This is a genomic window from Pseudomonas fluorescens (assembly GCF_002022275.1).
In the GTDB taxonomy this organism is placed as follows: domain Bacteria; phylum Pseudomonadota; class Gammaproteobacteria; order Pseudomonadales; family Pseudomonadaceae; genus Aquipseudomonas; species Aquipseudomonas fluorescens_AJ.
In genome coordinates, this window is sequence record NZ_MSDF01000007.1 from 84479 (window position 1) to 199821 (window position 115343).

Below are 115343 nucleotides of genomic sequence, written 5' to 3' on the forward strand. Positions count from 1 at the left end.
CCATCGCCGCAATCTGCCCTTCGATTAATGCTTCAAACGGTTTGAGCAACGGTTCGAAAGACGCCGGCGCTTCCAGCACCTGCAACGCCTGCACAATGGCCTCCACCGTCGACAACGCCCCCGGCTCCGGCGCCTTGCGCAGTCGGTAGCGGGACTCGGCGCCCTCGGCCAGGGTCACGCGGGGCAGCGCCGCCAACAGCGGGTTGAGGTGCAGCAACTTGCGCGCCTTGCGCCAGGTGCCGTCGGGGACTACCAGCAATAAGGGTTCTTCGGAAGGTGCGTAAGTATTTAGCGGCTGCGCATCGTCATCTGGAAATAGAAGCCGTGCCCGGTAGCCGGGCGGGTTCAATAGGGTCTGCAAATCTTCAAACACCTCCCCCACCACCAATTGCGCATTCTTCAACCCCAGCGCCGCCAACCGCGCTGTATTCAGTGCATGGTTGACCTCACTCGGGTGCTGCAACAGCAACACGCGGGTGCGGCTGTCGAGGTCCGGGATCAGCGGGCACAGGCAGTGGGTAGCGGGCCTGAGGCAACGGGGGCATTGAGGTCGGGACATATTTTTCAGGCCTGATTGAGCTGGGCTTTGAGCAGATCACGGAAGGTCTGGATCAGCGGTTCGCGGCTGCGCCCCCGACGCATGATCATCGAAAACGGTGCCTGATAACCGAAGGTCGCCGGCAGCAGCACGCGCAAGTCGCCCTTGTCGGCCCAGGCCTGGGCGTAGTGTTCGGGCAGGTAGCCGATATAGGCGCCGGACAGCACCAGAATCAGCTGCGCCTCCATACTTTCCACTGTCGCAGCGCTGTGTTTGAAACCGTGACGCGCCAACTCTGCCTGGCTCCAGTAACCGCGCCCGACCATGCGTTGCTGGGTGATCACCTGTTCGGGAATGCGCCGTTCGTTGAATAAAGGATGCCGCGTGCTGCAATACAGCCAGTGCTGTTCGCGGTACAGCGGCATGTAGATCAACCCGCTCATGCGGTTGGAGAAGGCGCCGATGGCCAAATCCAGGCGATTGTCCTGTACGCCGAGTTGCAATTCGTAAGGGCTCATCACCGACAAATGCAGATGCACCGCCGGATGTTCCAGGCTGTAGGCGCCGATTACTTCAGCAAACGGCAACGCTTTGTCACTGACGGTGGAATCGAGCACGCCCAGCTTCAGCGTGCCGCGCAACTCGCCTTTGAGCGCGGCGGCGTATTGCTCGAAACCTTCCAGCTCACCGAGCAGGCGCAGCGTTTCCTGGTGGAACAGCTCGCCCTTGCTGGTGAGGCTGAACCCGCCGCGACCGCGATGGCACAGCACCAGGCCCAACGCCGATTCCAGTTGGCTCATATAAGTGCTGATGGCCGAGGTGGACAGGTTGAGTTCGTGCTGGGCATTGGCGAACCCCTGGTGGCGCACGATGCTGACGAAGATGCGCAGGAGTTTCAGGTCGGGCAAGGCGTTGGCCATGGTCGGCTCCGATGTTTGATCGCAGCAGTCTACCTGCCCGCATTAGTTTAGAAAAATCTGAACTAAGTATTTGCCCCTGCCGATTCTTCCCGCCCCGGGCTTTTCGCAGAATCGGCCCCTAATAAACAAAACAACGATGAGGCACTCCTGTGGACAAGATTTTTCACCAACCACTGGGCGGCAACGAAATGCCGCGCTTCGCCGGCATCGCCACCATGATGCGACTCCCCCACCTGCAAACGGCCAAAGGCCTGGACGCCGCCTTTATCGGCGTGCCGCTGGACATCGGCACCTCGCTGCGCGCCGGCACCCGCTTCGGGCCGCGTGAAATCCGCGCCGAATCGGTGATGATCCGCCCTTACAACATGGCCACCGGCGCCGCGCCGTTCGACTCGCTGTCGGTCGCGGACATCGGTGACGTGGCGATCAACACCTTCAACCTGCTCGACGCCGTGCGCATCATCGAAGAAGCCTACGACGAGATCCTGGAACACGACGTGGTCCCGATGACCCTGGGCGGCGACCACACCATCACCCTGCCGATCCTGCGGGCGATCCACAAGAAACACGGCAAGGTCGGGCTGGTGCACATTGATGCCCACGCCGACGTCAACGACCATATGTTCGGCGAGAAAATTGCCCACGGCACCACGTTCCGCCGCGCCGTGGAAGAAGGCCTGCTCGATTGCGACCGCGTGGTGCAAATCGGCCTGCGCGCCCAGGGCTACACCGCTGAAGACTTCAACTGGAGCCGCAAACAGGGTTTCCGTGTGGTCCAGGCCGAAGAATGCTGGCACCACTCCCTCGCGCCACTGATGGCCGAAGTGCGTGAAAAAGTCGGCGGTGGCCCGGTGTACCTGAGCTTTGATATCGACGGCATCGACCCGGCCTGGGCGCCTGGCACCGGCACCCCTGAGATTGGCGGGCTGACCACCATTCAGGCCATCGAAATCATCCGTGGCTGCCAGGGCCTCGACCTGGTCGGTTGCGATTTGGTAGAAGTTTCGCCGCCGTACGACACCACCGGCAACACCTCGCTGCTCGGCGCTAACTTGCTGTACGAGATGCTCTGCGTACTGCCCGGCGTGGCGCACCGCTGATGAGCACGCAAGCCGTGCTGAAAGCTGCGGCCGACCTGGTGTCGGCCTTCGCCCGCAATGACCGCGCCGCCTACTTTGGCGCGTTCACGGCCGATGCGAGCTTTGTGTTTTACACCCTCCCCCAGCCGCTGCTGAGCCGCGACGCCTACCAGGCGTTGTGGGACAGCTGGCGCGCGGACGAGGGGTTCGAGGTGCTGTCGTGCACGTCGAGCAACGCTGTCGTCAGCCTGCAGGGTGACGTGGCGATTTTTATGCATGACGTGGCCACCGAGCTGCGCATGAACGGGGAGCAATTTCATAGCCAGGAGCGCGAGACCATTGTCTTCAAACGACAAGGGTCTGGCACACAACAACAAGAAGGCCTGTGGCTGGCCTGTCACGAACATTTGTCCGCAATGCCGGAAGGGCTGCCGCCCCCTTAGCCAATGTGATCGGAGCTGATCATGAATAATAAAAACAACGAAAACAGTATTCGCAAGATAGAAACCAACGGGGTCGAACAGATCCCGGACCACGAACGTACCGCTGCGCCCAAGGATCTGTTCCGCCTGATCTTCGGCGGTGCCAATACCTTTGCCACCGCCGTGTTGGGTTCATTCCCGGTGCTGTTCGGCTTGTCGTTCCAGACCGGTGTCTGGGCGATTGTGCTGGGCGTGCTGGTGGGCGCCGTGATTTTGGCGCCCATGGGCCTGTTCGGGCCGATCAACGGGACCAATAACGCGGTGTCTTCCGGTGCGCACTTTGGCGTGCACGGGCGGATTGTCGGCTCGTTTCTGTCACTGCTGACGGCGATTGCCTTCTTCTCACTGTCGGTGTGGAGTTCAGGTGATGCGCTGGTCGGCGGTGCGAAACGTCTGATCGGCCTGCCGGAAACCGACCTGACCCTGGGCCTGGCCTACGGCATGTTCGCCATTCTCGTGCTGACCGTGTGCATCTACGGCTTTCGTTTCATGCTGTGGGTCAACCGCATTGCCGTGTGGGCGGCGAGCCTGCTGTTTCTGCTGGGCATCTTCGCCTTCGCGCCCGCCTTCGACAGCCACTTTGCCGGCACCGTCAACCTCGGTCAGAGCGGTTTCTGGGCCGCGTTCATTGGCGCAGCGCTGGTGGCCATGAGCAACCCGATTTCCTTCGGTGCGTTCCTCGGTGACTGGTCGCGCTACATCCCGCGTGAAACCTCGAAAATGCGCATCATGCTGGCGGTCGTGCTCGCTCAGATCGCGACATTGATCCCGTTCCTGTTCGGCCTGGCCACCGCGACCATCGTGGCGATCAAGGCACCGGATTATATTGCGGCCAATAACTATGTCGGCGGTTTGCTCGCAGTAGCGCCAAACTGGTTCTTCCTGCCGGTGTGCCTGATTGCGGTGATCGGCGGCATGTCCACCGGCACGACCTCGCTGTATGGCACCGGGCTGGACATGTCCAGCGTGTTCCCGCGCTTGCTCTCACGGGTCAAGGCGACGTTGCTGATCGGGGTGATGTCGATTGCCTTCATCTTTATCGGACGTTTCGCTGCCAACCTGGTGCAGAGCGTGTCGACCTTCGCCGTGCTGATCATCACCTGCACCACGCCGTGGATGGTGATGATGATCATCGGCCTGATCGTACGTCGCGGCTTCTACTGCCCGGATGACCTGCAGGTGTTCACCCGTGGTGAAACCGGCGGCCGCTACTGGTTCAGCCATGGCTGGAACTGGCGCGGGCTGGGGGCGTGGATCCCGAGTGCATTGGTCGGGCTGTGCTTCGTCAACCTGCCGGGGCAATTCGTTGGCCCGCTGGGCAACCTGGCGGATGGCATCGATATCAGCTTGCCGGTGACGCTGGGCTTGGCGTCGGTGGTGTACCTGACATTGTTGCGTATGTTCCCGGAACCGGCCGCTGTCTACGGCCCGGCGGACCCTCGCAGCAGGCGCACGGATGCGCGCGTTAAACCGGCGCTGCAACAAGCCGCCTGATCGCTCATAAAAAAGATAATCGGAGACTCGCCGTCATGGCTTTGGATTTATTCGTCGTACTCATCTACGCCGCCGGCATGCTCGTGCTCGGCTATTACGGCATGCGCCGCGCCAAGACCCACGAAGACTACCTGGTGGCCGGGCGTAACCTGGGCCCGTCGCTGTACATGGGCACCATGGCCGCCACGGTATTGGGTGGCGCCTCCACTGTCGGCACCGTGCGCCTGGGTTACATGCATGGCATCTCCGGCTTCTGGCTGTGCGCCGCACTGGGCGCCGGGATCATTGCGCTGAACCTGTTCCTGGCCAAGCCGCTGCTGAAGCTGAAAATCTTCACCGTCACCCAGGTCCTGGAAAAACGCTACAACCCCATGGCCCGCCAGGCGAGCGCAGTGATCATGCTGGCCTACGCGCTGATGATCGGTGTGACCTCAATCCTGGCGATCGGCACCGTGCTGCAAGTGCTGTTCGGCCTGCCGTTCTGGATCTCGGTGCTACTCGGTGGTGGCGTGGTGGTGGTGTACTCGACCATCGGCGGCATGTGGTCGCTGACCCTCACCGACATCGTGCAATTCGTGATCAAGACCGTGGGCCTGATGTTTATCCTGCTGCCGATCTGCCTGTACCGTGTCGGTGGCTGGGACCAACTGGTAGCCAAGTTGCCAGCGTCGAATTTCAGCTTCACCGAAATCGGCTGGGACACGATCATTACCTACTTCATGATCTACTTCTTCGGCATTTTGATTGGCCAGGACATCTGGCAGCGCGTGTTCACGGCCCGTGACGAAAAGGTCGCCAAGTACGCAGGCACCTTCGCCGGTTTCTATTGCATCCTCTACGGCCTGGCCTGCGCGCTGATCGGCATGGCCGCCCACGTGCTGCTGCCAGACCTGGACAACGTCAACAACGCCTTCGCCGCCATCGTCAAAGCCTCGTTGCCGGACGGCATACGCGGCCTGGTCATTGCCGCGGCACTGGCCGCGATGATGTCCACCGCCAGCGCCGGCTTGCTGGCCGCTTCAACCGTGCTGACCGAAGACCTGCTGCCGCGCCTGCGCGGGGGTAAACAGTCGAGCCTGAACATCAACCGCCTGTTCACGATGCTGACCGGCATCGCCGTGCTGGGTATCGCGCTGGTCGTAAACGACGTGATAAGCGCCCTGACCCTGGCCTACAACCTGTTGGTGGGCGGCATGCTGATCCCGCTGATGGGCGCGATTTTCTGGAAGCGCGCGACCACATCCGGGGCCATTGCGTCGATGACCCTGGGTTTTGTGACCGCGCTGGTGTTCATGTTCAAGGATGGCCTGGACGCGAACACGCCGATCTACTACAGCCTGGCGGTCGGGCTGGTGAGTTTTGTGCTGGTGAGTTTGCTGTCGCGCAGCCCGCAGGCAGAGGCGGCGCGGGCGATTTGAGGATTTACAGGATTTAGAGCGGTTTCTTCAGCGGGTGTGGCGTCGGATGCCACGCCCGTTTTTTTCATTTGGCTGCCAGGTTCTGGTTTGCCTGAATGAGTTCCTGGACCAGCGACGCCCATACCAACCCTTGCGTGGTTCCCCCGGCATAGGTGCCGCCGGCGGCGATTCGATGATGGGCGGAGCAGTGAACGATTGAAAGGCCATCCAGGGTGCCTGGCCTGGCACACTCAATGATATGCAACTCGTCGGTTTCGATCGCGTTTCGGTAGGACGCGGGAAAGTGTTGAGAAACAGCGGCCAGACAATCCGCCAAAATTTGTTCTTTGTACGCATCGGTAGAGCCAGGCGGGACCTGCCCGCCGGAGACAAGAATGCAGTCGCCATCCACCCGGCAATTCATAACACCGATCGGCAAATCGTACTGTAGCTTGAGCCCGCGTATTTTCGCGCCTTCATTGCCAGCAATACGCAGTTTGAAAAACCAGCCTACGACTGCGATGACCTCAGCTTCCTCTACACCCATAGCAGTGACGACGAAGTGCTCTCTGCTCAATTCGGCAATTTCGGCCGCACTCAAATGCCGAGTCAGAAATTGAACGCCGGCGCCTTGTAAAAGCACTTCTATTTCATCCTTTAATTGGGTAAATGCGACTTCATAGCCCGATACCTCAATTGCCCGAACAATCCCTTGGATGCCATAACGTTTCTGGAATTGCTGCTGGCTGATCTCGACAAGTTCATTTCCCGACTTACCACTCGGCCAAGGTCTGTTTTCGATCTGCCGTTGCTCGCCAATTGCAGCGTCGACGCTTCTAGCATCGTCCGTATACGCTCGTATAAGCCCTGCGTGCGCAAAGCGTGCCAGTGATGGATTGTCAGCCAGAAGCTGTTCAAACAGCTCAATGCCCGCGCGGTTGCATTCAATGGTCAAACACTGGTTGGCAGGAAACAGATAGCCATTATGCAGCGGCTTGGCAGCCGTCTCTGTGGCAGACAGATGGCGCATGTTCACCTGCTTGTGACTGGCGCCATCACCCGTCTGATTGCAGCCGTAAACGATAACCTGATAATTCGCCAAACGCAGCATCACGGCCTGGAGCAAGCCATTGATGCCACGGCCGATGATCGACACGCGCGGGCCGCTGGCAGATGCGCACTGACGGGGGATCGTCAATGAGTGTGCAAGTTTGCGCCTGACGAGGCCACGCAGGGCCATCACACTCAGTTGGACCGAGACCGCATAGTCAAGGTCGCGATGACAGGCCTCACCCGTCGAGGCCTGTGTCGTGAGCGTCGCAGGCCTGCGCCAGGTGGAAGCACAGCAGCCGAGCGCCTGGGTCCGCGTGCGAAATTCATCCAGCGTCGCGGGTCCATAATCCATGACCAGCTGGATGCCTTCAGCCACTGCCAGAGCCTGCAAAGCGTCATCACTAAAGACGTCCGGTTTGGCAACGCAGACCAGCCGAGCCTGTTTGTGCAGGCATTGAATGAGGGCCCGATCAATACGATGGGCGGATTCATTATTCAGGGACAGGCAAATGGCGACGGCACAAGCACTTTGCAACGCCTCGAACCAATCCAGCAAAAATGACACCCTGCTATCGTAATCATCCGGTGCCCGGCCTTGCCGGACCAGCACCTTTATTCGAACCTGTGGGGCACGTTCAAGTAACAAACTGATCAGCTCTTTACCTACATTGCCGTAGCCCAACACACATATTTCCCGAGGCATCGAGCCATCGGGCAATGTCAGCCAATGCGCGATATAGGCTGCAACATGCGGCGCGTTGACTCCAGGCGTATTGACTACCCGGATGCTGTTGCTTGTGCACAGATCCAGCCGCACCTTATCCAGGCTCGTGCCTCTGCGCACCAGATAAAGCTCACCAAAAGGACGGGCGACACGCCAATGCTCAATGACGTCGGCATCGATGGTTTGGTCGGCGACAATGATTGCTGCTGGGCGCAGGAGCCCGATCTGCATAAGCAGCGTTTGCCTGGTTAAAGTCGGGGGTATCACTACAACATTGCGGGGTGCGTCAGCCTTCCAACCTGTAGACACAGGTGCGATATGCAGAATGTTTCCGGCTGTGGCGATCAGTGACGCTGCGACTGGCGGGACGCAAGGGAGCGGCATGGCGTTGCCTCCAACTCTGACGAATGTCCGAAGAGAGGCGTTCAACTTGCTCTTACATTCTGAATTGGATAAGCCAGCCAATTCTGATCAGTGGGTAGTCTGTTTCCGACGCTATGCACCAACGGTTGGTCATTTGGCAGTCTTTACGTGGGCGAAGGCAGGATTTCAAGCGGTCTCTTCAGTCGGTGTGGCGTCGGTGCAACATCGGCGCTCTTGAGCTTATGAAAACAACTGTGGGAGCGGGCTTGCCCGCGATAGCGTTGAGTCAGTCGACATCTTATTGACTGGTACAACGCTACCGCGAGCAAGCCCGCTCCCACATTTAGATCCTGCTTCGGCCCGGGATTACCGGCGACGTGGCCGGCGCTGTTCGTCATCCGTGCGAATAGGCACCGGTTGCAGCGGGGGCTCGATCAAGCCCAGCGCAACGCCGAGGTCGTGGAGCCAGTTTTGAATTTTCTCTTTCATGGTTGCCCCCTTTGAGGGTGGTGCGCGTTGGCGAGGGTTATGTCGCCTTTTCCTACAGTGATAGTAGCCCTAAGTCCTACGTAATGCTTGAACGAAACCACAACGAACTATTACTGAATTGATCAGAATCCTGACGGATCGTTCAAGCAATTGCCCGCGTGTCTTGCAAGAACGCTGTCTGGTCCTCTCTCTGCAGGTCGATCCACGCATTGAGGTTAGCGCCGAGCATACCCTTTCGCCACATCAGCCAGGTGGTAGCAGTGGCAAAAGGCCCGGTCAGGGGATGAACGGACACGCTGTCTTTGCCTGGCAAGCTTTCGAGCATGGATTCGGACATGAGTGCCACGCCTGAGCCGGCGATCACGCAGGCAAGCATGCCTTGATAGGACTCGATCTCAATGGCCCGGCCCATGGCCACGCGATCGTGGGAAAACCAGGTTTCCAGCCGTGCACGGTAGGCACAACTGCGGCGAAAGGTGAATACCGAACGCCCCGCCACATCTTGCGGCCCGCGTACCGGCGGGTGGTCGGCCTCGCAAATCAGCACCAAGCGCTCCTCGCACAGCGGCACACCGTCCAGCGAAGCAATGGTGATCGGGCCATCCACGAAGGCAGCGTCCAGACGCCCGGTAATCAAACCTTCGAGCAACTCACCGCTGGGCGCCGATTGCACTTGCAGGTTCACCATCGGAAACGCTTTGTGATAACGCGCCAGGAGCTTCGGCAAATGGACCGCCGCCGTGCTGTACATGCTGCCGACGACAAAGTCGCCGGCTGGCTGGCCACCTTGCACCGCCCCGTGGGCTTCGTCGTGCAGCGCGAGCAGACGGGTGCTGTAGTCCAAAAGTACTTTGCCCGCAGGAGAGAGCTGCAAGCGTTGTCGTTCGCGTACGAACAACTCGACGCCGAGTTGTTCCTCCATTTGTTTGAGCCGCGTCGACAGGTTTGACGGCACGCGATGCAAGCGTTCGGCGGCACGGGTGATGGAGCCCTCTTCCGCCACGGCCTGGAAAATGCGCAATTGACTGAACTCCATACCTTTCTCCAAAACTGAATAAGTTACTCACTATTATTCATTTTTACAGAAAGTCAATCAGCATTAGCCTGAGGGTCATTCGTTTCCCCAAAGGAATCCCGAGCATGTCTCCCCTGATTCGCTTAACCGCCAGCTTTATCGCCCTGATGATGGCCATGGGCATTGGCCGCTTCGCCCTCACCCCACAGATGCCGCATTTGCTCAGTGAGGGGCAGATCGACCTGACCGGCGCCGGGCTGATCGCTGCCGCCAACTACCTGGGCTATTTCGTCGGCGCGGTAGATTCGATTTTTGCCCGCAGCCATCACCATGTGCGCGGGCGTTTGTACGGTGGCCTGTGGTTATGCGTGTTGCTGACGCTGGCGTCTTACTGGGCCCATGGGTTCTGGCCGCATTTGCTGTTGCGCTTCGGGACGGGGGTCGCGAGCGCCTGGGCGCTGGTGATGATCACCAGCTTGAGCCAGCCTTTGGCGCTCGCCGCCGGGCGCCCTCGCCTCGGGGCCCTGGTATTTGCCGGGCCGGGACTGGGGATTTTGCTGACCGGCTTGTTGGCCCTGGGCTCCAACTTGCTGCGACAGGATTCAGCCACCTTGTGGCTGGTGTATGGCGTGGTGGCTCTGGTGATGTTGCTGGCGATCCTGCCGTTCCTGCCCCAACCGAGCCTTGCCAATGCGCCCGCGGCCGATGCGGGCAGCAATGAAAGCATCGCGCACTTGGGCTGGATCTACTTTTTGTACGGCTTGGGCTACATCATTCCGGCGACTTTTCTTTCGCAAATGGCCAGCGCGCAATTCAAGGGGGCCTGGCAAGCCGACCTGTTCTGGCCTTGCTTTGGACTGGCTGCCGCGATCGGCGTGGTGGTTGCAAGCCTGCGCCGCAAAGATCCGCAAACCACTCGCCGCTGGCTGATGACGACCCTGTGGCTGCAAGCGGCCGGGGTGTTTGCCTGCTTGCTGGGCAATGGTTGGGGCTTGGCATTCGGCGTGTTGCTGTGCGGCGCACCCTTCCTGGCGTGCATGCAGTTAGTGATGGCGCGCTTGCGGGATGTGGCGCCCCATGGCTACCAGCGCAGCACGGGAGTGCTGACCGCCAGCTTTGCCATCGGCCAATTGTGCGGCCCGTTGCTGGCCGCGGTGAGCAGCCATTTCAGTGGTGGCCTGCAACCGGCTTTGGTGATCGCTGGTTGCGGCCTGTTACTGGCAGGTGCGGTGTTGGTCAACCGGCAACCAGCGGCGCGGGGATCCGAACCTGCTCGCGTCGAGCGAGCACCAGGAAAAACAGCCCTCCCAGGAAGCAGCCGGTAAACCAGGCGAAGTTGGCCAAACCCTGCAACGCCGGGGTGAAGGTGATCGCGACGCCCACCAGCGTCGCAGGCACCAGCGCTTTGACCGCCGTCCAGTTCACACCGCCGTCGAAATAATAACGCCCGGTGGGGCTGTCATCGAACAACGCATCCACGTCGATCTTCTGCTTTTTGATCAGGTAGAAGTCCACCAACAGAATCCCGAAAAGTGGACCGATGAAGGCAGCAAGGATGTCCAGGGTGTAGTGGATCATCAGCGGGTTATTGAACAGATTCCACGGGGTGATAAAGATCGAAGCTACGGCGGCGATCATGCCGCCGGCACGCCAGCTGATTTTGCTCGGTGCAACGTTGGCGAAGTCGAACGCCGGGGAGACGAAGTTGGCTACGATGTTGATGCCGATGGTCGCGGTGACAAAGGCGAAAGCGCCGAGCAGAACCGCCATGCTGTTGTCGATGCGTGAAACGGTGGCGATCGGGTCATGCAGCATCTCGCCAAATACCGGCAAGGTGCCCGACACGATCACCACGGTCACCAGCGAGAACGCCAGGAAATTCACCGGCAGCCCCCAGAAGTTGCCACGCCGCACGTCCTGCATGCTGCGGCAGTAGCGGCTGAAGTCACCGAAATTCAGCGTGGGCCCGGAGAAGTAAGACACCACCAGCGCTGTCGCAACGATCACTTGGCCGAAGGCCTGCCAGCCCGAAAGGGACTTTTCCGACAGGCTGAAGTTGATATTCGCCCAACCCGCCTTCCATACAATCCAGCCTGCCAGGGCAAACATCACCGCATACACCACCGGCCCCGCCCAATCGATAAAGCGGCGGATGGACTCCATACCGGCCCAGAACACCGCTGCCTGCAGCACCCACAAGCTGAGGAAACCCATCCAGCCAAGGTAAGACAGGCCCGCGAAATGCGGTTCTGCATATACCGCCATCTGTGGGAAAAAGCGCAGCACTACGATGATAAGCGCGCTCGATGCCAGGTACGTCTGAATGCCGTACCACGCTACGGCGATAAGGCCGCGGATGACCGCTGGAATATTCGCGCCGAACACCCCGAACGCCAACCGGCAAATAACCGGATACGGCACTGCAGCCTGCTGACTCGGCTTGGCCACCAGGTTAGCGATGAGTTGCACGATGCAAATACCCGCGAGCAAGGCGATCAGCACCTGCCAACTGGCCAGGCCGAGGGCGAACAAGCTGGCGGCGAACACATAGCCGCCGACGCTGTGCACGTCGCTCATCCAGAAGGCAAAGATGTTGTACCAGTTCCACTTCTGCGGCAGTGGGCCGAGGTCCTGGTTATAAAGACGCGGGCTATAGCCATTGGGAATTTGTTCGGTCATCGCTGGGTCCTCGAAATACCGGCTCGCGCTTGCTTTCAGGGTGCATACGGGAGGCGGCATGGTTTGTATACGAGGCATTCAGCAGAATACGTGCCAATAGAACACAATCCCCATGGGGCGGTGTTTCAAAGCAGGTAATAGAGGCTAGTAAACAAAGACTGCGCTCAGCAACGGTGCAGTAAAATCCTGTACACAATCACGGGCGCACCCGATGTGCACACAGATGACCGACCGTGCAGCAGACAGCCGTCAGGACCGTGCCCCAGGCCATGTCCATGATCGCAAGGCTCGCAGACCAGCCTTGCAACGTGGCCCAATTGCTCAAGTCGTAGGTGCCATAAGCAACCAGCCCAAGCAAAGCGCCCAGACGCGCAGCGCGTTGCCAACTACCACTGGGCAGGACCACGAACACCACACAACCGATGACATACAGGAGATAAAACACCACGGCGGGCAACAGGCGAGGCTGATCAAGCATCAGCGGGCCAAGCAGGCCCTTGTAGGTCGGGCCCATGAGGACGCCGAGCCAGAGACCGTCGAGTACCAGGAAGGTGAGCAAGGTGCCAAGGTAGGCGAAAATGACTTTTCTGGACATTGAGGCAGGCTCCGTAAGCGCCGAAGGACGCCTACGGAAGAGCGAACGTCGATCAGCTTAGTTCAATGCGATCCGCATGAATCACAATCTGGCCCTGCTTGTAGAGCGCACCAATGGCCTTCTTGAAGTTGCCCTTGCTGACGCCGAACAAGTTGCTGATCACCGCCGGGTCGCTTTTATCGCTGACCGGCAAGCTGCCGTTGTTATCGCGCAACTTGGCGAGGATCTTCGAGTTGAGGCTGGACGCGGCTTCCTGGCCGACCGGTTGCAGGCTCAGGCTGATGTTGCCATCGGCGCGAATCTCTTTGATAAAGCCTTTCTCTTCCTTGCCCGGACGCAGGAACTTGAACACTTCGTTCTTGTGGATCAGGCCCCAGTGTTTGTTGTTGATGATCGCCTTGAAGCCCATGTCGGTGGCTTCGGCCACCAGCAGGTCGACTTCCTGGCCGACCTGGTAGTTCGCCGGGGTCTTGTCCAGGTAGCGATCCAGCCGCGCGGTGGCGGTGATGCGCTTGGTGTGCTTGTCGAGGTAGACGTGCACGACGCAGTACTCACCGGCGGTCATCTGGCGTTTTTCTTCGGAATACGGCAGCAACAGATCCTTGGGCAGACCCCAGTCGAGGAACACACCGATGCTGTTGACTTCCACGACTTTCAAACTGGCAAATTCGCCGACTTGAACTTTCGGTTTTTCAGTCGTGGCGATAAGTTTGTCATCGCTGTCCAGATAAATGAAAACGTTAAGCCAGTCTTCATCTTCACTGGGAATATCTTTGGGGATATACCGATTGGGCAAGAGGATTTCACCGTCTTGCGCACCGTCCAGGTACAAACCAAAGTTAGTGTGTTTAACCACTTGCAAGCTGTTGTAGCGCCCGACTAAAGCCATTTCCGATACCCTCATTACGTGGGCGGCATTCTACCCGAGTTGCGCCCGGCACGCGCGCGCGCCTGAAAAATCGCGGGCTGGCGTGGCGTTCTGCTAGCCACGCCCCGCTCGTCTGATCAGACAAATCAATTTCGCCCGGATGCCAGCAGTGCTGCTCCTGCGGTTTCCAGTTAAAACAGCAAGTTACGGGCTTATTTCAAGAATAAACTCCGCCTGTTTCCCGCTCCGCTCACTATTCCCGGGGGATATTTGCCAAGCAATTGTCAAGTATTTCCTGTACGATGCCTGGCCAAGTTAATTTTCTACAGGTTAGTGGCCGCCATGCGCGTAAAAGCATCCAACAGCAAAGCAAAGCCAGCTCCCGCCGTTGAAACCAGCGAATCGATCAACAGCCAGATTGCTGCGTTCCTCAAGTCCGGCGGCGAAATCCAGCAAATTGCCAAGGGCGTGAGCGGCCAGACTTTCGGCCCGTCCAAGCAGATCAGCCTGGGCAAAAAGTAAAAACCGCGCAATACACCTGGTCCCTAAGCGTCTTGCCATCAAGGCGCTAGGACTAGAGCCCGAAACACCTTCATGCGACACCCTCCGATGTGTAAATCGACGAACGGGCCTCATCTCTCGGCATTCGCCGGTATGCTTGCACACGTCTAGCACGGGCATCTGCCCGACTTTTTCGTTACTGCTCCTCGCTTTTCATGGAGTGAAGCGTGTTCAAACCCTGCATTTTCCTGATCGCGGCCCTTGTCGCCAGCCCCCTCGCCGAAGCGCAGATATTCCAGCGCGAACTCGGTGACTTCGACCTGAAATTGGGCACCACCCCCAGCCGCAGCATGGCCCAGGGCCTGGTCAAACCGACGTCGCCGGGTAGCGACGCGTTTCACGGCGGCCTGGATTTGAGCCATGACAGCGGCCTGTATTTCGGCCAGTTTTCACCAAACATAGGGCTGTCTTCGGCCAGCAACCTCGAAGTCGATTCCTACATGGGCTTCAAACATCCCTTCGACCAGACGCTGGGCTACGAAGTCGGATTGATCCATTACAGCTACCCCAAACTCAGCCCACTCGACAGCCAGGCGTTCTACGGCGGCCTGAACCTGCTGGGTAATCGCTTCGGCGCGTCCTTCAGCAATGACCCGGACCGCCAGGACAGCACCCTGTTTGCCGACCTCGGCGGCACCCAGCCCTTCGGCATCGGCGTGAGCATGAAGTACACCACTCACCAACTCGGCACCCCGGTGTCGGTGGACGGCGGCTCGATTCGCAGCTTCAGCGACTGGTCAGTGCAGTTTTCCCGCGAGTGGATGGGCGTCGACCTCGACCTGATCTACAGCGACTCCAGCCTCAGCGGCGGTGACTGCTCGGCCTACTCCGGACACAATTCGCAATGCGATGGCCTGTTGACCTTGAAGGCCGCACGGTCGTTTTATTGATGGGCTGAACTGTCGCGCCCGGCGCGGGTTCACATGCACTAACTCATCTGCGCAAGGACTCGCCCATGTTGCGTCGGCTAAAACTGCTGGTAGTACTGCTGACCCTGAGTCTGGTCCTCGCCGGCTGCAATCGCGTAGGCCTGGCTTACCGCAATCTTGATGTGATCATTCCCTGGACGCTCAACGACTACCTGGACATGAATGCCGGGCAGAAGAGCTGGTTCAACGACACGCTCAAGGAACACCTGGCCTGGCATTGCACCACGCAGTTGCCTGGTTACCTGGATTGGCTCGACAGCCTGCAACAAATGGTCGACAACAATCAGGTCACAGATGCCGCCTTGCAGGCACGCACGGTTGAGGCCAAGCAGGCGATCGCCGAGGTGGCGCGGGAGATCACACCATCGGCCATTGAGCTGTTGCAAGGCTTGGACGACAAGCAAGTCAATGAGATGAACGCCGCGCTGGCCAAAGATTTGCGCAAGCGTCAGGACGAGTACCTCAAGCCGCCCCTGGCGCAGCAGATCAAAGAGCGCGCCGAACGCATGAACAAACGCCTGGATGCCTGGATTGGCCCGCTCAGCGCCAGCCAGCAAAATCGTGTTACGGCGTGGTCGATTGCCCTTGGCGAACAGAATCAGGAATGGATCGGCAACCGCGCGCGCTGGCAGGCGCAATTTATCGACGCCGTGCAGCAACGTCGCAGTGCCGATTTCCCGCAAAAAATGCAGCGGTTATTGGTGGATCGGGAAAGCCTGTGGACGCCTGAATACAAACAAGCCTATGCCAAGACCGAAGCTGCAGCGCGTAGCTTGATCATCGACCTGATGGCCGAAAGCACTGTGCAGCAGCGCATGAAGTTAACGCAGAAAATTGACGGCGTACGCAGCGATTTCAAAGCGCTCAAATGCCTGAAGGCCACCTCAACCTAAAAGGTGGGCTTGTGTGGGAGCTGGCTTGCCTGCGATAGCATCACATCGGTTCGGCAGACACACCGAGCCGCCTGCATCGCGGGCAAGCCCGGCTCTCACATAAGGTCCTTTAAGCAATCTGCGCCTTGGACGCCACCTCAGCAAACGTCGCCGGGTCCAGCGGGTCCGACTGTTCGTCCAGCACCTGACGCGGGTGATCATTGCCCGGAATCGAGCTATCAATCAGCGCCAATAACTGCGCGCCCAGCGCGGTAAGAATGAAATTCTCGCCATTTCCACCCTCGTCTTCAGGGCGCGATTCAATAAACCCCCGCTTGAACAGCAGCGCTTCATAATCCGCAGCGGTTTTTTTCAACGCATCCAGATTCCCGGTGGACTCGCCCGCCGTGGCCTTTTCGGCCGCTTCCTGCTCCGCGTACTTACGCGGCGCAAAGCTGCCCTCGCCGTTCTGCACTTCATGCAGCAGACGTTCGATCAAATCCCAGTTGTAAGTCGTCATCCTGATTCCTCCTGCAGGCTGGTGGAAAAGTTAGCCCGTCAGAAGTAGTGACACGTCATGCCACTGGCCGTTCAGCCGGGCGGACGGGCGTCACTTCTCTGAACTTTTCAGACACAAACCGCCTCAACTGAATAACCCTGCCAAGGAGGTCCGACCATGAAAACCCTGAGAACCCTGGCCATCGCCGCCACGTTGTTGAGCGCCCTGCCCGCTTGGGCCTGTACCCCTGAAGAAGCCACGGCCAAGCGCGAGCAACTCGCCGAGAAAGTGACTCAGCTCACCCAGCAAAACCCGACCATGGCCAAAGAAATGAACGCAGAATTGCAAAAGATGGACATGGACACGGCTTCGGCCGACTTGCCCGACAAGTGCCAGTTGATCGATCAACGCCTCAAGGATCTCGACGAGGCGGCGGCCAAAGCCAAAAGTTGAGCGGAAAAGCGAGACGCAGGAGCGTTCCTGGCCGCATTCCCACGCAGAGCGTGGGAACGATCAAAAAAAAACCGGACAATCGTCCGGTTTTTTTCATATCAGCGCAGGCTTATTCAGCAGCCGGTGCTTCTGGCTTGCGACGCTTGAGCGGCGCCATGCCATCCTTGCTGACGAGCGACAGGTTGTCGGTCTTCGGCCGGTTGGCGATCTTGCGCTTGGTCGGCGACTTGGCGCCGGTTTTCTTCTTGTCGCCCTTGGCGTCAGTCTTTTTCTTCTTCACGCCAACGGCTTTGCCCGACGCCTTGACCTTTTTCGGCCCGGTGTAGGTGCCTTTGACTTCCTTGATAGTGCGGCGCTCGAACGACTGCTTCAAGTAGCGCTCGATGCTCGACATCAGGTTCCAGTCGCCGTGGCAGATCAGCGAGATGGCCAGGCCATCGTTGCCGGCACGCCCGGTACGGCCGATACGGTGCACGTATTCATCGCCGCTGCGTGGCATGTCGAAGTTGATCACCATGTCCAGGCCGTCCACGTCCAGGCCACGGGCAGCGACGTCGGTGGCCACCAGGATCTTTACGCCGCCGGCCTTCAGGCGGTCGATGGCCAGCTTGCGATCCTTCTGGTCTTTTTCGCCGTGCAGCACGAACGCTTTGTATTCCTGGGCAACCAGGCGACCGTAGATGCGGTCGGCAGCAGCGCGGGTGTTGGTGAACACGATGGCCTTCTGATAGGTCTCGTTGGCCAACAGCCAGTTCAAGATCTGCTCTTTGTGCACGTTGTGGTCGGCCATCACGATCTGCTGACGCGTGGTTGCGTTCAGGTCGCTGACGTTGTTGACCTGCAAGTGCTCTGGGTTGTTCAGGACCTTGGCGACCATGTCGCGCAGGGTCGAGCCGCCGGTGGTGGCGGAGAACAGCATGGTCTGCTGACGGTTGACGCATTCAGCCACCAGACGTTGCACGTCGTCGGCAAAACCCATGTCGAGCATGCGGTCGGCTTCGTCCAGCACCAGCACTTCGACTTCCTTGAGGTCGAGGTTACCGGCGTTGAGTTGCTCGATCATGCGGCCCGGGGTGCCGATGAGGATATCCGGCACCTTGCGCAGCATGGCGGCCTGGACCTTGAAGTCTTCGCCGCCGGTAATGATGCCGGACTTGATGAAGGTGAACTGCGAAAAGCGCTCCACTTCCTTCAAGGTCTGCTGGGCCAGCTCGCGGGTTGGCAGCAGGATCAGGGTCTTGATGCTGACGCGAACCTTGGCCGGGCCGATCAGGCGGTTCAAAACAGGCAGGACGAAAGCCGCGGTCTTGCCGCTACCGGTTTGAGCCGTCACCCGCAGGTCACGCCCTTCGAGCGCGAGCGGGATGGCCGCTGCTTGCACAGGCGTAGGCTCGACAAATTTAAGCTCGGCCACGGCTTTGAGCAGGCGTTCGTGCAGGGCGAATTGGGAAAACACGGGTGCTACCTCGAAGAAATACAAAATATCAGCGGCATAGGTTACCGGTTTCGGGCGTCCAAACCGAGTTTCTTTACGCGAACGGTGCTAATCAGCTGCTTTTTTGTCAGTGAATTTGTCCGTAAAGCCAACTTTGTTGCACTTAAATGCTCTAATCGGCCCGTGTTGTCTTACAGAAGAATCGGTTTCACCCATGGATATCAAACAGCTTTGGCTCAACGTCCAGGACCTCTGGGGCGCCCTTGATGAACACCCGGTGCTGCATTCCAGCCTGGGTTTGGTGGTGTTGCTGGTGGTGGCACTGTTGCTCGGACGGGTGGCGCGCTACCTGATCCTGCACGCCGTCAAACTGCTCGGCCGGCAACCGGCGCTGCATTGGCTCAATGACCTGCGCCATAACAAAGTCTTCCATCGCCTGGCGCAGATGACGCCGTCGCTGGTGATTCAGTTCGGCTTGTACCTGGTACCGGACCTCAGCAAAACCGCCACCCTGTTCATCGGCAATGTGGCGCTGGCCTTTACCATCCTGTTCATGACCCTGGCCGTGAGCGCCCTGCTCAACGCGCTGCTGGACATCTACGCACGCACCGAACATGCGCGCACCCGCTCGATCAAGGGCTACGTGCAACTGGCGAAGATGGTGTTGTTCGTGTTTGCCGCGATCATCATCGTCGCGACCTTGATCGACCGTTCGCCGCTGTTGCTGCTTTCGGGCCTGGGCGCCATGTCGGCGGTGATTCTGTTGGTGTACAAGGACACGCTGCTGTCGTTCGTTGCCAGCGTGCAGTTGACCAGCAACGACATGCTGCGCGTCGGCGACTGGATCGAAATGCCCCAGGTCGGCGCCGACGGGGATGTGGTGGATATCACTCTGCACACGGTCAAGGTGCAGAATTTCGACAAAACCATCGTGTCCATTCCGACCTGGCGCTTGATGTCCGAGTCGTTCAAAAACTGGCGCGGCATGCAGGCTTCCGGCGGGCGTCGTATCAAGCGCAGCCTGTTTATCGACGCCAGCGGCGTACGCTTTTTGCGCGACGATGAAGAACTGCGCATGACCCAGGTACACCTGCTCACCGACTACATCAGCCGCAAGCAGGCCGAGCTCAAGGCCTGGAACGAAGCCCAGGGCCACAGCGCGCAACTGTCGGCCAACCGCCGCCGTATGACCAACCTTGGCACCTTTCGCGCGTATGCATTGGCGTATCTGAAAAGCCACCCGGACATCCAGCCGAACATGACCTGCATGGTGCGCCAGATGCAAACCACCGCCCAAGGCGTGCCGCTGGAAATCTACTGCTTCACCCGCACCACGGCGTGGGCGGATTACGAGCGGATCCAGGGGGATATTTTTGACTACCTGCTGGCGGTGCTGCCGGAGTTTGGCTTGAGTTTGTATCAGCAGCCGAGTGGCAATGATTTGCGGGCGGGGATGTTGCCGGCGGTGTTGGGCGCCAGTCATGTGCCGGCTCTCGAACAACAGTCGAGTTAACAACACGCACCTTGTGGGAGCGGGCTTGCTCGCGAATGCGGTGTGTCAGATACACATTTGCTGACTGATACACCGCATTCGCGAGCAAGCCCGCTCCCACACAAGCCCGCTCCCACAGGGGGTTCAGCGTGGGGTTGGCTGCTTGCGCACACCCAACCGGCTGATCCACACCGCCCCCAAAATCACCAACCCGCCCAACGCCAAGCGCCCCAGCGGCTCATGCTGGTTCCAGATCAGCAAATTCAGCAGCAACCCCACCGGCACATGCAGGTTATTCATCACCGCCAAGGTGCCGCCGTTGACCAGGCACGCGCCCTTGTTCCACCAGTACATGCCCAGCGCGGTGCTGACCAGCCCGAGAAACACCAATACGCCCCATTGCAGCGGCGCTTCAGGCAGGTAGTCGGCCTTGCCGAACATGAGGAACGCCGGCAACACCACGATCAAGGCGCCCAGATAGAAGTAACCGAAGCGTCGGTAATGCGGCAGGTCACTCGGGTGGCGCGCCACCAGGTGCTTGTACATCACCTGCCCGGCGGCGTAGGTGAAGTTGGCCAGTTGCAGCAGCAAGAAGCCCATCAGGAAGTTTGGGGTGATCTGGTCGAAGCGGATCACCGCCGCGCCGCACACCGCTACCAGCGCAGCGATCAACGCCCACGGGTTGAAGCGTCGGTTGAGGGCGTCTTCGATCAGGGTCACGTGCAGCGGTGTGAGAATGGTGAAGAGCAACACCTCCGGCACGGTGAGCACACGAAAACTCAAGTACAGGCACACATACGTCACACCGAACTGCAGCGCGCCAATCACCAGCATGCCGCGCATGAACGCTGGTTCCACCGAGCGCCAGCGGGTCAGCGGGATAAACACCAGCCCGGCGAGCAGCACGCGCACCAGCACGGCGAAGTAGCTGTCGACGTGACCGGCGAGGTATTCGCCGATCAAGCTGAAGGAAAATGCCTGAATCAGTGTGACAACCAGTAAGTAGCCCATGCGCGCCTCATTTCGAATGGGCGCGACTTTAAGGGTTTTCAGCGTTTGACGAAACTCGAGGCAAAAAAAACCCGACCTCGCTATAGCGGCAGTCGGGCAGGAGCACTCAGGAGCAAAAAGTGCAAAGGGAGGTTCGATACGCGTACTTGAAGGGTTTGCGTGGGGCTAGATAAACATCTCGCGATTATCTGGCGATTAAAGGATCAGGCGACCTGGGCCAACAGCGCTTTAGCGTGGTTGATGCCCTTCTCCTGGAAATCGCCGCTCAGGTTCACCCCTTCGGCATGAATGAAGGTCACGTCATGAATCCCGATAAACGCCATGACCTGACGCAGGTAAGGTTCCTGGTGATCAGAGGCCGCGCCGGTGTGAATGCCGCCGCGTGCAGTCAGCACAATGGCGCGTTTGCCGGTGAGCAAACCCTGCGGGCCGGTGGCGGTGTACTTGAAGGTCACACCGGCACGCAACACATGGTCCAGCCAGGCTTTGAGGGTGCTGGGGATGGCGAAGTTGTACATGGGCGCTGCCAGTACCAACACATCGGCGGCGAGCAATTCGTCGGTCAACTCGTTGGAGCGATCCAGAGAAGCCTGTTCAACCGTATTGCGCTGCTCAGCAGGTTTCATCCAGCCGCCGAGCAAGTCGGCATCCAGGTGCGGAACCGGATTGAGGGCCACATCACGCACGGTGATCTGATCCGCCGGATGCGCCACCTGCCACTGGCTGATGAACTGCCGGGTGAGCTGGCGGGAAATCGAATCCTGCTGGCGTGCGCTGCTTTCGATGATCAGAACGTTGGACATGGCTGTGTAGGCTCCATCTGTAAGTGCTGTAAGGCGATGGAGAAAAGATTAAACATCAGCCATTCGATAAAAAAGCGCAAAAAACTGCTACAACCCATCTAGAAATTTGTTTATAAGCGGAGTATTGCTGTCGGCATGCTCCGCTGCTGCTTTATTTCGGGGCACACGCCAGAGCGATGCGCATCTTGATAATTGCACGGGTAAATTTGACCGTGGTGTTCGTGCTTTTACCGGCCTCAACCGTGACTTTACGGGTGCGCGGCGATTCCGGGCCGTTGGTGAAGGTGACTGAACACACCGCGTCAACGGTGCCGTAGTTGTTGAGGCGTATCGAACTGATGTCGCCGTCCACGTCGGAGGCGCTGTAATCCACTTGCACCCCTTCGATCTTTTTAGTCACGTCGATAGGGTAGGCAAATGCGCTCATCGGCAGCAGCGCCAGCAACACACAACACAATTTTCTCATTCGGCAGTCTCCAATAAGGACTGTCAGCTTAGGACAAGAGGAGCTCATCTTGAAAGCGCCCCGCGTTACCCTCGATCAATGGCGCACCTTGCAGGCCGTGGTCGACCATGGCGGCTTCGCCCAGGCGGCTGAAGCGCTGCACCGTTCGCAATCCTCGGTGAGTTACACCGTGGCCCGCATGCAGGACCAGCTCGGCGTGCCGCTGCTGCGCATCGACGGGCGCAAGGCGGTGCTTACCGACGCCGGTGAAGTGCTGTTGCGCCGCTCCCGCCAACTGGTGAAAAACGCCAGCCAGCTTGAAGACCTCGCCCACCATATGGAGCAAGGCTGGGAGGCCGAAGTGCGGCTGGTGGTGGACGCCGCCTACCCCAACGCGCGCCTGGTGCGTGCCCTCACCGCGTTTATGCCGCAGAGCCGGGGTTGCCGTGTGCGTCTGCGCGAAGAGGTGTTGTCGGGGGTCGAAGAGTTATTGATCGATGGCATGGCTGACCTGGCCATCAGCAGTTTCATCATTCCAGGCTATTTGGGCACGGAAATGAGCGATGTGGAATTTATCGCCGTGGCCCACCCCGACCATTCACTGCATCGCCTGAACCGCGAGCTGAGCTTCCAGGACCTTGAGAGCCAGATGCAGGTGGTGATCCGCGACTCCGGCCGCCAGCAGCCACGGGACGTGGGCTGGCTCGGCGCCGAACAGCGCTGGACCGTCGGCAGCCTGCCCACCGCCGCCACGTTCGTCAGCAGCGGCCTGGGCTTTGCCTGGCTGCCCCGTCACTTGATCGAACGCGAACTCAACGAAGGCTTGCTCAAACAGCTACCCTTGGAAAAAGGCGGCAGCCGTAACCCCACGTTTTACCTGTATTCAAACAAAGACAAACCCCTGGGCCCGGCCACGCAGATTCTCATCGATCTGTTGCGCACCTTTGACACCGCTCCCCTGGACGCGCCTTTCGCCGCCCCCGAGCAAGCCTGAAACGGAGTTCACCCATGGCCTGGTTCGACCATGAAGGCTGCAACCTGCACTACGAGGAATACGGTCATGGCACCCCGCTGATCCTGATCCATGGCCTGGGTTCCAGCAGCCAGGATTGGGAACTGCAGATTCCGGTGCTGGCCCGGCATTACCACCTCATCGTGGTGGACGTGCGCGGCCACGGGCGTTCCGACAAACCGCGCGAGCGCTACAGCATTCAGGGCTTCACCTTCGACCTGATCGCATTGATCGAACACCTGAACCTGCCGCCCGCCCACGTAGTCGGTTTGTCCATGGGCGGCATGATCGCCTTCCAGTTGGCCGTGAACGAACCGGCGCGGCTCAAAAGCCTGTGCATCGTCAACAGCGCGCCCGAGGTCAAGGTGCGCAGCGCCGATGATTATTGGCAGTGGGCCAAACGCTGGAGCCTGGCGCGGCTGCTCAGCCTGTCCACCATTGGAAAAGCGCTGGGCGAGCGGCTATTCCCCAAACCGCACCAAGCCGACCTGCGCCGCAAAATGGCCGAACGCTGGGCAAAAAACGACAAACGTGCTTATCTCGCCAGCTTCGACGCGATTGTGGGCTGGGGCGTGCAGGAACAACTTTGCCGAATTACCTGTCCTACGCTGGTCATCAGCGCCGACCACGACTACACCCCCGTGGCGCAGAAAGAAAACTATGTAAAACTGCTGCCCGATGCGCGGCTGGCGGTGATCGAAGATTCCCGCCATGCCACGCCCTTGGATCAACCCGAAGTCTTTAACGCTACCTTGCTCGATTTTCTAAAGACAGTCGAAACCACTACCCAGGATCACTGACCCATGCTGAAAAAAATCGCCTTCTTCGCCGGTTCCGTATTGTTCGCCGCCAACCTGATGGCCGCCGAGCCCGCCAAGGCCCAGCACGTACTGATCAGCACCACCAACGGCGACATTGAAATCGAACTGGACCCGGTCAAGGCACCGATCAGTACCAAAAACTTCCTGGCCTATGTCGACAAGGGTTTCTACACCAACACGATTTTCCACCGTGTGATCCCGGGCTTCATGGTCCAGGGCGGCGGGTTCACCCAGCAGATGTCGCAAAAGCCCACCGAAGCACCGATCAAGAACGAAGCCAGCAACGGCCTGCATAACGTGCGTGGCACCCTGTCCATGGCGCGCACCAACGATCCGAATTCGGCCACCAGCCAATTCTTTATCAACGTGGCCGACAACGCCTTCCTCGACCCGGGTCGCGATGCCGGTTATGCCGTGTTCGCCAAGGTCGTCAAAGGCATGGACGTGGTCGACATCATTGTCAACTCGCAGACCACCACCAAACAGGGCATGCAGAACGTGCCAATCGATCCTGTCCTGATCAAGTCGGCCAAGCGCATCGACTGAGGTCAACAGGAGGTTTCGCGCGGTGCTCACAAGGCACCGCGCGCATTTGAACAGGAGAGCCCGCCCGGCGGGCGTCAACCCTAATGCTCTATCGTCGTTTTGAACAACTGATCGATATTTTCCGCGACGCCCCCAGCGACGCACCGCCCGACAAAGTCCTGCCCTTCTACCTCTACTTCCTGCGCCAGGTGTGGCCAAGTTTTGCCGCCTTGCTGGTGGTCGGCCTGGTCGGTGCGCTGATCGAAGTAGCGTTGTTCAGCTACCTGAGCCGCATCATTGACCTGGCCCAAGGCACGCCGCCCGCCAATTTCTTCCAGATTCACAGCGCCGAGCTGATCTGGATGGCCGTGGTCGCCCTGCTGCTGCGCCCGATCTTCAACGGCCTGCATGACCTGCTGGTGCACCAGACCATCAACCCCGGCATGACTAGCCTGATCCGCTGGCAGAACCACAGCTATGTGCTCAAGCAGAGCCTGAACTTCTTCCAGAACGACTTCGCCGGGCGCATCGCCCAGCGCATCATGCAAACCGGCAACTCGCTGCGCGATTCGGCGGTGGCCACGGCAGAAGCCATCTGGCACGTATCGATCTACGCCATCAGCGCCCTGGTGCTGTTTGCCGAGGCCGACTGGCGGCTGATGATCCCGCTGATCACCTGGATTATTTTCTACAGCCTGGCACTGCGCTATTTCGTGCCACGGGTGAAGGAACGCTCGGTGATTTCCTCCGAAGCGCGCTCCAAATTGATGGGCCGCATTGTCGACGGCTACACCAACATCTCGACCTTGAAGCTGTTCGCCCATACGCAGAGTGAGCAGGAATACGCCAAGGAAGCGATCATCGAGCAGACCGAGAAGAGCCAACTGGCCGCCCGCGTGCTGACCAGCATGGACGTGGCCATCGCCATCCTCAACGGCCTGCTGATTGTCACTACCACGGGCCTGGCCTTGTGGCTGTGGACCCAGTCGCTGATTTCCGTGGGCGCGATTGCTTTGGCCACGGGTTTGGTGATTCGTATCGTCAACATGTCGGGCTGGATCATGTGGGTGGTCAACGGCATTTTCGAGAACATCGGCATGGTGCAGGACGGCCTCAAAACCATCGCCCTGCCCCTGGCAGTGACCGACCGCGAAAACGCGCCGCGCCTGACGGTGCCCCATGGTGAAGTGCGCTTTGAACAGGTGGATTTTCACTACGGCAAGAAGAGCGGGATCATTGGCGGCCTGAACCTTGAGATCAAGGCCGGCGAAAAAATCGGCCTGATCGGCCCGTCCGGCGCGGGCAAGTCGACCCTGGTCAACCTGCTGCTGCGCCTGTACGACCTGCAAGGCGGACGCATCCTTATCGACGGCCAGAACATCGCCGAAGTCGCCCAGGAATCGTTGCGCGAACAGATCGGCATGATTACCCAGGACACCTCGCTGCTGCACCGCTCGATCCGTGACAACCTGCTGTACGGCAAGCCGGATGCGACCGAAGACGAGCTGGTGGCCGCTATCCACAAGGCCCGCGCCGATGAGTTCATCCCGTTACTGTCGGACGCCGAAGGCCGCACCGGGCTGGACGCTCATGTGGGTGAACGCGGGGTGAAACTGTCCGGCGGGCAACGCCAGCGCATCGCTATTGCACGGGTACTGCTCAAGGACGCGCCGATCCTGATCATGGACGAAGCGACCTCGGCACTCGACTCGGAAGTGGAAGCGGCGATTCAGGAAAGCCTGGAGACCCTGATGCAGGGCAAGACGGTGATCGCGATTGCGCACCGGTTGTCGACCATTGCGCGCATGGACCGCCTGGTGGTGCTGGAGAAAGGCCAGATCGCCGAGACAGGCAGCCACGCCGAGTTGCTCGCCCATGGCGGACTGTATGCGCGGTTGTGGCAGCACCAGACCGGTGGGTTCGTCGGGATCGACTGAACACACACACCGATCAAACATGTGGGAGCTGGCTTGCCTGCGATAGCGAAACATCAGTCACTGAAGCGTTGGCTGACAGACCGTCATCGCAGGCAAGCCAGCTCCCACACTTGATTTGCGAATGGCCAGCCTCGGCATTCTTCACAGTCAGTTCATCCCTGCCGATAAGGCAGCGCCGCCCTCGCCTCTTCGGCATACGCCACAATCCCCACGCGCTCACGTTCCAGAAAGTCCTCCACGGCATTCTTCAACCCCGGATGACGCAGGTAGTGCCACGACCGAGTGATCACGGGCTCAAAGCCGCGAATCAACTTGTGCTCGCCTTGCGCCCCCGCGTCGAAGCGTTGCAGGCCGTGGGCGATGGCGTAGTCCATGCCCTGGTAGAAGCAGGTTTCGAAATGCAGGCGGTCGAACTCCGCCAGGCAGCCCCAGTAGCGGCCGTAGAAACTGTCGCCACCGAGCAGGCTGAACGCCATGGCCACCGGGCGTGAACCCTGCTTGGCCAGCACCACGCGGATCGCTTCGGGCATGCGCTCGGCGAGCAGGCTGAAAAACTCACGGGTCAGGTAAGGCGACTGGCGGCGCACCGCGTAGGTGTTGGCGTAGCACGCGTAGACAAAATCCCACTGGGCTTCGCTCAACTCGTGGCCTTGCAGCCATTCGAAATCAATGCCCTGCCCCGCCACTTGCTCGCGTTCTTTGCGCATCTGTTTGCGCTTGCGTGAACTCAAGGCGTCGAGAAAGTCCTGAAAGTCGCGATAGCCACGGTTCTGCCAATGAAACTGGCAGCCCAGGCGCTGCATCCAGCCCGGTTGCAGCGCCAGCGCCTCATCGGCCAAAGGGTCGGTGAAGTTGATGTGGGCGCTGGAGAGCCCTTCGATTTCGAGGTAGCCCGGCAACGCGTTGAGCAGTTCGAAACCGTCCTGCGCATTCGCAGCCAGCAGACGCGGGCCGCTGACCGGGCTGAAGGGTACCGCCGTCAGCAGCTTGGGGTAGTAATCAATGCCCGCTCGCTCGCAGGCATCGGCCCAACCGTGATCAAACACGTATTCGCCATAGGAATGCCATTTGCGATAGCTGGGCAGTGCGGCCACCAGACGCTCGCCCTCCCAGTGCAGCAAATGCTCAGGCTGCCAGCCCGAATGCGGGCCTACGCTGGCGCTGTCTTCAAGGGCACTCAAGAACGCGTGTCGCACAAAAGGCTGGGCTTGCGGCACCAAGGCGTCCCACGCCTGTGGGGCGATTTCGGACAGGCTGTTCAAGCGTTGCAACGGCATCGGCATCCTCACTACTTCAGGGCGTGAAAGCCTGGCGAGTATCGCTTATCGCGGGGCTTCGCACACCTTCAAATGGCCCGGCAAAACCCAAGCCAATTTTTCATTTATAAATAATTTGTCATCTACATGACATCACTTAGCCACTGCTCCGTAATAAACGATCGTGATACTGACGCCTGTTTTTTAGAGCGCCTGGTTCTATCAGGCGGCTATTTTTCCGTCCGTCATCGGTCGGTTGTGTCCTGGATGGTTTGCCATCCCTCCTCACTTTCGGAGATTGATATGCGTCTTGCTTCCACTAAAACTGCGGCGGTCCTGTGTGGCGGCCTGTTGCTGGCCCTGAGCGTTCCGGCCAGCGCTGCAGTCGACGCTAAATTGCTCGACATGCTCAAGGCCAACGGCCAGATCACCGCTGCGCAGTACACTGAACTGCAAACGGAATTGGCCAAGGACCAGAAAGAACAGCAGATCGCACGGCAAGCTCAACAAGAAAGCAATGAACAGATCGCGGCTACCGCGAAAAAGACCAACGACCTGAGCGTGTTCGATCAGAAGCTGGCCTGGGCCGCCAAGACCCAGTTCAAGGGTGACGTGCGCTTCCGTCAGGAAACCGTAAAGATTCAGGGCGAATCCAACAACGGTGGCCGCGACAAGGACCGTCAGCGCATCCGTGCCCGTCTGGGCGCTTACACCGAGATCAACTCGCAGGTCGACACCGGCATCCGCATTGCCACCGGCAGCAGCGACGATGCCCGCTCCACCAACCAGGACCAGGACAACTATTTCGACAAGAAGTCGATCTGGCTGGACCTCGGCTACATCGACTACCACCCGGACCAGATCAAGAACCTGCACGTGATCGGCGGCAAGATGCTGCAGCCGTGGGTCAACATGGGCGACGTGATCTGGGATAGCGATATCAACCCGGAAGGTCTGGCCCTGACCTACAAGTACCCATTGGGTAGCAGCGCCGAGCTGTTCGGCAGCCTCGGTAACTACAACCTCAAGGACAACGTCGATGGCGACGGCGTGCAGTTCCGTCATGACCTGCGTCTGACGTCCGGCCAGTTGGGCACGCGTTTCTCGGTCACCGATAACCTGAAAATGACCCTGGGCGGCAGCGTCTACGCCTACCAGAACGACAAGGACAGCCGTTGCACGACCACCACCACGCCGTGCGCCCTGGCGGTGAACGGCAACTCGGCCGACAACCAGTTCCGCCTGTATGAAGGTTTTGCCCAAGCCGACATCGGTGGCCTGGCCGTGCCTCTGGCGTTCTACGGCCAGTACGTGAAAAACAACGACGCCGTGACCGATCAGGACACTGCCTGGTTGGTGGGTGCCAAGTCCAAAGTCTTTGGCTTCAACCTGGACTACAACTACCGCGACATTCAGCGCAATGCTGTGGTCGGCGCCTTCACCGACTCGGACTTCGCCAACGGCACCACCGGTTCGCGCGGTCACAAGATGAAGGTCAGCTACGACATCGACAAGAACTTCGCCCTCGGCGCCACGTATTTCCTGACCAAGGCTGACTACGCCAGCCGCACGCAGCGTGATGCCAACACCAACACCCTGCAGCTGGATGCTGAAGCCAAGTTCTAAATGTGAGTGTCATACGCCTTGGGCCAGGACGGCCCAAGGTGGTTTCAACAGCCTCTCGTGGGTGGGTCGATCCCCATCATCCGTTCGACGCACCCACGCGAGTCTATCTCTTCCCCGCCTTTACTGATCTTTCAGCCGTTCAGCCGCAAGCCGCTCGGCCAATGCATCAGCGTCCTTTACCGGCTCGTCCGGCATAATCTTCAAAGTCGCCTGCATCAGGCGCATCTGACGAATGAATCGCCGGCAGTTAGGGCAGAACATCAAGTGATGACGCACCAGCAAACGCTCGCGAAAGGTCAATTGCCCATCGAGATAGTCACTGGAACGTGCCACTTGTTCTTTACAGGTCAACATTCGCCCGTTTCCTCAAAATGCTCCACCGTGGCGAAGACTTTAAGCCGTGCTCGATGCAACAGCACACGGACATTGGAGAGCGACAGGGTCAGAAGATTACAAATCTCTTCCAACTCCAGGCCCTGACGCTCACGCAGCACCAGCACGCTGCTTTGCAGCTCCGACAAACTCAGCAACGTATGCTCCAGGCATTTGCGCAATTCGTCTTCGGTGAGCAGCGCTTCCGGGGTGTCCTGATGCCAGGCGTACGGCGCGACAGCCCAGTGGCCGTCATCCGGCACAAAGCGATCGTCACCGATGGTCCCGTGGGGCGAGGGCAAATCGTCGAGCAACACTTCCCGGCGGTTCTGTTTGTAACGGCCTTTGGCGGAGTTGGCGGTGATGGTCAGCAGCCAGGTCTTGAGGCTGGAACGCCCTTCGAACTTGGCCAGGTTACGCACCACCGACAGCCACGCGTCCTGCACCACTTCGTCGGCGTGGCGCTGGCCGACAATTGCATAGGCCACCGCGCGCATGGCGCTTTGGTAGGTGGTGACCAATTCCTTGTAGGCCCGCTGCTCGCCCTTGAGCAATCGTTCAAGCAGGTGCGCGTCGTCCGCTGCTGCCATCGTTTACCTCAATCCTGCTGTGGAAATCCGATCCCTGTGGGAGCTGGCTTGCCTGCGATAGCGGCGGTGAATTCACCCTTGTCATCGCAGGCAAGCCAGCTCCCACATTAACCGCATTCTGGCTCTGGATCAGCGTTTACGCAGGATTACGCTGCCAATCGAGTAACCCGCGCCGAACGAGCTGAGCACCGCCACAGAACCTTTCGGCAAATCGTCCTGGTAGGTGTGGAACGCAATCACCGAGCCCGCCGAGCTGGTATTGGCGTAAGTATCGAGAATCACCGGCGCTTCTTCCACCGAAGCTTCACGACCCAGCAGTTTCTTCACAATCAGGTGGTTCATGCTCAGGTTGGCCTGGTGCAGCCAGAAGCGCTTCACATCGCCGACGTTCAGCTGGTTTTCTTCCAGGTGTACACCGATCAGCTCGGCGACCATCGGGCACACATCACGGAAGACTTTGCGGCCTTCCTGCACAAACAGCTTGTCGGGCGCGCCGACGCCCTCTTCCGCCGTGCGGTTGAGGAAGCCGAAGTTGTTGCGGATGTTGTTGGAGAACTTGGTCAGCAGCTTGGTGCTCACCACGTCGAACTGGTGCTCGGAGGTCGCCAGGTCAGCGCGCTCCAGGACCACGGCCGTGGCCGCATCGCCGAAGATGAAGTGGCTGTCACGGTCGCGAAAATTCAGGTGGCCGGTGCAGACTTCCGGGTTGACCATCAGGATCGCCCGGGCCTGGCCCAGCTGGATGCTGTTGGCGGCATTCTGAATGCCGAAGGTCGCCGAGGAACAGGCCACGTTCATGTCGAAACCGAAACCCTCGATACCCAGGGCTTCCTGGACTTCGATGGCGATGGCCGGGTAGGCGCGCTGCAAGTTGGAACAGGCGACGATCACCCCGTCGATGTCGGCAGCGGTCTTGCCGGCGCGCTGCAGGGCCTGTTCGGCGGCGCCAACGGCCATCTGGCAGAGCACCGACCATTCATCATTGCTGCGCTCGGGCAGGCGCGGGGCCATGCGCTGCGGGTCGAGAATGCCGTCTTTGTCCATCACAAAGCGGCTCTTGATGCCCGACGCTTTTTCGATAAACGCTGCGCTGGATTCAGTCAGCGCCTGCACCTCACCACGCTCGATGGCGGCGGCGTTGTCTGCATTGAACTGTTGCACGTAAGCATTGAAAGACTGCACCAGCTCTTCGTTGGAGATGCTGTTGGCCGGGGTGTACAGGCCAGTGCCGCTGATGACGACGTTATGCACGGTCGTTCCTCTAAATCTGTCAGGCAGAAGATATTGGTACCGTCGTACCAAATTTTAAGTAGTCCGATTCCGCACCGCGGACATCAAACTGGCAACGCTTTATTCCATCGCGCCGTAGCCCTTCACGACGATCCCGGCATTTATAACGGCGAAGTTTGCCACAAACCCGGGGATTTGGCGCCATTTGCCGGATCAAGCCCTACTCACCTGTGGGAGCCGTCTTGTGTGGGAGCTGGCTTGCCTGCGATGCAGACACCTCGGTATGTCAGCAGGACCGCGGTGATGCTATCGCAGGCAAGCCAGCTCCCACATGGGTTCGGCTTTGTTCGGTAAATCGAGACAGACATCAGGCCTCTACAAGGCTCCATTGCTTGCTCAAGCGCTTATCGGAAATCGGCACCTTCGTGCCCAGCTGCTGTGCAAACAACGACACCCGATATTCCTCCAGCCACCAGCGGTAGAGCTCCAGCTGCGGGTCGCGCTTGCCTTCCTGGGCGTGCTTTTTCAGGCGGTTTTCGTACTGAATCCACAAGCCCGCCAACTCACCGCTCCACACACGATCCTTCTGCACCTGGCTCGGCAATTTCTCCAGGCGCAACTCGATGGCCTTGAGGAAGCGCGGCAGCTCCTTGAACCACTGCGACGGGGTTTCCCGCACAAAACCGGGATACACCAGGTTGCTCAGTTGCTGCTTGATATCATTCAAAGCCACGGCCTGGGCGAGGTCGATCTTGCCTTTGAAGCGCTTTTGCAGGCCATGCCACAACTTCAATACTTCCAGCGTCTGGCGCGCCAGGCGTTCAGCATGTTCAGTCCAACTGCCCCGCTTGCGCTCGGCCAACGCCGCCAGCCCGGCGCCATCGCGCGGCAGGCTGGCTTCGCCTTCCAGCACGCAGGTGTCGACGCTGGCCAGCAGAATGTCCTCGACCAGGGCGTCGATGCGCCCCAGTTCGCGGTACATCAGGCCCAGCTCGGTCAGGCCTGGCAGCTTGCCGCGCAGGAATTTCGCCGGTTCCGCCAGTTGCTGCATCAACAAACGCTGCAACGCACGGCGATGCTGGAATTCGGCTTCGGCGGCAGTCGAGAAGCGCCCTTCCTTGACCGTGCCGTTTTCTTCGACCAGCGCCGGGTAGACCGTCATCGATAGCCCAGCGATCTTTTGCTGGGTCTTCTCGGCCACCGCTGCGAACACTTTAGCTTCCACCGGCTGCTGGCTTTTCGCGGTTTGCGGCACGGCCAAGGCGGCTTGGCTGGCCTCGGCAAAGCGTGCGGTCAACTCGGCGAGGTCGCGGCCTTCGCCGAGGAACTTGCCTTGGCCGTCGACCACTTCCAGGTTCATCTTCAGGTGGTTTTCCACCTGCTGCGCCGCTTCGGCCCAGGCTTCATCGCTGACCCGCGCGCCCGTCATGCGCAGCAATTCGCGGCCCAGCGCCTGGGGCAGCGAGCCCTGGCCGAAGTCGATGCGTTGCAGCGCGGCCTTGACGAAGTCCGGCACCGGCACGAAGTTTTTGCGCAGTGCTTTGGGCAAGTTGCGCACCAGGGCAATGCACTTGGCCTCGATCACCCCCGGCACCAGCCATTCCAGGCGCTCTGGCGGCAAGGCCGGCAACAGCGGCGCCGGTACGCGCAAGGTCACGCCGTCGCGCGGGTGGTTGGGTTCGAAGTGGTAACTCAACGCGAGTTCCAGGTCGCCCAGGTGCAGTGTGTCCGGATAATGCAGCGCCGTGACTTCACTGGCCTCACGGGCCAGCACGTCTTCTTCGCGCATGATCAGCAATTGCGGGTCTTTCTGGCTGTTGACCTTGTACCAACTGTCGAACGTGGCGGTCTGGTGGATCTCCGCCGGCAAACGCGCGTCGTAAAAGGCGTACAAGGTTTCTTCGTCAGCCAGGATATCGCGGCGGCGCGCCTTGGCTTCCAGCTCATCGAGCTGCTCGAGCAATTGCTGATTGGCCGTCAGGCACTTGGCCCGCGACTGAATCTCGCCACGCACCAGCCCTTCACGGATAAACAGCTCGCGCGACACCACCGGGTCAATCGGCCCGTAGTGCACCGGGCGGCGGCCGACCACGATCAGCCCGAACAGGGTGATCTGCTCAAACGCCACCACCTGGCCGCGCTTCTTCTCCCAATGCGGTTCGAAGTGGTTTTTCTTGATCAGGTGCCCGGCCAGCGGTTCGATCCAGTCGGCATCGATCTTCGCGACCATGCGCGCATACAGCTTGGTGGTTTCCACCAGCTCGGCGGTCATCAGCCATTGCGGGCGCTTTTTGCCAATGCCCGACGACGGGTGAATCCAGAAACGTCGCTGACGCGCGCCAAGATAATCACCGTCTTCGGTTTTCTGGCCAATCTGGCTGAGCAGGCCGGACAACACTGCCTTGTGCAGTTTGGGGAAATCCGCCGGCTCTTTGTTGATCGTCAGCTGCATGTCACGGCAGATCAGGCTGAGCTGGCGGTGGGAGTCGCGCCACTCACGCAGCCGCAGGTAATTCAGGAAGTTCTTGCGGCACCAGTTACGCAACGGGCTGGCGGTCAGCGCCTGGCGCTGCTCTTCAAAACCGCGCCACAAATTCACCAGACCGGCGAAGTCCGAATCCGCATCTTTCCATTGCGCGTGCGCCTGGTCGGCGGCTTGCTGCCGCTCCGGCGGGCGCTCGCGCGGGTCCTGAATCGACATGGCGCTGGCCACGATCAGCACTTCCTGCAGGCTACCGAGCTTCGCGGCTTCGAGCAGCATGCGGCCCATGCGCGGGTCCACCGGCAGGCGCGCCAGCTGGCGACCCAGCGGCGTGAGCTGGCTGTTACGGTCGACCGCCGAGAGCTCCTGCAGCAGGTTGAAACCGTCGCTGATGGCCTTGCCATCCGGCGGTTCGATAAACGGGAAATCAGTGATTTCGCCGAGGCGCAGGTGCAGCATCTGCAGGATCACGGCAGCGAGGTTGGTGCGCAGGATTTCCGGGTCGGTAAATTCCGGGCGCCCGATAAAATCCTCTTCGCTGTACAACCGAATGCAAATACCCGGCTCAACCCGACCGCATCGGCCTTTACGCTGGTTCGCGCTGGCCTGGGAGATCGCCTCGATCGGCAGGCGCTGCACCTTGGCGCGGTAGCTGTAACGGCTGATGCGCGCGGTGCCGCTGTCGATCACGTAACGAATGCCCGGCACGGTCAGCGAGGTTTCGGCGACGTTGGTCGCCAGCACCACGCGGCGGCCCGGGTGGGACTGGAAAATCCGCTGCTGTTCGGCCGGCGACAGGCGCGCGTACAGCGGCAGAATTTCGGTGTGCTTGAGTTGGGCCTTGCGCAGCATGTCGGCGGCGTCGCGAATCTCGCGTTCACCCGGCAAGAACACCAGCACGTCGCCGGGGCTGCGCTTTTCACTGCGCTCGTAAGCGGCAATTTCGTCGAGGGTGGCGAGGATCGCCTGGTCGACGGTCAAGTCGTCCTCGACGCGGTTGCCCTCCTCGTCCTGCTCCAGCGTCAGCGGGCGGTACCAGGTGTCCACCGGGAAGGTGCGGCCCGACACTTCGACAATCGGCGCATCGTCGAAGTGCTTGGAAAAGCGCTCCAGGTCGATGGTCGCCGAGGTGATGATGACTTTCAGATCGGGGCGGCGCGGCAGCAGGGTTTTCAGATAGCCCAGCAGGAAGTCGATGTTCAGGCTGCGCTCGTGGGCTTCGTCGACGATGATCGTGTCGTAGCGTTCGAGGTAGCGGTCGTTCTGGGTTTCCGCGAGCAGGATGCCGTCGGTCATCAGCTTGATCAGGGTGTTCGAGTCGCTCTGGTCTTCGAAGCGCACCTGATAGCCGACCAGCGCGCCCAACGGCGTGGCCAGTTCTTCGGCAACCCGGCTGGCCACGCTGCGCGCAGCAATTCGGCGTGGCTGGGTGTGACCGATCAGGCCGAACTGGCCACGGCCGATTTCCAGGCAGATCTTCGGCAACTGGGTGGTTTTACCCGAACCGGTCTCACCGGCGATGATCAACACCTGATGTTTGTTCAGCGCGGCTTTGATCTCGTCGCGCTTGGCCGCAATCGGCAGGCTGTCGTCGTAGCGAATCACCGGCAGGCTGGCGCGCCGCGCCGTGACCTGGGCGCAGGACGCCTGCATGCGCGCGACCCACTGCGCCAGCTTCTCCTCGTCGGGTTTCTTGCGCAGCTCAAGCAACTGGCGCCGCAAGCGGTGGCGGTCGGCGAGCATGGCGTGATCGAGGGTTTTGAGCAGTTGGTCGATAGTGGGCGCTTGGTCAGTCATCAGGTACTTGACGGTTATCTATATAGGCACGGCCGGCAAGTGTGGCAGAAAAGCGCCTTATCTGGCAGACGGCTATGTAAATGTGGGAGCTGGCTTGTGTGGGAGCTGGCTTGCCTGCGATTGCATCACCGCAGTCTTACTGACAGACCGAGATGCCTGCATCGCAGGCAAGCCAGCTCCCACAGGGGATCAGTGTTCTATAGCGGCTCTTTGCGCCGGTACGGGAACACGTCGATGATCTTGCCCGCGCGAATCGCGTCCTGCAGGCCTTTCCAGTAGTCGGCGTTGTACAACTCGCCGTGCAGTTCATCGAACAGCATGCGCTGGCCTGCGTCGGCAAACAGGAACGGTGGGAATTCCTCCGGAAACACATCATGCGGGCCGATGGAGTACCAGGGCTCGGAAGCCATTTCATCCTCGGGGGTACGCGGGGCGGGGATGTGGCGGAAGTTGGCTTCGGTGAGAAAACAGATTTCGTCGTAGTCGTAAAACACCACGCGCCCGTGGCGGGTGACGCCGAAGTTCTTCAGCAACATGTCGCCGGGAAAGATATTTGCCGCCGCCAGTTGCTTGATCGCCAGGCCGTAGTCTTCCAGCGCTTCGCGCACCTGAGCGTCGTTGGCGTTTTCGAGGTAGAGGTTGAGCGGAGTCATGCGCCGCTCGGTCCAGCAGTGGCGAATCAGCACCGTGTCGCCTTCGACTTCGACAGTGCCGGCGGCGACTTCCAGCAGTTCGGCCAGGCAGTCAGGCTCGAACTTGCTCAGGGGAAAGCGAAAGTCGGCGAACTCCTGGGTGTCGGCCATGCGCCCGACCCGGTCGACGCTTTTCACCAGCCGGTACTTCTCGATCACCGTGGCGCGGTTGACGTTTTTCGAGGGTGAAAAGCGGTCCTTGATGATCTTGAACACGGTGTTGAAGCCCGGCAGCGTGAACACGCTCATGACCATGCCGCGCACGCCGGGGGCCATGATGAATTGATCATCAGTGGTCGCAAGGTGGTCTATCAGCGCCCGGTAGAACTCCGACTTGCCGTGCTTGTAAAAGCCAATGGAGGTGTACAGCTCGGCAATGTGCTTGCCGGGCAGGATGCGTTTTAAAAAGCCGATGAATTCTGCGGGCACCGGCACGTCGACCATAAAGTAGGAGCGGGTAAACGAGAAGATGATCGACACGTCCGCTTCGTCGGTGATCAGTGCGTCGATCTGGATGCCATGCCCTTCCTGGTGCAGCAACGGAATCGCCAGCGGCCATTGCTCGTCGCGGGTGTAGATGCGCCCGACCAGGTAGGCGCCTTTATTGCGGTAGAGCACCGAGGAAAAAACCTCGACGTTAAGGTCCGGGTCCTTGCACACCCAGTCCGGCAGGTTCTCGCGCAACTGCGCTTCGAGGCGGCGCAGGTCGCCGGGCAAATCGGCGTAGGGCTCGCTGAAACGGTAGTCGGCGAAGATCTGCGCAAGCATATCGGCAATCTTGCCCGCCGGTGCATACAGGCGCGTCTGTGCCGCACGCGCGCGACGCAAGCTCGGCCGGGTGGTGTGGATGAACATGCAGCCGTCACTGATCAGGTCATGGCTGAACAGGCCGCAGAAGATCGAGTTGTACCAGGTCTCGGACAGTTCATCGTCAAAGCGCGGGTCGATCAGGCCGATGTAGGCGCTTTTGACCAAGGGCCACGCATCGACGTCCAGCAACGTCGCCTCATCAAAGTGGGCACGCAGACGCGCCGTGACTTCACCGACCTTCTCTTCATACAGGTTAATGCGCGCCGCCGAGGCGATCTGCCCCTGTTGCCACTGCGCCTTTTCGAAACGCTCGCGGGCGCCCATGGTGATCTGGCGGAAGTGCTCGCGGTAATCATCGAAGCCATCGAGGATCATCCGGGCGATGGCGAGGGCGGATTGCGACATGCGGAAACCTCGAACGGGCATCTGGAAGCCCTGAGCTTAGTCAGTGAATGAAGGCAGGAGAAGCACGAATTTTCGGGTCACCTTGTACAAAGTTTGGCGATTCGTACATTTATTTTCACATTTCACAATTCGACTGCGCGGTCAGAAATCGTACCAGAAAGTCGCCCGCACGGCAGGCGCAAGCCCGAAACCCCGTGGGCTGGCGCCCATTCCGTGAGAAGCCGCGAAGGCCAGGCTTTCACAGCCTCTGTAACAGTTTTGATACCGCGTAAGGGAAACCCTGATTACCAGATTAATGGCACTTTGCTATATAGCGCGCCCTCTCCCACCCTAACAAGGTCAGAAGACCGATCCGGGAACAGGTTCTAACCGCCTAAGGAGCATTGAGATGTCATTGAGGAATATGAGGATCGGTCTGCGCGCCAGTCTGAGTTTTGGGGTTTTGGCCAGCATGTTGGTAATTGTCGGAATGTTTGGCCTGGGGCAGATGGCCAAGCTGCGGGAAAGTGCGCTGGTGATCGAAGAATCGTGGATGCCGAGCATCGAGAATATCCACGACGCAGCGGCCTGTATTGCCGGGCTCCGCCTGGAATCTCTACGTTTGGCGACCACTGACGAGTCGCGCGTACGCGACACCAGCAAAAGCCTGATCAGCGGCCAGCGCAGTGAGTTGCAAACCTTGCTGGCGCATCATGAAGAGCTGTTGAGCGGCGACGAAGAACGCGCGATGTTCAATCAGCTCAAAGCCGACGTGAATACGTACGTCACCATCGTCGGCCAACTGGTTGCGCTGGTGGACAAAGATCAGCAGCAAGACGCCATCGACCTGCTCACCAGCCGCCTTGCCCCTCAGGGCTCCGTGCTCAACAAAAGCCTGGAGGACATGATCACCTTCAACCAGAAAGGGGTGCAGGACGCGGCTGACTCGGCGGCGCAAATGTATTCCAGCGCCCAGTGGATCGTCGGCCTGATCATTGTTTGCGCGCTGATCGCCACCTTGCTGCTTGCCTGGCTGCTGACCCGCAGCATCACCACGCCCATCGCCCAGGCATTGGCCGTGGCGCGCACCATCGCCGGCGGCGACCTGAGCCGACCCATCGTAGTGACAGGCCAGGACGAGCCGGCACAGCTGCTGACCGCGCTGGCCAGCATGCAGGAGCAGTTGCAAACCACCATCCGGGGCATCAGCGAATCGGCGCAGCAGCTCGCCTCCGCCGCCGAAGAGATGAGCTCGGTGATGGAACAAAGCACCCGTGGCCTGCAGGCGCAGAACGACGAGATCGAACAAGCCGCAACCGCCGTCAACGAGATGAGCGCGGCGGTGGATGAAGTGGCGGGCAATGCGGTGTCCAGCGCCGAGGCGTCCAAGGCTTCCGATGAAGACAGCAAGCACGGCCACTACCAGATCAGCGAAACCATCAGTTCGATCCAGAACCTGGTGGACGAAGTGCTCGGCGCCTCCAACAAAGCCGAAGGCCTGGCCGTGCAGGCGCAAGACATCAGCAAGGTGCTGGAAGTGATTCGCGGCATCGCCGGGCAAACCAACTTGCTGGCGCTCAACGCCGCCATCGAAGCCGCCCGCGCGGGCGAGGCCGGTCGCGGTTTTGCGGTGGTCGCCGACGAGGTGCGCTCCCTGGCGCAACGCACGCAGGACTCCACCGAAGAAATCGAACAGATGATCAACGGCATCCAGCAAGGCACCCAGGACACCGTCGGCGCCCTGAACAGCAGCGCTGAACATGCCGGCCAGACGCTTCAGCGCGCCAACAGCGCCGGCAGCGCGTTGGAGAAAATCACCGCCGCCATCTCGCAGATCAGCCAGCGCAACCTGGTGATCGCCAGCGCCGCCGAGCAACAGGCCCTGGTGGCCCGTGAGGTAGACCGCAGCCTGGTCAACATTCGCGACCTGTCCACGCAAACGGCCGCCGGTGCAACCCAAACGTCGGCAGCGAGCCAGGAGCTGTCTCGCCTGGCGGTGGACCTCAATGGCCTGGTGACGCGGTTTGTTTTGTAATTAGCAATTGTGTCAGACAGGCCACTGGGCAAGAATCGCCGCCTTATCAAGAGAGGCGCGTGCCGTGAGACCTGTCGACACCTTGTACCTGCTGGGGCTCGCCGCCATCTGGGGCGCGAGCTTCCTGTTCATGCGCATCATCGCGCCGGAAATCGGCACAGTGCCGACCGCTTTTTTCCGCGTGTCGATTGCCGCCGCCGGCTTGCTGGTGATCCTTTGCGCGATGCGCGTGAACTGGGACTTTCAGGGCAAGTTCAAGACTGTCCTGCTGCTGGGCGTGATCAACTCTGGCATTCCCGCCACGATGTATTCGGTGGCAGCCCAAGTGCTGCCGGCGGGTTACTCGGCCATTTTCAACGCCACCACACCCTTGATGGGGGTGTTGATCGGTGGACTGTTTTTCAGCGAGCGCCTCACGCCGTCAAAAATCGCCGGGGTGTGCCTGGGCCTGTTCGGTGTGGGCGTGCTGACCCGCGCCGGGCCGGTGGCGTTCGATCTGGAGTTGTTAATGGGCGCCCTCGCCTGCCTGCTGGCCACCACCTGCTATGGCTTTGCCGGTTTCCTCGCACGGCGCTGGCTGGACCAGCGCGGCGGCCTCGACAGCCGCCTCGCCGCACTGGGCAGCATGCTCGGCGCCACGTTGTTCCTGCTGCCGATCTTCGCTTATAACGCCATCGCCCATCCGCCGGCGAGCTGGGGTGGCTGGCACGTGTGGTCATCACTGCTGGGGTTGGGGCTGGTGTGCACGGCGTTTGCCTACATCCTGTATTTCCGCCTGCTGTCGTCCATCGGCCCGGTCAAATCGATGACCGTGACCTTCATGATTCCGCCGTTTGGCGTGCTGTGGGGCGCGTTGTTGCTGGATGAGCCGTTGTCGATGGCCCATGTGTATGGCGGCGTGTTGATCGCCGGGGCGTTGTGGCTGGTGTTGCGCGCGGGCCGCCCGACCCCGTGAGCGCCGTGGCTGCGTTGCTGATTCACCTACCGTGAGCCCCGCTGAAAAGGCATAGTGCACGCCATCGGGGAAAGACACGGAATGGAACCATGAACCACGCTGCACAGGAACAGGCCGTCAACCGCCTCGTTCTGTTGGCCCTGTCGGCCTTTTTTGTCATCGGCAACTTTATCTGGCAAGGCCATGACAGTTTCAATCTCTGGGATGAGGGGTTCTTGTGGTACGGCGCCAGGCAAATCATTGCCGGCCAGGTTCCGATCCGCGACTTCATGGCCTATGACCCAGGCCGGTATTACTGGGCTGCCGGGTACTTTTCACTGGCAGGCGACACGGGAATCATGGCGCTGCGCGCCTCTGTGGCGGTGTTTCAAGTACTGGGCGTGTATGCCGGGCTGTGGACCATCTCCCTTGCGCTACGTGCCGGCGCGGTAAGAAAACTGGCTTTTCTGTGCCTGTCAGGTCTCGTACTCATGGCCTGGATGTACCCGCGGCACAAGATCTTTGATATGTCGATTTCAATGATCATCGTCGCGGGCCTGGCCTACCTGCTGCTCGCCCCCAACCTAAAACGCTATTTCCTGCTGGGCGTGATCGTCGGCCTTGCGGCGGTATTTGGCCGCAACCATGGGGTTTATGGCGCCGTGGCCAGCTTGACGGCCATGGCATGGCTCGCCGTCAGGGCGCCAGACCCGGCTCTTCGATTCAAAGGCCTGCTGAGCTGGGGGGCGGGCGTGGCCGTCGGCTTCTTGCCGGTGATCGCCCTGTGTATGTTCGTCGCGGGTTACTTCTCGGCCTTCATGGACACCATCGTGTTCATGCTGGAACAAGGCAATACAAACCTGCCGCTGCCTATCCCCTGGCCCTGGACCGTTGGCTTCGGGACCGCCGGCGTCGTGATCGAGACCCGCTGGTTCCTCATTGGTCTGTGCTTTATGGCACTGCCGGCATTCGGCGCGGCCGCACTCGGTTGGGTGTTCAAGGAACGCCTGCGGGGCAGAACGGTGCGCCCTGAATGTGTGGCGGTGGCATGTGCAACGCTCCCCTATGCCCATTTTGCCTTTGCACGGGCCGATGTCGGCCACCTCGCCCAAGGCATTTACCCGATGCTGCTGGGTGTGCTCATTCTCCTTGCGACACTCAAGTCGTGGCGGTGGAAACTGGCCTTAACGGCGCTGGCCGCCTCGGTCAGCCTGTTCATCCTTGCCGCGTGGCAACCTGGCATCCTCGCGCGTACCCAGGCTGGCTGGCGGCAGGTGGAGGTGTCAGGCTCAAGCCTCTCCATGGACGCCGGCACCGCCGATGCGGTGCAGCTGTTGAGAGACCTGGCCGCCCGTTACGCCCCCGAGGGCCGGGCGGTGCTGGTGCTGCCGTTCTGGCCCGGCGCCTACCCCTTGCTCGAACGAGACGCGCCGCTGTGGGAAATTTACGCACTGTCACCCCGCTCCGAAGACTTCCAGCGTGCGGAAATAGAGCGCATCAAGAAAGCCAACCCGGGTTTTGTCCTGGTGTTCAACCTGGCAATGGACGGTCGCGAAGCGTTAAGGTTTTCCAACTCCCATCGATTGATGGACGACTATATCCGCGCCCATTTTGAACCCGTGCAGCCAACGCCTGACCCGGCCTTTCAGATCTATAAAGCCTTACCCGCCGCGGATGTAGACCCGGCCGGGGAAAAGGCCGTGGATTGATCGACAAATAGCCAGCTGATTTGTAAACTCGCCGCCCGCAAACACGGGCACCGTTATACAGCGCACACGCCAGGATTGGCGCTCGCACCGTAACTGAAACTTTATGGATGAGGATGGATTGATTTTGGTTAACGTTGATCGAGGCGTGACCGGCTTGACCGGCAGGCATGTAGCGATGGCCGTCGCTGCAATCATGGTGCTGACGTATTTATGGATAGGGATTATTCCGCTTCATGAAGGTGCGGGTTGGGACGGCAATGACTACGTCGCGTATGTGAAGTTATTGGCCGGCGGCACGCCGATCACTGATGACCCGTATCGACTGGTCAGGATGTCGGGTTTCCTTCAACTCATGCCCTTTGCCTGGCGTGGCGAAGGCAAGGAAACGCTGGTCTTCATCCAGTTGTTATTCAACATCGGCTGTATGGCGATAGGCACCGGTTGTTTGTTCAGTTGTTTGCGAACACTGGGCGTCACGCCACTTAAAGCACTCTTGTCCATCAGCCTGTTTACCTTCAGTTGGGCAAGCCTGATCATCCCGGTGTTTTACCCGCTGCTGAGCGATAACCTGGCCATTCCTTTCTGCTGCATTGCCCTGTGGTGCTGGGTCAACCAGAAAACCATCGCCCTGCATGCCATATGCGCCTGGTTTGTCTGGTTGTTTCCGGCCCTGTTTGTCGTGCCACTGGGGTTAATTGCCTTTCCCTATGGCACTGCCAACAAGGCCACAATCAGCTTCCTGCATCCAAAACGCCTACAGAAATCATTATTTGCCGTGTTTTTGGTGGTGGGTTTGTTGGCCTATCATCACTTCATGAAAGACATCACCCCACAGAAAATCGCCACCCACATTATCAGTGGCGGTCAGACTGCGCTGGTGGGGCTCATCCCGTTCTCGATCCTGGTGCAGTCACTCATTATTGCGCTCCTGGCCTGGATTGCCGCCAGTGTCGCGTGCAGCCCGCACCTGTATCGGGGCCTTCAACTTAAAGGCTTGTTTCTGGGGTTCGGTACGGTCGCCATCAGCTTTTTGATCATGCGCACCGTGATTGATTTTTCCACCGGTTTCCAGGGCCCGCCCCTGACCGATAACCTGATGATGCAGAGCGCCGGCGCGCCGCTCAAAGCGTGGGTATCGCATTTTCTGTACTTTGGCTTTTGCGTGCTGATTGTTGCCATGTATTGCGTTCGGTGGTCGTTCAATGGCGACCGTAAGGTGCCGGTCGGCCTGCTGGTGATATTCCTGCTGTTCTCTCCGCTCCTGAGTTTTGGCTCCGAAAGCCGGCAGTGGATCGGCATCTTCCCGGTGGCCATTGTGATGTATGCACTGATGGAGATTAACCAGCGCCAGCAGGTGTTCCTGGCACTGGTGGCGGTGTTCTCGCTCTTCACCGCCTACGGGCTCAGGGATGCTTCGCAAGCGGCGGTGGACCACTCGCTGGGGCTGCAAAGCAGCGAATGGCAGTACTACTTCGGCCGGCAAGGCCCCTGGATGTCTGTGGAGTCTTATACGTCCGGCGTGGTTGCGTTGATTGCGGTGCTGATGACCTATTTGTACCTGGGGGTAAGCGGTGACAGGTCGGCGAGCGCAGTACCGGTGGTGAGCGGGGTTGCGCCGCGTTGAGTTGTGGCTCCAACCTGGACCGCATTCTTTTCTTTGGGGCTGCTGCGCAGCCCAACGCGGGGCAAGCCCGCTCGCCACAGCAAGCCCGCTCGCCACAGGAAGCCTGCTTGCCAGAGGGAGCCTGTTTGCCAGAGGAGGCTCGCTTGTCACGAGGTTGCGTTTATCAACCCTGTTTCGGGCTGGGCGAGAACACGTACCGGGAAAGGACGAACGTCAATGGCACGGTGATCGCGATGGCGATCAGCGGAGCCACGCGGCTGTCCAGTCCAAGCTTTTCCACCCACACCCAAAGAATCAGCAGGCTGGTGAGGTATTGCGCCAGATACACCAGCGGAAACAACGCGACCGACTTGATGCCCTGATGGCTCTTGAAAACAAAGTAACGATTGAGGCTGTACGCCAGCGCAATGCCGGCCACATACGCAATCGTGTAGCTCGTCTTATAAGACAGGCCATTCAACAGCAGCAGGTACAGCCCGTAGGTGACGGCGGTATTGAAACCGCCCGACACCAGGAACCGGGCAAAATCCAGGCTGAGGATTTTAGCCACTGCGCGCTTGATCATCTGCATCATTGAACGCCAGCAATCTGCAACTTGAAGTCATCGTAGTTGCGGATGTAATCGTTCGAATCGTAGTAATGCGACGCGAACACCATCAGCACCGCATCCGAGGAATAGCGATACTGGATGCCCCACGTCATGGGCGGCAGGTAAATACCCTTGCTCGGTTTATCCAGCACAAACTCCTCGCGGTTTACGCCGTCATCCGCCACCACATGCACCGAACCTTTCACCGCCACCAGGAACTGGTGACAGACCTTGTGCGCATGCTCGCCGCGCGTTTCTGCGGTTGGCACGTCATACACCAGGAAATAACGTTCCGATTTGAACGGGATAGTACGCTCGAACTCACCGGCAGACAGGCTGCCGCGGATGTCAGCGACTTCTGTCATGGTATGCACTGTCACACCCGTGACCGAGGTTGCCGTCACACCCGGCGTGCTGGAAATCGTTTCAGCCCCGTCCTGGGCGGCGCTGAGCGGCTTGGCATCGACATAACCGATGATTTTGGCCGGGTTGCCCACAACAATCGCATTGGGCGGAATCGAACGCGTCACCACGGCACCTGCGCCGATCATGGCGTTGATGCCAATGGTCAGGCCCGGCAGGATGGTGCAGTTGGCGCCCAGCGAAGCGCCCTTTCGGATGATCGTGCGGTCGAAGGCCTGCGGGTACACCTTGCTGCGCGGGAACAGATCATTCGTGAATGTGGCATTGGGGCCAATGAACACGTCGTCTTCGATGGTGATGCCATCCCACACCTGCACGCCGCATTTAAGCGTCACGCGGTCGCCGATGATCACGTCATTTTCAATGAACACGTTGTCGCAGACATTGCACTCACTGCCCAGTGTGGCGCCTGGCAGAATGTGCGCGAAGGCCCAGACACGCGTGTCCTTGCCAATTTTTTCGGATTCGCACAGTGCATGACTGTGAACAAAAAAGTCCTTAATGTTGTTCATTGCTTTCTCCAAAACCTTCAACCCGCATCGGGATAGCCAGGGGGCGATTTTTTGTATTTTCGTAGGTGCGCCATGCATAGGAGCCCACAATCCCCAGCCCCAGCAGGTTCAGGCAGCCGAGGAACGTGATGGTCAGCATGATCATCGCGTAACCCGGCACGTTGATCATGCCGTGCAGCTTGGCTGCCAGCGTGAACAGGCCAAACAGTGCCGCCAGGCCGGACCCGAAAGCGCCGACCCGCGTCAGCAGCCTGATGGGCAGGTCGGTGAAGGAAAACACCGAGTCCATCAGGTAGTTAACCTTCTTGCGCAAGGTCCAGGCCGAGGTGCCGTGGACTCTTTCCTGGCGGGTGTAGGTCACCACCTTGCGGCGATAACCCAACCAGAAAATCTGCGCAATCAACGAGCTGTGCCGCTCGTCCAGGGTCAGCAGCGTGTCCCTGAACGCGCGGTTGCAGGCGAACATATCGACGCCACCCGGCGGAATTTCCGGAATGACGTAACGCCGGTAGAGCCCCCAGAAAAGCCGGGACGCCATGCGGCTGGCCCACGGATCCTGGCGCCCTTCGCGAACGCCGACGACCACGTCGGTGTCCTGGCCGAGCAGCACACGATTCATTTCAAGCACCAGCTCGGGCGGCTCTTGCAGGTCGGCGGCCATCACGGCAAAGCGGTCGCCCGTGCCGTTTTGCAAGCCGGTACGAATGGCCATGAACGAACCGAAGTTTTTCGACAGCAAAACGAGCCTGGACCGGAAAGGCTGCGACGGCAGTTTTTCGCGCAGTATTTCGTAACAGCGGTCGGGGCTGCCATCCACCACGAACACCACCTCAAGGTCGTTCTCAAGCTGCGTATTCAAGCCCGTAACGGCCTGAAGCAGATCGGGCAGGTTGCTCTCGTTGCGATAAACGGGAATGACCAGCGTGAGCACGGTTATTTCCCCCCTGCGAAGTAAGTCGTGACCGCCTCGATCACGCGCTCTACTTCTTCAGCGGTCAGGCCTGGGTAGCACGGCAGCGAAATCACGGTTTCACACGCTCGCTCGGTCTCACCCAAGGCGGCAGGGCTGGCGGCATAGGCCGGTTGTTGGTGGTCAGCGATCGGGTAATGAATATCGGTGTTGACGGCCTTTTCTTTCAGGGCGGCGGCAAACTGCGCACGCGCCTTCACGCGCACGACGTAGAGGTGGCCGACATAATCTTCATCCGTGGAGCATGGCAACTGCATAGCCAACGCTGCGAATGCCGCGTTGTAGCGCTTTACGATATCACGGCGTTGTTGGTTCCAGGTGTCCAGATGCGGCAGTTTTACGCGAAGGATCGCGGCCTGCATCTCGTCCAGGCGGCTGTTACGGCCGCCAGGAACAGACACCTGGTACTTTTGGGTCCAACCGTACTGGCGCAGTTGGCGGATGCGTGTCGCCAGCTCGTCGTTATCGGTCACGATGGCACCGCCATCCCCCAGGGCACCGAGGTTCTTGGTGGGGTAAAAGCTGAAGCACGCGACGGTGCCGAAGCTGCCGGCCTGCTTGCCGTTGCGTCGGGCACCATGGGCTTGGGCGCAATCTTCCAGCACCGGAACACCGGCGGCCGAGGCGATGCGCACAATCTCCTCAATGTTGGCCAACTGCCCGTAAAGGTGCGTAACGATCACGGCGGCCGGCTTGTTTTGCAGCACCGCCGCCAGCGCTTGCGGGCACAGGGTCAGGCTGGCGGCATCGACGTCCACATACAGGGGCTCTGCGCCCACCGCATGAATCGCCGTGCTGGCGTAGAAACCGGCGTTGGCCACGGCCACAACCGGGTCACCACGGCCAACCCCCAGCCCCTTCAGCGCAAGTTCCAGCGCATCCGAGCCATTGGCAACGCTGATGCAATGCCGGGTGCCGACATAGGCTGCAAATTCCTCTTCGAACAGCTTCACTTCGTTCCCGAGAACGTACCAGTGGCTGTCCAATACCGCTTTCAGAGGCGTGACAAAATCAAGGCCAGCATTTGCCTTGACGGCCGAGAAAAGAACGATGTTTTCCATAAAAAAGTCCTTGGAGTCACTGAGCAGAATGGTTGGCCTTGTCACACAGGCTTGGCATTGCAAAAAGCTGTAAAGATGAGGTGAGGGTGTAAAGCGTTACCTTGCACTCGCCGGTGTTGAGCTGACGGGTGATCTGCCCGGAGTAACCGGTACGCAGTGCCCGTGGCGCATTGAGCGCTTTCGCGACATCGGGGCGCTCCACGTCGATGGCCAGTACGCCGATGACCTTTTCGTTTTCAACGGCGATCACAAACTCCGGCGTACCGTAGCTTTCCGGCACATAGGTCCAGCCGCCGAGTTTCCAGCCATTACCGGCTTTGGCGCCCTGGTCGATATTGCCCATCGCCACCAGCTCGGCAGCGCGTGGCAACGTCAGGTAGGCCTGGTTTTTTTCCGGGATGACCAGGCGGTTGGCCACTTCATCCTGAGCCAGCGAAAACTTGCTGGAAGCGCCTTTGCCCAGGCTTTCATAAAAAGCGTTTTGAATGGCAGCGCCAATCACCGAGCCCTTCAGGTTGGCGCCAGCCGTCATGTTCGCGTAACCGCTCAACAGGTTGCTCAGCACCATGAAGAACAGCAACAGGCCAAGGGCAATCGCGACTTTCTTCGCTGCACGGGTATTGGTCAGTTCATGCGCGTTCATTTGGCCACCCGTTCAATCAGTCGCTTGGCAGTCAGGGAAAGCAGCAGCCCCAGAAACGGAATGGTCACGAACAAGTAACGACCCTGCGGTTGCGGAAGTGAGTTTTGAGAGGCAATCAGGCTGAATAACGTCATGGCGGGAAACAGCCCAATGATCATGACCAGGGGCAAAACATAGTCCAGCAGAATGTCCCGCCGAGGTTCCGCTGCGCTCAAGGGTTTGATTTGGTCAAGCGCCACGCCAATAACGCCGAGCAAGGCAAACGCGGCCAATTGGTAATAGGCCGTGGGGATGAACAGGTTCATCCAGCCGGTGACGGAGAAATAACTTTTGAAGGTCAGCCCGAGCCACGGCCACAGGTTCGCCGTATTGAAGAACTCGTGTTCACACAGGAAGTAGCAGGTACCAAAACCTGCTGCCGGGTTGAACCGGTGTAAATTCACGAACTCGAGTTGGCCGGACAGGCCCGATATTTCGCCGTACCGGTAATACACCAGCGCCAGCATGGGCAAAGCCAGCACCAGTGCAGCCACGACCGTCGTTGAAATATGCGCCAGTACCTGCTTGTTCTTGAACACACGTACCGACAACAGCATCACAAAGGCAAATACCAATGCAGGAATAAAATACAGTTTGGCCATCAGCATCAGGCCAACGGCCAAGCCGAAATACAGCGCCCGTTTCCGGATCGGCGACTGTATGAAATGAGTGAGCGTACTGATTAATAGCGCAATGCTCGCCAGGCCGTAGGCATCACTATTGAAGTACGAAAACACAAATGTAACTTGCGGGATCAGCGCCACGATTCCGGCAATCAGCGCCGATACGACAGCCGATAACCCAATGGCGCGAGCCGTGCGAAACAGCGCACAGATAAACACGCCGCCCAGAATCCAGTTAAAGCTGCGAGCGCCGAGATAGAGCATGTCCGGCGACACCAGGAAGCTGCTGGCATAGGTGGTCGCCAGAGCCCCCAGGACGTGCGGAAAAGGCAGCCCGTGGTACCAGAAATCGCCCTTTTGCCAGGTATGCCCGGAAATGGCCCCCACAAATGCTTCATGCGGCTCGGAAGCCAGCGGCAGGGTATGAGCACTGTTGAGAAATTCCAGCAGGAAAAAATGCGTCGACTCGTCGGGGCCGCCATTAAATGCGATGCCCAACGACCAACTGGCAACTACCAGAAAATAAACCGCAGCCAGCAACCACTGCCAACTAAAGTCAGATAGGCCTGTAGCATTACAGGTTCGAATGTCATTACTCACTATCAGGCCTCTGTCCTTGATGTAAAAATAGGCGTTGCGTGCGAAGAGCCGATTACAGTTTTACGCGGGGTGGCCACGCCAAACCGAAATCTTCATGGTCCAGGGTCAGATTCGGGTTGTACGTATAGTCTTCCTGGATCTTCGGCCAACGTGCCTGGATATGCAGAACCTCTTGGGAGAACCGCGCCTTTTTCTCGGGGGTATCTTCAAGGCCGCGGGTTGCCGACTCGTGGTGATAGAGCTCTGCAAAAGGCGTCCACACATTGATGTAGCCCGCTTCCTGAACCCTCAGGCAGAAGTCGACATCATTGAAGGCGATTTTGAGGTTCTCTTCGTCCAGGCCGCCCACTTGCTCGAAAATGGACTTCTTGATGATCAGGCACGCGGCGGTCACCGCCGAGAACTCCTGGATCAAGCCCGCGCGGCAGAAATAGCCGTAGTCGCCCTTGGGCAGGTACTTGTGGGAATGGCCCGCAACGCCGCCGACACCCACCACAACACCACCGTGCTGCAAGCGGTCGTCCGGATACCAGAGACGAGCCCCCACGGCCCCGACATCGGACTGCAATGCGATGGACACCATCTCATCGAGCCACTGGGGCGTAATGACTTCAATGTCGTTGTTGATCAGGCCGATCAACTCACCGCGCGCAATTTTGACCGCGCCATTGTTCAGCGCCGAATAGTTGAACGGGCCGTCATCACGCAAGACTCGAATGTTGTCTTGCTGATCAAGCACGGCGAAATACTCGAGGGAAACGGGATCGTCCGAGCCGTTATCGATCAAGATAATTTCGTAGTGCTTGTAGGTCGTCAGGCGCTCAATGCTGTCGATGCATTGTTTGACCAGGCCATGAGCATTACGCGTCGGAATAATCAGCGAGACCAGCGGCGCCGCCACTGGAAGGCTGTAGTGCACGCGGTACATGCCCATCGGCAGCAACTCTGTGCTGCCGATATTGCCTTTGCGCTGCAAATGTTCATCCAGGGCTTTCACGCCGGCGAGGGCTGCGTAAGGCTTTTCCTGCCCGGCCATGGCCGTGCTGCCTGAGTGAATTCGCCAGTGATAGAGCACGCGCGGAATGTGCACGATTTGCGCGCGTTCGAGCTGCTCGGCGCAGCGCAACGCCAGGTCATAATCCTGTGAGCCTTCAAAACCGGCGCGGAAACCGCCCACGGCTTTTACCAGGTCAAGGCGGTACACACCCAAATGGCAGACCATGTTCTGGGAGCGGAACAAAAACTCGTTCCAGTCCGACTTGAAGTAAGGCGAACTGCGCTTGCCGGAGGCGTCAATCTTGTCCTCATCGGAATAGATCAGGCCGGCATCCGGGTTGTCATGGATGGCGCGGGCCACCCAATACAGTGCATTTTCAGAAATGAGGTCATCATTATCCATCAGTGCAATGTACTGCCCGTTGGCCAACTCCAGCGCCGAATTGCTGGCTTTGGAGATGTGGCCGTTTTCCTTGCGGAATACGACTTTGAAACGCTTGTCCTGGCTGGGCAGCGTTTTGAGGTAGGCAATGACATCTTCGTCTGTGGAGGCGTCGTCGGCGATACACAATTCCCAGTTCTTGTAGAGCTGGGCCTTGACGCTCTCAATCGCTTCGCGCAACAGGTCGAGCGGCGGATTGTAGACGGGCATGACGATCGAAATCAGCGGCTTGGTTTTCCACTTGCGAATTTCTTCGCTGAGCTTCCAGCGGCCGTTGTCATCCAGTGTGTCGTAATACTCGACCCACCTGGAATAGTCGAAGCGATCCGGAACTTCCCGGGTTTCCTGACCGATAAACGCCAGGTTACTCGACGTGGCGACATATACGAACCGGGCTTTCAAACCCGCCCTGCCTTGCTCGCGGGCAACCTTGATGGCCTTGCGCAGGGTATTGCTCAGGCCTCCGCCCCTACGGATCACTGCCGGCAGCAAACGCAGGCCTTTTTTGACCTGGCCAACGCGTCTTGCAAACGTGCGAATGGGTGCAGTGACCTTCCAGCTCGAAGAGGCCTGCATGGCCATAATATGCAGGTTCAAATTATGGATATGCGTGTCTTTCTGAACCTGCTGGACACGCAGTTGCTCTTCGATATTGGCGATGTGAACGTCTTTATCCTTCAGCGACACTTGCCCGGTGGCCAGCGTACTGTGCAGCGCTTCATCCTTGAGCGCGATCTGCTCGTTCAACGTCTCGATGATGTGCAGGCGCTCGGATTCCGATTGAGCATTTTCCAGCGCCCTCGAAGCAATAAGCTCACTGAGCTGAATGTCTTTCTCATCCAGTTCGAGGCTTTTCTGCTCGGCCACACGCCGCAGGGACGATTGATGCTCTTCAATGGCCAGGCGCAGTTGTTCAACCACCGCCTGAACTTCCTTGTCTTTCTCGCGAACCGCCTGCGCGGTCATCTCGAGGTGCGTGGCGGTAATTGACGCCTTGAGCACTTCCAGCACATCAGTGATTTCTCGATGCGCGTCAACAATCCGGTCCAGCTTGATAGTTGAATCAAGGAGCTGGTCCAGCTTGTTGCTTGAGTCCAGAAGCTGGTCAAGTTTACTGTTTGAATCCAGAATCTGATCCAACTTGCTGTTTGAATCCAGCAGTTGATCCAGTTTGCTGTTTGAATCCAAAATCTGATCCAACTTGCTGTTTGAATCCAGCAGTTGATCCAGTTTGCTGTTCGAATCCAGAATCTGATCCAGCTTACTGTTCGAATCCAGCAGTTGATCGAGCTTGCTGTTTGAAACCAGGATCTGGTCCAGCTTTCTGTTGGAATCCAGCAGTTGATCGAGCTTGCTGTTTGAAACCAGGATCTGATCCAGCTTACTGTTGGAATCCAGCAGTTGATCCAACTTACTGTTTGAATCCAGCAACTGATCCAGCTTGTTGTTTGACGCTAAAATCTGATCCAGCTTGTCTTGCAGTTCGGAGTTGGGACGCATAAGTCCGGATTGGTTCAGCACATTGATCTCTTGAGCCAGTTGCTCTTCCGTGAATAAAGTAAGGCTTACTTCCAGCTCAAGCGGGTTTGCACCACTCAGCATGTTGTGTTCAAAAGGAATCATGACGCTTGGGTCGTCACTCAGCGCGAGATAAAGCGTGCGGCGACCGGACTGGGAAATGCGCATGGCGTGGGCGATGACCAGCGGTTCACTGATGTCATCTTGCCACTCCCCAATAATTTCGGCGCTAGAGTACACCCTGATTGCATCAATCGAGAAACTTTGACGGCGATTGATGGGATCGAATCGCAGCACAACGCCATCAGGCAAAGCATCGGGAAGGCGCATCCTGATCAATTGGTGCCCGTCATTGACCACCTGAAGCAGGGTCGACTCTTCAGAAAAATGCCCGGCCGCATCACTCATATACAGCTTGGCGTGCCGGGTCGGCAGGTGCACTGCACCGATCTTGTGGATCATGACCTCAGGCGACCAGTTGAGAAACTGCTCGGCATCAGCACCGGTCACGCGCTCCTGAAAGGCCGCCTCCGTCGCGATGTAGCGCGTGAGGTCTTCTGCACTGATGTCCATGCCTGCACTGGCCAACAGTTGCGTCACAAACGCCTGCCGGCTGACCGAAGAACTGCTCGGATAGAAAGGGCTCGCCGCCGCCATCAGCAACAGCAGCGCGCGCATCATCAGGTAGCCGAGTTCGACCCCTTCATTCATCTCCCACTCAACGTCGATGAACTTGGGCATGTCATCAGTGCCCACCACAATATTTTGCGGGACGGCATCAATATAACGACCAGGCAGCAATGCCTTCGCCGACAGCAATTCAACGCCGGCGCCCTCCTCATCCAGCAACGTCTGGAGGCAGGCCAGGTACTTCTGCAAAAACGGCGTGAAGCCCTCCACGCTCCAATCGCGGCGTGCCGCCACATCCAGGAACTCCAGGCTCAGTACGCTGCCTTTGGCGTATGCATCCACGCGTGGCAGTACGTATTTAAAACCGTCGGCGGCGCTGGCCGTCGTCTCATCTTGCGCAACATTGCCCAACTTTCTGTATTGAACCTGAATACCGGTGGGCGTATTGACGAACAAAGACTCCTTGCAATAGCGCGTCTTTCTGCCCGTGCTGTAATGGAACGCCAGCACGTCCTCATCCAGCGCCAGGTCTTGCGCGCAGGAGGCGACGATCAAAAAGGAGTTGGCCAGTTCCATCCCCAGGCGGTTATTGATAACCACCGACCAGGCTTTCTCGAGATTGAATGTGGTCATCTCGGGAAGCTGCGGATCTTTCTTGACGTTTTGCCACGCCAACGCCGCCGCATCGAAACCCTCACACTCAAAACCGTTCTCGGTGATGATCGAGTTGGGCAGCTTGTAGTCCGGGCTCGGCGCCAGAAAGCTGGAAGACGTGAAGCCAGCGCGCGTTATGAGGTCTTTGAGCTCTTTCATGCCGTACGTCTTCGGCTGGCCGTGTTCATACCGGCCTTCGATGCCGTACATGGTGATGCCGACGTGGTCTTCCGGCGCACCGGCAAAGTACTTGAGCCCCAACTGGTTTTCGATGGCGAGAAACAGATGGCCACCGGGCTTCAACAGTTGGCGAACGCGCATGAGCATGGCCAGGGCCGGATCCGGCGCCTGGCTGAACATGCTGGCGTATTCGAGCACACCGATCAGCGTGACGACGTCGAATTGCTCTTCAATGTTGAAGTCATCGAAACGCTCGGCCAACACCGTGACGTTATCCAGGTCCCGCGTGCGGCTCGCCGCGATCGCTGCGCGGCGGGGGCTTCCTTCAAGGCACAGCAGGTCGGCACCACATTCGCCGAGGTAACGGCTGATGGCGCCGCAGCCGGCGCCAATTTCCAGCACCCTTGAGCTGAACAGATGCTCGAAGGGACGCAGAATATTCGCCCGCGTGGCACTCAGGTGATACAGCTTGGCCCAGTCGGTGCAGTATTGCGGCAGCTCGTCCGATAACACGGAAACGTCGCCGGCATGACGGATGATGTGAGCGAGTTCGCTTTCCGCGTGATCACCATCGCTGTAGGCAATGCCCTGGAAGTCCGCGCGCACCCAGACGCCAGTATCGCTATCCCTGGAATAGCCATATTGATCGAGTTTAAACATTCGAACTTACCGGATCGATGCTCATCGTCGCAGCGAGGTCAATCAACCCTAGTAACTTGGGCGTCGGTTCGACCACAAAGTGAATGGAGTCGTAACGCCGGTCATGGGGAATAATGTCCTCGCCCTCTCTGGACGCGATCCCTAAAGAAATAAAGTAATCGCCAGTGGCCATTTGATTGGTGAACTTCACACTGGCAGTGGCAACCGTGCCGGACTCGCCCATCGTCCGAGTCTCGATGCAGTCAAGCAGATACGAATTCGTGCCGTATACCGTCACACCCTCCTTGGTTTTGAGGGTGAAGCCGAGAATGGGGTTGATGACCGAACGGTTGAACTTGAACGATAAACCCAATACCACTTCCTCACCGGACTCCAGGCTGGCGGGATACTCGCGCCCACTTGCACTCAGGTGAAAATCCATCAGCGTTGCAGCACCATCACCCCAACGGTACTCGTGGGGGTTATAGCCGGCGCGTGATGCGTACATGTCGCTCTCCAGCGACAGCTGCACGGTTTGCACAACAGGCGCGGCCGCTTCAACCACAGGCGCCGCCATGCTCTGTGCTTCATCGCCCACGTCGGTATCGGCGTTGCGGCCAAACAGGAGGTCGGTGTAACGATTTATAACCGGGCGTGACTCTCCAATCATTTCCACCCGGCTTTGCTCCAGCAGAATCGCACGCGAGCAATGGGTAACGACTTGCTCACTGGAGTGGGTCACCAGCAGGATGCTGGTGCCATTCTCTTTAAGCTGGCGAAGACGCTCAAAGCACTTGGCTTGAAACCGTGCATCTCCTACCGACAGCGCCTCATCGACGACGAGAATCTCGGGATCGACCTGTGCCTGGACTGCAAAAGCCAGCCTCACGGCCATACCGCTGGAGTAGGTCTTGACCGGATGATCAAGGAACTCGCCAATGTCGGCGAAGCTGGCTATCGCATCAAAACGGTTATCCACTTCGTCATGGGTCAGCCCCAGGACCGCCCCGTTCAGATACACGTTCTCGCGGCCGGTAAACTCCGGGTTGAAACCCGACCCCAACTCCAGCAGTGCCGCCACGCGGCCCCGCGTCTCGACTTCGCCGATGGTGGGTGTCAACGTGCCACAAATGATCTGCAGCAGCGTCGATTTACCCGACCCGTTGCGGCCGACGATCCCGACGGTCTCACCTTTTTTGACCTCGAAGCTGATGTCACGCAGCGCCCAGAACTCCTTGGCATAGGTAGTGACTTTGTCACCCGCCCAGCGCTGGAAACGCGGCACGATGGCTTGCTTCAAACGGTCTCTTGGTTTGTCGTACGTGTAAAAACACTTGGACACGTTACGAACGCTGATTACCGCGTGATCAGATGACATCAGCGAACCCTTTACGTGTTTTTTGGAAGAACCAGTAACCCATGGACGCGATGATTGCCCCGACGGTGACGGCGACCAACAGGCTCTCCCAATGCGGCAACTCGCCAAACAACAGCACGCGTCGGCTTTCCTCGATGATGTAGGTCAGCGGGTTGAGCTTCAGCCACGGCTTGTAAACCTCCGGCAACGCCGCGACCGGATAAAGCACGGGGGAAAGAAACAGCAATACAGTGGTCAGCACCGTGATCACATGCCCCACGTCCCGCAGGTAAACCCCCAGCGACGCGAGTAACCAACAGACACCTAGCGTGGCCAGGATCAAGGGCACGAGCACCAGAGGAAACAGCACCATCGTCCAATGCAATTGCCCAAGAATCAGAAACTGGGCAACCAGCAATACCAGCAGGCTGATGCAGCTATGGAACAGCGCCGAACCCAGCGTGATCACCGGCAGGATTTCAAGCGGAAAAACCACTTTCTTCACGTAGTTACTGTTGGCCATCACCAGCGTCGGTGCACGGTTGGCACACTCGGCGAACAAGCCGTGAACGATCATCCCCACAAACAGCAGGATCGCGAAGCCGCCCTTGCCTGTATCGACACCGGCCCACCGCGCGTTGAATATTTCTGAAAACACAAAGGTATAAACCGCGAGCATCAGAATCGGATTGAAGAACGACCAGGTCAGCCCCATCACCGACCCACGATAACGCCCGATGACTTCACGCTTGGTCATCTGTGAGATCAATGAGCGGTATTTCCAAAGACTGACTACAAGACTGATTGGACCGGCTGCAGGTTTGCTATGAGGATCCACTAGGAGAACTTCTCGGCGTCAGCCAGGCTGGCGGCCTTTGCATCCTTGGCCGAGAGTGTCGGCGGCTCGGAGATCGGCCAGTTGATTGCCAGGGCAGGGTCATCCCACGCCAGGCTGCGTTCATGCTCAGGCGCCCAGTAATCGGTAGTTTTGTAGAGAAACTCGGCGCTTTCCGACAACACCACAAAGCCGTGCGCAAAACCTTCCGGAATCCACAGCTGCTTATGGTTGCTTGCGCTCAGGTGCACCCCCACCCACTGGCCGAAGGTCGCCGAACTTTTGCGCAGGTCCACCGCGACATCAAAGACCTCCCCGTGGGTTACGCGCACCAGTTTTCCCTGGGTTTGCTTGATCTGATAATGCAGCCCGCGCAGCACGCCCCTGGCGGATTTGGAGTGGTTGTCCTGGACAAAATGAACAGGCCTTCCGACGGCGTTCTCGAACACTTTCTGGTTGAAGCTTTCGTAGAAAAATCCGCGATCGTCCCCGAATACTTTCGGCTCAAACAGAACAACGTCCTGGATGACGAGGGGGGTGGCTATCATCTTTAAAATCTCTCCAAAGTGTTTTCAGGGCGGCTCGCCGCTACAGCAGGGCAAATTACGCTTGGGGGCTCCCTTTCAGAAAATTTTCTCGTGCAGCAAGCGCTTCAGATACTGCCCGTAACCATTCTTGGAAAGCGGCGCGGCCAGCTTTTCCAGCTGTTCGGCATCAATCCACTTCTGGCGAAACGCGATTTCTTCAGGGCAGGCCACTTTAAGGCCCTGACGATGCTCAAGCGTTGAGATGAAAAGGCTGGCCTCAAGCAGAGACTCGTGGGTACCTGTGTCCAGCCATGCATAACCACGGCCCATGATTTCTACCGACAGTTTGCCCCGCTCCATGTAGATGCGGTTGACGTCAGTGATCTCGAGTTCACCCCGTGGCGACGGCTGGATGCTTTTGGCAATTTCGACCACATCGTCATCATAGAAATACAGGCCGGTTACCGCGTAGTTCGACTTGGGCTTCAGAGGCTTCTCTTCCAGGCTGATTGCCTTGCCCTGAGCATCGAACTCCACTACGCCATAACGCTCGGGGTCGTTCACGTGATAGGCGAAAACACTGGCGCCTTCCTCTCGTCTCATCGCGCTGCCAAGGAGCTCGCTGAAGTCATGACCGTGATAGATATTGTCACCCAGCACCAGCGCGCAAGAATCGCCGCCGATAAAGTCCTCACCGATGATGAAAGCCTGGGCCAGACCATCCGGAGAGGGCTGCACTGCGTAGGCAATGTTCAAGCCCCAGCGGCTGCCGTCGCCCAGCAGCTGCTCGAAGCGCGGGGTGTCCTGGGGTGTAGAAATGATCAGGATGTCGCGAATCCCCGCGAGCATCAGCGTGGTCAGCGGATAGTAGATCATCGGCTTGTCGTAAACCGGCAACAACTGCTTGGAAATCGCCAATGTTGCAGGGTGCAGACGTGTGCCTGAACCGCCGGCCAGAATGATTCCTTTTCTTTTGAGCATGGTCATTTCTCGAGTGTTTCCATAAGCATCCGTGCCACACCGTCCTGCCAGTCAGGCAAGCGCAGTGAGAACGCATTCTGCAGTTTTTGAGTATTGAGTCGGGAGTTAGCCGGGCGCCTGGCCGGCGTGGGGTACGCCGCCGTTGTAATTGCACCGACAGAAGCAGGTGCGACCTTCAATGGCACGCCTGCCGCCTGCGCCTGTTCAAGCACGAAACGGGCGTAGCGGTACCACGTGGTTTCGCCTGCCGCCGCAAGGTGGTAGATGCCTTCCAGCCAGGGGGCCGAGCGCAGCGCACGGATGGCATGGGCGGTCACATCGGCCAACAGGTCCGCGCCGGTGGGCGTGCCGAATTGATCGTCGATCACATTCAAGCTATCGCGCTGCGAAGCCAGGCGCAGCATGGTCCTGGCAAAGTTGTTGCCGCGTGCTGCATAGACCCAGCTTGTGCGGAAAATCAGGTGTGCACAGCCGCTGGCCTGGATAGCCTGCTCGCCTTGCAATTTGGTCGAACCATAGACACTCAACGGCCCCACCGGGTCGTCTTCCTGCCAGGGGGTATCACGATCACCGGCAAACACATAATCGGTGGAGTAGTGCACCAGCAGTGCCTTCAGCTTGCGAGCCTCTGCCGCGAGCACGGCCGGTGCTTCGGCGTTGACGCGCAAAGCCTGGGCCGGCTCGCTCTCGGCTTTGTCGACCGCGGTATACGCCGCCGCGTTGACGATGACGTCAGGCGCGAACCGCTGCACGGTTGCAGCCAGACCCTGCAGGTCGCTCAAGTCACCGCAGTAGTCCTGGCTTCGGGCGTCGAGCGCAAGCACCTGCCCCAAGGGCGCCAGACTGCGTTGCAGTTCCCAGCCTACCTGACCGTTTTTACCCAGCAGAAGAATCTTCATGCCGAGCGCTCTGAGCAGTGAATGGCTACCCGGCCCAGTAAAAATTTTGCACCGATAGAACCGGCAGCATCCGTTACCAAAATAGTCATCGAGTCAAATCTTTTTCAGTAGTGTTGCAAGGATTAGCCCAAGGTTTCCCATCAGTGTCTGCCGATACAAACCGGCCGACTGAAACCCTCGTACCCGCCTGAAAAGCGTTGTAGTGCGCGCTCGTTTGAAACGCTCAAGCGTCGCCTGATGTTCTTCGCGAAGGCAATGCTTGACTGATTCTAGAGCACAAATGTTCTGTTCGTTCCATTCGTAAAACCGCCCTTGAAAAATCATCTTCAACCGAACCATGCGCGCAGCCCAACTGGAGTTGCTGCCAATCAGGTTCTCATCGTGCTGGCGGTACAGCATTTGCGGTTCGGCATCGTAATGGACGACGCCGCCAGCCCCTGTGACAAGCTGGTAAATCCACCAGTCGTGGGAAGGCACTTTAACCTGCGCGCCCCCCGCGACAATCAAATCACGGGCAGCCCGGTTGAACACCATGGTATTGCCGCCGGCAATACTCTGGACGAGCGCATTGGAAAAATGAGGAGGCCGGGAAAACAGCGGTGAAAAGCCAAGCCCCACCCCCGACTCACTGATCAATTCAGTGCGGCCGCAGTAGAGTGCAGGAATGTGCGCTGGGATGGTCTCCAGCCAGGCTGCTGCGACCCTCAACTTGTCTTCGTTCCAGATATCGTCCTGATCACACCAGGCAAAATAATCGGCACTGACATCGGCACTGCAGGTCAACGACAGGAAATTGGCGACGAACCCTTTTCCAGGGCCGGCCACGACGCTCACGCGGTCGCGGCCCCAGCGATTTGCATAGTCTTGCAAAATCGCAGGCGTGGCATCCCGTGAACCGTCATCAGATATGATCAAGGTCCAGTTTTGATGGCTCTGCCGCTCAACAGAGTTGAGCTGCTCAGCAAGAAACGCCTCGCCGTTATATGTGCACATCAAAACTGCAATATTCGCTAAGCAAACATAATTCGACTGGACATACGAAAGGCCGCGTATAGCGACGATAGACACAATATCCCTTTGCAAACGCGATCATTTCCCAGCAGCACGCGGGGAATATTCCTTAATATGCGACGAATTATTGCAGTATTATTCTGATAGCACAATCCTACATAACGTCCTACAAATCGCGGCAAATGCCCACACGGCTGTGCCGAAGCGACAGAGAAAAAAAGACGTGGCATCGAGGGGTTTCGCACACTGCCGCCCCCCTCGCCCCTTGAGATTGTCAGCCGTCAGCGTTTGCGGAACACAAACACCAGCCCGATGATGATCAGCCCCATTCCCAGCACGCTCAGCGGTGCGAGTGTGTTGCCGAAAATCAGGTAATCCATCAGCGCCGTCACTGCAGGCACCAAGTAAAAGAGGCTGGTGACATTCACCAGGTTGCCCCGGGCAATCAGGCGGTACAGCAGCAGTGTTGCGAGCAGCGACACCACCAGCCCCATCCACAGCACCGGCAGGTAAAAGCCGGCATTGCGTTCAAAATGGAAGGGCTGGAAAGGCACGAATACAGAACACAACAACAAACCCGCCAGGTATTGCACCGGCAGTGTGCCCAGCGGGTTGTCGGTGATGCGTTTCTGCATGATTGAGCCAAAGGTCATGCTTGCCAGCGCCAGCAACCCAAACAGCATTCCCGCCAGGGACATGCCGGACAGGCCAATGCCCTGATAGACGACCATGATCAACCCCGCCAAACCCAGCGCAAGGCCGAAGACACGACTCAACGAACGCTGACGCTCCACCAGCACCACCGTCAGAATCGGCTGCACCCCCATGATGGTTGCCATCACCCCCGGGGTGACTTTGAGGTCCAGCGCCAGCAGGTAGAAAATCTGATAAGCGCCCAATAACACCAGCCCGGTCGCCGCTGCGTACCACCGAGGCTTGCCCGGGCGCGGCAGTTTCAGCTTAAGCAAAGGGACCAGAATCATCAGCCCCACGAGGGCGATGGCGAAACGGGCCAGCAAAAAGGCAAAGGGCGACGCATGGGCCAGGCCCAACTTGGAGAAAATCGCCCCGCTGCTCCACAGCAAGACAAACAGGCTCGTCGAGGCCGCCGCGGCCACGGATTGTTTCGAAAGAACAGACATGGATACCACCTGTCATCAGGCAAAAAATAGCCAATTCAGCGTGTGCTGAAACTCAGTAGGTTTTTTCAGGCGGGCACAGGGACACAGCGATTCGCTGATCAGCCCGAAATGCCAACACCCGGCGGTGATACGACTGCGTACACCGGCGTGCTACTGACAGGTGGGGGGTAGTGACTGATCTGCGCAGGCTGCTTGTTCCCGCACGGCACGACCACAGCGTTGACCGCTGAATCGACTACCGCTATGCGAGGGGAAGCAGGCATGGGCTGATCTTTTTGAAGGGATAAAGACGCGCCGACTATAACCAGCCCCAAACACACTTTGCAATCAATTCCCTTGAGGCTGTTGCGTGGAGGAGTTTTCATGCCGGTCGAGCACACCGCCCGTTATAATCCCGCCGAGTTTTTTCCAAGGATTTCACATGATCGCTCTGCCTTGGCTGTACCTGGTGCTTCTCTCCATTGGCTACTTACTGGCCTTGATCTACGGGCAACTGGGCGTACTGGCGGCGGTTTCGGTCGCGTTCTTGTTGATTGCCGGTTATGCGGTTCGCCAGCAACGCACCCCATGGGCACGTTACCTCGGCCACGGCCTGTTCATCGTCCTGGCGCTGGGCCTGGCCATGCACTGGCTGCCGGGTTTCTATAACGGACGCGGCATCGCACCCCAGCGCCTGACCCCGGATGCCGTGCCCTTCTCGCTCTACCTGAACCAGGACAAACCGCTGATTGGCTTCTGGTTGCTGCTGGTCTGCCCCTGGATCGTGGCGCGCCGCTCGCTGCGCCTGACGATCTACGTCACGGCGTTGGCCCTGACCCTGACGGCGGTAGCCGCGCTGGGTGGCGCGGCACTGCTGGGCATCATCAGCTGGGCACCAAAATGGCCGGAACAGGCGTGGTTGTGGGTGCTGAACAACCTGTTGCTGGTGACACTGGTAGAAGAAGCACTGTTCCGTGGCTACGTTCAGGGCGGCCTGAGCCGGCGCTTCAAGCACCTGCCCTACGGCGAAAACCTCGCCCTGTTGTCGGCCTCGTTACTGTTTGGCCTGGTACATCTGGGCGCAGGCTGGCACTGGGTGTTGCTGGCGAGCATCGCAGGTGTTGGCTATGGTCTGGCCTATCGTTTCGGCGGCCTGGGCGCGGCGATTGCCACGCATTTTGGCCTGAACCTGCTTCACTTCGGATTGTTTACCTACCCGATGCTGGCCGGCTGATTGTTGCAAATTCAAGTTAAATAAACCTCGATCCCGGCCGATAACCCCTGAAAGCCTTGCGGATTGAACAACCATGCGTAATAACCAACCCGTTACCCAGCGCGAACGTACCTTCCCTGCTCAGCAACGGTTGATCTCCACCACAGACGCCAAAGGGGTCATCACCTACTGCAACGACGCCTTCGTCGAAATCAGTGGGTTTACCCGCGACGAACTGATTCGCGCACCGCACAACCTGGTGCGCCACCCGGACGTGCCGTCCGCCGTGTTCGCGCACATGTGGACCACGCTCAAACAAGGCTTGCCATGGATGGGCATCGTCAAGAACCGCTGCAAGACGGGCGATCACTACTGGGTTAACGCCTACGTGACGCCGGTCTTCGACGGCAACCAGGTGATCGGCTATGAATCGGTGCGCATCAAGCCCACCGCCGAGCAGATCCGCCGCGCCGAAGCGCTCTATCAACGCATCAACAAGGGCAAGTCGGCCGTTCCCCAGCGCGACAAATGGCTGCCGGTGCTGCAGGACTGGCTGCCGTTTATCCTGGTCAGCCAGTTGAGCTTCATGATCGGCGCCTCGCTCAACTCCCAGTGGGGCTTTGCCCTGGCGGCGGCACTGTCGGTGCCACTGGGCCTGCTCGGCCTGAGCTGGCAGCAGCGCGGCCTCAAGCGTCTGTTGCGCCTGGCCGAGCAGACCACCTCCGACCCGCTGATCGCACAGATGTACACCGACAGCCGTGGCGCCCAGGCGCGACTGGAGATGTCGATCCTCAGCCAGGAAGCGCGTCTGAAGACCTGTCTGACACGCTTGCAGGACACGGCCGAGCACCTCAACAGCCAGGCGGCGCAGTCCAACACCCTGGCGCACAACAGCTCCAGCGGCCTGGAACGCCAGCGCGTGGAAACCGAGCAAGTGGCCACCGCCGTCAACCAGATGGCCGCGACCACCCAGGAAGTCGCCAGCCATGTGCAGCGCACTGCCGATGCCACCCAGGAAGCCAATCGCCTGACCGGCCGTGGCCGCGATATCGCCGGGGAAACCCGCGATGCGATTCAGCGTCTTTCGGTTGCCGTTGGCGAGACCGGTGTGACCGTCACCCAACTGGCCAAGGACAGCGATGAAATCGGCGGCGTAGTGGATGTGATCAAGGGCATTGCCGACCAGACCAACTTGCTGGCGTTGAACGCGGCGATCGAAGCGGCGCGTGCCGGTGAGATGGGTCGCGGTTTTGCAGTGGTCGCGGACGAAGTTCGCCAACTGGCCCAGCGCACTGCGGAGTCCACCGGGCAGATCCATACGCTGATTGCCAAGCTGCAACACACAGCGGCGGCTGCCGTGCAAACCATGGACGCCGGGCATCGCCAGGCCGAAGAGGGTGTAGCGCGGGTGATGGAGGCGGACAAGGCGCTGGTGGGTATCAGCGAGGCCGTGGCGAATATCACTGACATGACCACACAGATTGCTGCCGCAACCGAAGAGCAAAGCGCGGTGGCAGAAGAGATCAGCCGTAACATCAGCACCATTGCGCTGTTGGCGGATCAGACCTCGGAACAAGCCTTGAACTCGGCGCAGTTGAGTGAAGAACTGACGCATACCGCGAATACCCAGTATTCGCTGGTAGAGCGTTTTAACCGCTAGACCGCTATCGCAGGCAAGCCAGCTCCCACATTTGACGGTATTCACAAATCAAAATGTGGGAGCTGGCTTGCCTGCGATGGGGCCCTGTCAGGCACCAAGAAACCCAGACACCCCCACCGCCGCAGCCTCCAAATGCTGCTCATGCCCAAACCCCGACGCCTTCAACGGCTTCAAATCATGATCCCCCGCCACCAGCCACAGCACCTCGATGCTCGGCGACAACTCATACCCCTCCACCGCCGCCCGATTCCCCAGCGCATCGCGCTCCCCCTGCACAATCAGCGTCCGAGTCTTCAACCCGGCCAGATGCTCCACCCGCGGTTTTTCCGGCTTGCCCACCGCATAAAACGGATAACCCAGGCACACCAGCCCGTCAGCCCCCAACTCATCGGCCAATAAACTCGCCATGCGCCCGCCCATGGACTTGCCGCCCACCGCCAGTGTGCCAGCGACATGACGTCGCACCTCGGCATACACCTCACGCCACGCTTGCAACAGTTTGGGCGCCGGATTCGGTGGGCGCTTACCGCCATCCACACGGCGCTGGGCCATGTAGGGAAACTCAAAGCGCAACACGTTGACGCCATGCCCGGCAAGGCGTGCAGCCATGTCGTTCATGAAGGATGAGTCCATCGGGGCGCCAGCGCCGTGGGCCAGGATCAACGTCACCGGTGTACGCGCGATAGACGCTTTGGCCTCATTCCACAACCAGCCCCGCTCGCGTACACACTGCGCCCATTGATCCCCGTCAATACTGGCCTTGTGCTCTTTGCCCATGCTTGCCTCGCTTTTTAGTCTGCCTATAACTCCAGCCCAAGTGCCGCATCTGCTTGGGTTGAACCGTGGATGGGGAACCATGAACACTACTTTAAGTACCGCCTATAACTACAAGGTGGTCCGCCAATTCGCCATTATGACGGTGGTGTGGGGCATCGTCGGCATGGGGCTCGGGGTTTTTCTCGCGGCCCAATTGGTTTGGCCTGCACTCAATTTCGATTTGCCCTGGACCAGCTTCGGCCGCCTGCGCCCGCTGCACACCAACGCGGTAATCTTTGCCTTCGGTGGCTGTGCGCTGTTTGCCAGCTCCTTCTACTCAGTGCAACGCACCTGCCAAACCCAGCTCTTCGCGCCGAAAATCGCCGCGTTCTGCTTCTGGGGCTGGCAGCTTGTCATTGTGTTGGCCGCCATCAGTTTGCCGCTGGGCTACACCACGTCCAAGGAATACGCCGAGCTGGAATGGCCGATCGCCATTTTGATCGCCGTCGTCTGGGTCGCCTATGGCGTCGTGTTCTTCGGCACGGTGATGAAGCGCAAGACCAAGCACATCTACGTCGGTAACTGGTTTTTCGGCGCCTTTATCATCACCGTGGCCATCCTGCATATCGTCAACCACGCGTCCCTGCCGGTGAGCTGGACCAAGTCCTACTCGGCTTACGGCGGCGCGACAGATGCCATGGTGCAGTGGTGGTACGGGCATAACGCGGTAGGCTTTTTCCTCACTGCGGGCTTTCTCGGCATGATGTATTACTTCGTGCCGAAACAGGCCGAACGCCCGGTGTACTCCTATCGCTTGTCCATCGTGCACTTCTGGGCGCTGATCACCCTGTACATCTGGGCGGGGCCCCACCACTTGCACTACACCGCCTTGCCGGACTGGGCGCAGTCACTGGGCATGGTGATGTCGCTGGTGCTGCTGGCGCCGAGCTGGGGCGGGATGATCAACGGGATGATGACCTTGTCGGGGGCCTGGCATAAATTGCGCAGCGACCCGATCCTGCGCTTTCTCGTGGTCTCGCTGGCCTTCTACGGCATGTCGACCTTCGAAGGCCCGATGATGGCGATCAAGACCGTCAACGCCCTCTCCCACTACACCGACTGGACCATCGGCCACGTGCACGCCGGGGCGCTGGGTTGGGTGGCGATGATTTCCATCGGCGCGCTGTACCACATGATCCCCAAAGTCTTCGGCCGCGAGCAGATGTACAGCCTCGGCCTGATCAATGCGCACTTCTGGCTGGCGACCATCGGCACCGTGCTCTACATCGCCTCGATGTGGGTCAACGGCATCGCCCAGGGCCTGATGTGGCGTGCGGTCAACGAGGACGGCACCTTGACCTACTCCTTCGTCGAAACCCTGGTGGCCAGCCACCCGGGCTTCATCGTGCGGCTGGTGGGCGGTGCGGTGTTCCTCAGCGGCATGTTGCTGATGGCTTACAACACCTGGCGCACCGTGCGTTCGGCGCAGCCTGCCGAAGCCGCCACCACTGCGCAGCTGGCCTGAGGAGTCTGTGATGAAACACGAAACCATTGAAAAAAACGTCGGCCTGCTGATGCTGCTGATGGTGCTCGCCGTGAGCATCGGCGGCCTGACCCAGATCGTCCCGCTGTTCTTTCAGGACGTAACCAACAAACCGGTGGAGGGCATGAAGCCCTACACCGCGCTGCAACTGGAAGGCCGCGACATCTACATCCGCGAAGGCTGCGTGCAGTGCCACTCGCAGATGATCCGCCCGTTCCGCGCCGAAACCGAGCGCTACGGCCACTACTCGGTGGCGGGCGAAAGCGTGTGGGACCACCCGTTCCTGTGGGGCTCCAAGCGCACCGGGCCGGACTTGGCCCGCGTCGGCGCGCGCTACTCGGACGACTGGCACCGCGCGCACCTGTACAACCCGCGCAACGTGGTGCCCGAGTCGAAAATGCCGGCCTACCCGTGGCTCGTCACGGCGCAGGTCGACAGCAGCCACACCGAGAAAAAACTGCAAGTGATGCGCACCCTCGGCGTGCCCTACACCGACGACGACATCAGTGGCGCCGTCGCCAGCCTGAAGGGCAAGACCGAGATGGACGCGCTGGTTTCGTACCTGCAAGTGCTCGGCACTGCCATCAAGAGCAAGAGGTGAGCCATGGGATTTGAATTCGATGCGGGCACCGTCCGCGGGCTTGGCACGCTGGTCGTCGCCATCGCCTTTATCGGCCTGTCGCTGTGGGTGTTCAACAACCGGCGCAATGCGGAATTCGAGCAGGCACGCCTGCTGCCATTCGCCGATGAACCTCTGCCCACCGACACTCAAAAAGAGCCTGAAACAAGGAGCACCCCGCTATGACAGCCTTTTGGAGTGCATGGATCTGCGTACTGACCCTCGGCAGCCTGATCGGCCTGACCTGGCTGTTGATCGGCACCCGCAAGGGCGAGACCAAAGGCAGCGTCGACCAGACCATGGGCCATGCGTTTGATGGCATTGAGGAATACGACAACCCGCTGCCGCAGTGGTGGTTCATGCTGTTTGCCGGCACCCTGGTGTTTGCCGTCGGCTACCTGATCCTCTATCCGGGCCTGGGCAACTGGAAAGGCATATTGCCAGGCTATGAAGACGGCTGGACGTCAGCCAAGGAATGGGACAAGGAGATGGCCAGGGCCGACACCAAATTCGGGCCGATCTTCGCCAAATTCGCCGCCATGCCGGTAGAGGAAGTCGCCAAAGACCCGCAGGCGCTGAAAATGGGTGGCCGCCTGTTCGCCTCCAACTGCGCCGTGTGCCACGGCTCGGATGCCAAGGGCGCTTACGGCTTCCCGAACCTGGCGGACAACCTCTGGCGCTGGGGCGGTTCGGCTGAGGCGATCAAGGCGACGATCATGAACGGTCGTCACGCAGCGATGCCGGCCTGGGGTGAAGTACTGGGCGAGGACGGCGTGAAAAACGTCGCGGCTTATGTGCGGCACGACCTCGCCAAGTTACCACTGCCCGCCGACAGCACGGCAGATCTTGCCGCCGGCCAAACCGCGTTCAGCACGACTTGCGTGGCCTGCCACGGCCCCCAAGGCCACGGCGTGGAAGCCATGGGCGCGCCAGACCTGACCGAGCCTGCCGGTTTTATCTACGGCACCAGCCTTGCGCAGTTGCAGCAAACCATCCGCCATGGCCGCCAGGGCCAGATGCCGGCGCAGGAGGTGCTTCAAGGCAACGACAAGGTGCACCTGCTGGCCGCTTACGTTTACAGCCTGTCCCATGGAGACACAAAGACCGAAGAACAGTAAACCGTCGCCCACCCTCAAGCCCCGCACAGTAAAGACTGGCGGGGCTTTTTTGTGAGCGATAACCGCTCGTCCCTCTTCCCTCGCGCCCCGCACCGCCAACGTAGTAACGTAACTACATTCAGTTTGACCAGGGGATTGCACCCATGACCATCACCACCATTTCCAGCCGCGAATTCAACCAGGACACAAGTGGTGCCAAAAAAGCCACCCGCCAGGGGCCGGTAATTATCACCGATCGCGGCAAACCCGCCCATGTACTGCTAAGCATTGAGGACTACCAGAAATTAACCGGCTTGAACGCCGACATCGTTGATCTGCTGGTCATGCCGGACGCCGCCGATATCGACTTCGAAACCGAACGCGCCGTGATCACCCATCGCCCCGTGGACCTCTCTTGATGTATCTACTCGACACCAATGTCATTTCGGAACTTCGTAAACCCCAGGCCGACGCGAATGTAGTCGCCTGGGCCAAAAGCGTCATCGCCCCGCGCATGTTCATCTCGGCAATTACGCTCAAAGAGTTGGAGACCGGCGTATTACGCATCGAGCGCCGCGATCCGGCGCAGGGGAAGATATTGCGCACCTGGCTCAAGCGTCATGTAATGCCGGCATTCGATGCCAGGATTCTGCCGGTGGACGCTGCCGTCGCGCTGCGCTGTGCCCACCTGCACGTTCCCGACAAGGCCAACGAAAGTGACGCCCTGATCGCCGCGACGGCGTTGGTACATGGGCTCACTGTGGTCACGCGCAACGTCAGCGACTTCACCTCCAGCGGCGTTGCGGTGATCAATCCCTGGGAGGCATAACCGGCCCGCCTTCAAAAACGGCCTAGGCTTCACGCCTCAACTGATCCTGACATTTGACGCGGCTATCAAGCGACCTGTTGTCGCACCCTTCACGCCCTCAACTTTCCCCTCCTGCCATTCGGGTCTACGCTTGTTCCCACAGTGGATCGGTATTGGCCGGTCGACGGCCGATTTGCACTCGATGGGTTGAACATTTCTGCTCGATGACAGGCGCAAAGGCTGGCAGTGACCGGCTCTCGTGCCACTGACCCCTCGTCATTCGCGCAGCGTGTTTACACACACCAAGTTACAAGTCTTCCCGAAACCCAAAAATTCCTGTCTACTTGATCAGCTTTCCATTTTTGATTTTGTCCCCACACAATACATGGAAAGGGCGCAGAATCTGGCGTGGAACGCATCGATACAGGTCAGGCATTGCGTTGCAATGGCCCTTCGGTTTCTACATACTTGCGGCCGATTTCAACTATAAAAATACTTAAACCGTGGAACCTTAGAATGAGCACAGCAATCAGTCCGACTGCTTATAACTATAAGGTAGTCCGCCAGTTCGCCATCATGACGGTGGTCTGGGGGATCCTTGGCATGGGGCTCGGGGTGTTCATCGCCTCGCAACTGGTCTGGCCGGAATTGAATTTCGGTTTGCCATGGACGACCTTTGGCCGCCTGCGCCCGCTGCACACCAACCTGGTGATTTTCGCCTTCGGTGGCTGTGCATTGTTTGCCACCTCCTACTATGTCGTGCAGCGCACCTGCCAGACGCGACTGATCTCCGATGGCCTCGCCGCCTTCACCTTCTGGGGCTGGCAAGCCGTGATTCTCGGCGCCATCATCACCCTGCCTCTGGGCTACACCACCACCAAGGAATACGCCGAGCTGGAATGGCCGATCGCCATTTTGCTCGCCATCGTGTGGGTGACCTACGCCGTGGTGTTCTTCGGCACCATCGTCAAGCGCAAGACCAAGCACATTTATGTGGGCAACTGGTTCTACGGTGCCTTCATTCTGGTGACGGCGATGCTGCACATCGTCAACCACGCGTCCTTGCCGGTGAGTTGGTTCAAGTCCTACTCGGCCTACGCCGGAGCGACGGACGCGATGATCCAGTGGTGGTACGGGCACAATGCCGTGGGGTTCTTCCTCACGACGGGCTTCCTGGGGATGATGTATTACTTCGTGCCGAAACAGGCCGAACGTCCGATCTATTCCTATCGCCTGTCCATCGTGCACTTCTGGGCGCTGATCACCCTGTACATCTGGGCCGGCCCGCACCATTTGCACTACACCGCGCTGCCGGACTGGGCACAGTCGCTGGGCATGGCCATGTCGATCATCCTGCTGGCACCCAGCTGGGGCGGCATGATCAACGGCATGATGACCCTCTCGGGCGCCTGGCATAAATTGCGCACCGACCCGATCCTGCGCTTCCTCGTGGTGTCGCTGGCGTTCTACGGCATGTCGACCTTCGAAGGGCCGATGATGGCGATCAAGACCGTTAACTCGCTGTCCCACTACACCGACTGGACCATTGGCCACGTACACGCCGGCGCCCTCGGCTGGGTGGCGATGATTTCCATCGGCGCGCTGTACCACATGATCCCGAAACTGTTTGGCCGTGCGCAGATGCACAGCGTCGGCCTGATCAATGCGCACTTCTGGCTGGCCACCATCGGCACCGTGCTCTACATCGCTTCGATGTGGGTCAACGGCATCACCCAGGGCCTGATGTGGCGTGCGATCAACGATGACGGCACCCTCACCTACTCCTTCGTCGAAGCACTGCAAGCCAGCCACCCCGGCTACATCGTCCGCGCCCTGGGCGGTGCGTTCTTTGCCAGCGGCATGTTCCTCATGGCCTACAACGTCTGGCGCACCGTGCGTGCCTCTGACCCTGAAGAAGCCGAAGCCGCCGCCAAGATCGCCGTAGTGGGAGCTCACTGATGAAGCACGAAGTAGTCGAGAAGAATATCGGCCTGCTGGCCTTCTTCATGGTCATCGCCGTGAGCATCGGCGGCCTGACCCAGATCGTCCCGCTGTTTTTCCAGGACGTGACCAACAAGCCGGTCGAAGGCATGAAGCCGCGCACCGCCCTTGAACTGGAAGGCCGCGACGTTTACATCGCCAACGGTTGCGTGGGTTGCCACTCGCAGATGATCCGCCCGTTCCGCGCCGAAACCGAACGCTACGGCCACTATTCGGTCGCCGGCGAAAGCGTGTGGGACCACCCGTTCCTGTGGGGCTCCAAGCGTACCGGCCCGGACCTGGCGCGCGTTGGTGCACGCTACTCCGATGACTGGCACCGCGCGCACTTGTACAACCCGCGCAACGTGGTGCCCGAGTCGAAAATGCCGGCGTACCCGTTCCTCGTGGAAAACAAGCTCGACGGCAAGGACACCGCGAAGAAGATGGAAGTCTTGCGCACCCTGGGCGTGCCCTACACCGATGAAGACATCGCCGGTGCAGCGGCTGCCGTGAAGGGCAAGACCGAAATGGACGCATTGGTGGCCTACCTGCAAGGCCTGGGCACCATCATCAAAAGCAAACGGTGATCTTCATGGATATCGGGATGATTCGAGGCCTGGGCACCGTTGTAGTGATGGTGGCCTTTGTCGGCCTGGCGTTGTGGGTGTTCAGCCCCCGCCGCAAGTCGGAGTTTGACGACGCGACCATGCTGCCCTTTGCGGATGATCCCGAAGCCATCAAGCACGTCGAGAGAGCTTCTAGGAGTAATAAAGAATGACTACGTTCTGGAGTCTGTACGTCACAGTCCTCAGTCTGGGTACCATTTTCGCCCTGACCTGGCTGCTGCTGTCGACCCGTCGGGGGCAGCGCAGCGAGCAAACGGACGAGACCGTCGGCCACTCGTTCGACGGTATTGAGGAATACGACAACCCGCTGCCGAAATGGTGGTTCATGCTGTTCGTCGGCACCATCATCTTTGCCCTCGGCTACCTCGCGCTGTACCCCGGCCTGGGCAACTGGAAAGGCCTGCTGCCGGGTTACAACTACCTCGACAACGACAAGCAAACGCCGTTTGCCAATGGCAAGACCGGCTGGACCGGCGTGCACGAATGGGAAAAGGAAATGGCCCGGTCGGACGCCAAGTTCGGCCCGATCTTCGCCAAGTTTGCCTCGATGCCGATTGAAGATGTCGCCAAGGACCCGCAAGCCTTGAAGATGGGCGGCCGCCTGTTCGCCTCCAACTGCTCGGTGTGCCACGGTTCCGACGCCAAGGGCGCCTACGGCTTCCCCAACCTGACCGACGCCGACTGGCGTTGGGGCGGCGAACCCGCGACCATCAAGGAAACCATCATGAAAGGCCGCCACGCGGTGATGCCGGCCTGGGCCGAAGTCATCGGCGAGCAAGGCGTGGCTGACGTGGCCGGTTTTGTGGTGACCAACCTCGACGGCCGCAAACTGCCGGAAGGCGCCAAGGCCGATGTGGCCAACGGCGCGAAACTCTTCGCCGCCAACTGCGTGGCCTGCCATGGCCCCGCGGGCAAAGGCACCCCGGCAATGGGCGCGCCCGACCTGACTCACCCGGGGGCGTTCATCTACGGCTCGAGCTTTGCGCAACTGCAGCAGACCATCCGTTACGGCCGTCAGGGCCAGATGCCTGCGCAGGAACAATTGCAGGGCAACGACAAGGTGCACTTGCTGGCGGCGTATGTGTACAGCCTGTCCCATGGGGACAAGCAGGTTGAGGAGCAGTAAGGCGAATCAGGCTTTTGAAGTCACAGTAAAGCCAATGTGGGAGGGGGCTTGCCCCCGATAGCGGCATGTCAGTCAGCTTATCAGTCGCTGATACACCGCCATCGGGGGCAAGCCCCCTCCCACATTGGATCTCTGGTGTTTCGACTGACCGAGCCAGCCAAAACCGACCATACTTGCCAGGTCCATTGATCCAGATCACGTAGGTCGCCCCCGTTCACCACCCTCGGAGGCGTATCATAACGCCACTGCAACAGTCTAATTTTGACCCCGGTTGGCACGTACTGGCCGAGGCAAATCTCCACCGCCGTGGGATGCAATGATGAGCGACCAAATACCGGTACATGACGTCACCCCGCCTGCCAAAACCGTCGACCTCTACGCCTCGCGCGAGAAGATCTACACCCGCGCGTTCACCGGCCTGTTCCGCAATTTGCGCATGCTCGGCGGTGCCGGTTTGTTCCTGCTTTACTTCGGCACGGTGTGGTTGAACTGGGGCGGCCACCAAGCCGTGTGGTGGAACCTGCCGGAACGCAAATTCTTCATTTTTGGCGCGACCTTCTGGCCTCAGGACTTCATCCTGCTCTCGGGCATTCTTATTGTTGCGGCCTTTGGCCTGTTCTTTATCACGGTGTACGCCGGCCGCGTGTGGTGCGGTTATACCTGCCCGCAAAGCGTGTGGACGTGGATTTTCATGTGGTGCGAAAAGGTCACCGAAGGCGACCGCAACCAGCGCATCAAGCTCGACAAGGCCCCCATGGGCGCCAACAAATTCCTGCGTAAATTCAGCAAGCACACGCTGTGGTTGCTGATCGGCTTTGTGACCGGCATGACCTTTGTCGGCTACTTCTCGCCGATCCGCGAACTGGTGTTCGACTTCTTCACGGGCCAGGCCGATGGCTGGTCGTATTTCTGGGTCGGTTTCTTCACCCTCGCCACCTACGGCAACGCCGGCTGGCTGCGCGAACAAGTGTGTATCTACATGTGCCCGTACGCGCGTTTTCAGAGCGTAATGTTCGACAAAGACACCCTGATTGTTTCGTACGACCCGCGCCGCGGCGAGCTGCGTGGCCCGCGTAAAAAAGGCATCGACTACAAGGCCCAGGGCCTGGGCGATTGCATCGACTGCACGATGTGCGTGCAGGTGTGCCCTACCGGTATAGACATCCGCGACGGCCTGCAAATCGAGTGCATCGGCTGCGCGGCCTGCATCGACGCCTGCGACAACATCATGGACAAAATGGAGTACCCGCGCGGGCTGATCAGCTACACCACCGAGCACAATTTGTCGGGGCAGAAAACCCACAAATTGCGCCCGCGCCTGATCGGTTATGCGCTGGTGCTGCTGGCAATGATCAGCCTGCTGGTCGGCGCCTTTTTCATGCGTTCGCTGGTAGGCTTTGATGTCAGCAAAGACCGCGTGCTCTATCGCGAAAACGCCGAAGGCCGCATCGAAAACGTCTACAGCCTGAAGATCATGAACAAGGACCAGCGCGACCACACTTACGTGCTTGACGCCGCCGGCCTGCCGGACCTCAAGCTGCAAGGCCGACGCGAAATCAAGGTGGCCGCAGGCGATATCGTCAGCATGCCGGTGGAGCTGTCCAGCGCGCCGGAGCAATTGCCGTCGAGTACCAATGAGGTCAAATTCATTCTCACGGACGCCGATGACGCCAGCGTCCACATTGAAGCCAAGAGCCGATTCATCGGCCCCCAAGTTCGTTGAATACAGAGAGCAAAACAATGCCCGCAGCCACTGCCGCAAGCCCCTGGTACAAGCACCTCTGGCCCTGGATCATTATCGGGATCCTGACGTGCTCGGTGACCTTGACCTTGTCCATGGTGACCATCGCAGTGAAGAACCCCGACAACCTGGTCAATGACAACTACTACGAAGCCGGCAAAGGCATCAACCGCTCCCTGGACCGCGAACTGCTGGCCCAGACCCTGCAACTGCGCGCCAAGGTGCACCTGGATGAGCTGACCGGTGAAGTCGAGGTGAACCTCAGCGGCAACAGCAACCCGAAAACCCTGGAACTGAACCTGATTTCCCCAACCCAGCCCGAGAAGGATCGCAAGATCAACCTGGCGCTCAGCGACAGCGAGCCCGGCCGCTACATTGGGCAGGTCACCGACAAGGTTGAAGGCCGACGTTTTGTGGAATTGCTCGGCGTAGAGGGCGACCGGACCTGGCGCATGTTCGAAGAAGAACAGGTCAGCCATGACAAGGATTTGCTGTTGGGGGATGAACCGTTGCAGGGTGCCGAAGACCTGAAAAAGTAAAAGCCTGCGCTTCGCGCATCGCGCATCGCGGGCAAGCCCACTCCCACATTTGGATCACGGTGTCCTGTGGGAGCCGGGCTTGCCCGCGATGAGGCCCTACCAGCCACTACAGATTCCAACCCATGACCACCCCTTGCTACCACTGCGCCCTGCCCGTCCCCTCGGGCAGCCGCTTCACCAGCGTAATCCTCGGCGAACGCCGCGAACTCTGCTGCCCGGGCTGCCAGGCAGTGGCCGAAGCAATCGTAGCCGGTGGCCTTGAATCCTATTACCAACACCGCAGCGAAGCCTCGGCCAACCCCGAAGCGCTGCCGGTGCAGTTGGTCGACGAACTGGCGCTGTACGACCGCGCCGACGTGCAAAAACCCTTCGTGCGCCACACCGGCAAACTCGCCGAAACCACCTTATTGATGGAAGGCATCAGTTGCGCCGCCTGTGGCTGGCTGATCGAAAAACACCTGCGCAGTTTGCCCGCGGTCGCCGAGGCGCGGCTGAACCTGTCCAACCATCGCCTGCACGTGCAATGGGCCGACGGGCAATTGCCGCTGAGCCAACTGCTCAGCGAGCTGCGCCATATCGGCTACGCCGCCCACCCCTATCAGGCTGATCGCGCCGCCGAGCAACTGGCGGGCGAGAACCGCCTGGCCCTGCGCCAACTGGGCGTCGCCGGGCTGCTGTGGTTTCAGGCGATGATGGCGACCATGGCCACCTGGCCGGAATTCAATATCGACCTGAGCCCGGAGTTGCACGTAATCCTGCGCTGGGTGGCGATGTTTCTTACAACACCGATTGTGTTCTACAGCTGCGCGCCGTTTTTCAAAGGCGCCCTGCGCGACCTGCGCACCCGGCACTTGACCATGGATGTGTCGGTGTCTTTAGCGATTGGCGGCGCGTACCTGGCGGGAATCTGGACGGCGATTACCGGCACCGGCGAGCTGTATTTCGATGCGGTGGGCATGTTTGCGCTGTTCCTGCTGGCCGGTCGCTATTTGGAACGTCGCGCCCGGGAACGTACGGCAGCCGCCACCGCGCAGTTGGTCAACCTGCTGCCGGCGTCGTGCCTGCGCCTCCAGAATGACGGGCACAGTGAACGCATCCTGCTCAGTGAACTGGCCCTGGGTGACCGCGTGCTGGTGCACCCCGGCGCCGTGCTGCCGGCGGATGGCGTGATTCTCGACGGCCAATCGAGCATCGATGAATCGCTGCTCACCGGCGAATACCTGCCACAGTCCCGGCACGCAGGCGACAGCGTTACTGCGGGCACACTCAACGTCGAGGGCGCATTGACCGTCGAAGTCCGCGCCCTGGGCCATGACACGCGCCTTTCCGCCATCGTGCGCCTGCTGGAGCGCGCCCAAGCCGAGAAACCGCGCCTGGCGCAAATCGCCGACCGCGCCGCGCAATGGTTTCTGCTGTGTTCGCTGATCGCGGCGGCGGTGATTGGCCTGGTGTGGTGGGAGCTGGACCCCTCACGGGCGTTCTGGATCGTGCTGGCGATGCTGGTGGCGACTTGCCCGTGCGCGCTGTCACTCGCCACGCCGACCGCCCTCACCGCCGCCACCGGCTCCCTGCACACGCTCGGGTTGCTGCTGACGCGCGGGCATGTGCTGGAAGGCCTGAACCAGATCGACACGGTGATTTTCGACAAGACCGGCACGCTGACCGAAGGTCGGCTGGCACTGCGCGCAATCCATCCATTGGCAACCCTGAGCAGCGATGACTGCCTGAGCCTTGCCGCCGCCCTCGAGAACCGCTCCGAACACCCGATCGCCCGCGCATTTGGCCGTGCTCCGCTGGCCGCCGATGAAGTGCTCAGCGCGCCCGGCCTGGGGCTGGAGGGGCGTGTCGGCGAACGGCTGTTACGCATCGGCCAACCCGACTACGTCTGCGAATTAAGCGGTTGCACACGCCCTCTGCCGCCGAACGAGGCTGGGCAATGGCTGCTGCTCGGCGACCGTAACGGCGCCCTCGCCTGGCTGGTACTGGACGATCGCCTGCGCAGCGACGCGCCTGCCTTGCTGGCCGCGTGCAAAGCGCGCGGCTGGCGCACGTTGCTGCTGTCCGGTGACAGCTCGCCAATGGTCGCCAGTGTCGCTGCTGAACTGGGCATCGACGAAGCCCATGGCGGTCTGCGCCCCGACGACAAGCTGCGGAGGTTGCAACAGCTGCACAAGGAAGGCCGCAAGGTGCTGATGCTCGGCGATGGCGTCAACGATGTACCGGTCCTCGCCGCCGCCGATATCAGCGTGGCCATGGGTTCGGCCACAGACCTGGCGAAAACCAGCGCCGACGCCGTGTTGCTGTCTAACCGCCTCGATGCGCTGGTGCAAGCCTTTACCCTGGCGCGACGCACGCGAAGGGTCATCATTGAAAACCTGCTGTGGGCCGGGCTGTACAATGGCCTTATGCTGCCCTTTGCGGCCCTGGGTTGGATCACGCCGATCTGGGCGGCGATCGGCATGTCCCTCAGTTCGTTGACCGTGGTGCTCAATGCCCTGCGCCTGACTCGCCTGCCGAGTGCGCAGGCCGTCAGCGCCCCTTTGGTAACCCGCCCGCTGCCGGCCTGAGCCGCGCAGGCATGGAGTACAGATGCCAGCTCTCTACGTGATGATTCCAGCGGCGCTGCTGTTAGTGGGCGTGGCCATTTACATCTTCTTCTGGGCCGTGGACAGCGGCCAATACGAAGACCTCGACGGCCCGGCCCACAGCGTGCTGTTCGACGACCAGGACCCGAACCATTTGGCGGCGGTCGACGAAGCCAACGGCCCCGAGCAACCGCCCAAAGAGCCACCCCATGCTTGAATTGGCGCCGCTGCTGGTCTCCGCCTTGATCCTCGGCTTGCTCGGCGGCGGGCACTGCCTGGGCATGTGCGGCGGGCTGATGGGCGCGCTGACCCTGGCGATCCCCAAAGAGCAGCGCAGCCGCCGCTTTCGCCTGCTGCTGGCGTACAACCTGGGGCGCATCCTCAGCTATGCCGTCGCCGGGTTGTTGATCGGCCTGGCGGGTTGGGCGGTCGCCAACAGCCCGGCAGCGATGTTCATGCGCGTGCTCGCCGGGTTGCTGCTGATCAGCATGGGCCTGTATTTGGCGGGTTGGTGGAGTGGCCTTACGCGCATCGAAAGCCTCGGGCGCGGCCTGTGGCGCTTTATTCAGCCGATCGCCAGCCGTTTGCTGCCGGTGTCCAGCCTGCCGCGCGCCTTGCTGCTGGGCGCGCTGTGGGGCTGGTTGCCGTGCGGGTTGGTCTACAGCACCCTGCTGTGGGCGGCGAGCCAGGGCAACGCGTGGAACAGTGCGCTGTTGATGCTGGCGTTTGGTCTGGGCACTTGGCCTGTGCTGCTGGCAACCGGTTTGGCGGCCGAACGCGTCACGGCCATGCTCCGTAAACGCAGCGTCCGGGTGGCCGGTGGGTTGCTGGTGATTCTCTTCGGCTTATGGACTTTGCCAGGGCCTCACCAACACTGGCTGATGGGTCATTGAATCCAGCCCTTTCAGGGCCTGACAGTGTGGCGAGCAGGTGCCCATCCTATCTGTGACTCACTTGAGTTCCAGGGTTGGCCATTGAATCGCCCTGTGGCATAGCGCCGCTCCCCGTTGATGCAAATCAACATGCCACCGGCGACGCGCCCCTAGACTCGGCCCACTAGCCAATCCGGGGGACCGCCCGCATGCTCGACGCCATTCGTTGGGACACTGATCTGATTCACCGCTACGACCTGGCGGGGCCGCGCTACACGTCCTACCCCACCGCCGTACAATTCGACAGCCAAGTCGGCACCTTCGACTTGCTCCACGCCCTGCGCGACAGCCGCAAGGCCGCGCGGCCGTTGTCGCTGTATGTGCACGTGCCGTTCTGCGCGAACATTTGCTACTACTGTGCCTGCAACAAGGTCATCACCAAGGACCGTGGCCGCGCCCAAGCCTATCTCCAGCGTCTGGAGCAGGAAATTCAACTGGTGGCCTGCCACCTCGACCCGAAACAACCCGTGGAACAACTGCACTTCGGCGGCGGCACGCCGACGTTTCTCAGCCATGACGAACTGCGTCAGGTGATGACACGCCTGCGCCAGCACTTTAATCTGCTGGATGACGACTCCGGCGACTACGGCATCGAGATCGACCCACGCGAAGCCGACTGGGCAACCATGGGCCTGTTGCGCGAACTGGGCTTCAACCGCGTGAGCATCGGCCTGCAGGACCTCGACCCCGAGGTACAACGCGCGGTCAACCGCCTGCAGAGCCTGGAAGAAACCCGCGCGGTGATCGATGCGGCGCGCACCCTGCAATTCCGCTCGATCAATATCGACCTGATCTACGGCCTACCCAAGCAATCGCCGCTGAATTTCGCGCGAACCGTGGAAGAAGTGATCAGGCTGCAACCGGACCGCCTGTCGGTGTTCAACTACGCACACCTGCCGGAACGCTTCATGCCCCAGCGGCGCATCAACAGCGACGACCTGCCCACCCCGGCAGCGAAACTGCTGATGCTGCAAACCACCATCGAACAACTGACCCAGGCGGGCTACCGCTACATCGGCATGGACCACTTCGCCTTACCGGACGACGAGCTGGCGGTGGCTCAAGAGGACGGCAGGCTGCAGCGCAATTTCCAGGGTTACACCACCCACGGGCACTGCGACTTGATCGGGTTGGGCGTCTCGGCGATCAGCCAGATTGGCGACCTGTATTGCCAGAACAGCAGCGACCTCAACAGCTATCAAAACGCCTTGGCCGGCGCACAACTGGCGACCAGCCGTGGCTTGGTGTGCACCACGGACGATCGGTTACGGCGTGAGGTGATTCAGCAGTTGATCTGCAATTTCAGCCTGATGTTCGAGGAGATCGAACAGGCCTTCAACATCGATTTTCGCGGCTATTTCGTCGACGTATGGCCGCAACTGGAGACAATGGCCGCAGACGGCCTGATCGAACTGGATGCTCAGGGCATTCGCGTACTGCCTGCCGGGCGCTTATTGGTGCGTTCGGTGTGCATGGTGTTCGATGCCTACCTGGAGCACCAGAACAGGCAACGATTCTCGCGGGTGATCTAGGCCTGAATTACTTCGCCAGCAGGGCCATGGCTGTCATGTTGGCCTCAGGCGACTCATCTTTAAGCGACTTGGCCAGTTGCGCCATGGCGGTCATCAAACCGGACTGGATTGAAGCGATATCGCCCTGCAAACCAGCGACCTTGGCTTGGCGGGCGTCCGGGCTCAAGGCGGTGTCATTCATGACCGCAGACAGCTGAGCCATCTTCTCGGCGAGCTGTTTCCTGAGCTCGCGGATCATTTTCAACAACTGCTTGATGTTGTCTTTCAGACCGCTGTCGTCGATATCCTTGTTGGGGTTACTGCCGCCTTGAGCCGCTTTAAGCCCCGCTCCGGAAATCGTCACCACCACCCCTTCGCCGGGCGTGGGCGGAGCAGCAGGCTTGTCCTCGACCTTTTTGCCCTCGAGCAAATCGGAGATCTTCACGACCGGCACAGCCTTCGTAGTAATAACGGGATTATTGAGAGGGTTTACCGACATGACCTGAGCTCCAGCTCATAAGGATTCACCTGTGTATCGGCATCGATACACAAAGCTTTATACCGCTGCCGGTTTTTTGTACACGCTGGCCTCAGCTGCCTTCGGTGCGTTACCCTTACGTCTTATGTGTGTTTTCCCACAAGGATTTAAGAAATGTCCGAGCCAGTTAAACTGCGCGCTCACAGCCAGGCTCATTGCAAGGATTGCAGCCTGGCCCCCCTCTGCCTGCCACTTTCGCTGAATCTGGAAGACATGGATGCGCTGGACGACATCGTTAAACGCGGTCGCCCGCTGAAAAAAGGCGAGTTTCTGTTCCGCCAGGGCGACAAGTTTGACTCCGTTTACGCAGTGCGTTCGGGGGCATTGAAGACGTTCAGCCTGAGCGACAGCGGCGAAGAGCAAATCACCGGTTTCCACCTGCCCAGCGAGCTGGTCGGGCTGTCCGGCATGGACACCGAGATTCACCCGGTGTCGGCCCAGGCGCTGGAGACTACATCGGTGTGCGAAATCCCCTTCGAACGCCTAGACGAATTGGCGCTGCAACTGCCGCAGTTACGCCGTCAGCTGATGCGCGTGATGAGCCGTGAAATTCGCGATGACCAGCAAATGATGCTGCTGCTCTCGAAGAAAACCGCCGACGAGCGCATTGCCACGTTCCTGGTCAACCTGTCGGCACGTTTCCGCGCACGCGGGTTCTCGGCCAACCAGTTCCGCCTGAGCATGTCGCGCAATGAAATCGGCAATTATCTGGGCCTCGCGGTGGAAACCGTGTCCCGCGTGTTCACGCGCTTCCAGCAGAACGCACTGATTGCCGCCGAAGGCAAAGAGGTGCACATCCTCGACCCGATCCAGCTGTGTGCATTGGCTGGCGGCACCCTCGACAGCTGATCCAGACACTTGCGGCCGCGCCAATCGGCGAGGCCGCAGGTATACTTCGAGTCCGTTTTCCACCCCAGGACTCTTCGACGATGACCTTCGATTCGTTCGACATCAAATCCCTGATCCGCCCTGTCATCGACTTCCCCAAGCCTGGGGTGATCTTCCGTGATATCACGCCGCTGTTCCAATCGCCCCGCGCCTTGCGCCTGGTGGCCGACAGCTTCGCCCACCGGTATGTCGAAGCCGACTTCACCCATATCGGCGCGATGGATGCACGGGGCTTCCTGATCGGTTCGATCATCGCTTACCAGTTAAACAAGCCACTGATCCTGTTCCGCAAGCAGGGCAAACTGCCGGCTGACGTACTGGCTGAGGGTTACCAGACCGAGTACGGCGAAGCGTTCCTGGAAGTGCACGCGGACAGCCTGTGTGAAGGCGACTCGGTGCTGATGTTCGATGACCTGATTGCCACCGGCGGCACCTTGATTGCTGCAGCGAACCTGGTTCGGCGCATGGGCGCGAAGATTTTTGAAGCGGCGGCGATTATTGATTTGCCGGAGTTGGGTGGGTCGCAGCGGTTGGAAGATATGGGGATTCCGACGTTTTGCCTGACGCAATTCGGGTTGACCGAGATTTAAGGCTGTCTGGGCCGGCCCCTTCGCGAGCAAGCCCGCTCCCACATTTCGACTGTGTTCACACATCAAAATGTGGGAGCGGGCTTGCTCGCGAAGAGGCCCTCAAGCACACCCCGGTTCACAACCCCATCTGCTTGCTGATGATTTCATTCATCACCTCCCGAGTCCCTCCGCCAATCGACAGAATGCGGTTATCCCGATACAGCCGCTCCACCAGGCTGCCGCGCATATACCCCTGCCCCCCAAGGATCTGCACAGCGTCATACGTCACGCGATCAGCCGTGTCAGTCGCCAGGTTCTTGGCCATGGAAATCTCCTTGATCACACTCTTGCCCGCCGCCATCTTGGCCGCCTGCCGATAAGTGAACTCCCGCGAGACTTCTACCGCCGTGGCCATTTCCGCCAGGCGATGTTTGAGCACCTGAAACTTGCCGATGGGCTTGCCGAACGCTTCGCGCTGGGCCGCCCATTTTAGGCTCTCCTCCAGCGCGAGCTGCGCTGTCATGTTGGCCATCAACGCCAGCGCCAGGCGCTCGCTCTGGAAATTGCCCATGATGCAGGCAAAGCCCATGTTCTCGGCGCCGATCAAATTGCCTACGGGCACCCGGCAATCGTCGAAGAACAGTTCAGCCGTGTCTGACGCCCACCAGCCCATTTTTTTCAGCGGCTGGCCGACGGTGAACCCCGGGGTGTCTTTTTCGATAAGCAGCAGGCTGATCCCACCAAACCCAGGCCCGCCGGTGCGTACAGCGACGGTATAGAAGTCGGCGCGAATGCCGCTGGTGATAAAGGTTTTGCTGCCGCTGACGCGGTAATGGTCGCCGTCACGCACGGCGCGGGTTTGCAGGTTGGCTACATCGGAACCGCCGCTCGGTTCGGTGACGGCCAGGGCGCAGATTTTCTCGCCGGCCAGCACCTGCGGCGCGACACGCTCGCGCACCTCGGGGCGCGCCCATTTGACGATGGGCGGCAGGCCGATATCCAGCGAGCCCAGCCCCGCCACCACACCACCGGAACCGCAGCGCATCAGCTCTTCGCTGGCGGCGACCTTGGCGAACACATCGCCTTCATGGCTGCCGCCGAGGCTTTCGGGGTAACCGATACCGAGAATCCCCGCCGCGCCGGCCTTGAGGTACAGCTCGCGGGGAAAGCACTCAGCCTCCTCCCATTGCTCGATGCCCGGCAACATCTCGCGCTCGACGAAACGACGCACGCTGTCGCGGACCAATTGGTGGCTGGGGTCGAAGTAGTCCTGATAGGCAGACATCGGCAAGCTCCACGGAGAGGTGGAGCGAACTTACCAAGCGCTTGCTTGGTTATCAAGCCGTGCGAAAACTCTAGTGACGACATAGAACCAATGTGGGAGCGGGCTTGCTCGCGAATGCGGTGCATCAGTCAATATCTTTGTTGACTGATACCCTGCATTCGCGAGCAAGCCCGCTCCCACATTTTTAACTGTGTCGCCCGTTAGAGGGCGATCGGCTTGCGACCGGCGAACGAATGCGCCAGCGTCCCGCCATCCACCAACTCCAGCTCCCCCCCCAGCGGCACGCCATGGGCGATACGCGAAGTAATCAGGCCTTTGTTGCTCAGCAGCTGCGCAATGTAATGCGCAGTCGCCTCACCTTCCACCGTCGGGTTGGTCGCCAGGATCACTTCAGTAAACGTGCCCTGCTCTTCAATCCGCGCCACCAACTGTGGAATGCCGATGGCTTCCGGCCCCAGGCCATCGAGCGGCGACAGGTGGCCTTTGAGCACAAAGTAGCGCCCGCGGTAGCCGGTCTGCTCCACTGCGTACACGTCCATCGGCCCTTCCACCACGCACAGCAGCGTGTCGTCACGGCGCGGGTCGGCGCATTGCGGGCACAGATCTTCTTCGGTGAGGGTGCGGCATTGGCGGCAGTGACCCACGCCGGTCATGGCCTGGCTCAAGGCTTGGGCCAACCGGGTGCCGCCGCTGCGATCACGCTCCAGCAACTGCAGGGCCATGCGCTGGGCGGTTTTCTGGCCTACACCCGGCAACGTGCGCAGGGCGTCGATCAGTTGGCGAATCAGGGGGCTGAAGCTCATGGGGGAAAGGTCCGACAAAACAACGAGACGCGGTTTATACCCGCGCCTCGGATTAGCGTCAAATGCTCAATCCTGCGCGACGCGTACCACCAACTTGCCGAAGTTGCGCCCCTCCAGCAACCCGATAAAGGCTTCCGGCGCCTGTTCCAGGCCGTCCACCACGTCTTCGCGGAACTTGATCTTGCCGTCCCGCACCCATGGCGCCATGGCGCTGAGGAATTCCGGCTGGCGATCGCCATAGTCGTCAAACACGATGAAACCCTGGATGCGTACGCGCTTGGTCAACAAGGTGCGTTGCAACGCGGGCAAGCGGTCGGGACCGCTGGGCGCTTCATGGGCGTTGTAGCCCGCAATCAGCCCGCACAGCGGAATCCGCGCCTTGGCGTTGAGCAACGGCACCACCGCATCGAAGACTTTGCCGCCGACGTTTTCAAAATAGATGTCCACGCCGTTGAAGCACGCCTGCGCCAGTTCATCGGAAAAGCCGGCGCTTTTGTGGTCGATGCAGGCATCAAAGCCCAGCTCATCGACGACATAGCGGCATTTATCCGCGCCACCGGCAATGCCCACCACGCGCAAGCCCTTGAGCTTGGCCACCTGCCCGACGACGGAGCCCACTGCGCCGGATGCCGCAGCCACGACCAGGGTTTCTCCGGCCTTGGGCTGGCCGATATCTATCAAGCCCATGTAGGCCGTCATGCCCGGCATACCCAGCACCCCCAAAGCCATGGACGGGCTTGCGAGCCCATTGGGTACGGGGATCAGATTGCGGCCGTCGGAGATACTATGGCTCTGCCAGCCGGTTGAGCCGACCACCAAGTCGCCCACTTCAAATTTCGGATTACGCGATTGCTCGATACGGCTGACAGCGCCGCCGGTCATCACCTCGTCGATTTCCACCGGCGCTGCGTAGGACGGCGCGTCACTCATGCGCCCACGCATATAAGGGTCGAGGGACAGGTACAAGGTTTTGAGCAGCACTTGGCCGTCGGCCAGCTCCGGCAAGTTAACGCGCTCCAGGCGGAAGTTCTCCGGAGTCGGCGCGCCTTGCGGGCGCGAAACCAGGACGATGCGCTGGTTCAGAATCGGTTCTTGAGGCATCAGGAGGCTCCTTTATCGAATTCATCGGTATAGGGTGCAGACCTTGCCTGGCAGGCGAGGGTTCGATCGGATTGGCACAAACAAAAATGCCAGGCACATGGCCTGGCATTTGAGTCTAGCCAAGGCTAGCGAATCAGAACGGCATCTTCATGCCCGGCGGCAGTTGCATGCCGGCGGTCACGCCGGACATTTTGTCCTGGCTGTTGGCTTCGATCTTGCGCACGGCGTCGTTGACGGCGGCGGCGAACAGCGCTTCGAGCATTTCCAGGTCATCTTCGCTCGCGCCTGGCAATACGCTTGGGTCGATGCTCACGCGCTTGATGTCGTGACGACCGGTCATCACCACGCTGACCATATCGCCACCGGCTTTACCGGTGACTTCGGCGTTGGCCAGTTCTTCCTGCATCTTGGCCATCTTTTCCTGCATCTGCTGCGCCTGCTTCATCAGGCCGGCCATGCCACCTTTCATCATGGGAATCACCTCAAAAGTACGTGGATCAATTAGTAGCCCGGTGTTATGACGCTTGGGGCACCGGGGCGTCGACAGGTTCAATAGTATCTTGACGGACGACCGCACCAAACTGTTGCATCATTTGCTGGATGAGCGGGTCCGCGTGGATCGAATCCTCAGCGTCACGCTGACGATGGATACGCCGGCGCGTCGCGGCCTGAGCCGGGGTTTCCTGCTCGGGCTTGATCAGCTCGATGGTGATGGTCAGCGTGCGCTCATGGTACTGGTTCAGCGCGTCGTTGAGGCGGCGCTGCTGGGTCGCGTTGAACAGGGCGCTGTGGGCCGGGTCCAGGTGCAGCAGCCAGTGGTCGCCCTCGATCGAAATCAAGGTGCAGTTGGCGGCGATGCTGCCGGTCATGCCGGAAATCGGCAGTTTCGGGAACAACTCCAGCCATTGCAGGGCCAGGCCCGTCGCCGGCGCCGCAGCGGGTTCCGCCTCGGGCTCGGGGGCCGGCTCGGCAGTGTGTTCGCTGGCCAGGTCGTCCAGGTAGCTGTAGGCCGAATCCATGTCCGGCTCGATGTAGTCTTCGTCCAGCGGAGGCTCGTCGTCGAGGTCGATGCCCGGCGTGGCGGCTTCGACTTGGGCGACGGTGGGCTCCGGCACGGGCGCTGCGACCCATTCAGGCGCAGCCGGCACCACGCTGTCCGGCGTCGGCGTGGGCATTGGGGTCAGTTCGGGTTGCTCGCCGGCGGTCTCGAGCACAGGCTCGACGAAGGGCTGCAACTCGGCTTCGACTTCTACCGGATCATTCCACGGTAAATCGACCACCGGTGCGGGTTCCGGCTCAGGCTCTGGTTCGACCACAGGTGCGGCGGCCACAGGCTCAGGTGCCGGAGCAACCGGCGCAGGCGCAGCAACCACTGGCGCAACCACCGCCGCGCCAGCCACTGGTTTGGCGGAATCAACTGTGGCCTGGCTGATCCCCACTGGCTTTAGCGGCTGTCTCGGCGCGTCTGTCGCGTCGGCGGGCCGGAAGGCCAGCATCCGCAGCAGGACCATTTCAAAGCCACCGCGCGGGTCCGGCGCCAGGGGCAGGTCCCGGCGACCGATCAGGCCCATCTGGTAATAAAACTGTACATCTTCGGCCGGCAACGCCTGGGCCAGGGCCAACACGCGGTCGCGGTCGCCATGCCCATTGTCGACACCCTCAGGCAACGCCTGGGCAATGGCGACGCGGTGCAGCACGTTGAGGATTTCCGAGAGCACGCCATTCCAGTCCGGGCCTTGCTCCGACAGGTGGCGCACGGCTTCGAGCAACGCCTTGGCGTCACCTTCGATCAGTGCGTGCAGCACGTCGAACACCTGGCCATGGTCGAGGGTGCCGAGCATGGCGCGCACGTCGGCGGCCATGACCTTGCCTTCACCAAAGGCGATGGCCTGGTCGGTGAGGCTCATGGCGTCGCGCATCGAACCATCGGCAGCGCGGCCCAGCAGCCACAGTGCGTCGTCTTCGAACGGCACGTTCTCGACGCCCAACACGTGGGTCAAATGCTCGACCACCCGCTCGGGGGTCATGTTTTTCAGGGAGAACTGCAGGCACCGCGACAAAATCGTTGCAGGAAGTTTCTGCGGGTCGGTGGTGGCCAGAATGAATTTGACGTAGGGCGGCGGCTCTTCCAGGGTTTTCAACAAGGCGTTGAAGGAATGGCTGGACAGCATGTGCACTTCGTCGATCAGGTAGACCTTGAAGCGGCCGCGGCTCGGCGCGTACTGCACGTTGTCGAGCAGCTCGCGGGTGTCTTCGACCTTGGTGCGGCTCGCGGCGTCGATCTCGATCAGGTCGACAAAACGCCCTTCGTCGATTTCCTTGCACACCGAGCAGGTGCCGCAAGGCGTGGAAGTGATACCGGTTTCACAGTTCAGGCATTTGGCGATGATGCGCGCAATGGTGGTCTTGCCCACCCCCCGCGTACCGGTGAACAGGTAGGCGTGGTGCAGCCGCTGGCTGTCCAAGGCATTGATCAGAGCCTTGAGCACATGGGTCTGGCCGACCATTTCGCGGAACGAGCGCGGACGCCATTTACGTGCAAGAACCTGATAACTCATCGAAAACCGTCGCAACTGGGAAGCGGAAGCCGGTAATGCTAGCGGAGCAAGGGGGAAATTGCATCCGGCACGCTCGTCTAATCTGACTAAGCTCACCTGGTTGGCCCCGCGAAGGCCTGAACCCGGAGAGTGTATGCGCGTAGTCCTGGGCGCTTTATGGATGATTTCCGTCGCCTGCCTCGCGGCACCTGCGCCGTTGCGTTTCTCGGTTTCCGACAGCTGGGCAATGCCCATGGCCGCAGTAGAAGACGGCCAGCCCACCCAGGGCATTGTGTATGACCTGATGTTAAGCCTCGCCACCCAGGTCGGGCGCCCGGCCGAATTTCACGTGTTGCCCCGGGCGCGCATCGCCAATGCCATGGAACACGGTGACATCGACGTGCGTTGTTATGTCGCCCAGGCATGGCTCGACGACTTGTCCGGCGACTACACCTGGAGCGTGCCGCTGATGGTGCAGCGCAATGTGATGGTCAGCCGCCCTTCCTCCCCGCAAACGGTGCACGTGGAAACGCTGGCACCGCAGTCGATCGGCACAGTGCTCAATTACCGTTACGCCGTCCTTGACCCCCTGTTCGCGAGCGGCCAACTGACTCGCGACGACTCGCGCAGTGAAGACCTGGTGCTGCACAAGCTGGTCGCAGGGCGTTTCAATTACGCGGTGATCAATGAATGGACATTCGACCGCTTCAACCTGAACCTGGCGCCCGGCCGGCGACTGCACAAGGTCGCCGCGATCGACGAACAAAGCCTGGGCTGCATCGTGCGCAATGACCCGAACGTGCCGGTGCAGCAGATACTGCGCACACTGTTGCGCATGAAGATGTCGGGGGAGATCGACGACATCATCAAACTCTACACCGGAGAAAATGCACAGCCCCTGCCGACTCCTGACAAGAACTGACAGTACCGGGTTTTAGACTGGGCACCTCAACCCGCCCGCTCTCAAGGAACGCTCATGAACACCGTCGCCCATTACTTCCTGCTGTACGTTGACAGCCCGGCCACCAGCGCCAACTTCTATAGCCGCCTGCTGGACAAACCGCCGGTGGAGCTGAACCCGACGTTCGCCCTGTTCATTCTCGACAACGGCGTGAAACTGGGCCTGTGGTCACGCCATACCGTGGAGCCCGCAGCCCGGATGACCGGTGGCGGCGGTGAAGTGGGTTTCTCGCTGCCCGACAAGGCGGCCATTGACGCCCTGCACGATCAGTGGGTGGCGCGTGGCGCAACGATCATTCAATCACCGACCACCCTGGATTTTGGCTACACCTTCGTCGCCGAGGACCTCGACGGCCACCGGTTGCGCGCGTTCAGCCTGAGCGAGTGACCGCCAGCGCCCTTCCAGGCTGATAGCTGCCACGCTGGCCAGCACAATCACCGCGCCGAGCATCACCTGCACGGCAACGTGTTCGCCCAGCAGCGTGGCAGCCATCAGCATGGCCACCGGCGGAATCAGGTACATCGCCACCGAGGCGCGGCTGACGTCCACATGTTTCAACACGTAACCCCAGGCGACATACGCCAGTGCACTCGGAAAAACTCCCAGCACCAGCACGGCCAGGTTCTCCGGCAAAGGCGCCTGCAGCACGGCGGCCGGCAGGCCTGGCAGGTTCACGCAAAGCATCAGGGTGCCGAACCAGACCATGTAGCAGGCCATGGTCAGCGGGCTGTAACGGTGGGCGTAATGTTTCTGGATGGCGAAATACACACTCCATGACAGCGCCGCCAGCAGAATCAACAGTCCGCGCGGGTCAATATCCCCCACGCCGTGATCGCCCCAGATCACCACCAGCACGCCGACCAGTCCCAGCAACACGCAACTCCAGCGCCACAGGCTGACTCGTTCCTTCAGGCAGAAAAACGCAATCAGCACGCTGAACAGCGGCGCGGACTGCGCCAACACACTCGACGCCGCCGCCGTCACCCACTGCTGCCCTTGATTCAGGCTGGTGTGGTGGGCAAATACCCCGAAAAAACCCAGCACCAGCAGCCATGGCACGTCGCGCAATTGCGGCCGACCAATGCCCATCACCAGCGCCACGCCTCCCATGAACACCGAGGCGATCAGAAATCGCAGGAGTGCCAGTTGCCCCGGGCTGTAGCTGTGCAGGCCCATGTGCACGCCGATCGGCGAATACGCCCAGCAGAGGATGACGCCAGCAATGACTAGCGTAAGCTTTAGAGGTGACGGGGTATTCATCGGCGGCGCCCGGAAACGGAGAAGGAATGCCGCCAGTCTTGGCCCCGACACCGCGCAGGACAATTAAGCGTTTCTGACTTCTGAAATCACTGGAACTGAGCAATGGAACTGGCCCAACTGAAAATGGTGCGAGCCGTGGCGCAAACCGGCAGCGTGGCCCAGGCTGCCCTGCAATTGCATTGCGTGCCGTCCAACATCACCACGCGCATCAAGCAGCTGGAAAGCGAATTGGGCACGCCGCTGTTTATCCGCGCCGGGCGTGGGCTGGCGATCAGTGCCGCCGGTGAAATTTTTCTGGATTACTGCGAGCGCATTCTGGCGCTGGTGGATGAATCCAAACGCGCGGTGGACGCTAACGCCATTCCCCGCGGCACGCTGCGAATCGGTGCGGTGGAGTCCAGCGCCAGCGGCCGTCTGCCGCCGCTGTTGGCCGAATACCACCGGCGCTACCCGGATGTCAGCCTGGAACTGGTGACCGGCGCCTGGGCTGAATTACTCGATGACTTGCAGCACCACCGCCTCGATGTGGCGCTGGTAGCCGCCGGTGGAAAACGCGCCAAGCTCGAACACAGCGTGGTCTACAGCGAGCGGCTGGTGCTGATCGCGAGCGCGTCCAGCGAACCTATCAACAGCGCCGAAGATCTAGCCGGACGCACGCTGCTGGTATGGCCGCCCGGCTGCCCCTACCGCGCGGCACTGGAAAACTGGGTCAAGCCCCATGACTTCAAGCCGAGCATCGCCAGCTATGCCAGTTGGGGCACCATCATCGGCTGTGTCAGTGCAGGGATTGGCGTGGCGCTGGCGCCGGAAGGCATTCTGGCGCGCTACGAGCAGGCCAATCAGTTGGCGTCTTACCGGTTTGAGGAATTGCAGGCGGTGGACAACCTGCTGTTTTGGCACAAAGACACCCAGCGGCACTTGGCGCGGGACGCGTTTGCCGGGCTGCTGAGGGAGACTTTCGGCTAGCTGGTAACATTATATTTCAGTTATCCTCCCGCGAAATTAATTCAAAATGTAAGGGACTACCATGAATTACTTCCGCGCCCTAATGGCGGCGGCCGCCTTGAGCCTGCCTGCCACCCCGGTCCTGGCTGCTTCCACACCTGCACCAACGCCTGTTGAAGCCAGTGCGCCCGCCGAAACGCCTGAGCACTTCCTTGCCTCGCTCAAGCAGCAAACCGGCACGGTCACCCTGCCCACCGGCATTGCAACCCTCAAACTCAACGACGAGTTCTACTACCTCAACCCCGCTGACACCGAGCGCCTGCTTACTGATGGCTGGGGCAACCCACCGGGCTTCAAAACCCTGGGCATGATCGTGCCGAAGGCTGTCAGCCCGCTGTCGGAACGCGGTTGGGGCGTGATCGTCAGCTACAAGAACGACGGGCACATCGCCGACGAAGATGCGGCGAAAATCGACTACGCCGAACTGCTCAAGCAGATGCAGGAAGAAGATGAGTCGGAAAACGTTGAGCGTAAAAAACAAGGTTACGCCGGCCTGCATCTGCTGGGCTGGGCCGAGCCACCGCACTACGACGAAGCCACTCACAAAATGTACTGGGCCCGTGAGCTGAAAGCCGATGACGCCCAGCAAACCACCCTCAACTACAGCATTCGCGTGCTGGGCCGCGAAGGTGTGCTGGAACTCAACGCCGTCGCTGGCATGAGCGACTTGGCGACCATCAAGCAGGAACTGCCCAAGGTATTGGCGTTTACTAACTTCACCGACGGCAACCTCTACACCGACTTCAACCCGGGCACCGACAAGCTCGCCACCTATGGCCTTGCCGCGCTGGTGGCCGGTGGTATCGCCGCCAAAGCCGGGTTGTTCGCCAAGATCGGCATCTTTCTGCTGGCCATGAAGAAGTTTCTGGTGGTGGGCGTGGTGGCTCTGCTCGCGTTGGTCCGCAAGCTGTTCAACCGCAACAAGGCCTGATTCCTGGCACAAAAAAACGCCGCAACGTGGCTGACACGTTGCGGCGTTTTTGTTTGCTTCAGTTCGCCGCTGAAGGCGCAGAAAGGCGGCTGTACTCGTCCTGGCCAATCCAGCCGGTGTAGGTATGGTCCTTGGCGTTGGTGAACTCGACGTGAGCCCAGCCGTCCTTGAACGCCAGCACCCCCACCACATCATCCTTGACGATATACGGGCGCTTGGCCGCATCGGAACCAGGCTCTGTGAGCAAGTAGGCCTTGTCGGCCGAGACCGTCACCAGACCAATCCATTGCGTAGTGGCGGTTTGGGTCAACTCCAGGCCCGTGGCGATTTCCGGCATCAGCACGCTCATACAGCCCGGGTGCTGACGGCCCTGCTCCACGGTCAGGGTCACGCCATCGGACGAAGGCGCCACACTGCCGGGATAAGACTCATCCAGCCATGTGGTCAGCGCTTGCGGCTCGCCTTGCAAGTAAAACGCGCAGCTGCGGGTTACGCCCTCGCCCAGCGCCTCAGCGTAATAACCTTCAACCTGATGCTCCGGTGTCACCGCTAGCATCAACCCTTCGTACTTGCCCGAATGCAAAGCGGTTTCGCCTGCGAACGCTGGTGCGATAACGCACAACGACAACACACCCACTGCCAGAAAACGCGTCATCTTATTTTTTCCCTTCCAATGCTTCGTAGGCTTTTTTGATACGGTTGTCATAGTCGCCGTAATCCTTGCCGTTATAGTTGCGCGCCATAGCGACATAGTCTTTATCTTTCATGGCCTTGATCAGCGCCGGGCTTTCACTGCAGAAACCAATAAAGGCTTTAAGTTGATTGCCGGCATTAACCTTTAGTGCCGCTGCAAATTCAAACACGGTTTTGTAACCGCACGACTTGAAGTTAAACCCCATGATCTGGAACATGCCCCAGGACGCCGACATCAATGCCGCTTCCTGGTCCAGCGCAAAAGCGGTGGCCATGGTTTCCCAAGCCTTGGTCTGGTCCTTGTTGTTGGCCTGCCATTGCGGCCCGGCTTTCCTCACGTAGGGGTAGGACAGCAGCGGCTGCGCCTGGTCATAGATGTGCTTGGTGTACTTGCGAAACAGATGCCCCTCAAAAGCAATCACCGGCAGTTTGGCCGGGCCGAAACCCGAGCGCCCACCGGACTCCACGGTGGCAAACGCCTTGATGATATTCACCGAGATACCACTGCCCAGTTGCGTGGCGGCATTCTGGAAGTCGGTATCGGTGAGGGTCATACCCCCGTCGCACGTGGCCTGCAGCATCAGCTGGCGGTTGCGCCGCTCGGCTTCGACCATGGCACGCATGCGGTCCAGGTACACATTCACCGTGGCCTGCACCGCATCACTATTGTTATTGCCGAACACATTCAAAAAGCTTGGTATGCGCATCGTCGGAAAGGCTTTTACCGGGACCTTCACCGCCTCTTCGATCAGGCTGTTGAAAGTGCGACCGGTAGGATCAATCACGCCATCGGGGTGCGCGTACTTGAGGTGACGGAACTGATACTGACTGATGCACTGCACCAACTGGCCGTCACACTTGCCGTTTTCGGCCAGCGGAAAACCCATCTTGGGAATGATCAAATTGAATAAATACTGGATGCACTGAACATCGACAGGCAAGTTGCGCGCTTTACCCGCAGCGCCGACGGAAGCACTGATAAGACGGGGCAACCCTGGCAGGCTTTTCATGGCAGACATCCTTGTTAGTTAAAGAAGTGATATCACTTCAATATCAAAGCAACACCCTTGTCATACTCTGAAACAAGTGGCTCGCGGGAGCTAACAAGTCTGTTTTGGGTTGTCCAGTGGGCGCATTGATAGCTGTGAGACAGCTATCAATGCGCTGCCAAATATCGAAAACTCTGCCGTTACCGCTATTTTTTCTTCTCTAGCGCTTCGTATTCTTTTTGGATTCGCTTGTCGTAGTTGCCGAAGTCTGCACCGTTATAGTTGCGCGCCATGCCCGCGTAGTCCCTATCTTTCATGGCTTTGATCAAGGCCGGGTTCTTGCTGCAGAAAACCACAAAGGCCTTCAATTGCTCGCCAGCGTTGCGCTTCATCGCGACGGCAAAATCCGAGACGTTCTTATACCCGCAAGTACGAAAGTTGAATCCCATCATTTGAAACATGCCGAAGGACGCTGAGTTCAGCGCAGATTCCGGGTCCAGCTTGAAAGCATCAGCAAGCGTACGCCAGGCAGTGGCCTGGTCCTTGTTATTGGCCTGCCATTGTGGGCCCGCCTTTACCAGGTAGGGGTAAGAGAGCAAGGGGTGAGTCTTGTCATACCGTTTCTCGGTGTACTTTCGGAAGATGTGCCCTTCAAACGCGATCACTGGCAGCTTGGCGGGGCCAAACCCGGAACGTCCACTGGACTCAACAATGGCAAACGCCTTGATCAGACTCACCTGAATCCCATTGCCTAGCTGGGCTGCAGCGCTTTGGAAGTCCGCATCGGTCAGGGCTACTCCACCGTCACACGTGACCTCTGTGAGCCATTGCTTTTGATCGCTCGAAGCCTTGATAGTCGCCTGGTTAGCCGGGCTTGCCTTACCTGCATCTTCCACCAGGCTCTTGAACGTCTGGCCATTGGCATCTACCACACCGTCGGGTTTTTTGGCGTTCAGGCGAGCAGTTTGGTACGCGATAATACGCTGGACCAATTTGGGCCCCGACAGGCCGTCCTCCACCAAAGGTAGATCGGACGCGGATTTGATCAGGTTGAACAGGTGCTGAATGCTGCGTACGTCGGCAAGGTTGTTAGTCGCCTTGCCTGGCGTGCCGACTGACGCCTTGATAGCAACGGGTAAACCTTGGGGGCTGGTCATGGCAATCATCCTTGTTTAGGAAATGAGTGCCTTCACTTCTCCACTACTCCAGCACCGGGTCACTTGCATCCTTGACGCTAGCAGGCGGCTTGGGCTTGTCCAGCAGACAGCAGAAATCGACTCGCAAGCAAAGATTGCCTGCAAAGCGCATAAAAAATTGGATAGTAGGTGTTGCAAGGAAGAGCGTTATGGAGGCAACCCCACCAGCCACACCCCGGCACACAATGTTCCCGCTGTGGCTGCTGCCTTCCGGCTCTGACCAGGTTCACGGGTAATCGTTGCGGGGGGACCGATGGGGTCACCATAACGACGCCTGCCTCTCGGCAAGCGGGGCCATTGTACCGATCTCATCAGAAGTTACAACCGTTGGTTCCGGATTAAAAATAGCCGCTGGTTCAAGCACTTGCCTGCGGCCTCCGAACCCACATCGCACCCTGTGGGAGCCGGGCTTGCCCGCGATGCAGACGACTCGGTGTATCGGTGGTATCGCGCTGATGCTATCGCGGGCAAGCCCGGCTCCCACAGAAAGCGGCTATTGCGCCTGGACGACCTCATCCGCCCGGCCGCCCTCTTCCTGGATCACCAGGTGGATGAAATGCAGCTTGGCAATCACCGCCGGCGGCAACACAAACGGATAAAAATCCGGCTGACCCATGCTGCGCGACAGCTCGTTGAGCATGCCGGCCAGTTCGATCCAGGCGTTGACGAACGACAGAAACGCCACGCCGCCGGGGTGTTCGGGGTCATAAAGTGTGGTGAGGGGGAATGGCTGGTAGTCCAGGTCCATCTCGCGGGCGCTCATGCCAAAGCCCAGCGCGGTGTCGACGGCGTCCATCATGTGCAGGTAATGCGCCCAGGTTTCGGCCCAGTCTTCCCAGGGGTGCATGGTGGCGTAGGCGCTGACGCAGGTTTGCTGCCAGTCCGGGCGCGGGCCGTTCCTGTAGTGCTGGTCGAGGGCGTCGGCGTAACTGGCGCGCTCGTCGCCGAACAGGTTGCGAAAAGGCGCCTGCCAGTGAGTGTTGGCAATCAGACGGTCCCAATAGTAATGGCCGACTTCATGGCGAAAGTGACCAAGCAACGTGCGATAAGGCTCGCGCATCTGCACCCGGACTTTCTCGCGATGGGCGTCGTCGGCTTCCTTGATATCCAGGGTGATCAGGCCGTTGGCGTGGCCCGTCATGGGTGCATTGCCTTCCAGGTCGATGCCGACAAAGTCGAAGGCGAGGCCGTTTTCTTCGTCGATGCTTTTGGGCACGACTCGCAGCCCAAGGCTGATCAATTGGGCCACCAGACGGCGCTTGGCGGTCTCCACCTTGCGCCAGCGATCCGGGTTTTCCGGGACCGACAGGTCGGGAATGGTACGGTTCAGGCTGCACGCCACGCACAGCGGCGCAGTGCTGTGGGCAGGGATCAGCCAGTTGCAGGCAGCCGGGGTGTCGAGGTTGGCGCAGCGGCGGAAAGCGCCGGCGTCGAGGTTTTCATCAGCCAGCCAGGTGTCGGCGACAGGCCCGGGTTGCAGGGATGAAACGCGGCTTTGTTGCGGCTGGTAACCCAGAAGCGCCTGACAGGCCAGGCACTGACTGTTGCGAAAGAACAGCGATTGCCCGCAGCGGCACTGCCAGACCTTGCTGTTGCGAGACGACCCGGCTACGAACGGTGCTGCGATGCGCGAACTGAGTTGCTCGAAGTAGCGGAACATGGCGGTCTCTCCCTGGATGACAGAGACTAGATCATTTCCGAAGAAAGATCGTTCCCACGCTCTGCGTGGGAACGCCGTCAGGGACGCTCCGCGTCCGCTCTTGAAGGTCGTGAAGCAGAGCGTCACCCGATGCATTCCCACGCGGAGCGTGGGAACGATCATCAGACGGTAATGTTGTGCCTGGCGAGGAAGGCGACGAAAGCTTCTTCATCCAGCACCTTAAGGCCCAATTCGCTGGCTTTGGCCAGTTTCGAACCTGCCCCCGGCCCCGCCACCACGCAGTGGGTTTTCGCCGAGACCGACCCCGCCACCTTGGCACCCAGGCTTTCGAGTTTGTCCTTGGCCACGTCGCGGCTCATCAACTCCAGTGAACCGGTCAGCACCCAGGTGTGCCCGGCCTCCGGCAAGCCTTCGACGACTTTCTTCTCGCTGTCCCAATGCATGCCGAAGTCCTTGAGCTGCTGCTCAATGGCCAAGGCGTGACTGGCATTTTCAGCGATGTCGAAAAACTCACGCACGGCCTTGGCCTGTTTCTCCGGCAGGGCCTGACGCATATCCAGCCAGTCAGCCTTGATCACGCCCTCGAGGGAGCCGAATTTATCCGCCAGTTTCTGCGCAGCGCCCGGGCCGACAGTGGGCACATGCAGCTTGTCGAGCAAACCGCCCAAGGTGGTGCTGGCGGCAAACTCGGCGCTCAGCTCGCCCTGATCCTGCAATTGCAGGCCGCATTCGTCCGGCGACAGCAGCGCTCCGATAACCTCCCGGTTATGGCTGTCTTCAAAGAAGCTGTGAATCTCGTGCGCCACTTCCAGGCCCACGTCCGGCAAGTACGTCAGCACTTGCGGCAAGGCCTTCTGCACACGTTCCAGAGACGCCAGCGAGCGCGCCAGCACCTTGGCCGTTTCCTCACCCACATCCGGAATGCCCAGCGCGTAGATAAACCGCGCCAGGGTCGGCGTCTTGCTGTTTTCGATGGCGGTGATCAGCTTCTTGCTGGAAATATCGGCAAAGCCTTCCAGGTCGATGATCTGCTCGTACTTGAGTTTGTAGAGATCAGCCGGCGAACCGATGAGCTTTTCATCCACCAGTTGCTCGATGGTCTTGTCGCCCAGTCCATCGATGTCCATGGCACGGCGCGAGACGAAGTGAATAATCGCCTGCTTGAGCTGCGCCCCACAGGCCAGGCGCCCAACGCAGCGGTACACCGCGCCTTCGCTGACGGTTTCCTTGCCCTTGCTGCGCTTGACCAGTTGCGTGCGCTCCACGTGGGAACCACACACCGGGCAGGTCTCGGGGATTGGCACCGCGCGGGCGGTTTGCGGGCGCCGCTCAAGCACCACCGAGACCACCTGCGGGATCACATCACCGGCGCGTCGGATGATCACGGTGTCGCCGATCATCACGCCCAATCGTGTGACTTCATCCATGTTGTGCAGCGTGGCATTGGACACGGTCACACCGGCCACCTTGACCGGTTTCAAGCGGGCCACCGGGGTCACGGCGCCGGTGCGGCCGACCTGGAATTCCACGTCGAGCAATTCGGTCAGTTCTTCCATGGCCGGGAATTTATGCGCAATCGCCCAGCGCGGTTCGCGGGCGCGGAAGCCCAGCTCACGTTGGGAGGCAATGCTGTTGACCTTGAACACCACGCCGTCGATCTCATACGGCAGGCTGTTACGCCGTTCGCCGATATCACGGTAGTAGTCCAGGCAATCCTGAATACCCTTGGCCAGCTTCAGCTCGTGGCTGATGGGCATGCCCCACTTCTTCAACTGTTGCAGGTTGCCGATATGGGTGTCGCTGATATCAGTGGTCACGCCGTAGCAGCAGAATTCCAGCGGGCGGCTGGCGGTGATCTTCGAGTCCAGCTGACGCAAGCTGCCAGCGGCGGCGTTACGCGGGTTGGCGAAGGTTTTGCCGCCCACTTCCAGTTGCGAGGCATTCAGCCGCTCGAAACCGGCCTTGGACATAAACACTTCACCGCGCACTTCCAGGGTCGCCGGCCAACCGCTGCCCTGCAGCTTAAGCGGGATATTGCGCACCGTGCGCACGTTGACGCTGATGTCTTCGCCGGTGGTGCCATCGCCACGGGTGGCGCCGCGCACCAGCTCGCCATTTTCATACAGCAGACTGACCGCCAGGCCATCGAGCTTCGGCTCGCAGCTGTACTCCACCGCTGCACCACCGCCAAACAGGTCGCCCACCGGCAGATCCAGCCCCTCGGTCACCCGACGGTCAAACTCCAGCATGGTGGCTTCATCGAATGCGTTGCCCAGGCTGAGCATCGGAATCTCATGCTTGACCTGGGTGAACGCCGACAGCGCCGCACTGCCAACCCGTTGCGTCGGCGAATCGCGCGTCACCAGCTCCGGGTGCTCGGCCTCAAGGGCCTTGAGCTCATGAAACAACCGGTCGTACTCGGCGTCCGGAATGCTCGGCTCGTCGAGGACGTGGTAACGGTAATTGTGCTGATCCAGTTCAGCGCGCAATTCGAGGATGCGGGTGTGGGCGGCGGTCATGGGTGTTCTCTCAGAAAGCAAAAGAGCAGCCGAAGCTGCTCCAATGGTAGTGCGCTTATTCTACTGACAACGCTGGGAACCAATCCTCAGCGTTTCTGTGTCAGGGCGCGACGCTCAAACTCGACGATGCGCTGACGGTAGTGTTCGATGGTCTGGGCAGTCAGGACGCTGCGTTGGTCGTCCTTGAGCTCGCCGTTGAGTTCCTGGGACAGCTTGCGCGCTGCGGCCACCATCACGTCGAACGCTTGTTTCGGGTGGCGCGGGCCTGGCAGGCCGAGGAAGAAGCTCACCGCCGGGGTGCTGAACAGGTCGATGTCGTCCAGGTCAAAGGTGCCCGGCTTGACCGCGTTGGCCATGGAGAACAGCACTTCGCCGTTACCCGCCATGCTTTCGTGACGGTGGAAAATATCCATCTCGCCAAAACGCAGGCCGCTTTCCAGAATGTTCTGCAACAGCGCCGGGCCTTTGAAACCGGCGGCGTCGCGGCAGATCACGCTGATCACCAGGACTTCTTCAGCGGCGGGCTGATCGTTGACCGATTGACGCGGCGCGCTGCTCTTGGCTGGCGTCTCGTCGGGGAAATCGTCATCGCGGCTGCTGAAGCTCGGGCCATCATCGACGTCGAGGTTCAGGTCGCCCTGATGCGGCTCGGCAACCGGCGCACCGCCACGTTTGCCACGCTTGGAAGACGGCTCACGGGCTTCACGCACCGGCGCGCTCATCGACGGCAAGTCGTGCTCGTCCAGCTGCGGCTCTTTATGGTTGTCCAGCACACGGGGCGGCCCCAGCAGTTCCGCGCTACCGTCGTCGTCAGGCAAGTTGGACAGGTTGCGGTCCAGACGGAATTTAAGCTTGCCCTTGCCACCGCGCATGCGGCGCCAGCCATCAAAAAGAATACCGGCAATGACAATAATGCCGATGACGATCAGCCACTCGCGCAGACCGATTTCCATGTAATCCCGTGCCTCTAATAAAAAATGCTGAAAAATAAGGGGTTTAGCACCGTGCAAACCGCTTTAAAACGTGGCGCCAACTCTATGTTCTGACTGACGTTTTGCCCACGCATACGAAAATTTGACATTAAACTAGCACGACCAAAGATAACTTTACACCGTCTGTCAAAATGCCTTGAACAAATATGTCCATTTGCCATATTTCACAACCGGGTCAATCACCTTACGCCCTGCTGAAAATTCTCTTTCAAAGCCCGGGTCAGGATTCAACCATCGCCATGGCTTCTTCGACATCCACCGCCACCAGACGTGAACAGCCCGGTTCGTGCATCGTCACACCCATCAGCTGATCAGCCATTTCCATGGCGATCTTGTTGTGGGTGATATAGATGAACTGCACGGTCTGGGACATCTCTTTCACCAGTCGTGCATACCGTCCAACGTTAGCGTCATCCAGCGGCGCGTCAACTTCATCGAGCATGCAGAACGGCGCCGGGTTCAACTTGAAGATCGCAAATACCAGGGCCAATGCGGTCAGGGCTTTCTCGCCACCGGACAACAAATGGATGGTGCTGTTCTTCTTGCCCGGAGGCCGCGCCATGATCGTTACCCCTGTATCGAGTAGATCTTCGCCCGTCAGTTCCAAGTAAGCGCTGCCACCACCGAAAACTTTCGGGAATAACGCCTGTAAACCGCCATTAATCTGATCAAAGGTATCTTTGAAGCGGTTACGGGTTTCCTTGTCGATCTTGCGGATCACGTTTTCCAGGGTATCGAGGGCTTCGACCAGATCGGCGTTCTGCGCGTCCAGGTAACGTTTACGTTCGGACTGCTGCTGGTATTCATCAATGGCCGCGAGGTTGATCGCACCGAGCCGCTGGATACGCGCAGCAATGCGCTCAAGCTCTTCTTCGGCTTCTTTCTCGTTGGCCTGGGCGGTCAACGTGTTGAGCACGCCGTGCAGGTCGTAACCGTCTTCCAGCAACTGGTCCTGCAGGGTTTTGCGGCGCACGGTCAGGGCTTGCCATTCCATGCGCTGTTGTTCGAGCTGGCCGCGGATCAGCTGGGATTGCTGCTCGGCCTGGGTACGGCGTTTTTCGGCGTCACGCAGTTCGCGGTCGGCGTCTTCCAGGGCGATCTGCGCGGTCTTGAGCTCTTCGTCGACGGTCATGCGCTTGTCGAGCAATTCTTCAAGCTTGAGCCGCAGCTCCTCCAGAGGCGCTTCGCCCTCCTCCAGGTTGAGGCTCAGTTGCTCGCGCTTTTCGGTGAGGCGTTCGGATTGCATCTCCAGGCGCTCAAGGGCCTGGGCCGTGGAATTGTGCTGGGCCTTGAGCGAACCCAGGCGCACGGCCAATTGGTGAGCATGATCCTTGTGCTGACGCGCTTCCTGGCGCACACGGTCGAGGCGTTCGCGCAGGCTGTCGCGCTGGGCCAGCAGCAGTTCACGCTGCTCGGTGTCGAGGGCCATGCTGTCGAGGGCGTCCTGCAGCTGCAGGCGCGCCTCGCCGATTTGTTCGTGTTCCAGCGCACGTTGCTCGCCCATTTCGGCGACTTCTTCGTCAAGGCGGGTACGGCGCAGGGTCAGTTGCTCGGCCTTGGCTTTGCTGGCGGACAGTTGGGCCTTGAGTTCGCCTTGCTGACGCGCTTCGTCCTGAAGCAGACGGCGCAAGTGTTCGCGGCCAGTCTCCTGCTGGCGCTGGGTGGCGCGCAGGGTTTGCAGTTCGGTTTCCAGGCTTTCCAGAGTCGCTTCGCGCTCTTCACGCTCGGCGCTCAGGTTGACGATTTCCTGGCCTCGGGCCAGAACACCGCTTTCGGCTTCACTGGCACGGCGCACGCGCAGGAAGTGACGGCCGACCCAAAACCCGTCACGGCTGATCAGGCTTTCACCAGCGCCGAGCTGACCACGTCTGGCCAACGCCTGCTCCAGGGAATCCACCGGTTTGACTTGCCCCAGCCAGGGCGACAAATCAATCGCGGCCTCGACCTTGTCCAGCAAGCTGCCCGGCACCCGCGTGCCGTCGGCGGCGGGGCTGAGCAAACGCAGATCGCCCTGCGAAAAACCGGACAGGTCGAAGCCACCAAAATCGTCCACCAGCACCGCTTGCAGGTCGGCGCCTAACACGGTCTCAACCGCCAGCTCCCAACCTGCTTCAACTTTTAACCCTTCCGCCAGACGTGGGCGCTCGGCCAAATGCTGGTCACGCAGCCATTCAACCGTGCCGGTGCCGGGGTCCAGCGCCGCCTGCTGCAGGGCTTCAAGCGATGCGAGCCGGCCATTCAGCCGCTGCAAATCGCCCTGGGCTTGCTGCTGCGCCTGGGTCGCCTGTTGCAGCTGCTGACGCAATTGCTCCAGACGCTCCACTTGCTGTTCTTCGCTGGCTTCGAGGTCTTCCAGGGTCATTTCGCTTTCGGCGAGCTGCTCGCTGAGTTCCATGATCGCCGCGTCTTCCGGGTCGGCGGCGAGCAAGGCGCGCTCTTCCAGCATCCGGCGTTGACGCTCGGCCAGCCGCTCCATGCTGGTTTCCAGCTGCTGAATGCGCGACTGCTGCACTTCAGCCTGGCGGCGCGGCTCGGCGGATTGCAGGTTGAACGTGTCCCACTGCTCCTGCCAGCCTTGCATGGTGGTTTCGGATTCTTCCAGCGCGGCGGCGGCTTCTTCGGCTGCGGCACTGGTGACTTCCTGCTCGGGGGTGAGCATGTCCAGCTCTTCACCGAGGGTCAGCAGCAGCGTGCGGTCGTGGCCCAGGTGAGATTCAGTCTCCAGGCGCGCGCGTTCGGCCTCTTTGAGGTCATCCTGCAACTGCCGCAGGCGCTGCTGGCCGTGCTGGATGCTCTGCTCAACGCGAGCAATATCGCCGCCCACCGAATAGAAACGCCCCTGCACCAGATTGAAGCGTTCGGACAAGTCATGGTGGCCGTCACGCAGGCGCTCAATGCTGGCATCGGCATTGCGCTGCTCGGCCACCAGCGCTTCAAAGCTGATTTCCTGATTGCCGATAATCGCTTCGCGCTGGCCGACCTGCTCATTCAACGCCTGCCAGCGCAGGGCCGACAGTTGCGCCTTGAGCTGGCGCTCTTCGCCCTTGTATTCCTGATACTTCTCGGCGGCCTGGGCCTGGCGGTGCAGGCGCTCCAACTGGCGTTCCAGCTCTTCGCGCAGGTCAGTCAGGCGGGCGAGGTTTTCGTGGGTGCGGCGAATGCGGTTTTCAGTTTCACGGCGGCGTTCCTTGTACTTGGAAATGCCGGCCGCTTCCTCGATAAAGTTGCGCAGGTCTTCGGGCTTGGCTTCGATCAGCTTGGAGATCATGCCCTGCTCGATGATCGAGTAGCTGCGCGGGCCCAGGCCGGTGCCGAGGAAAATATCGGTGATGTCCCGACGGCGGCACTTGGTGCCGTTGAGGAAGTAGCTGTTCTGGCTGTCGCGGGTCACTTTGCGGCGAATCGAGATTTCGGCGTAGGCCGCGTATTCGCCGACGAGGGTGCCGTCGGAGTTGTCGAACACCAGTTCAATGCTGGCCTGGCTCACCGGCTTGCGGCTGGTGGAGCCGTTGAAGATGACGTCAGTCATCGACTCGCCACGCAGGTTTTTTGCCGAGCTCTCGCCCATCACCCAGCGGACGGCGTCGATAATGTTCGACTTGCCGCAACCATTGGGCCCGACCACCGCCGCCATGTTACTGGGGAAGTTCACCGTGGTCGGGTCGACGAAGGATTTGAACCCCGCCAGTTTGATGCACTTGAGCCGCACGCTTAGGCGTCCGCCAACGCAGCGATGACCAGCGAACAGCTGCGCTGGCCATAGGCCGACAACACCTGGCGAATCTGCGGCAGGTCACGGGCCAGTACGGCGGCGAGCAGTTGCTCGAACAGCACCAGGTACTCGCTCATGGAGGCCTTGCGTTGATCCAGCGCCAGGTAATAGGCGCGGTTCATCGCCGGCTGCAGGTTCTCGACGGTTTCCTGCAAATACGGGTTGTTGGCGAACGGGTACGCGGCACGCATCACGTTGAAGCTTTCTTCGACGAAAGCGCGGATGTCCTGGCGCTCGAAACTGGCGATCAGGCGCTGCTGGATTTGCACAAACGGCGCCATGTCGGCCTGAGTCTGCCAGCCCTCGGCCACCGCATTGCCGAGCATGATGTACAGCTCGCCCATCAGCGTGCACAGGCTCTGCACCTTGTGCGCGGTGAGTTCGGTGACGTGGGCACCACGGCGCGGCAGGATCGCGATCAAGTGGCGGCGTTCAAGGATCAGCAAGGCTTCGCGCACGGAACCACGGCTGACATTGAGCGCCAGCGTGACTTTCTGCTCCTGGATCCGCTCCCCAGGCTTGAGATCGCCGCGAATGATACGTTCGGCGAGGTGGTGAGCGATTTGCTCGGCGAGACTGTCCGGCGCCTTGAACGTCATGTTTTCCCTTCAAAATCTTCTATCGGTACAAGCGCGGCAGTGTAGCGCATTGGCCCGCTGATGGCGCTACGCCCACGGGGGCGAATTTGGCATGAAACACGCAGCGATTAAAAGCCAAAAGCCCCTGAAAACGCCAGTTCCAGAAGACTGGACCATAATCAAACAAGTTGTAACTGCAATTTCTTGACCTTCTGGTCAGAAAATCATTGACCGAAAAGTCAGACATGACTAGATTCGGCGCAAAGCGGTTAACAACAATAATGAGTCTGCGAGGCCTTCCGTGATCCAGTTTTTACTAAACCAGGAGCTCCGTAGCGAGCACGCCCTGGACCCCAACCTGACCGTGCTCAACTATTTGCGTGAGCACGTGGGCAAATCCGGTACCAAGGAAGGCTGCGCCAGCGGCGATTGCGGTGCGTGCACCGTGGTGGTCGGCGAGTTGCACACCGATGAACGCGGCGTGGAACAGATTCGTTATCGCAGCCTCAATTCCTGCCTGACGTTTGTCTCCTCCCTGCACGGCAAACAGCTGATCAGCGTCGAAGACCTCAAACACCAAGGCCAACTGCACAGCGTGCAACAAGCCATGGTCGAGTGCCACGGTTCGCAATGCGGCTTTTGCACCCCCGGTTTTGTGATGTCGCTGTTCGCCCTGCAAAAAAACAGCGACGCCCCCGACAGTCAGAAAGCCCATGAAGCCCTGGCCGGCAACCTGTGCCGCTGCACCGGTTATCGCCCGATTCTCGCCGCCGCCGAACAGGCCTGCTGCAACAAACCGCAGGATCAGTTCGACAGCCGTGAGGCCCAGACCATCGCCCGCCTCAAAGCCATCGCGCCGACCCAGACCGGTGAACTCAACAGCGGCGACAAACGCTGCCTCGTCCCGTTGACCGTCGCTGATCTGGCCGATCTCTACGACGCCTACCCGCAAGCCCGCTTGCTGGCTGGTGGCACCGACCTGGCGCTGGAAGTCACCCAGTTCCACCGCACCCTGCCGGTGATGATCTACGTCGGCAACATTGAAGAAATGAAGCGTATCGAGGACTTCGACGACCGCCTGGAAATCGGCGCCGCCACCGCCCTCTCCGATTGCTACACCGCGCTGCACCACGAATACCCGGACTTCGGCGAGCTGCTGCACCGCTTCGCCTCCCTGCAAATCCGCAACCAGGGCACCCTCGGCGGCAATATTGGCAACGCCTCGCCGATTGGTGATTCGCCGCCCCTGCTGATCGCCCTCGGCGCGCAGATCGTACTGTGCAAAGGCAACACCCGCCGCACCCTGGCGCTGGAAGATTACTTCATCGACTACCGCGTGACCGCGCGTCAGGACAGTGAGTTCATCGAGACGATCATCGTGCCTAAAGGCCACACGCTGTTCCGGGCGTACAAGGTGTCCAAGCGCCTTGACGATGATATTTCCGCTGTGTGCGCCGCCTTCAATCTGAAGATGGAAAACGGCGTGATCAGCGAAGCCCGCGTAGCGTTTGGCGGTATGGCCGCCACGCCAAAACGCGCGAAAAGCTGCGAAGCCGTGTTGGTCGGCGCCACCTGGAACTCTGCCACCGTGGAAAAGGCCTGCGCCGCCCTGGCCGAAGATTTCACGCCATTGTCGGACTTCCGCGCCAGCAAGGAATACCGCCTGCTCAGCGCGCAGAACCTGTTGCGCAAATACTTCATCGAACTGCAAACGCCGCACATCGAGACTCGGGTGACCGCTTATGTCTAACCATCACGCCGTCGTTAAAACCCAGGCCGAACTCGCCGAGCTGTTCTCCCAGGACCTGACCTCCGGCGTCGGCCGCAGCGTCAAGCATGACAGCGCCGCCAAGCATGTGTCCGGCGAAGCACAGTACATCGATGACCGCCTGGAATTTCCGAACCAGTTGCACCTGTATGCGCGCATGTCCGACCGCGCCCACGCACGCATCATCAGCATCGACACCGCACCCTGCTACGCCTTTGAAGGCGTGCGTATCGCCATCACCCACGAAGACGTACCCGGCCTGAAAGACATCGGCCCGCTGATGCCTGGCGACCCGCTGTTGGCGATCGACACCGTGCAGTTTGTGGGTCAAGTTGTGTTGGCCGTAGCGGCCCGCGACCTGGAAACCGCACGCAAGGCGGCGATGGCGGCGGTGATTGAATACGAAGACCTCGAACCCGTGCTGGATGTGGTTGAAGCCTTCCGTAAAAAGCACTTCGTACTCGACAGCCACACGCACCAGCGCGGCGACTCGGCCGGCGCATTGGCGACGGCGAAAAACCGCATCCAGGGCACGCTGCACATTGGCGGCCAGGAACACTTCTACCTGGAAACCCAGATTTCCTCGGTGATGCCTACCGAAGATGGCGGCATGATCGTCTACTGCTCCACGCAAAACCCCACCGAAGTGCAAAAGCTGGTGGCTGAAGTGCTGGACGTATCGATGAACAAAATCGTCGTCGATATGCGCCGCATGGGCGGCGGTTTCGGCGGCAAGGAAACCCAGGCCGCCAGCCCCGCGTGCCTGTGCGCGGTGGTTGCGCGCCTCACCGGCCAGCCGACCAAGATGCGCCTGCCGCGCGTCGAAGACATGCTGATGACCGGCAAGCGCCACCCCTTCTATATCGAATACGACGTGGGCTTTGACGACACGGGCCGCCTGCACGGGATCAACCTGGAACTGGCCGGCAACTGCGGCTGCTCGCCAGACCTGTCGAACTCGATTGTCGACCGCGCGATGTTCCACTCCGACAACTCGTACTACCTGGGCGATGCCACGGTCAACGGCCATCGCTGCAAGACCAACACCGCGTCCAATACCGCTTATCGCGGCTTCGGCGGCCCGCAAGGCATGGTCGCCATCGAGGAAGTGATGGACGCCATCGCCCGCCACTTGGCGCTGGACCCGCTGGCCGTGCGCAAGGTCAATTACTACGGCAAGACCGAGCGCAACGTCACGCACTACTACCAGACCGTCGAGCACAACATGCTCGAAGAGATGACCGCCGAGCTTGAGGCCAGCAGCCAATACGCCGAGCGCCGCGAAGCGATCCGTTTGTACAACGCCCACAGCCCGATCCTGAAAAAAGGCCTGGCGCTGACGCCGGTGAAATTCGGTATTTCGTTTACCGCCAGCTTCCTTAACCAGGCCGGTGCGCTGATCCATATCTACACCGACGGCAGCATCCACCTGAACCACGGCGGCACCGAGATGGGCCAGGGTTTGAACACCAAGGTGGCGCAGGTGGTGGCGGAGATTTTTCAGGTCGACATCGACCGCGTGCAAATCACCGCCACCAACACCGACAAGGTGCCCAACACCTCGCCGACGGCTGCTTCCAGCGGTGCGGATTTGAATGGCAAGGCTGCGCAGAATGCGGCGGAAATCATCAAGCAGCGCCTGGTGGAATTCGCTGCGCGCAAGTACGACGTGAGTGAAGCCGACGTGGAATTCCACAATGGCCATGTGCGCGTGCGCGAGCAGATCCTGACGTTTGAAGCACTGATCCAGCAGGCGTATTTCGCCCAGGTGTCGCTGTCGAGCACCGGCTTCTACAAGACCCCGAAAATCTTCTATGACCGCAGCCAGTCGCGCGGTCGGCCGTTCTATTACTTTGCCTTCGGTGCGGCCTGTTGCGAAGTGATCGTCGACACCCTGACCGGCGAATACAAGATGCTGCGCACCGACATTCTTCACGACGTCGGCGCCTCGCTGAACCCGGCCATCGACATTGGTCAGGTGGAAGGCGGCTTTATCCAGGGCATGGGCTGGCTGACCATGGAAGAGCTGGTGTGGAACAACAAGGGCAAGCTGATGACCAACGGCCCGGCCAGTTACAAGATCCCGGCCGTGGCCGACATGCCGCTGGACCTGCGCGTGAAGCTGGTGGAAAACCGCAAGAACCCGGAAGACACGGTGTTCCATTCCAAGGCCGTGGGCGAGCCGCCGTTTATGCTTGGGATTGCGTCGTGGTGTGCGATCAAGGATGCCGTGGCGAGCCTCGGTGACTATCGCCATCAGCCTAAGATTGACGCGCCGGCGACGCCGGAGCGGGTGTTGTGGGGGTGTGAGCAGATGCGGCAGTTGCAGGCGGCGAAGGCTGTTGAGACTGAAACCGAGATGGCTTCGCTTTAGGACCGAGGTGCTGCCATCGCAGGCAAGCCAGCTCCCACATTTTGATCTGTGAATACATTCAAATGTGGGAGCGGGCTTGCCCGCGATGAGGCCCTCCCAGACACCACAAGAGGTGACTATGAACAACTGGATCAGCGCCCTCGCCGACCTGCAAAACCGCGGCGAACCCTGCGTACTGGTGACCATCATCGAAGAGCTTGGCTCCACGCCGCGCAACGCCGGTTCGAAGATGGTGATCAGCGCCGCGCACAGCTTCGACACCATCGGCGGCGGGCACCTGGAATACAAGGCGATGCAGATCGCCCGCGACATGCTCTTGCGCGGCCAGCAGAACACCCATCTGGAGCGCTTCAGCCTCGGCGCCAGCCTGGGCCAGTGCTGCGGCGGCGTGACGGTGCTGCTGTTCGAACCCATGGGTCAGGTGCAGGCGCAGATTGCGGTGTTCGGCGCAGGCCACGTCGGCCGCGCACTGGTGCCGCTGCTCGCCAGCCTGCCGTGCCGGGTGCGCTGGATCGATTCGCGCGATCAGGAGTTTCCGGAACACATCCCCCAGAGCGTGCGTAAAATCGTCAGCGAAGAGCCGGTCGACGAAATTGCCGACCTGCCAGTGGGCAGTTACTGCATCGTCATGACCCACAATCACGCGCTGGACCTGGAACTCACCGCCGCCCTGCTCAAGCGAGATGACTTCACCTACTTCGGCCTGATCGGCTCGAAGACCAAACGCGTCAAGTTCGAACATCGCCTGCGCGATCGCGGCTTTGACACCGCACAACTGCAACGCATGCGCTGCCCCATGGGCCTCACCGAGGTGAAGGGCAAATTGCCGGTGGAGATCGCCATCTCCATCGCCGGCGAAATCATCGCCACCTATAACGCGAATTTCGGCCAGCACACCGCGAGCGCCGAACCCATTGCCAAACTGCTTGTGGCTTCGCGCCGCAGCCAAGCCATTTGAATTGAGACGACCATGCCTTTGACTCGCAAAGCCTACCGTGCCGCCATTCTGCACAGCATCGCCGACCCCGCTGAAGTGGGGATCGAAGCCTCTTATGAATATTTCGAAGACGGTCTGCTGGTCATCGAAAACGGCCAGATCAGCGCTGTTGGCCATGCCGGCGACCTGCTGCCGACGCTGCCTGCCGATATCGAGATCACCCACTACCAGGATGCGCTGATCACCCCCGGCCTGATCGACACCCATATCCATCTACCGCAAACCGGCATGGTCGGCGCCTACGGCGAGCAGTTGCTCGACTGGCTGAACACCTACACCTTCCCGTGCGAAAGCCAGTTCGCCGACAAGGCGCATGCCGAAGAAGTCGCGGATATTTTCATCAAGGAACTGCTGCGCAACGGCACCACCACCGCGCTGGTGTTCGGCAGCGTGCACCCGCAGTCGGTGAATTCGTTCTTCGAAGCCGCCGAGAAACTCGACCTGCGCATGATCGCCGGCAAAGTGATGATGGACCGCAACGCGCCGGACTATCTCACCGACACCGCCGAAACCGGCTACCAGGAAAGCAAGGCGCTGATCGAGCGCTGGCACGGCAAGGGCCGCCTGCACTATGCGGTCACCCCGCGTTTCGCTCCGACCAGCACGCCGCAGCAACTGGAACTCGCCGGACAATTGCTGGGCGAATACCCGGACCTGTACATGCAGACTCACATCAGCGAGAACAAGCAGGAAGTCGAGTGGGTGAAGGAGCTGTTCCCGGAGCGCAAAGGCTACCTGGACGTGTACGACCATTACAAACTGCTCGGCGAGCGCTCGGTGTTTGCCCATGGCGTGCACCTGTGTGACGACGAATGCGCGCGGCTGGCCGAGACGGGTTCAGCGGTGGCGTTCTGCCCGACGTCGAACTTTTTCCTCGGCAGCGGTTTGTTCAACCTGCCGATGGCCGAGAAGCACAAATTGAATGTGGGCCTGGGCACGGACGTGGGCGGCGGCACCAGCTTCTCGCTGCTGCAAACCTTGAATGAAGCCTACAAAGTGATGCAGTTGCAGGGTGCGCGGTTGAGTCCGTTCAAGTCGCTGTACCTGGCGACATTGGGTGGCGCGCGGGCACTGCGCCTGGAAGACAAGATCGGTACGTTGCAACCGGGTACGGATGCGGACTTTTTGGTGCTGGATTACAACGCCACGCCGCTGCTGAGTTATCGCTTGAAGCAGGCGAACAATATTGCCGAAACGTTGTTTGTGCTGATGACGCTGGGGGATGACCGGACGGTGTTGCAGACGTATGCGGCGGGCCAACTCGTGCACCAGCGCTAATTCCAGCAACACCACAAAACCAATGTGGGAGCAGCTTCTTGTGGGAGCTGGCTTGCCTGCGATGCAGACACCTCGGTCATTCAGTCAGACCGAGGGGATGCTATCGCAGGCAAGCCAGCTCCCACAAAAGCCAGCTCCCACATTGTTAATTGGGATCAGAGTTTGATCGAAGAGCGCCCCGGCTTCTTGGTCTGCAACAAATGCGAGAACACCGCATGCAGATCATCCGACGCACTTTCCTCATCGAGGTTGAGCTTGCTGTCGATGTGATCCATGTGATGCATCATCAAATTCACCGCCAACGCCGCGTCGCGGGCTTCGATCGCATCGATCAACTGGGTGTGTTCATCGTAGGAACAGTGCGAGCGGTTGCCGCTTTCGTACTGCGCGATGATCAACGACGTCTGCGACACCAGGCTGCGCTGGAAGCTGATCAACGGCGCGTTCTTCGCCGCTTCAGCCAATTTAAGGTGGAACTCGCCGGAGAGGCGGATACCCGCACCGCGATCGCCGCGCGAGAAGCTGTCGCGCTCGTCGTTGACCATCTGACGCAATTCAGCCAACTGCTCGGCCGTAGCGTGCTGCACCGCCAATTCCGTGATCGCCCGCTCGACCAGGCGACGGGCCAGGAACACCTGACGCGCTTCTTCGACACTGGGGCTCGCCACCACCGCGCCACGATTGGGCCGCAGCAACACCACGCCTTCATGGGCCAGACGCGAGAGCGCGCGGCGAATGATGGTGCGGCTCACGCCGAAAATTTCGCCCAGTGCCTCTTCACTCAATTTGGTGCCGGGTGCCAGGCGTTGTTCGAGGATCGCCTCGAAGATATGCGCATAGACGATATCGTCCTGGGTTCCGCTGCGTCCGGCCTTGCCGGCTCGCGGTTGTTTCTTGAGAGGTTGCAACTGTTCGTTCATGGGCACTCGGGTTTGGAGAACGGCGGCGAATTAACGGTAATACGGCAACAAACGGTTGCTGGCAAGTATCACCTAAAATCAGGGCACATTGTACACAACCGGATGCGCCAACACACTGTACGGCTGTTTGCGGCCCCGGCTGTATTGCAATGAGTCGTTACGTTTGAGTTTAGGCTTGATTCCGCAACTTCTCAGGTAAAAGGAACACCTCCCCATGACCGACGCCACTCAAGCGCCTTTGCGCCCACTGGCCGACACTTCTGCGTCGGCCGTCGTTGCCGGCTTTATCGCCATGATGACCGGCTACACCAGTTCCCTGGTGCTGATGTTCCAGGCCGGCCAGGCCGCCGGTTTGACCACGGCGCAGATTTCTTCGTGGATCTGGGCAATTTCCATCGGCATGGCGGTGTGCAGCATTGGCCTGTCCCTGCGCTATCGCACGCCGATCACCATTGCCTGGTCGACGCCGGGCGCAGCGTTGTTGATCACCAGCCTCGGTGGCGTGAGTTACGGCGAAGCCATCGGCGCCTATATCACTTGCGCGGTGCTGGTGACCCTGTGCGGGCTGACCGGCAGCTTTGAGAAACTGGTCAAGCGCATTCCCGCGTCGCTGGCGGCCGCGCTGCTGGCGGGCATTCTGTTCAAGATCGGCAGCGAGATTTTCGTCGCCGCGCAACATCGCACCGGCCTGGTGCTGGGGATGTTTTTCACCTACCTGATCATCAAGCGCCTGTCGCCACGCTATGCGGTGCTGGCGGCGCTGATCATCGGCACCGTGCTGTCCGGCCTGATGGGACTGCTGGATTTCAGCGGCTTTCACCTGGAAGTCGCGACGCCGGTGTGGACCACGCCGCACTTCTCGCTGGCCGCGACCATCAGCATTGGCATCCCGCTGTTTGTGGTGGCGATGACCTCGCAGAACATGCCCGGCGTCGCCGTATTACGCGCCGACGGCTACACCGTTCCAGCCTCGCCACTGATCACCGCGACCGGCCTCGCATCCCTGGTGCTGGCCCCGTTCGGCTCCCATGGCATCAACCTGGCGGCGATCAGCGCAGCCATCTGCACCGGGCCGCATGCCCATGAAGACCGCAACAAACGCTACACCGCTGCCGTGTGGTGCGGGGTGTTCTACGGGATTGCCGGTGTATTTGGCGCGACATTGGCGGCGCTGTTCGCAGCCCTGCCAAAGGAACTGGTGCTGTCGATTGCGGCATTGGCGTTGTTTGGCTCGATCATCAATGGCTTGAGCATCGCCATGAATGAGCCGAAAGAACGGGAAGCGGCGCTGATCACCTTTATGGTCACCGCGTCAGGCTTGACGCTGTTTTCCATCGGGTCGGCGTTTTGGGGGATTGTGGCGGGGGTGTTGACGCTGCTGATACTGAATTGGCGCAAGGCCTGAAACGCTTAAGACCCGCAACGAAAAAGCGACCCCGAAGGGTCGCTTTTTCATGACATCAGGATGCCGGATTGATCGGCTTTTCTGGATGCCAAGCGTCCAACAGGGCGCTTACTTCAACGCGGGTCAGCTCTGGACGAGCCTTCAGCCACGCTTCAACAGCGGCACGCTGTTCTTCGTTGACCGAACCACGGGTGGCTTTGCAAACCAGACCGAAGTCATCACCGCCGACGTAGTCCAGGCCGTTGCCGTCCATCGCTTCAGTCAGGAATGCTTCGAGGAAAGCGTCTACCGCTTCATCGTCCAAACCTTCTTTGAAGTCCAGGTTCAGTTCGAAACCCAGCTCTTGAAATTCATCAACGCACAGTTTTTTGCGCAGACGCCGGGAACGGTTAGTCGCCATTGGAACAATCCTCTTAAGTAATAACGGGCGGCACTTTAGCAGTTTAAGGCGGCGATTGCCCGACTCTCTGGGACGGGCGGCATAATGCCTGCAAAAAAAACGCTTAATACCAGCTATCGTTCAGCTACAAGTGGATCCAGCTTGGGGCATAATGCCGACACTTTCGTGACTAATGAGGGATTTTCTTACACACCCCTCGCCTTTTTCACCCTTCTCAGCAGTAGGGTTTTATTCCTTATGATCAAATCTTTGCGTCCATTTCTGCTTGCCAGCGTTCTTCTGCCACTGGCCTTTTCTGTCACCGCCGCCCCGATCAATAACACCCTGCCACCGAATGTTCAGCAGGCCCTCCAGAAAGCCAAAATCCCCAATACCTCGCTGTCCCTGGTGATGCTTCCACTCACCGGCCCCGGCACTCCGACCGTGTTCAACGCCGATGTTTCGGTGAACCCGGCCTCCACCATGAAGCTGGTCACCACCTATGCGGCCCTGGAAATGCTCGGGCCCAACCACCAGTGGAAAACCGAGTTCTATACCGACGGCACCCTCAGCGGTGGCGTGTTGCACGGCAACCTGTACCTCAAGGGCGGCGGCGACCCCAAGCTGAACATGGAAAAACTCTGGCTGCTGATGCGCGATTTGCGCGCCAATGGCGTGCAGCAAGTCACCGGCGACCTGGTGCTCGATCGCAGCTTCTTCAACCAGCCGCAGTTGCCTGAATTCAATGATGACGGCAACGACGAGAACAAGCCCTTCCTGGTCAAGCCGGACGCCCTGCTGGTCAATCTCAAGGCCCTGCGCTTCGTGACCCGTAACGATTCCGGCCGGGTGATTGTGTCGGTGGAGCCGCCGATTGCGAGCATTCGCATCGACAACCAGGTGAAAGTCTCCAACGCCAAACAATGCACGGGCGATGTGCGCTACAGCCCTGTGACTGCCGCCGACGGCAGCGTCACCGTGACCGTCAGCGGCCAATTGGCCGATGGCTGCAGCTCGCAGACTTACCTGTCGCTGCTGGACCACGCCACCTACACTGCCGGCGCCGTGCGCGCGATCTGGCAGGAATTGGGTGGCACCATCCAGGGCCGTGATATCCAGGCGCCAGTTCCAAAAGACGCCAAGGTGCTGGCCCGGGCGTTCTCGCCGGACCTGGCGGAAATCATCCGCGACATCAACAAATTCAGTAACAACACCATGGCCCAGCAGTTGTTCCTGAGCCTGGGCGCGCAGTTCCGCAATGATGCCGACGGCGACGACGCCAAGGCCGCACAACGCGTCGTGCGCCAGTGGCTGGCGAAAAAAGGCATCACCGCGCCGCACCTGGTGATGGAGAACGGCTCCGGCCTGTCTCGCGCCGAACGGGTCAGCGCCCGTGAGATGGCGGCCATGCTGCAAGCCGCATGGAAGAGCCCGTTCGCTGCCGAGTACATCAGCTCGCTGCCGATTGCCGGCACCGACGGCACCATGCGCAAACGCCTGAAAACGACCGCCATGCGCGGTGAAGCCCACGTAAAAACCGGCACCCTGAACACCGTACGCGCCATTTCCGGGTTCAGCCGCGACAACAATGGCAATACCTGGGTGGTGGTGGCGATTCTCAACGATTCAAAACCGTGGGGCGCGTCCTCGGTGCTGGATCAGGTGCTGCTGGACCTGTATCGCCAGCCGAAGCTGACAGCGGCGCCGCCGGTACTTTAGTGTGGGAGCTGGCTTGTGTGGGAGCTGGCTTGCCTGCGATACGGACACCTCGGTATTCCAGTTGAGCCGAGGTGATGCTATCGCAGGCAAGCCAGCTCCCACAGTTTAATGCTGTGTTGGATTCAAGCGCGCAGTCGCTCAGCCTCCACCCGGTCCCTGCCCGCCTGCTTGGCCACATACACCGCCGAGTCCGCGCGCAACAGCAGCC

At 59.9% G+C, this 115343-nt stretch carries 101 protein-coding genes and 1 other RNA gene (1 of these 102 cut by a window edge); 49 read left to right on the forward strand and 53 right to left on the reverse strand.

Annotated features, from left to right (window positions below; genetic code table 11):
* Positions 1-559 (reverse strand): tRNA-uridine aminocarboxypropyltransferase (locus tag BFW87_RS02750; protein WP_078738451.1); only part of this gene is annotated, 559 nt, incomplete at its 3' end.
* A gap of 5 nt (positions 560-564) precedes the next feature.
* Positions 565-1458 (reverse strand): LysR family transcriptional regulator, encoded by an 894-nt coding sequence (locus BFW87_RS02755; RefSeq protein WP_078738452.1) that lies wholly within the window; start codon positions 1456-1458, stop codon positions 565-567.
* 149 nt (positions 1459-1607) lie between these two features.
* Here BFW87_RS02755 and speB point away from each other — a divergent pair, with 149 nt between their 5' ends.
* The 4 genes from speB to BFW87_RS02775 are packed head-to-tail and all read left to right on the forward strand — an operon-like array spanning position 1608 to position 5931.
* Positions 1608-2558, forward strand: a complete 951-nt coding sequence (gene speB / locus BFW87_RS02760) for an agmatinase (protein ID WP_078738453.1) — start codon at positions 1608-1610, stop codon at positions 2556-2558.
* Positions 2558-2980: a YybH family protein gene (locus tag BFW87_RS02765; RefSeq protein ID WP_078738454.1), complete on the forward strand. Its 423-nt coding sequence runs from the start codon at positions 2558-2560 to the stop codon at positions 2978-2980. The genes speB and BFW87_RS02765 overlap by 1 nt, the downstream gene beginning before the upstream one ends.
* 21 nt (positions 2981-3001) lie before the next feature.
* Positions 3002-4513: a purine-cytosine permease family protein gene (locus BFW87_RS02770; RefSeq protein ID WP_078738455.1), complete on the forward strand. Its 1512-nt coding sequence runs from the start codon at positions 3002-3004 to the stop codon at positions 4511-4513.
* A gap of 35 nt (positions 4514-4548) precedes the next feature.
* Entirely contained in the window at positions 4549-5931 is a 1383-nt protein-coding gene (locus BFW87_RS02775; protein ID WP_078738456.1) for a sodium:solute symporter, read from the forward strand.
* A gap of 64 nt (positions 5932-5995) precedes the next feature.
* Here the strand turns inward: BFW87_RS02775 and BFW87_RS02780 are convergent, their stop codons facing one another.
* The 3 genes from BFW87_RS02780 to ptrR form a co-directional block, all read right to left on the reverse strand.
* Entirely contained in the window at positions 5996-7918 is a 1923-nt protein-coding gene (locus BFW87_RS02780; protein WP_368483940.1) for an FAD-dependent oxidoreductase, read from the reverse strand.
* Between the two features lie 498 nt (positions 7919-8416).
* Complete coding sequence (locus tag BFW87_RS32435) at positions 8417-8539, reverse strand: PA1414 family protein (RefSeq protein ID WP_003193089.1); 123 nt, start codon at positions 8537-8539, stop codon at positions 8417-8419.
* Between the two features lie 142 nt (positions 8540-8681).
* Positions 8682-9575, reverse strand: coding sequence for a putrescine utilization regulator PtrR (gene ptrR / locus BFW87_RS02785; RefSeq protein ID WP_078738458.1), 894 nt, complete (start codon positions 9573-9575; stop codon positions 8682-8684).
* Positions 9576-9679: 104 nt separating this feature from the next.
* Between ptrR and BFW87_RS02790 the strand changes: the two genes are divergently transcribed.
* A complete protein-coding gene (locus BFW87_RS02790; RefSeq protein WP_078738459.1) occupies positions 9680-10879 on the forward strand; it encodes an MFS transporter in 1200 nt (399 codons plus the stop codon).
* On the opposite strand, the gene BFW87_RS02795 is transcribed toward BFW87_RS02790, so the two are convergent.
* The 3 genes from BFW87_RS02795 to BFW87_RS02805 form a co-directional block, all read right to left on the reverse strand.
* Positions 10791-12233 (reverse strand): NCS1 family nucleobase:cation symporter-1, encoded by a 1443-nt coding sequence (locus BFW87_RS02795; RefSeq protein WP_078738460.1) that lies wholly within the window; start codon positions 12231-12233, stop codon positions 10791-10793. The genes BFW87_RS02790 and BFW87_RS02795 overlap by 89 nt on opposite strands.
* 196 nt (positions 12234-12429) lie before the next feature.
* Positions 12430-12828, reverse strand: coding sequence for a DUF2177 family protein (locus BFW87_RS02800; protein ID WP_078738461.1), 399 nt, complete (start codon positions 12826-12828; stop codon positions 12430-12432).
* A 52-nt stretch (positions 12829-12880) separates the two neighbouring features.
* Entirely contained in the window at positions 12881-13717 is an 837-nt protein-coding gene (locus BFW87_RS02805; RefSeq protein ID WP_054897831.1) for a CvfB family protein, read from the reverse strand.
* A 321-nt stretch (positions 13718-14038) separates the two neighbouring features.
* On the opposite strand from BFW87_RS02805, the gene BFW87_RS02810 reads away from it, so the two are divergent.
* The 3 genes from BFW87_RS02810 (at position 14039) to BFW87_RS02820 (ending at position 16079) form a co-directional block, all read left to right on the forward strand.
* Positions 14039-14218 carry a hypothetical protein gene (locus BFW87_RS02810; protein ID WP_003193095.1) on the forward strand — a complete coding sequence of 60 codons (180 nt, stop codon included), beginning with the start codon at positions 14039-14041 and terminating at the stop codon, positions 14216-14218.
* Between the two features lie 206 nt (positions 14219-14424).
* The gene (locus BFW87_RS02815) at positions 14425-15147 is read left to right on the forward strand and encodes a TorF family putative porin (protein ID WP_078738462.1); all 723 of its coding nucleotides are present in this window, start codon (positions 14425-14427) and stop codon (positions 15145-15147) included.
* 65 nt (positions 15148-15212) lie between these two features.
* Positions 15213-16079, forward strand: a complete 867-nt coding sequence (locus tag BFW87_RS02820) for a DUF6279 family lipoprotein (protein WP_078738463.1) — start codon at positions 15213-15215, stop codon at positions 16077-16079.
* Positions 16080-16188: 109 nt separating this feature from the next.
* Here the strand turns inward: BFW87_RS02820 and BFW87_RS02825 are convergent, their stop codons facing one another.
* Positions 16189-16578, reverse strand: a complete 390-nt coding sequence (locus BFW87_RS02825; RefSeq protein ID WP_078738464.1) for a transcriptional regulator — start codon at positions 16576-16578, stop codon at positions 16189-16191.
* Between the two features lie 156 nt (positions 16579-16734).
* Between BFW87_RS02825 and BFW87_RS02830 the strand changes: the two genes are divergently transcribed.
* Positions 16735-17010: a hypothetical protein gene (locus BFW87_RS02830; protein WP_078738465.1), complete on the forward strand. Its 276-nt coding sequence runs from the start codon at positions 16735-16737 to the stop codon at positions 17008-17010.
* Positions 17011-17119: 109 nt separating this feature from the next.
* Here BFW87_RS02830 and BFW87_RS02835 read toward each other — a convergent pair whose 3' ends face one another.
* The gene (locus BFW87_RS02835; RefSeq protein ID WP_078738466.1) at positions 17120-18466 is read right to left on the reverse strand and encodes a DEAD/DEAH box helicase; all 1347 of its coding nucleotides are present in this window, start codon (positions 18464-18466) and stop codon (positions 17120-17122) included.
* Positions 18467-18659: 193 nt separating this feature from the next.
* On the opposite strand from BFW87_RS02835, the gene BFW87_RS02840 reads away from it, so the two are divergent.
* Complete coding sequence (locus BFW87_RS02840) at positions 18660-19958, forward strand: mechanosensitive ion channel family protein (RefSeq protein WP_078738467.1); 1299 nt, start codon at positions 18660-18662, stop codon at positions 19956-19958.
* A 123-nt stretch (positions 19959-20081) separates the two neighbouring features.
* Here BFW87_RS02840 and BFW87_RS02845 read toward each other — a convergent pair whose 3' ends face one another.
* The 3 genes from BFW87_RS02845 to BFW87_RS02855 all read right to left on the reverse strand — a co-directional run bounded on the left by BFW87_RS02845 (position 20082) and on the right by BFW87_RS02855 (position 22217).
* Positions 20082-20948: a carboxylate/amino acid/amine transporter gene (locus BFW87_RS02845; protein WP_078738468.1), complete on the reverse strand. Its 867-nt coding sequence runs from the start codon at positions 20946-20948 to the stop codon at positions 20082-20084.
* Between the two features lie 203 nt (positions 20949-21151).
* Complete coding sequence (locus BFW87_RS02850) at positions 21152-21751, reverse strand: FMN-dependent NADH-azoreductase (protein WP_078738469.1); 600 nt, start codon at positions 21749-21751, stop codon at positions 21152-21154.
* 151 nt (positions 21752-21902) lie between these two features.
* Positions 21903-22217: a 3-phosphoglycerate kinase gene (locus BFW87_RS02855; protein ID WP_078738470.1), complete on the reverse strand. Its 315-nt coding sequence runs from the start codon at positions 22215-22217 to the stop codon at positions 21903-21905.
* Between the two features lie 49 nt (positions 22218-22266).
* On the opposite strand from BFW87_RS02855, the gene BFW87_RS02860 reads away from it, so the two are divergent.
* The 4 genes from BFW87_RS02860 (at position 22267) to BFW87_RS02875 (ending at position 26491) form a co-directional block, all read left to right on the forward strand.
* On the forward strand, positions 22267-23190 hold the full coding sequence (locus tag BFW87_RS02860; RefSeq protein WP_078738471.1) for a LysR family transcriptional regulator: 924 nt from the start codon (positions 22267-22269) through the stop codon (positions 23188-23190).
* Positions 23191-23204: 14 nt separating this feature from the next.
* Positions 23205-24008 (forward strand): alpha/beta fold hydrolase, encoded by an 804-nt coding sequence (locus tag BFW87_RS02865; RefSeq protein ID WP_078738472.1) that lies wholly within the window; start codon positions 23205-23207, stop codon positions 24006-24008.
* A gap of 3 nt (positions 24009-24011) precedes the next feature.
* Positions 24012-24575, forward strand: a complete 564-nt coding sequence (locus BFW87_RS02870) for a peptidylprolyl isomerase (RefSeq protein ID WP_078738473.1) — start codon at positions 24012-24014, stop codon at positions 24573-24575.
* Between the two features lie 83 nt (positions 24576-24658).
* Positions 24659-26491, forward strand: coding sequence for an ABC transporter ATP-binding protein (locus BFW87_RS02875; protein ID WP_078738474.1), 1833 nt, complete (start codon positions 24659-24661; stop codon positions 26489-26491).
* 152 nt (positions 26492-26643) lie between these two features.
* Here the strand turns inward: BFW87_RS02875 and BFW87_RS02880 are convergent, their stop codons facing one another.
* Entirely contained in the window at positions 26644-27768 is a 1125-nt protein-coding gene (locus BFW87_RS02880; RefSeq protein ID WP_078738633.1) for a GNAT family N-acetyltransferase, read from the reverse strand.
* Between the two features lie 282 nt (positions 27769-28050).
* Here BFW87_RS02880 and BFW87_RS02885 point away from each other — a divergent pair, with 282 nt between their 5' ends.
* Positions 28051-29373, forward strand: a complete 1323-nt coding sequence (locus BFW87_RS02885) for a putative porin (protein WP_078738475.1) — start codon at positions 28051-28053, stop codon at positions 29371-29373.
* Positions 29374-29493: 120 nt separating this feature from the next.
* On the opposite strand, the gene BFW87_RS02890 is transcribed toward BFW87_RS02885, so the two are convergent.
* The 5 genes from BFW87_RS02890 to aceK form a co-directional block, all read right to left on the reverse strand.
* On the reverse strand, positions 29494-29727 hold the full coding sequence (locus BFW87_RS02890; protein ID WP_078738476.1) for an anti-sigma factor family protein: 234 nt from the start codon (positions 29725-29727) through the stop codon (positions 29494-29496).
* Entirely contained in the window at positions 29721-30335 is a 615-nt protein-coding gene (locus tag BFW87_RS02895) for an RNA polymerase sigma factor (protein ID WP_064453547.1), read from the reverse strand. Before BFW87_RS02895 ends, BFW87_RS02890 begins: the two co-directional genes overlap by 7 nt.
* Before the next feature lie 129 nt (positions 30336-30464).
* A complete protein-coding gene (locus tag BFW87_RS02900) occupies positions 30465-31586 on the reverse strand; it encodes a beta-ketoacyl-ACP synthase III (RefSeq protein ID WP_078738477.1) in 1122 nt (373 codons plus the stop codon).
* Between the two features lie 346 nt (positions 31587-31932).
* Positions 31933-35844: an ATP-dependent RNA helicase HrpA gene (gene hrpA / locus BFW87_RS02905; RefSeq protein ID WP_078738478.1), complete on the reverse strand. Its 3912-nt coding sequence runs from the start codon at positions 35842-35844 to the stop codon at positions 31933-31935.
* Between the two features lie 197 nt (positions 35845-36041).
* A complete protein-coding gene (aceK, locus tag BFW87_RS02910; protein ID WP_078738479.1) occupies positions 36042-37751 on the reverse strand; it encodes a bifunctional isocitrate dehydrogenase kinase/phosphatase in 1710 nt (569 codons plus the stop codon).
* Between the two features lie 451 nt (positions 37752-38202).
* On the opposite strand from aceK, the gene BFW87_RS02915 reads away from it, so the two are divergent.
* The 4 genes from BFW87_RS02915 to BFW87_RS02930 all read left to right on the forward strand — a co-directional run bounded on the left by BFW87_RS02915 (position 38203) and on the right by BFW87_RS02930 (position 44032).
* Entirely contained in the window at positions 38203-39765 is a 1563-nt protein-coding gene (locus tag BFW87_RS02915; protein WP_439848373.1) for a methyl-accepting chemotaxis protein, read from the forward strand.
* A gap of 64 nt (positions 39766-39829) precedes the next feature.
* Positions 39830-40720 (forward strand): DMT family transporter, encoded by an 891-nt coding sequence (locus tag BFW87_RS02920; RefSeq protein WP_078738481.1) that lies wholly within the window; start codon positions 39830-39832, stop codon positions 40718-40720.
* A gap of 89 nt (positions 40721-40809) precedes the next feature.
* On the forward strand, positions 40810-42408 hold the full coding sequence (locus tag BFW87_RS02925; RefSeq protein WP_078738482.1) for a hypothetical protein: 1599 nt from the start codon (positions 40810-40812) through the stop codon (positions 42406-42408).
* A 175-nt stretch (positions 42409-42583) separates the two neighbouring features.
* Positions 42584-44032, forward strand: coding sequence for a hypothetical protein (locus BFW87_RS02930; protein ID WP_078738483.1), 1449 nt, complete (start codon positions 42584-42586; stop codon positions 44030-44032).
* A 163-nt stretch (positions 44033-44195) separates the two neighbouring features.
* Here BFW87_RS02930 and BFW87_RS02935 read toward each other — a convergent pair whose 3' ends face one another.
* The 14 genes from BFW87_RS02935 to BFW87_RS03000 all read right to left on the reverse strand — a co-directional run bounded on the left by BFW87_RS02935 (position 44196) and on the right by BFW87_RS03000 (position 61303).
* On the reverse strand, positions 44196-44597 hold the full coding sequence (locus BFW87_RS02935) for a GtrA family protein (RefSeq protein ID WP_078738634.1): 402 nt from the start codon (positions 44595-44597) through the stop codon (positions 44196-44198).
* Between the two features lie 5 nt (positions 44598-44602).
* Positions 44603-45556, reverse strand: coding sequence for a WxcM-like domain-containing protein (locus BFW87_RS02940; protein ID WP_078738484.1), 954 nt, complete (start codon positions 45554-45556; stop codon positions 44603-44605).
* The gene (locus tag BFW87_RS02945) at positions 45543-46493 is read right to left on the reverse strand and encodes a glycosyltransferase family 2 protein (protein WP_078738485.1); all 951 of its coding nucleotides are present in this window, start codon (positions 46491-46493) and stop codon (positions 45543-45545) included. The genes BFW87_RS02940 and BFW87_RS02945 overlap by 14 nt, the downstream gene beginning before the upstream one ends.
* Positions 46490-47587: a DegT/DnrJ/EryC1/StrS family aminotransferase gene (locus BFW87_RS02950; RefSeq protein WP_078738486.1), complete on the reverse strand. Its 1098-nt coding sequence runs from the start codon at positions 47585-47587 to the stop codon at positions 46490-46492. Before BFW87_RS02950 ends, BFW87_RS02945 begins: the two co-directional genes overlap by 4 nt.
* Before the next feature lie 16 nt (positions 47588-47603).
* The gene (locus BFW87_RS02955) at positions 47604-48230 is read right to left on the reverse strand and encodes a hypothetical protein (protein ID WP_078738487.1); all 627 of its coding nucleotides are present in this window, start codon (positions 48228-48230) and stop codon (positions 47604-47606) included.
* Complete coding sequence (locus BFW87_RS02960; RefSeq protein WP_139372387.1) at positions 48227-49492, reverse strand: DUF2142 domain-containing protein; 1266 nt, start codon at positions 49490-49492, stop codon at positions 48227-48229. The genes BFW87_RS02955 and BFW87_RS02960 overlap by 4 nt, the downstream gene beginning before the upstream one ends.
* A 52-nt stretch (positions 49493-49544) precedes the next feature.
* Positions 49545-54572 carry a glycosyltransferase gene (locus tag BFW87_RS02965; RefSeq protein ID WP_078738489.1) on the reverse strand — a complete coding sequence of 1676 codons (5028 nt, stop codon included), beginning with the start codon at positions 54570-54572 and terminating at the stop codon, positions 49545-49547.
* Positions 54565-55929: an ABC transporter ATP-binding protein gene (locus BFW87_RS02970; protein ID WP_078738490.1), complete on the reverse strand. Its 1365-nt coding sequence runs from the start codon at positions 55927-55929 to the stop codon at positions 54565-54567. Before BFW87_RS02970 ends, BFW87_RS02965 begins: the two co-directional genes overlap by 8 nt.
* Positions 55919-56746: an ABC transporter permease gene (locus tag BFW87_RS02975; protein WP_078738491.1), complete on the reverse strand. Its 828-nt coding sequence runs from the start codon at positions 56744-56746 to the stop codon at positions 55919-55921. Before BFW87_RS02975 ends, BFW87_RS02970 begins: the two co-directional genes overlap by 11 nt.
* On the reverse strand, positions 56746-57291 hold the full coding sequence (gene rfbC, locus BFW87_RS02980) for a dTDP-4-dehydrorhamnose 3,5-epimerase (RefSeq protein WP_078738492.1): 546 nt from the start codon (positions 57289-57291) through the stop codon (positions 56746-56748). The genes BFW87_RS02975 and rfbC overlap by 1 nt, the downstream gene beginning before the upstream one ends.
* A 75-nt stretch (positions 57292-57366) precedes the next feature.
* On the reverse strand, positions 57367-58251 hold the full coding sequence (gene rfbA, locus BFW87_RS02985) for a glucose-1-phosphate thymidylyltransferase RfbA (protein WP_078738635.1): 885 nt from the start codon (positions 58249-58251) through the stop codon (positions 57367-57369).
* A gap of 2 nt (positions 58252-58253) precedes the next feature.
* On the reverse strand, positions 58254-59150 hold the full coding sequence (gene rfbD / locus BFW87_RS02990; protein WP_078738493.1) for a dTDP-4-dehydrorhamnose reductase: 897 nt from the start codon (positions 59148-59150) through the stop codon (positions 58254-58256).
* A gap of 93 nt (positions 59151-59243) precedes the next feature.
* Complete coding sequence (locus tag BFW87_RS02995; protein ID WP_368483941.1) at positions 59244-60218, reverse strand: glycosyltransferase family 2 protein; 975 nt, start codon at positions 60216-60218, stop codon at positions 59244-59246.
* A 224-nt stretch (positions 60219-60442) separates the two neighbouring features.
* Positions 60443-61303: a DMT family transporter gene (locus BFW87_RS03000; RefSeq protein ID WP_078738494.1), complete on the reverse strand. Its 861-nt coding sequence runs from the start codon at positions 61301-61303 to the stop codon at positions 60443-60445.
* Between the two features lie 421 nt (positions 61304-61724).
* Between BFW87_RS03000 and BFW87_RS03005 the strand changes: the two genes are divergently transcribed.
* The gene (locus BFW87_RS03005; protein WP_078738495.1) at positions 61725-62516 is read left to right on the forward strand and encodes a CPBP family intramembrane glutamic endopeptidase; all 792 of its coding nucleotides are present in this window, start codon (positions 61725-61727) and stop codon (positions 62514-62516) included.
* A 73-nt stretch (positions 62517-62589) separates the two neighbouring features.
* Entirely contained in the window at positions 62590-64155 is a 1566-nt protein-coding gene (locus BFW87_RS03010) for a methyl-accepting chemotaxis protein (RefSeq protein ID WP_078738496.1), read from the forward strand.
* An 87-nt stretch (positions 64156-64242) separates the two neighbouring features.
* On the opposite strand, the gene BFW87_RS03015 is transcribed toward BFW87_RS03010, so the two are convergent.
* Complete coding sequence (locus BFW87_RS03015) at positions 64243-64932, reverse strand: alpha/beta family hydrolase (protein WP_078738497.1); 690 nt, start codon at positions 64930-64932, stop codon at positions 64243-64245.
* A gap of 79 nt (positions 64933-65011) precedes the next feature.
* Between BFW87_RS03015 and ccoN (BFW87_RS03020) the strand changes: the two genes are divergently transcribed.
* The 16 genes from ccoN (BFW87_RS03020) (at position 65012) to hemN (ending at position 80039) form a co-directional block, all read left to right on the forward strand.
* Entirely contained in the window at positions 65012-66436 is a 1425-nt protein-coding gene (ccoN, locus tag BFW87_RS03020) for a cytochrome-c oxidase, cbb3-type subunit I (protein WP_078738498.1), read from the forward strand.
* A 10-nt stretch (positions 66437-66446) separates the two neighbouring features.
* Positions 66447-67055 (forward strand): cytochrome-c oxidase, cbb3-type subunit II, encoded by a 609-nt coding sequence (ccoO, locus tag BFW87_RS03025; RefSeq protein WP_078738499.1) that lies wholly within the window; start codon positions 66447-66449, stop codon positions 67053-67055.
* 3 nt (positions 67056-67058) lie between these two features.
* Positions 67059-67259 carry a cbb3-type cytochrome oxidase subunit 3 gene (locus tag BFW87_RS03030; RefSeq protein WP_078738500.1) on the forward strand — a complete coding sequence of 67 codons (201 nt, stop codon included), beginning with the start codon at positions 67059-67061 and terminating at the stop codon, positions 67257-67259.
* The gene (ccoP, locus tag BFW87_RS03035) at positions 67256-68191 is read left to right on the forward strand and encodes a cytochrome-c oxidase, cbb3-type subunit III (RefSeq protein WP_078738501.1); all 936 of its coding nucleotides are present in this window, start codon (positions 67256-67258) and stop codon (positions 68189-68191) included. The genes BFW87_RS03030 and ccoP (BFW87_RS03035) overlap by 4 nt, the downstream gene beginning before the upstream one ends.
* A gap of 143 nt (positions 68192-68334) precedes the next feature.
* Positions 68335-68589, forward strand: a complete 255-nt coding sequence (locus tag BFW87_RS03040) for a type II toxin-antitoxin system Phd/YefM family antitoxin (RefSeq protein ID WP_078738502.1) — start codon at positions 68335-68337, stop codon at positions 68587-68589.
* Positions 68589-68999 carry a type II toxin-antitoxin system VapC family toxin gene (locus tag BFW87_RS03045; protein ID WP_078738503.1) on the forward strand — a complete coding sequence of 137 codons (411 nt, stop codon included), beginning with the start codon at positions 68589-68591 and terminating at the stop codon, positions 68997-68999. The genes BFW87_RS03040 and BFW87_RS03045 overlap by 1 nt, the downstream gene beginning before the upstream one ends.
* Before the next feature lie 495 nt (positions 69000-69494).
* Positions 69495-70937: a cytochrome-c oxidase, cbb3-type subunit I gene (gene ccoN, locus BFW87_RS03050; protein ID WP_078738504.1), complete on the forward strand. Its 1443-nt coding sequence runs from the start codon at positions 69495-69497 to the stop codon at positions 70935-70937.
* Positions 70937-71545, forward strand: a complete 609-nt coding sequence (ccoO, locus tag BFW87_RS03055) for a cytochrome-c oxidase, cbb3-type subunit II (RefSeq protein ID WP_078738505.1) — start codon at positions 70937-70939, stop codon at positions 71543-71545. The genes ccoN (BFW87_RS03050) and ccoO (BFW87_RS03055) overlap by 1 nt, the downstream gene beginning before the upstream one ends.
* A gap of 5 nt (positions 71546-71550) precedes the next feature.
* Positions 71551-71736, forward strand: a complete 186-nt coding sequence (locus tag BFW87_RS03060; protein WP_078738506.1) for a cbb3-type cytochrome oxidase subunit 3 — start codon at positions 71551-71553, stop codon at positions 71734-71736.
* Positions 71733-72710, forward strand: a complete 978-nt coding sequence (ccoP, locus tag BFW87_RS03065) for a cytochrome-c oxidase, cbb3-type subunit III (protein WP_078738507.1) — start codon at positions 71733-71735, stop codon at positions 72708-72710. Before BFW87_RS03060 ends, ccoP (BFW87_RS03065) begins: the two co-directional genes overlap by 4 nt.
* A gap of 319 nt (positions 72711-73029) precedes the next feature.
* Positions 73030-74433 (forward strand): cytochrome c oxidase accessory protein CcoG, encoded by a 1404-nt coding sequence (ccoG, locus tag BFW87_RS03070; RefSeq protein WP_078738508.1) that lies wholly within the window; start codon positions 73030-73032, stop codon positions 74431-74433.
* Positions 74434-74450: 17 nt separating this feature from the next.
* Complete coding sequence (locus BFW87_RS03075; RefSeq protein ID WP_078738509.1) at positions 74451-74990, forward strand: FixH family protein; 540 nt, start codon at positions 74451-74453, stop codon at positions 74988-74990.
* Between the two features lie 122 nt (positions 74991-75112).
* Positions 75113-77557 (forward strand): heavy metal translocating P-type ATPase, encoded by a 2445-nt coding sequence (locus BFW87_RS03080; protein ID WP_078738510.1) that lies wholly within the window; start codon positions 75113-75115, stop codon positions 77555-77557.
* Between the two features lie 22 nt (positions 77558-77579).
* A complete protein-coding gene (gene ccoS / locus BFW87_RS03085; protein WP_078738511.1) occupies positions 77580-77792 on the forward strand; it encodes a cbb3-type cytochrome oxidase assembly protein CcoS in 213 nt (70 codons plus the stop codon).
* Positions 77785-78468: a sulfite exporter TauE/SafE family protein gene (locus BFW87_RS03090; protein WP_078738512.1), complete on the forward strand. Its 684-nt coding sequence runs from the start codon at positions 77785-77787 to the stop codon at positions 78466-78468. The genes ccoS and BFW87_RS03090 overlap by 8 nt, the downstream gene beginning before the upstream one ends.
* A 188-nt stretch (positions 78469-78656) precedes the next feature.
* Positions 78657-80039, forward strand: coding sequence for an oxygen-independent coproporphyrinogen III oxidase (hemN, locus tag BFW87_RS03095; protein WP_078738513.1), 1383 nt, complete (start codon positions 78657-78659; stop codon positions 80037-80039).
* Positions 80040-80046: 7 nt separating this feature from the next.
* On the opposite strand, the gene BFW87_RS03100 is transcribed toward hemN, so the two are convergent.
* Positions 80047-80517, reverse strand: coding sequence for a hypothetical protein (locus BFW87_RS03100; protein ID WP_078738514.1), 471 nt, complete (start codon positions 80515-80517; stop codon positions 80047-80049).
* A 153-nt stretch (positions 80518-80670) separates the two neighbouring features.
* Here BFW87_RS03100 and fnr point away from each other — a divergent pair, with 153 nt between their 5' ends.
* Complete coding sequence (fnr, locus tag BFW87_RS03105) at positions 80671-81405, forward strand: fumarate/nitrate reduction transcriptional regulator Fnr (RefSeq protein WP_078738515.1); 735 nt, start codon at positions 80671-80673, stop codon at positions 81403-81405.
* Between the two features lie 80 nt (positions 81406-81485).
* Positions 81486-82034 (forward strand): adenine phosphoribosyltransferase, encoded by a 549-nt coding sequence (locus tag BFW87_RS03110; RefSeq protein ID WP_078738516.1) that lies wholly within the window; start codon positions 81486-81488, stop codon positions 82032-82034.
* 115 nt (positions 82035-82149) lie between these two features.
* Here the strand turns inward: BFW87_RS03110 and BFW87_RS03115 are convergent, their stop codons facing one another.
* The 5 genes from BFW87_RS03115 to dnaX form a co-directional block, all read right to left on the reverse strand.
* Positions 82150-83298: an acyl-CoA dehydrogenase family protein gene (locus BFW87_RS03115; RefSeq protein ID WP_078738517.1), complete on the reverse strand. Its 1149-nt coding sequence runs from the start codon at positions 83296-83298 to the stop codon at positions 82150-82152.
* 200 nt (positions 83299-83498) lie between these two features.
* Complete coding sequence (gene recR / locus BFW87_RS03120; protein WP_032887656.1) at positions 83499-84101, reverse strand: recombination mediator RecR; 603 nt, start codon at positions 84099-84101, stop codon at positions 83499-83501.
* 66 nt (positions 84102-84167) lie between these two features.
* Entirely contained in the window at positions 84168-85202 is a 1035-nt protein-coding gene (locus BFW87_RS03125; RefSeq protein WP_078738518.1) for an NADP-dependent oxidoreductase, read from the reverse strand.
* A gap of 133 nt (positions 85203-85335) precedes the next feature.
* Positions 85336-85674: a YbaB/EbfC family nucleoid-associated protein gene (locus tag BFW87_RS03130; protein ID WP_078738519.1), complete on the reverse strand. Its 339-nt coding sequence runs from the start codon at positions 85672-85674 to the stop codon at positions 85336-85338.
* Between the two features lie 43 nt (positions 85675-85717).
* Positions 85718-87760: a DNA polymerase III subunit gamma/tau gene (dnaX, locus tag BFW87_RS03135; protein WP_078738520.1), complete on the reverse strand. Its 2043-nt coding sequence runs from the start codon at positions 87758-87760 to the stop codon at positions 85718-85720.
* A 133-nt stretch (positions 87761-87893) separates the two neighbouring features.
* Between dnaX and BFW87_RS03140 the strand changes: the two genes are divergently transcribed.
* Both BFW87_RS03140 and BFW87_RS03145 read left to right on the forward strand, forming a co-directional pair.
* The gene (locus BFW87_RS03140) at positions 87894-88661 is read left to right on the forward strand and encodes a substrate-binding periplasmic protein (RefSeq protein ID WP_078738521.1); all 768 of its coding nucleotides are present in this window, start codon (positions 87894-87896) and stop codon (positions 88659-88661) included.
* A 54-nt stretch (positions 88662-88715) separates the two neighbouring features.
* Positions 88716-89087, forward strand: coding sequence for a VOC family protein (locus tag BFW87_RS03145; protein WP_078738522.1), 372 nt, complete (start codon positions 88716-88718; stop codon positions 89085-89087).
* Here the strand turns inward: BFW87_RS03145 and BFW87_RS03150 are convergent.
* Positions 89001-89960 carry a DMT family transporter gene (locus BFW87_RS03150; protein ID WP_078738523.1) on the reverse strand — a complete coding sequence of 320 codons (960 nt, stop codon included), beginning with the start codon at positions 89958-89960 and terminating at the stop codon, positions 89001-89003. The genes BFW87_RS03145 and BFW87_RS03150 overlap by 87 nt on opposite strands.
* Before the next feature lie 102 nt (positions 89961-90062).
* Here BFW87_RS03150 and BFW87_RS03155 point away from each other — a divergent pair, with 102 nt between their 5' ends.
* Both BFW87_RS03155 and BFW87_RS03160 read left to right on the forward strand, forming a co-directional pair.
* Positions 90063-90926, forward strand: a complete 864-nt coding sequence (locus BFW87_RS03155) for a LysR family transcriptional regulator (protein ID WP_016973185.1) — start codon at positions 90063-90065, stop codon at positions 90924-90926.
* 61 nt (positions 90927-90987) lie between these two features.
* On the forward strand, positions 90988-91896 hold the full coding sequence (locus BFW87_RS03160) for a DUF2167 domain-containing protein (protein ID WP_078738524.1): 909 nt from the start codon (positions 90988-90990) through the stop codon (positions 91894-91896).
* A gap of 58 nt (positions 91897-91954) precedes the next feature.
* Here BFW87_RS03160 and BFW87_RS03165 read toward each other — a convergent pair whose 3' ends face one another.
* The 9 genes from BFW87_RS03165 to BFW87_RS03205 all read right to left on the reverse strand — a co-directional run bounded on the left by BFW87_RS03165 (position 91955) and on the right by BFW87_RS03205 (position 104316).
* Positions 91955-92551 (reverse strand): hypothetical protein, encoded by a 597-nt coding sequence (locus BFW87_RS03165; protein WP_078738525.1) that lies wholly within the window; start codon positions 92549-92551, stop codon positions 91955-91957.
* A 1-nt stretch (position 92552) separates the two neighbouring features.
* Positions 92553-93599, reverse strand: a complete 1047-nt coding sequence (locus BFW87_RS03170) for an N-acetylmuramidase family protein (protein WP_078738526.1) — start codon at positions 93597-93599, stop codon at positions 92553-92555.
* Between the two features lie 185 nt (positions 93600-93784).
* Positions 93785-94735 carry an N-acetylmuramidase family protein gene (locus tag BFW87_RS03175; RefSeq protein WP_078738527.1) on the reverse strand — a complete coding sequence of 317 codons (951 nt, stop codon included), beginning with the start codon at positions 94733-94735 and terminating at the stop codon, positions 93785-93787.
* Between the two features lie 198 nt (positions 94736-94933).
* Positions 94934-95030: signal recognition particle sRNA small type (gene ffs, locus BFW87_RS03180), an RNA gene on the reverse strand.
* Between the two features lie 237 nt (positions 95031-95267).
* Positions 95268-96434: a zinc-binding metallopeptidase family protein gene (locus tag BFW87_RS03185; RefSeq protein ID WP_078738528.1), complete on the reverse strand. Its 1167-nt coding sequence runs from the start codon at positions 96432-96434 to the stop codon at positions 95268-95270.
* A 161-nt stretch (positions 96435-96595) separates the two neighbouring features.
* Positions 96596-98953, reverse strand: a complete 2358-nt coding sequence (ligA, locus tag BFW87_RS03190; RefSeq protein WP_078738529.1) for an NAD-dependent DNA ligase LigA — start codon at positions 98951-98953, stop codon at positions 96596-96598.
* A gap of 86 nt (positions 98954-99039) precedes the next feature.
* A complete protein-coding gene (gene zipA / locus BFW87_RS03195; protein ID WP_078738530.1) occupies positions 99040-99906 on the reverse strand; it encodes a cell division protein ZipA in 867 nt (288 codons plus the stop codon).
* Positions 99907-100165: 259 nt separating this feature from the next.
* Positions 100166-103654 carry a chromosome segregation protein SMC gene (gene smc, locus BFW87_RS03200; protein ID WP_078738531.1) on the reverse strand — a complete coding sequence of 1163 codons (3489 nt, stop codon included), beginning with the start codon at positions 103652-103654 and terminating at the stop codon, positions 100166-100168.
* Positions 103655-103656: 2 nt separating this feature from the next.
* Positions 103657-104316, reverse strand: a complete 660-nt coding sequence (locus tag BFW87_RS03205; RefSeq protein WP_078738532.1) for a GntR family transcriptional regulator — start codon at positions 104314-104316, stop codon at positions 103657-103659.
* Positions 104317-104596: 280 nt separating this feature from the next.
* On the opposite strand from BFW87_RS03205, the gene xdhA reads away from it, so the two are divergent.
* The 4 genes from xdhA (at position 104597) to guaD (ending at position 110712) form a co-directional block, all read left to right on the forward strand.
* Complete coding sequence (gene xdhA / locus BFW87_RS03210; RefSeq protein ID WP_078738533.1) at positions 104597-106045, forward strand: xanthine dehydrogenase small subunit; 1449 nt, start codon at positions 104597-104599, stop codon at positions 106043-106045.
* Entirely contained in the window at positions 106038-108437 is a 2400-nt protein-coding gene (xdhB, locus tag BFW87_RS03215) for a xanthine dehydrogenase molybdopterin binding subunit (RefSeq protein ID WP_078738534.1), read from the forward strand. Before xdhA ends, xdhB begins: the two co-directional genes overlap by 8 nt.
* Before the next feature lie 118 nt (positions 108438-108555).
* A complete protein-coding gene (xdhC, locus tag BFW87_RS03220) occupies positions 108556-109395 on the forward strand; it encodes a xanthine dehydrogenase accessory protein XdhC (protein ID WP_078738535.1) in 840 nt (279 codons plus the stop codon).
* A gap of 12 nt (positions 109396-109407) precedes the next feature.
* Entirely contained in the window at positions 109408-110712 is a 1305-nt protein-coding gene (gene guaD / locus BFW87_RS03225; RefSeq protein WP_078738536.1) for a guanine deaminase, read from the forward strand.
* Positions 110713-110867: 155 nt separating this feature from the next.
* On the opposite strand, the gene BFW87_RS03230 is transcribed toward guaD, so the two are convergent.
* Complete coding sequence (locus tag BFW87_RS03230) at positions 110868-111632, reverse strand: GntR family transcriptional regulator (RefSeq protein WP_015885332.1); 765 nt, start codon at positions 111630-111632, stop codon at positions 110868-110870.
* Positions 111633-111846: 214 nt separating this feature from the next.
* Here BFW87_RS03230 and BFW87_RS03235 point away from each other — a divergent pair, with 214 nt between their 5' ends.
* Complete coding sequence (locus BFW87_RS03235; RefSeq protein WP_078738537.1) at positions 111847-113037, forward strand: benzoate/H(+) symporter BenE family transporter; 1191 nt, start codon at positions 111847-111849, stop codon at positions 113035-113037.
* A 55-nt stretch (positions 113038-113092) separates the two neighbouring features.
* On the opposite strand, the gene BFW87_RS03240 is transcribed toward BFW87_RS03235, so the two are convergent.
* Positions 113093-113437: a YggL family protein gene (locus BFW87_RS03240; protein WP_078738538.1), complete on the reverse strand. Its 345-nt coding sequence runs from the start codon at positions 113435-113437 to the stop codon at positions 113093-113095.
* Between the two features lie 237 nt (positions 113438-113674).
* On the opposite strand from BFW87_RS03240, the gene dacB reads away from it, so the two are divergent.
* On the forward strand, positions 113675-115135 hold the full coding sequence (dacB, locus tag BFW87_RS03245) for a D-alanyl-D-alanine carboxypeptidase/D-alanyl-D-alanine endopeptidase (protein WP_078738539.1): 1461 nt from the start codon (positions 113675-113677) through the stop codon (positions 115133-115135).
* Positions 115136-115257: 122 nt separating this feature from the next.
* Here dacB and BFW87_RS03250 read toward each other — a convergent pair whose 3' ends face one another.
* Positions 115258-115343, reverse strand: partial view of a sensor domain-containing diguanylate cyclase gene (locus BFW87_RS03250; RefSeq protein WP_078738540.1) — the final stretch only. Its footprint extends 2299 nt past the window's final position; only the last 86 of its 2385 coding nucleotides appear in the window; its start codon lies off the right edge, out of view — the gene reads right to left on this strand; it ends in the stop codon at positions 115258-115260.

Coding starts and splice junctions, on each gene's coding strand:
- BFW87_RS02755 (WP_078738452.1), bottom strand. CDS start 1,458: ATGGCCAACGCCTTGCCCGACCTGAAACTCCTGCGCATCTTCGTCAGC.
- BFW87_RS02765 (WP_078738454.1), top strand. CDS start 2,558: ATGAGCACGCAAGCCGTGCTGAAAGCTGCGGCCGACCTGGTGTCGGCC.
- BFW87_RS02770 (WP_078738455.1), top strand. CDS start 3,002: ATGAATAATAAAAACAACGAAAACAGTATTCGCAAGATAGAAACCAAC.
- BFW87_RS02775 (WP_078738456.1), top strand. CDS start 4,549: ATGGCTTTGGATTTATTCGTCGTACTCATCTACGCCGCCGGCATGCTC.
- BFW87_RS02780 (WP_368483940.1), bottom strand. CDS start 7,918: ATGCAGATCGGGCTCCTGCGCCCAGCAGCAATCATTGTCGCCGACCAA.
- BFW87_RS32435 (WP_003193089.1), bottom strand. CDS start 8,539: ATGAAAGAGAAAATTCAAAACTGGCTCCACGACCTCGGCGTTGCGCTG.
- ptrR (WP_078738458.1), bottom strand. CDS start 9,575: ATGGAGTTCAGTCAATTGCGCATTTTCCAGGCCGTGGCGGAAGAGGGC.
- BFW87_RS02790 (WP_078738459.1), top strand. CDS start 9,680: ATGTCTCCCCTGATTCGCTTAACCGCCAGCTTTATCGCCCTGATGATG.
- BFW87_RS02795 (WP_078738460.1), bottom strand. CDS start 12,233: ATGACCGAACAAATTCCCAATGGCTATAGCCCGCGTCTTTATAACCAG.
- BFW87_RS02800 (WP_078738461.1), bottom strand. CDS start 12,828: ATGTCCAGAAAAGTCATTTTCGCCTACCTTGGCACCTTGCTCACCTTC.
- BFW87_RS02805 (WP_054897831.1), bottom strand. CDS start 13,717: ATGGCTTTAGTCGGGCGCTACAACAGCTTGCAAGTGGTTAAACACACT.
- BFW87_RS02810 (WP_003193095.1), top strand. CDS start 14,039: ATGCGCGTAAAAGCATCCAACAGCAAAGCAAAGCCAGCTCCCGCCGTT.
- BFW87_RS02820 (WP_078738463.1), top strand. CDS start 15,213: ATGTTGCGTCGGCTAAAACTGCTGGTAGTACTGCTGACCCTGAGTCTG.
- BFW87_RS02825 (WP_078738464.1), bottom strand. CDS start 16,578: ATGACGACTTACAACTGGGATTTGATCGAACGTCTGCTGCATGAAGTG.
- BFW87_RS02830 (WP_078738465.1), top strand. CDS start 16,735: ATGAAAACCCTGAGAACCCTGGCCATCGCCGCCACGTTGTTGAGCGCC.
- BFW87_RS02840 (WP_078738467.1), top strand. CDS start 18,660: ATGGATATCAAACAGCTTTGGCTCAACGTCCAGGACCTCTGGGGCGCC.
- BFW87_RS02845 (WP_078738468.1), bottom strand. CDS start 20,948: ATGGGCTACTTACTGGTTGTCACACTGATTCAGGCATTTTCCTTCAGC.
- BFW87_RS02850 (WP_078738469.1), bottom strand. CDS start 21,751: ATGTCCAACGTTCTGATCATCGAAAGCAGCGCACGCCAGCAGGATTCG.
- BFW87_RS02855 (WP_078738470.1), bottom strand. CDS start 22,217: ATGAGAAAATTGTGTTGTGTGTTGCTGGCGCTGCTGCCGATGAGCGCA.
- BFW87_RS02865 (WP_078738472.1), top strand. CDS start 23,205: ATGGCCTGGTTCGACCATGAAGGCTGCAACCTGCACTACGAGGAATAC.
- BFW87_RS02870 (WP_078738473.1), top strand. CDS start 24,012: ATGCTGAAAAAAATCGCCTTCTTCGCCGGTTCCGTATTGTTCGCCGCC.
- BFW87_RS02875 (WP_078738474.1), top strand. CDS start 24,659: ATGCTCTATCGTCGTTTTGAACAACTGATCGATATTTTCCGCGACGCC.
- BFW87_RS02880 (WP_078738633.1), bottom strand. CDS start 27,768: ATGCCGTTGCAACGCTTGAACAGCCTGTCCGAAATCGCCCCACAGGCG.
- BFW87_RS02885 (WP_078738475.1), top strand. CDS start 28,051: ATGCGTCTTGCTTCCACTAAAACTGCGGCGGTCCTGTGTGGCGGCCTG.
- BFW87_RS02890 (WP_078738476.1), bottom strand. CDS start 29,727: ATGTTGACCTGTAAAGAACAAGTGGCACGTTCCAGTGACTATCTCGAT.
- BFW87_RS02895 (WP_064453547.1), bottom strand. CDS start 30,335: ATGGCAGCAGCGGACGACGCGCACCTGCTTGAACGATTGCTCAAGGGC.
- hrpA (WP_078738478.1), bottom strand. CDS start 35,844: ATGACTGACCAAGCGCCCACTATCGACCAACTGCTCAAAACCCTCGAT.
- aceK (WP_078738479.1), bottom strand. CDS start 37,751: ATGTCGCAATCCGCCCTCGCCATCGCCCGGATGATCCTCGATGGCTTC.
- BFW87_RS02915 (WP_439848373.1), top strand. CDS start 38,203: ATGTTGGTAATTGTCGGAATGTTTGGCCTGGGGCAGATGGCCAAGCTG.
- BFW87_RS02925 (WP_078738482.1), top strand. CDS start 40,810: ATGAACCACGCTGCACAGGAACAGGCCGTCAACCGCCTCGTTCTGTTG.
- BFW87_RS02930 (WP_078738483.1), top strand. CDS start 42,584: ATGGCCGTCGCTGCAATCATGGTGCTGACGTATTTATGGATAGGGATT.
- BFW87_RS02935 (WP_078738634.1), bottom strand. CDS start 44,597: ATGATCAAGCGCGCAGTGGCTAAAATCCTCAGCCTGGATTTTGCCCGG.
- BFW87_RS02940 (WP_078738484.1), bottom strand. CDS start 45,556: ATGAACAACATTAAGGACTTTTTTGTTCACAGTCATGCACTGTGCGAA.
- BFW87_RS02950 (WP_078738486.1), bottom strand. CDS start 47,587: ATGGAAAACATCGTTCTTTTCTCGGCCGTCAAGGCAAATGCTGGCCTT.
- BFW87_RS02955 (WP_078738487.1), bottom strand. CDS start 48,230: ATGAACGCGCATGAACTGACCAATACCCGTGCAGCGAAGAAAGTCGCG.
- BFW87_RS02965 (WP_078738489.1), bottom strand. CDS start 54,572: ATGTTTAAACTCGATCAATATGGCTATTCCAGGGATAGCGATACTGGC.
- BFW87_RS02970 (WP_078738490.1), bottom strand. CDS start 55,929: ATGTCATCTGATCACGCGGTAATCAGCGTTCGTAACGTGTCCAAGTGT.
- rfbC (WP_078738492.1), bottom strand. CDS start 57,291: ATGATAGCCACCCCCCTCGTCATCCAGGACGTTGTTCTGTTTGAGCCG.
- rfbA (WP_078738635.1), bottom strand. CDS start 58,251: ATGCTCAAAAGAAAAGGAATCATTCTGGCCGGCGGTTCAGGCACACGT.
- rfbD (WP_078738493.1), bottom strand. CDS start 59,150: ATGAAGATTCTTCTGCTGGGTAAAAACGGTCAGGTAGGCTGGGAACTG.
- BFW87_RS03000 (WP_078738494.1), bottom strand. CDS start 61,303: ATGTCTGTTCTTTCGAAACAATCCGTGGCCGCGGCGGCCTCGACGAGC.
- BFW87_RS03005 (WP_078738495.1), top strand. CDS start 61,725: ATGATCGCTCTGCCTTGGCTGTACCTGGTGCTTCTCTCCATTGGCTAC.
- BFW87_RS03010 (WP_078738496.1), top strand. CDS start 62,590: ATGCGTAATAACCAACCCGTTACCCAGCGCGAACGTACCTTCCCTGCT.
- BFW87_RS03015 (WP_078738497.1), bottom strand. CDS start 64,932: ATGGGCAAAGAGCACAAGGCCAGTATTGACGGGGATCAATGGGCGCAG.
- ccoN (WP_078738498.1), top strand. CDS start 65,012: ATGAACACTACTTTAAGTACCGCCTATAACTACAAGGTGGTCCGCCAA.
- ccoO (WP_078738499.1), top strand. CDS start 66,447: ATGAAACACGAAACCATTGAAAAAAACGTCGGCCTGCTGATGCTGCTG.
- BFW87_RS03030 (WP_078738500.1), top strand. CDS start 67,059: ATGGGATTTGAATTCGATGCGGGCACCGTCCGCGGGCTTGGCACGCTG.
- ccoP (WP_078738501.1), top strand. CDS start 67,256: ATGACAGCCTTTTGGAGTGCATGGATCTGCGTACTGACCCTCGGCAGC.
- BFW87_RS03040 (WP_078738502.1), top strand. CDS start 68,335: ATGACCATCACCACCATTTCCAGCCGCGAATTCAACCAGGACACAAGT.
- BFW87_RS03045 (WP_078738503.1), top strand. CDS start 68,589: ATGTATCTACTCGACACCAATGTCATTTCGGAACTTCGTAAACCCCAG.
- ccoN (WP_078738504.1), top strand. CDS start 69,495: ATGAGCACAGCAATCAGTCCGACTGCTTATAACTATAAGGTAGTCCGC.
- ccoO (WP_078738505.1), top strand. CDS start 70,937: ATGAAGCACGAAGTAGTCGAGAAGAATATCGGCCTGCTGGCCTTCTTC.
- BFW87_RS03060 (WP_078738506.1), top strand. CDS start 71,551: ATGGATATCGGGATGATTCGAGGCCTGGGCACCGTTGTAGTGATGGTG.
- ccoP (WP_078738507.1), top strand. CDS start 71,733: ATGACTACGTTCTGGAGTCTGTACGTCACAGTCCTCAGTCTGGGTACC.
- ccoG (WP_078738508.1), top strand. CDS start 73,030: ATGAGCGACCAAATACCGGTACATGACGTCACCCCGCCTGCCAAAACC.
- BFW87_RS03075 (WP_078738509.1), top strand. CDS start 74,451: ATGCCCGCAGCCACTGCCGCAAGCCCCTGGTACAAGCACCTCTGGCCC.
- BFW87_RS03080 (WP_078738510.1), top strand. CDS start 75,113: ATGACCACCCCTTGCTACCACTGCGCCCTGCCCGTCCCCTCGGGCAGC.
- ccoS (WP_078738511.1), top strand. CDS start 77,580: ATGCCAGCTCTCTACGTGATGATTCCAGCGGCGCTGCTGTTAGTGGGC.
- BFW87_RS03090 (WP_078738512.1), top strand. CDS start 77,785: ATGCTTGAATTGGCGCCGCTGCTGGTCTCCGCCTTGATCCTCGGCTTG.
- hemN (WP_078738513.1), top strand. CDS start 78,657: ATGCTCGACGCCATTCGTTGGGACACTGATCTGATTCACCGCTACGAC.
- BFW87_RS03100 (WP_078738514.1), bottom strand. CDS start 80,517: ATGTCGGTAAACCCTCTCAATAATCCCGTTATTACTACGAAGGCTGTG.
- fnr (WP_078738515.1), top strand. CDS start 80,671: ATGTCCGAGCCAGTTAAACTGCGCGCTCACAGCCAGGCTCATTGCAAG.
- BFW87_RS03110 (WP_078738516.1), top strand. CDS start 81,486: ATGACCTTCGATTCGTTCGACATCAAATCCCTGATCCGCCCTGTCATC.
- BFW87_RS03115 (WP_078738517.1), bottom strand. CDS start 83,298: ATGTCTGCCTATCAGGACTACTTCGACCCCAGCCACCAATTGGTCCGC.
- recR (WP_032887656.1), bottom strand. CDS start 84,101: ATGAGCTTCAGCCCCCTGATTCGCCAACTGATCGACGCCCTGCGCACG.
- BFW87_RS03125 (WP_078738518.1), bottom strand. CDS start 85,202: ATGCCTCAAGAACCGATTCTGAACCAGCGCATCGTCCTGGTTTCGCGC.
- BFW87_RS03130 (WP_078738519.1), bottom strand. CDS start 85,674: ATGATGAAAGGTGGCATGGCCGGCCTGATGAAGCAGGCGCAGCAGATG.
- dnaX (WP_078738520.1), bottom strand. CDS start 87,760: ATGAGTTATCAGGTTCTTGCACGTAAATGGCGTCCGCGCTCGTTCCGC.
- BFW87_RS03140 (WP_078738521.1), top strand. CDS start 87,894: ATGCGCGTAGTCCTGGGCGCTTTATGGATGATTTCCGTCGCCTGCCTC.
- BFW87_RS03145 (WP_078738522.1), top strand. CDS start 88,716: ATGAACACCGTCGCCCATTACTTCCTGCTGTACGTTGACAGCCCGGCC.
- BFW87_RS03150 (WP_078738523.1), bottom strand. CDS start 89,960: ATGAATACCCCGTCACCTCTAAAGCTTACGCTAGTCATTGCTGGCGTC.
- BFW87_RS03155 (WP_016973185.1), top strand. CDS start 90,063: ATGGAACTGGCCCAACTGAAAATGGTGCGAGCCGTGGCGCAAACCGGC.
- BFW87_RS03160 (WP_078738524.1), top strand. CDS start 90,988: ATGAATTACTTCCGCGCCCTAATGGCGGCGGCCGCCTTGAGCCTGCCT.
- BFW87_RS03165 (WP_078738525.1), bottom strand. CDS start 92,551: ATGACGCGTTTTCTGGCAGTGGGTGTGTTGTCGTTGTGCGTTATCGCA.
- BFW87_RS03170 (WP_078738526.1), bottom strand. CDS start 93,599: ATGAAAAGCCTGCCAGGGTTGCCCCGTCTTATCAGTGCTTCCGTCGGC.
- BFW87_RS03175 (WP_078738527.1), bottom strand. CDS start 94,735: ATGACCAGCCCCCAAGGTTTACCCGTTGCTATCAAGGCGTCAGTCGGC.
- BFW87_RS03185 (WP_078738528.1), bottom strand. CDS start 96,434: ATGTTCCGCTACTTCGAGCAACTCAGTTCGCGCATCGCAGCACCGTTC.
- ligA (WP_078738529.1), bottom strand. CDS start 98,953: ATGACCGCCGCCCACACCCGCATCCTCGAATTGCGCGCTGAACTGGAT.
- zipA (WP_078738530.1), bottom strand. CDS start 99,906: ATGGAAATCGGTCTGCGCGAGTGGCTGATCGTCATCGGCATTATTGTC.
- BFW87_RS03205 (WP_078738532.1), bottom strand. CDS start 104,316: ATGACGTTCAAGGCGCCGGACAGTCTCGCCGAGCAAATCGCTCACCAC.
- xdhB (WP_078738534.1), top strand. CDS start 106,038: ATGTCTAACCATCACGCCGTCGTTAAAACCCAGGCCGAACTCGCCGAG.
- xdhC (WP_078738535.1), top strand. CDS start 108,556: ATGAACAACTGGATCAGCGCCCTCGCCGACCTGCAAAACCGCGGCGAA.
- guaD (WP_078738536.1), top strand. CDS start 109,408: ATGCCTTTGACTCGCAAAGCCTACCGTGCCGCCATTCTGCACAGCATC.
- BFW87_RS03230 (WP_015885332.1), bottom strand. CDS start 111,632: ATGAACGAACAGTTGCAACCTCTCAAGAAACAACCGCGAGCCGGCAAG.
- BFW87_RS03235 (WP_078738537.1), top strand. CDS start 111,847: ATGACCGACGCCACTCAAGCGCCTTTGCGCCCACTGGCCGACACTTCT.
- BFW87_RS03240 (WP_078738538.1), bottom strand. CDS start 113,437: ATGGCGACTAACCGTTCCCGGCGTCTGCGCAAAAAACTGTGCGTTGAT.
- dacB (WP_078738539.1), top strand. CDS start 113,675: ATGATCAAATCTTTGCGTCCATTTCTGCTTGCCAGCGTTCTTCTGCCA.